This is a genomic window from Pseudomonas sp. SIMBA_068 (genome assembly GCF_046534705.1).
Lineage (GTDB): Bacteria > Pseudomonadota > Gammaproteobacteria > Pseudomonadales > Pseudomonadaceae > Aquipseudomonas > Aquipseudomonas putida.
Window position 1 is genome coordinate 1 of sequence record NZ_JAWRYI010000009.1, and the last position, 113246, is coordinate 113246.

Annotated in this window: 114 protein-coding genes and 3 pseudogenes (1 of these 117 running past the window's edge); 64 read left to right on the forward strand and 53 right to left on the reverse strand. The window is 58.0% G+C overall.

Translation table 11 applies throughout. The annotated features are described in order from the left end of the window. Nucleotides 1–1218, forward strand: a 1218-nt coding sequence (locus tag SB756_RS19805) for an acetolactate synthase large subunit (protein WP_410911528.1), incomplete at its 5' end; no start/stop codon positions are given. A 65-nt stretch (nt 1219–1283) separates the two neighbouring features. On the opposite strand, the gene SB756_RS19810 is transcribed toward SB756_RS19805, so the two are convergent. Together SB756_RS19810 and SB756_RS19815 are read right to left on the reverse strand one after the other, a co-directional pair. Then, a complete protein-coding gene (locus SB756_RS19810; RefSeq protein WP_410911530.1) occupies nt 1284–3830 on the reverse strand; it encodes an HWE histidine kinase domain-containing protein in 2547 nt (848 codons plus the stop codon). 100 nt (nt 3831–3930) lie between these two features. Continuing rightward, on the reverse strand, nt 3931–4722 hold the full coding sequence (locus SB756_RS19815; RefSeq protein WP_410911531.1) for a response regulator transcription factor: 792 nt from the start codon (nt 4720–4722) through the stop codon (nt 3931–3933). A gap of 194 nt (nt 4723–4916) precedes the next feature. Between SB756_RS19815 and SB756_RS19820 the strand changes: the two genes are divergently transcribed. The 3 genes from SB756_RS19820 (at nt 4917) to SB756_RS19830 (ending at nt 8109) form a co-directional block, all read left to right on the forward strand. Beyond that, nucleotides 4917–6281 carry an APC family permease gene (locus SB756_RS19820; RefSeq protein WP_410911533.1) on the forward strand — a complete coding sequence of 455 codons (1365 nt, stop codon included), beginning with the start codon at nt 4917–4919 and terminating at the stop codon, nt 6279–6281. 12 nt (nt 6282–6293) lie between these two features. Continuing rightward, on the forward strand, nt 6294–7397 hold the full coding sequence (locus SB756_RS19825; RefSeq protein ID WP_341795617.1) for a P1 family peptidase: 1104 nt from the start codon (nt 6294–6296) through the stop codon (nt 7395–7397). Between the two features lie 76 nt (nt 7398–7473). Further along, complete coding sequence (locus SB756_RS19830; protein ID WP_341795616.1) at nt 7474–8109, forward strand: dTMP kinase; 636 nt, start codon at nt 7474–7476, stop codon at nt 8107–8109. Between the two features lie 8 nt (nt 8110–8117). Here SB756_RS19830 and SB756_RS19835 read toward each other — a convergent pair whose 3' ends face one another. After that, the gene (locus SB756_RS19835; protein WP_410911535.1) at nt 8118–9020 is read right to left on the reverse strand and encodes a LysR substrate-binding domain-containing protein; all 903 of its coding nucleotides are present in this window, start codon (nt 9018–9020) and stop codon (nt 8118–8120) included. A gap of 96 nt (nt 9021–9116) precedes the next feature. Here SB756_RS19835 and SB756_RS19840 point away from each other — a divergent pair, with 96 nt between their 5' ends. From SB756_RS19840 to SB756_RS19850, 3 genes and pseudogenes are all read left to right on the forward strand, one after another. Next, nucleotides 9117–10508, forward strand: coding sequence for an MFS transporter (locus tag SB756_RS19840; RefSeq protein WP_410911537.1), 1392 nt, complete (start codon nt 9117–9119; stop codon nt 10506–10508). Further along, a complete protein-coding gene (locus SB756_RS19845; RefSeq protein WP_341795613.1) occupies nt 10480–10857 on the forward strand; it encodes a DUF4440 domain-containing protein in 378 nt (125 codons plus the stop codon). The genes SB756_RS19840 and SB756_RS19845 overlap by 29 nt, the downstream gene beginning before the upstream one ends. A gap of 4 nt (nt 10858–10861) precedes the next feature. Continuing rightward, a pseudogene (locus tag SB756_RS19850) lies at nt 10862–11044 on the forward strand (TraR/DksA C4-type zinc finger protein); the annotation flags it as partial. 50 nt (nt 11045–11094) lie between these two features. On the opposite strand, the gene SB756_RS19855 reads toward SB756_RS19850, so the two are convergent. Then, entirely contained in the window at nt 11095–11535 is a 441-nt protein-coding gene (locus tag SB756_RS19855; RefSeq protein ID WP_016714074.1) for an Lrp/AsnC family transcriptional regulator, read from the reverse strand. Between the two features lie 143 nt (nt 11536–11678). Between SB756_RS19855 and SB756_RS19860 the strand changes: the two genes are divergently transcribed. Then, nucleotides 11679–14726, forward strand: coding sequence for an aminotransferase class III-fold pyridoxal phosphate-dependent enzyme (locus tag SB756_RS19860; protein ID WP_410911539.1), 3048 nt, complete (start codon nt 11679–11681; stop codon nt 14724–14726). 251 nt (nt 14727–14977) lie between these two features. On the opposite strand, the gene SB756_RS19865 is transcribed toward SB756_RS19860, so the two are convergent. Next, complete coding sequence (locus tag SB756_RS19865) at nt 14978–15139, reverse strand: hypothetical protein (protein WP_410911777.1); 162 nt, start codon at nt 15137–15139, stop codon at nt 14978–14980. A gap of 15 nt (nt 15140–15154) precedes the next feature. Beyond that, nucleotides 15155–15595, reverse strand: a complete 441-nt coding sequence (locus tag SB756_RS19870) for an Lrp/AsnC family transcriptional regulator (RefSeq protein WP_024717903.1) — start codon at nt 15593–15595, stop codon at nt 15155–15157. 286 nt (nt 15596–15881) lie between these two features. Here SB756_RS19870 and SB756_RS19875 point away from each other — a divergent pair, with 286 nt between their 5' ends. The 6 genes from SB756_RS19875 (at nt 15882) to SB756_RS19900 (ending at nt 21925) form a co-directional block, all read left to right on the forward strand. Beyond that, nucleotides 15882–16670 (forward strand): ABC transporter substrate-binding protein, encoded by a 789-nt coding sequence (locus tag SB756_RS19875; protein ID WP_341795611.1) that lies wholly within the window; start codon nt 15882–15884, stop codon nt 16668–16670. 65 nt (nt 16671–16735) lie between these two features. Then, entirely contained in the window at nt 16736–17383 is a 648-nt protein-coding gene (locus SB756_RS19880; protein WP_410911540.1) for an amino acid ABC transporter permease, read from the forward strand. Between the two features lie 9 nt (nt 17384–17392). Beyond that, the gene (locus tag SB756_RS19885; RefSeq protein WP_341795609.1) at nt 17393–18052 is read left to right on the forward strand and encodes an amino acid ABC transporter permease; all 660 of its coding nucleotides are present in this window, start codon (nt 17393–17395) and stop codon (nt 18050–18052) included. An 11-nt stretch (nt 18053–18063) separates the two neighbouring features. Continuing rightward, nucleotides 18064–18813: an amino acid ABC transporter ATP-binding protein gene (locus SB756_RS19890; protein ID WP_410911763.1), complete on the forward strand. Its 750-nt coding sequence runs from the start codon at nt 18064–18066 to the stop codon at nt 18811–18813. A gap of 118 nt (nt 18814–18931) precedes the next feature. Continuing rightward, the gene (locus tag SB756_RS19895; protein ID WP_410911542.1) at nt 18932–19753 is read left to right on the forward strand and encodes an NADPH-dependent oxidoreductase; all 822 of its coding nucleotides are present in this window, start codon (nt 18932–18934) and stop codon (nt 19751–19753) included. A gap of 102 nt (nt 19754–19855) precedes the next feature. After that, nucleotides 19856–21925 carry a PAS domain-containing protein gene (locus SB756_RS19900; protein WP_410911544.1) on the forward strand — a complete coding sequence of 690 codons (2070 nt, stop codon included), beginning with the start codon at nt 19856–19858 and terminating at the stop codon, nt 21923–21925. 39 nt (nt 21926–21964) lie between these two features. Here the strand turns inward: SB756_RS19900 and SB756_RS19905 are convergent, their stop codons facing one another. Both SB756_RS19905 and SB756_RS19910 read right to left on the reverse strand, forming a co-directional pair. Continuing rightward, nucleotides 21965–23536, reverse strand: a complete 1572-nt coding sequence (locus SB756_RS19905) for a sensor domain-containing diguanylate cyclase (RefSeq protein WP_410911546.1) — start codon at nt 23534–23536, stop codon at nt 21965–21967. Nucleotides 23537–23626: 90 nt separating this feature from the next. Next, complete coding sequence (locus tag SB756_RS19910) at nt 23627–23797, reverse strand: hypothetical protein (RefSeq protein ID WP_341795604.1); 171 nt, start codon at nt 23795–23797, stop codon at nt 23627–23629. Between the two features lie 181 nt (nt 23798–23978). Here SB756_RS19910 and SB756_RS19915 point away from each other — a divergent pair, with 181 nt between their 5' ends. The 3 genes from SB756_RS19915 (at nt 23979) to SB756_RS19925 (ending at nt 27046) form a co-directional block, all read left to right on the forward strand. Next, nucleotides 23979–24398, forward strand: a complete 420-nt coding sequence (locus SB756_RS19915) for a hypothetical protein (protein WP_341798889.1) — start codon at nt 23979–23981, stop codon at nt 24396–24398. Nucleotides 24399–24634: 236 nt separating this feature from the next. Further along, nucleotides 24635–25990 carry an MFS family transporter gene (locus SB756_RS19920; RefSeq protein ID WP_410911765.1) on the forward strand — a complete coding sequence of 452 codons (1356 nt, stop codon included), beginning with the start codon at nt 24635–24637 and terminating at the stop codon, nt 25988–25990. Nucleotides 25991–26002: 12 nt separating this feature from the next. Next, on the forward strand, nt 26003–27046 hold the full coding sequence (locus SB756_RS19925; protein ID WP_410911548.1) for a hydroxyacid dehydrogenase: 1044 nt from the start codon (nt 26003–26005) through the stop codon (nt 27044–27046). Nucleotides 27047–27049: 3 nt separating this feature from the next. On the opposite strand, the gene SB756_RS19930 is transcribed toward SB756_RS19925, so the two are convergent. The 10 genes from SB756_RS19930 to SB756_RS19975 all read right to left on the reverse strand — a co-directional run bounded on the left by SB756_RS19930 (nt 27050) and on the right by SB756_RS19975 (nt 36010). Beyond that, nucleotides 27050–28165, reverse strand: coding sequence for an FUSC family protein (locus SB756_RS19930; RefSeq protein WP_410911550.1), 1116 nt, complete (start codon nt 28163–28165; stop codon nt 27050–27052). A 50-nt stretch (nt 28166–28215) separates the two neighbouring features. Next, the gene (locus tag SB756_RS19935) at nt 28216–28821 is read right to left on the reverse strand and encodes a TetR/AcrR family transcriptional regulator (RefSeq protein ID WP_341795602.1); all 606 of its coding nucleotides are present in this window, start codon (nt 28819–28821) and stop codon (nt 28216–28218) included. A 187-nt stretch (nt 28822–29008) separates the two neighbouring features. After that, a complete protein-coding gene (locus SB756_RS19940) occupies nt 29009–29824 on the reverse strand; it encodes an HpcH/HpaI aldolase/citrate lyase family protein (RefSeq protein WP_059394843.1) in 816 nt (271 codons plus the stop codon). Continuing rightward, nucleotides 29821–30663: a MaoC family dehydratase N-terminal domain-containing protein gene (locus SB756_RS19945; RefSeq protein ID WP_229609274.1), complete on the reverse strand. Its 843-nt coding sequence runs from the start codon at nt 30661–30663 to the stop codon at nt 29821–29823. The genes SB756_RS19940 and SB756_RS19945 overlap by 4 nt, the downstream gene beginning before the upstream one ends. A gap of 13 nt (nt 30664–30676) precedes the next feature. Continuing rightward, nucleotides 30677–31606 (reverse strand): electron transfer flavoprotein subunit alpha/FixB family protein, encoded by a 930-nt coding sequence (locus tag SB756_RS19950; RefSeq protein WP_410911552.1) that lies wholly within the window; start codon nt 31604–31606, stop codon nt 30677–30679. After that, nucleotides 31606–32355 carry an electron transfer flavoprotein subunit beta/FixA family protein gene (locus tag SB756_RS19955; protein WP_341795600.1) on the reverse strand — a complete coding sequence of 250 codons (750 nt, stop codon included), beginning with the start codon at nt 32353–32355 and terminating at the stop codon, nt 31606–31608. Before SB756_RS19955 ends, SB756_RS19950 begins: the two co-directional genes overlap by 1 nt. A 52-nt stretch (nt 32356–32407) precedes the next feature. Further along, the gene (locus tag SB756_RS19960; RefSeq protein WP_341795599.1) at nt 32408–33604 is read right to left on the reverse strand and encodes a CaiB/BaiF CoA transferase family protein; all 1197 of its coding nucleotides are present in this window, start codon (nt 33602–33604) and stop codon (nt 32408–32410) included. A gap of 55 nt (nt 33605–33659) precedes the next feature. Next, nucleotides 33660–34820 carry an acyl-CoA dehydrogenase family protein gene (locus SB756_RS19965; RefSeq protein WP_162471785.1) on the reverse strand — a complete coding sequence of 387 codons (1161 nt, stop codon included), beginning with the start codon at nt 34818–34820 and terminating at the stop codon, nt 33660–33662. Nucleotides 34821–34895: 75 nt separating this feature from the next. Next, on the reverse strand, nt 34896–35492 hold the full coding sequence (locus SB756_RS19970; protein WP_016499729.1) for a thiamine pyrophosphate-dependent enzyme: 597 nt from the start codon (nt 35490–35492) through the stop codon (nt 34896–34898). Beyond that, nucleotides 35480–36010: a thiamine pyrophosphate-binding protein gene (locus tag SB756_RS19975; protein WP_019470870.1), complete on the reverse strand. Its 531-nt coding sequence runs from the start codon at nt 36008–36010 to the stop codon at nt 35480–35482. The genes SB756_RS19970 and SB756_RS19975 overlap by 13 nt, the downstream gene beginning before the upstream one ends. 491 nt (nt 36011–36501) lie before the next feature. On the opposite strand from SB756_RS19975, the gene SB756_RS19980 reads away from it, so the two are divergent. From SB756_RS19980 to SB756_RS19990, 3 genes are all read left to right on the forward strand, one after another. After that, on the forward strand, nt 36502–37797 hold the full coding sequence (locus tag SB756_RS19980; protein ID WP_410911555.1) for a dicarboxylate/amino acid:cation symporter: 1296 nt from the start codon (nt 36502–36504) through the stop codon (nt 37795–37797). Between the two features lie 142 nt (nt 37798–37939). Then, entirely contained in the window at nt 37940–38863 is a 924-nt protein-coding gene (locus SB756_RS19985; RefSeq protein WP_341795597.1) for a LysR family transcriptional regulator, read from the forward strand. A 276-nt stretch (nt 38864–39139) separates the two neighbouring features. Beyond that, entirely contained in the window at nt 39140–40510 is a 1371-nt protein-coding gene (locus SB756_RS19990) for an MFS family transporter (RefSeq protein WP_410911556.1), read from the forward strand. 45 nt (nt 40511–40555) lie between these two features. Here the strand turns inward: SB756_RS19990 and SB756_RS19995 are convergent, their stop codons facing one another. From SB756_RS19995 to SB756_RS20005, 3 genes are all read right to left on the reverse strand, one after another. Beyond that, nucleotides 40556–42010 (reverse strand): alanine/glycine:cation symporter family protein, encoded by a 1455-nt coding sequence (locus SB756_RS19995; protein WP_410911558.1) that lies wholly within the window; start codon nt 42008–42010, stop codon nt 40556–40558. An 87-nt stretch (nt 42011–42097) separates the two neighbouring features. Continuing rightward, nucleotides 42098–42907 carry an alpha/beta fold hydrolase gene (locus SB756_RS20000; RefSeq protein ID WP_410911560.1) on the reverse strand — a complete coding sequence of 270 codons (810 nt, stop codon included), beginning with the start codon at nt 42905–42907 and terminating at the stop codon, nt 42098–42100. Nucleotides 42908–42996: 89 nt separating this feature from the next. Continuing rightward, nucleotides 42997–43896 (reverse strand): LysR family transcriptional regulator, encoded by a 900-nt coding sequence (locus tag SB756_RS20005; RefSeq protein ID WP_063424285.1) that lies wholly within the window; start codon nt 43894–43896, stop codon nt 42997–42999. Nucleotides 43897–44003: 107 nt separating this feature from the next. On the opposite strand from SB756_RS20005, the gene SB756_RS20010 reads away from it, so the two are divergent. From SB756_RS20010 to SB756_RS20035, 6 genes are all read left to right on the forward strand, one after another. Continuing rightward, the gene (locus SB756_RS20010) at nt 44004–44666 is read left to right on the forward strand and encodes an RraA family protein (protein ID WP_410911562.1); all 663 of its coding nucleotides are present in this window, start codon (nt 44004–44006) and stop codon (nt 44664–44666) included. A 1-nt stretch (nt 44667) separates the two neighbouring features. Then, nucleotides 44668–45333: an RraA family protein gene (locus SB756_RS20015; protein WP_410911563.1), complete on the forward strand. Its 666-nt coding sequence runs from the start codon at nt 44668–44670 to the stop codon at nt 45331–45333. Further along, complete coding sequence (locus SB756_RS20020; protein ID WP_341795590.1) at nt 45330–45959, forward strand: RraA family protein; 630 nt, start codon at nt 45330–45332, stop codon at nt 45957–45959. The genes SB756_RS20015 and SB756_RS20020 overlap by 4 nt, the downstream gene beginning before the upstream one ends. Further along, nucleotides 45956–47164: a pyridoxal phosphate-dependent aminotransferase gene (locus tag SB756_RS20025; RefSeq protein WP_410911566.1), complete on the forward strand. Its 1209-nt coding sequence runs from the start codon at nt 45956–45958 to the stop codon at nt 47162–47164. Before SB756_RS20020 ends, SB756_RS20025 begins: the two co-directional genes overlap by 4 nt. A gap of 286 nt (nt 47165–47450) precedes the next feature. Further along, on the forward strand, nt 47451–47744 hold the full coding sequence (locus SB756_RS20030; protein WP_341795588.1) for a DUF6555 family protein: 294 nt from the start codon (nt 47451–47453) through the stop codon (nt 47742–47744). A 28-nt stretch (nt 47745–47772) separates the two neighbouring features. Beyond that, the gene (locus SB756_RS20035; RefSeq protein WP_174369621.1) at nt 47773–47931 is read left to right on the forward strand and encodes a hypothetical protein; all 159 of its coding nucleotides are present in this window, start codon (nt 47773–47775) and stop codon (nt 47929–47931) included. Between the two features lie 167 nt (nt 47932–48098). Here SB756_RS20035 and SB756_RS20040 read toward each other — a convergent pair whose 3' ends face one another. The 4 genes from SB756_RS20040 to SB756_RS20055 form a co-directional block, all read right to left on the reverse strand. Continuing rightward, complete coding sequence (locus SB756_RS20040; protein WP_341798885.1) at nt 48099–48347, reverse strand: hypothetical protein; 249 nt, start codon at nt 48345–48347, stop codon at nt 48099–48101. A gap of 397 nt (nt 48348–48744) precedes the next feature. Then, on the reverse strand, nt 48745–49188 hold the full coding sequence (locus tag SB756_RS20045) for a DUF421 domain-containing protein (RefSeq protein ID WP_341795586.1): 444 nt from the start codon (nt 49186–49188) through the stop codon (nt 48745–48747). Nucleotides 49189–49197: 9 nt separating this feature from the next. Then, nucleotides 49198–49704: a hypothetical protein gene (locus SB756_RS20050; RefSeq protein WP_341795585.1), complete on the reverse strand. Its 507-nt coding sequence runs from the start codon at nt 49702–49704 to the stop codon at nt 49198–49200. 11 nt (nt 49705–49715) lie between these two features. Then, complete coding sequence (locus SB756_RS20055) at nt 49716–50219, reverse strand: CinA family protein (RefSeq protein ID WP_341795584.1); 504 nt, start codon at nt 50217–50219, stop codon at nt 49716–49718. A 184-nt stretch (nt 50220–50403) separates the two neighbouring features. On the opposite strand from SB756_RS20055, the gene SB756_RS20060 reads away from it, so the two are divergent. The 3 genes from SB756_RS20060 to SB756_RS20070 all read left to right on the forward strand — a co-directional run bounded on the left by SB756_RS20060 (nt 50404) and on the right by SB756_RS20070 (nt 53841). Beyond that, nucleotides 50404–50568, forward strand: a complete 165-nt coding sequence (locus SB756_RS20060) for a hypothetical protein (RefSeq protein WP_410911568.1) — start codon at nt 50404–50406, stop codon at nt 50566–50568. A gap of 102 nt (nt 50569–50670) precedes the next feature. Continuing rightward, nucleotides 50671–53313, forward strand: coding sequence for an ATP-binding protein (locus SB756_RS20065; RefSeq protein ID WP_410911570.1), 2643 nt, complete (start codon nt 50671–50673; stop codon nt 53311–53313). A 99-nt stretch (nt 53314–53412) separates the two neighbouring features. After that, a complete protein-coding gene (locus SB756_RS20070; protein WP_410911572.1) occupies nt 53413–53841 on the forward strand; it encodes an NUDIX domain-containing protein in 429 nt (142 codons plus the stop codon). Nucleotides 53842–54064: 223 nt separating this feature from the next. On the opposite strand, the gene SB756_RS20075 is transcribed toward SB756_RS20070, so the two are convergent. From SB756_RS20075 to SB756_RS20085, 3 genes are all read right to left on the reverse strand, one after another. Next, nucleotides 54065–54415: a DUF5329 domain-containing protein gene (locus SB756_RS20075; protein WP_410911767.1), complete on the reverse strand. Its 351-nt coding sequence runs from the start codon at nt 54413–54415 to the stop codon at nt 54065–54067. Nucleotides 54416–54480: 65 nt separating this feature from the next. Then, nucleotides 54481–56067: a phospholipase D family protein gene (locus SB756_RS20080; RefSeq protein WP_410911574.1), complete on the reverse strand. Its 1587-nt coding sequence runs from the start codon at nt 56065–56067 to the stop codon at nt 54481–54483. A 670-nt stretch (nt 56068–56737) separates the two neighbouring features. Further along, nucleotides 56738–57655: a GNAT family N-acetyltransferase gene (locus SB756_RS20085; RefSeq protein ID WP_410911575.1), complete on the reverse strand. Its 918-nt coding sequence runs from the start codon at nt 57653–57655 to the stop codon at nt 56738–56740. 321 nt (nt 57656–57976) lie between these two features. Here SB756_RS20085 and SB756_RS20090 point away from each other — a divergent pair, with 321 nt between their 5' ends. The 5 genes from SB756_RS20090 to SB756_RS20110 all read left to right on the forward strand — a co-directional run bounded on the left by SB756_RS20090 (nt 57977) and on the right by SB756_RS20110 (nt 63984). Continuing rightward, nucleotides 57977–58555 carry a TetR/AcrR family transcriptional regulator gene (locus SB756_RS20090; protein WP_410911769.1) on the forward strand — a complete coding sequence of 193 codons (579 nt, stop codon included), beginning with the start codon at nt 57977–57979 and terminating at the stop codon, nt 58553–58555. A gap of 53 nt (nt 58556–58608) precedes the next feature. Continuing rightward, on the forward strand, nt 58609–59085 hold the full coding sequence (locus SB756_RS20095; RefSeq protein WP_410911576.1) for a DUF1348 family protein: 477 nt from the start codon (nt 58609–58611) through the stop codon (nt 59083–59085). Between the two features lie 1218 nt (nt 59086–60303). Beyond that, complete coding sequence (locus tag SB756_RS20100; RefSeq protein WP_410911578.1) at nt 60304–62112, forward strand: Mu transposase C-terminal domain-containing protein; 1809 nt, start codon at nt 60304–60306, stop codon at nt 62110–62112. Nucleotide 62113: 1 nt separating this feature from the next. Continuing rightward, a complete protein-coding gene (locus tag SB756_RS20105) occupies nt 62114–62977 on the forward strand; it encodes a TniB family NTP-binding protein (protein WP_410911580.1) in 864 nt (287 codons plus the stop codon). Continuing rightward, nucleotides 62977–63984, forward strand: a complete 1008-nt coding sequence (locus SB756_RS20110) for a hypothetical protein (RefSeq protein WP_410911582.1) — start codon at nt 62977–62979, stop codon at nt 63982–63984. The genes SB756_RS20105 and SB756_RS20110 overlap by 1 nt, the downstream gene beginning before the upstream one ends. Nucleotides 63985–64998: 1014 nt before the next feature. Here the strand turns inward: SB756_RS20110 and SB756_RS20115 are convergent. The 3 genes from SB756_RS20115 to SB756_RS20125 form a co-directional block, all read right to left on the reverse strand. Next, complete coding sequence (locus tag SB756_RS20115) at nt 64999–65265, reverse strand: antitoxin Xre/MbcA/ParS toxin-binding domain-containing protein (protein WP_410911584.1); 267 nt, start codon at nt 65263–65265, stop codon at nt 64999–65001. Between the two features lie 320 nt (nt 65266–65585). Beyond that, nucleotides 65586–66689: a site-specific integrase gene (locus SB756_RS20120; RefSeq protein WP_410911771.1), complete on the reverse strand. Its 1104-nt coding sequence runs from the start codon at nt 66687–66689 to the stop codon at nt 65586–65588. A 249-nt stretch (nt 66690–66938) separates the two neighbouring features. After that, nucleotides 66939–67118, reverse strand: coding sequence for a DUF3592 domain-containing protein (locus SB756_RS20125; protein ID WP_050587352.1), 180 nt, complete (start codon nt 67116–67118; stop codon nt 66939–66941). 171 nt (nt 67119–67289) lie between these two features. Between SB756_RS20125 and SB756_RS20130 the strand changes: the two genes are divergently transcribed. Next, entirely contained in the window at nt 67290–67514 is a 225-nt protein-coding gene (locus SB756_RS20130) for a DUF2188 domain-containing protein (RefSeq protein WP_027609189.1), read from the forward strand. Beyond that, entirely contained in the window at nt 67511–67966 is a 456-nt protein-coding gene (locus SB756_RS20135; protein WP_134333745.1) for a DNA methylase, read from the forward strand. The genes SB756_RS20130 and SB756_RS20135 overlap by 4 nt, the downstream gene beginning before the upstream one ends. Here SB756_RS20135 and SB756_RS20140 read toward each other — a convergent pair. Continuing rightward, nucleotides 67944–69065 carry a sensor histidine kinase gene (locus SB756_RS20140; RefSeq protein WP_027609191.1) on the reverse strand — a complete coding sequence of 374 codons (1122 nt, stop codon included), beginning with the start codon at nt 69063–69065 and terminating at the stop codon, nt 67944–67946. The genes SB756_RS20135 and SB756_RS20140 overlap by 23 nt on opposite strands. A 252-nt stretch (nt 69066–69317) precedes the next feature. Between SB756_RS20140 and SB756_RS20145 the strand changes: the two genes are divergently transcribed. After that, nucleotides 69318–69557: a DUF6555 family protein gene (locus SB756_RS20145; RefSeq protein WP_027609192.1), complete on the forward strand. Its 240-nt coding sequence runs from the start codon at nt 69318–69320 to the stop codon at nt 69555–69557. 130 nt (nt 69558–69687) lie between these two features. Beyond that, complete coding sequence (locus tag SB756_RS20150; protein ID WP_410911586.1) at nt 69688–70050, forward strand: response regulator; 363 nt, start codon at nt 69688–69690, stop codon at nt 70048–70050. On the opposite strand, the pseudogene SB756_RS20155 reads toward SB756_RS20150, so the two are convergent. The 3 genes and pseudogenes from SB756_RS20155 to SB756_RS20165 form a co-directional block, all read right to left on the reverse strand. Next, a pseudogene (locus tag SB756_RS20155) lies at nt 70024–70227 on the reverse strand (low affinity iron permease family protein); the annotation flags it as partial. The gene SB756_RS20150 and the pseudogene SB756_RS20155 overlap by 27 nt on opposite strands. 223 nt (nt 70228–70450) lie before the next feature. After that, nucleotides 70451–70819, reverse strand: a complete 369-nt coding sequence (locus tag SB756_RS20160) for a response regulator (RefSeq protein WP_410911588.1) — start codon at nt 70817–70819, stop codon at nt 70451–70453. An 821-nt stretch (nt 70820–71640) separates the two neighbouring features. Beyond that, on the reverse strand, nt 71641–71859 hold the full coding sequence (locus SB756_RS20165; protein WP_027609196.1) for a general stress protein: 219 nt from the start codon (nt 71857–71859) through the stop codon (nt 71641–71643). Between the two features lie 251 nt (nt 71860–72110). Here SB756_RS20165 and ligD point away from each other — a divergent pair, with 251 nt between their 5' ends. Continuing rightward, nucleotides 72111–74891 carry a DNA ligase D gene (gene ligD, locus SB756_RS20170; RefSeq protein WP_410911589.1) on the forward strand — a complete coding sequence of 927 codons (2781 nt, stop codon included), beginning with the start codon at nt 72111–72113 and terminating at the stop codon, nt 74889–74891. Between the two features lie 107 nt (nt 74892–74998). Here the strand turns inward: ligD and SB756_RS20175 are convergent, their stop codons facing one another. The 3 genes from SB756_RS20175 to SB756_RS20185 all read right to left on the reverse strand — a co-directional run bounded on the left by SB756_RS20175 (nt 74999) and on the right by SB756_RS20185 (nt 76473). Further along, entirely contained in the window at nt 74999–75442 is a 444-nt protein-coding gene (locus SB756_RS20175; RefSeq protein WP_027609198.1) for a DUF421 domain-containing protein, read from the reverse strand. 9 nt (nt 75443–75451) lie between these two features. Continuing rightward, nucleotides 75452–75904 carry a hypothetical protein gene (locus tag SB756_RS20180; protein WP_081717266.1) on the reverse strand — a complete coding sequence of 151 codons (453 nt, stop codon included), beginning with the start codon at nt 75902–75904 and terminating at the stop codon, nt 75452–75454. 65 nt (nt 75905–75969) lie between these two features. After that, entirely contained in the window at nt 75970–76473 is a 504-nt protein-coding gene (locus SB756_RS20185; protein WP_027609200.1) for a CinA family protein, read from the reverse strand. Between the two features lie 197 nt (nt 76474–76670). Here SB756_RS20185 and SB756_RS20190 point away from each other — a divergent pair, with 197 nt between their 5' ends. Next, the gene (locus SB756_RS20190; RefSeq protein WP_027609201.1) at nt 76671–76904 is read left to right on the forward strand and encodes a PLD nuclease N-terminal domain-containing protein; all 234 of its coding nucleotides are present in this window, start codon (nt 76671–76673) and stop codon (nt 76902–76904) included. Nucleotides 76905–77697: 793 nt separating this feature from the next. Here SB756_RS20190 and SB756_RS20195 read toward each other — a convergent pair. Further along, complete coding sequence (locus tag SB756_RS20195) at nt 77698–77922, reverse strand: DUF2061 domain-containing protein (protein WP_081717257.1); 225 nt, start codon at nt 77920–77922, stop codon at nt 77698–77700. A 62-nt stretch (nt 77923–77984) separates the two neighbouring features. Beyond that, nucleotides 77985–78494 carry a ferritin-like domain-containing protein gene (locus SB756_RS20200; RefSeq protein ID WP_410911592.1) on the reverse strand — a complete coding sequence of 170 codons (510 nt, stop codon included), beginning with the start codon at nt 78492–78494 and terminating at the stop codon, nt 77985–77987. Between the two features lie 245 nt (nt 78495–78739). Between SB756_RS20200 and SB756_RS20205 the strand changes: the two genes are divergently transcribed. The 4 genes from SB756_RS20205 (at nt 78740) to SB756_RS20220 (ending at nt 80968) form a co-directional block, all read left to right on the forward strand. Further along, nucleotides 78740–79621 carry a manganese catalase family protein gene (locus tag SB756_RS20205; protein WP_027609203.1) on the forward strand — a complete coding sequence of 294 codons (882 nt, stop codon included), beginning with the start codon at nt 78740–78742 and terminating at the stop codon, nt 79619–79621. 16 nt (nt 79622–79637) lie between these two features. Continuing rightward, nucleotides 79638–79868, forward strand: coding sequence for a hypothetical protein (locus SB756_RS20210; protein ID WP_410911594.1), 231 nt, complete (start codon nt 79638–79640; stop codon nt 79866–79868). Nucleotides 79869–79898: 30 nt separating this feature from the next. After that, nucleotides 79899–80399: a ferritin-like domain-containing protein gene (locus tag SB756_RS20215; RefSeq protein ID WP_027609205.1), complete on the forward strand. Its 501-nt coding sequence runs from the start codon at nt 79899–79901 to the stop codon at nt 80397–80399. Between the two features lie 227 nt (nt 80400–80626). Then, the gene (locus SB756_RS20220) at nt 80627–80968 is read left to right on the forward strand and encodes a hypothetical protein (protein WP_410911595.1); all 342 of its coding nucleotides are present in this window, start codon (nt 80627–80629) and stop codon (nt 80966–80968) included. A gap of 152 nt (nt 80969–81120) precedes the next feature. Here SB756_RS20220 and SB756_RS20225 read toward each other — a convergent pair whose 3' ends face one another. Next, a complete protein-coding gene (locus tag SB756_RS20225) occupies nt 81121–81270 on the reverse strand; it encodes a hypothetical protein (protein ID WP_155738207.1) in 150 nt (49 codons plus the stop codon). A gap of 9 nt (nt 81271–81279) precedes the next feature. Here SB756_RS20225 and SB756_RS20230 point away from each other — a divergent pair. Beyond that, nucleotides 81280–81628: pseudogene (locus tag SB756_RS20230) on the forward strand (IS5/IS1182 family transposase); the annotation flags it as partial. A 366-nt stretch (nt 81629–81994) separates the two neighbouring features. Here SB756_RS20230 and SB756_RS20235 read toward each other — a convergent pair. Both SB756_RS20235 and SB756_RS20240 read right to left on the reverse strand, forming a co-directional pair. Beyond that, nucleotides 81995–82468 (reverse strand): DMT family transporter, encoded by a 474-nt coding sequence (locus tag SB756_RS20235; RefSeq protein WP_027609207.1) that lies wholly within the window; start codon nt 82466–82468, stop codon nt 81995–81997. Between the two features lie 11 nt (nt 82469–82479). Then, nucleotides 82480–83880 (reverse strand): amidohydrolase family protein, encoded by a 1401-nt coding sequence (locus tag SB756_RS20240; RefSeq protein ID WP_027609208.1) that lies wholly within the window; start codon nt 83878–83880, stop codon nt 82480–82482. Nucleotides 83881–84020: 140 nt separating this feature from the next. Here SB756_RS20240 and SB756_RS20245 point away from each other — a divergent pair, with 140 nt between their 5' ends. Then, nucleotides 84021–84929 carry a LysR family transcriptional regulator gene (locus SB756_RS20245; RefSeq protein ID WP_027609209.1) on the forward strand — a complete coding sequence of 303 codons (909 nt, stop codon included), beginning with the start codon at nt 84021–84023 and terminating at the stop codon, nt 84927–84929. Nucleotides 84930–85398: 469 nt separating this feature from the next. Here the strand turns inward: SB756_RS20245 and SB756_RS20250 are convergent, their stop codons facing one another. Then, the gene (locus tag SB756_RS20250) at nt 85399–86304 is read right to left on the reverse strand and encodes a LysR family transcriptional regulator (protein WP_027609210.1); all 906 of its coding nucleotides are present in this window, start codon (nt 86302–86304) and stop codon (nt 85399–85401) included. 114 nt (nt 86305–86418) lie between these two features. On the opposite strand from SB756_RS20250, the gene SB756_RS20255 reads away from it, so the two are divergent. The 16 genes from SB756_RS20255 to SB756_RS20330 all read left to right on the forward strand — a co-directional run bounded on the left by SB756_RS20255 (nt 86419) and on the right by SB756_RS20330 (nt 102891). Then, on the forward strand, nt 86419–88032 hold the full coding sequence (locus SB756_RS20255; protein WP_033693252.1) for an ATP-dependent acyl-CoA ligase: 1614 nt from the start codon (nt 86419–86421) through the stop codon (nt 88030–88032). A 90-nt stretch (nt 88033–88122) separates the two neighbouring features. Beyond that, on the forward strand, nt 88123–89487 hold the full coding sequence (locus SB756_RS20260) for an MFS transporter (RefSeq protein ID WP_025754668.1): 1365 nt from the start codon (nt 88123–88125) through the stop codon (nt 89485–89487). Next, a complete protein-coding gene (locus tag SB756_RS20265; RefSeq protein ID WP_027917336.1) occupies nt 89484–90665 on the forward strand; it encodes a thiolase family protein in 1182 nt (393 codons plus the stop codon). The genes SB756_RS20260 and SB756_RS20265 overlap by 4 nt, the downstream gene beginning before the upstream one ends. After that, nucleotides 90653–90967 carry a Zn-ribbon domain-containing OB-fold protein gene (locus SB756_RS20270; protein WP_410911596.1) on the forward strand — a complete coding sequence of 105 codons (315 nt, stop codon included), beginning with the start codon at nt 90653–90655 and terminating at the stop codon, nt 90965–90967. Before SB756_RS20265 ends, SB756_RS20270 begins: the two co-directional genes overlap by 13 nt. A 132-nt stretch (nt 90968–91099) precedes the next feature. Continuing rightward, a complete protein-coding gene (locus tag SB756_RS20275) occupies nt 91100–92443 on the forward strand; it encodes an OprD family outer membrane porin (RefSeq protein WP_027609213.1) in 1344 nt (447 codons plus the stop codon). A gap of 91 nt (nt 92444–92534) precedes the next feature. Continuing rightward, entirely contained in the window at nt 92535–93770 is a 1236-nt protein-coding gene (locus tag SB756_RS20280; RefSeq protein WP_025754664.1) for a dienelactone hydrolase family protein, read from the forward strand. 14 nt (nt 93771–93784) lie between these two features. Then, nucleotides 93785–94486, forward strand: a complete 702-nt coding sequence (locus SB756_RS20285; RefSeq protein WP_218186970.1) for an SDR family NAD(P)-dependent oxidoreductase — start codon at nt 93785–93787, stop codon at nt 94484–94486. A 347-nt stretch (nt 94487–94833) separates the two neighbouring features. Further along, complete coding sequence (locus tag SB756_RS20290; protein ID WP_027609215.1) at nt 94834–96294, forward strand: 2-hydroxymuconic semialdehyde dehydrogenase; 1461 nt, start codon at nt 94834–94836, stop codon at nt 96292–96294. Nucleotides 96295–96309: 15 nt separating this feature from the next. After that, entirely contained in the window at nt 96310–97119 is an 810-nt protein-coding gene (locus tag SB756_RS20295) for a 2-keto-4-pentenoate hydratase (protein WP_027609216.1), read from the forward strand. Between the two features lie 11 nt (nt 97120–97130). Beyond that, the gene (locus SB756_RS20300) at nt 97131–98063 is read left to right on the forward strand and encodes an acetaldehyde dehydrogenase (acetylating) (RefSeq protein WP_027609217.1); all 933 of its coding nucleotides are present in this window, start codon (nt 97131–97133) and stop codon (nt 98061–98063) included. Further along, a complete protein-coding gene (gene mhpE / locus SB756_RS20305) occupies nt 98060–99088 on the forward strand; it encodes a 4-hydroxy-2-oxovalerate aldolase (protein WP_027609218.1) in 1029 nt (342 codons plus the stop codon). The genes SB756_RS20300 and mhpE overlap by 4 nt, the downstream gene beginning before the upstream one ends. Further along, complete coding sequence (locus tag SB756_RS20310; RefSeq protein WP_410911598.1) at nt 99085–99879, forward strand: 2-keto-4-pentenoate hydratase; 795 nt, start codon at nt 99085–99087, stop codon at nt 99877–99879. The genes mhpE and SB756_RS20310 overlap by 4 nt, the downstream gene beginning before the upstream one ends. Further along, a complete protein-coding gene (locus tag SB756_RS20315; RefSeq protein WP_410911600.1) occupies nt 99872–100297 on the forward strand; it encodes a RidA family protein in 426 nt (141 codons plus the stop codon). The genes SB756_RS20310 and SB756_RS20315 overlap by 8 nt, the downstream gene beginning before the upstream one ends. A 20-nt stretch (nt 100298–100317) precedes the next feature. Next, nucleotides 100318–100890 (forward strand): 3-hydroxyanthranilate 3,4-dioxygenase, encoded by a 573-nt coding sequence (locus SB756_RS20320; RefSeq protein ID WP_025754656.1) that lies wholly within the window; start codon nt 100318–100320, stop codon nt 100888–100890. Beyond that, a complete protein-coding gene (locus tag SB756_RS20325) occupies nt 100887–101873 on the forward strand; it encodes an amidohydrolase family protein (RefSeq protein ID WP_025754655.1) in 987 nt (328 codons plus the stop codon). Before SB756_RS20320 ends, SB756_RS20325 begins: the two co-directional genes overlap by 4 nt. 61 nt (nt 101874–101934) lie before the next feature. Then, entirely contained in the window at nt 101935–102891 is a 957-nt protein-coding gene (locus tag SB756_RS20330) for a LysR family transcriptional regulator (RefSeq protein WP_025754654.1), read from the forward strand. A 108-nt stretch (nt 102892–102999) separates the two neighbouring features. Here the strand turns inward: SB756_RS20330 and SB756_RS20335 are convergent, their stop codons facing one another. Then, nucleotides 103000–103599, reverse strand: coding sequence for a cytochrome b (locus SB756_RS20335; RefSeq protein WP_025754653.1), 600 nt, complete (start codon nt 103597–103599; stop codon nt 103000–103002). Continuing rightward, nucleotides 103599–104675 carry a catalase family peroxidase gene (locus SB756_RS20340; protein ID WP_027609220.1) on the reverse strand — a complete coding sequence of 359 codons (1077 nt, stop codon included), beginning with the start codon at nt 104673–104675 and terminating at the stop codon, nt 103599–103601. The genes SB756_RS20335 and SB756_RS20340 overlap by 1 nt, the downstream gene beginning before the upstream one ends. Nucleotides 104676–104770: 95 nt before the next feature. On the opposite strand from SB756_RS20340, the gene SB756_RS20345 reads away from it, so the two are divergent. After that, the gene (locus SB756_RS20345; RefSeq protein WP_243744014.1) at nt 104771–105166 is read left to right on the forward strand and encodes a winged helix-turn-helix transcriptional regulator; all 396 of its coding nucleotides are present in this window, start codon (nt 104771–104773) and stop codon (nt 105164–105166) included. Nucleotides 105167–105271: 105 nt separating this feature from the next. Here SB756_RS20345 and SB756_RS20350 read toward each other — a convergent pair whose 3' ends face one another. Continuing rightward, on the reverse strand, nt 105272–106066 hold the full coding sequence (locus tag SB756_RS20350) for an AraC family transcriptional regulator (RefSeq protein WP_027609222.1): 795 nt from the start codon (nt 106064–106066) through the stop codon (nt 105272–105274). An 88-nt stretch (nt 106067–106154) separates the two neighbouring features. Between SB756_RS20350 and SB756_RS20355 the strand changes: the two genes are divergently transcribed. After that, nucleotides 106155–107363, forward strand: a complete 1209-nt coding sequence (locus SB756_RS20355; protein ID WP_027609223.1) for an MFS transporter — start codon at nt 106155–106157, stop codon at nt 107361–107363. 220 nt (nt 107364–107583) lie between these two features. Here SB756_RS20355 and SB756_RS20360 read toward each other — a convergent pair whose 3' ends face one another. The 6 genes from SB756_RS20360 to acnA form a co-directional block, all read right to left on the reverse strand. Further along, complete coding sequence (locus SB756_RS20360; protein WP_410911603.1) at nt 107584–108606, reverse strand: alpha/beta hydrolase fold domain-containing protein; 1023 nt, start codon at nt 108604–108606, stop codon at nt 107584–107586. A gap of 88 nt (nt 108607–108694) precedes the next feature. Beyond that, on the reverse strand, nt 108695–109420 hold the full coding sequence (locus SB756_RS20365) for a transporter substrate-binding domain-containing protein (RefSeq protein WP_027609225.1): 726 nt from the start codon (nt 109418–109420) through the stop codon (nt 108695–108697). A gap of 13 nt (nt 109421–109433) precedes the next feature. Next, nucleotides 109434–110687: an OprD family porin gene (locus tag SB756_RS20370; RefSeq protein WP_410911605.1), complete on the reverse strand. Its 1254-nt coding sequence runs from the start codon at nt 110685–110687 to the stop codon at nt 109434–109436. A 73-nt stretch (nt 110688–110760) separates the two neighbouring features. Next, the gene (locus SB756_RS20375; RefSeq protein WP_410911606.1) at nt 110761–111981 is read right to left on the reverse strand and encodes a lactonase family protein; all 1221 of its coding nucleotides are present in this window, start codon (nt 111979–111981) and stop codon (nt 110761–110763) included. Nucleotides 111982–112052: 71 nt separating this feature from the next. Beyond that, nucleotides 112053–113201 carry a 2-methylaconitate cis-trans isomerase PrpF gene (gene prpF / locus SB756_RS20380; protein WP_027609228.1) on the reverse strand — a complete coding sequence of 383 codons (1149 nt, stop codon included), beginning with the start codon at nt 113199–113201 and terminating at the stop codon, nt 112053–112055. Then, nucleotides 113201–113246, reverse strand: the final stretch of a protein-coding gene (gene acnA / locus SB756_RS20385; RefSeq protein WP_410911607.1) for an aconitate hydratase AcnA. It continues 2582 nt past the right edge of the window; 46 of the gene's 2628 nt are visible here — the last part of the coding sequence; its start codon lies beyond the right edge, outside the window; it ends in the stop codon at nt 113201–113203. Before acnA ends, prpF begins: the two co-directional genes overlap by 1 nt.

Genomic DNA, 113246 nt, shown 5'->3' on the forward strand with positions numbered 1-113246 from the left:
TTCCGCCTGGCTGAAGAAGAAAAGCCGGGTGCGGTACACCTGGAACTGCCGGAAGACATCGCCGCCGAGCAGACCGATGCACTGCCGATCCCGCGCAGCCTGCACCGCCGCCCGCTGGCCGAACACGTGGCCATCGAAGCTGCAGTCGAGAAGCTGAAGACCGCCCGTAACCCGATTCTGGTGATCGGCGCTGGCGCCAACCGCAAGATGACCGCCAAGGTCCTCAAGCAACTGATCGACAAGACCGGCATCCCGTTCATCACCACCCAGATGGGTAAAGGTGTGGTCGATGAGCGCCACCCGCGTTTCCTCGGCAACGCTGCGCTGTCGTCGGGTGACTTCGTGCACCGCGCCGTCGAAGCGGCCGACCTGATCATCAACATCGGCCACGACGTGATCGAGAAGCCGCCATTCTTCATGGTCCGTGGCGGCACCGAAGTCATCCACATCAACTTCCGCTCTGCCGAAGTCGATGCGGTGTACTTCCCGCAAGTGGAAGTGATCGGCGACATCGCCAACGCCGTGTGGCAGATCAGCGAAGCGCTGAACGACACGTCGCACTGGGACTTCACCCGCCTGATGGCGATTCGTGAAGCCAACGAAGCCCAGATCGCCGAAGGCGCTGACGACAACCGCTTCCCGGTCTACCCGCAGCGCATGGTTGCCGACATCCGTCGCGTTCTGCCGTCCGAAGGCATCGTTGCCTTGGACAACGGCATCTACAAGATCTGGTTCGCCCGTAACTACAAGGCGCACAAGCCGAACACCGTGCTGCTGGACAACGCCCTGGCCACCATGGGCGCCGGCCTGCCATCGGCCATGGCGGCGCACCTGGTGCACCCGGACCGCCCGGTGATCTCGGTGTGCGGCGACGGCGGCTTCATGATGAACAGCCAGGAGCTGGAAACCGCAGTACGCCTGGGCATGCACATCACCGTGGTGATCCTGCGTGACGATGGCTACGGCATGATCCGCTGGAAGCAGGCCAACATGGGCTTCACCGATTTCGGCCTGGACTACGGCAACCCGGACTTCGTCAAATACGCCGAAGCCTACGGTGCCAATGGTCATCGCGTGGAAAGCGCCGAAGGCCTGCTGCCGCTGCTGGAACACTGCATCAAGACCCCAGGCGTGCACGTTATCGACTGCCCGGTCGATTACAGCGAGAACGACCGCATCCTCAACAGCGAGCTGCGTGAGCGCGCGCTGGCGGTGTAAGCCCTGAGGTACGGCGCCAGCGCAAGGCTGGCGCCTTTCCCTGAGGAGCGGCCTGGTATCGCCTTTCAGCGATCCAACAGGCCCCGCAGGCTGGCCAGGATGCTGTTGGCGTCGTAAGGCTTGCGCGCTACGGGGACGCCCTTCAAGTGCTCGGGAATGCTGATGCCATCGCCGTAGCCTGTGGCAAACAGGAATGGAACCTGACGGCGTACCAGTTCATCGGCCACGGAAATGGATGTGCCGGTGCCTAGGTTGACATCCAGTATCGCAACGTCCGGTGTGCGGCGGGCGAGCAATTGCATTGCCTCGGCTTCGGAATTGGCGGTGATCACGTGCTTGATGTGAGCATCGTTGAGAATCTGCTCCAAGCCGACTGCAATCACCAACTGATCTTCGAGGATCAGCACGCACAAGCCCGCCCGTGTTGCAAAGGTATCATCTACACGAGCCATGGTCATGGCCGCGGCCGGGATGGCGGGTTCGAACGTTTCGGCGACGGTCAGGTGCTTGGCCGGGATTCTGAATAGTCCTTGCAGGCCTTCGGGGTAATATTCCACCGTGCTGGTGCCGCCCAGGTCGAACGGGATGCTGCGGTCGATCAGTACCGAGCCAAAGCCAGTGCGGCTGGGCGGCCGTACCGTGGGCCCGCCACTTTCACGCCAGCAGATGGCACAGGCGTTGGCGGCGTCGATTGCCCAGCTCACCGACAGCTTGCCGCCGGCCTGCGACAGCGCACCATACTTGGCCGCATTGGTGGCCAGCTCGTGCAGCACCAGGGCCATCACCGAGTAGGCGCGCGCGTCGAGGATGACGTTCGGGCCTTGCAGCTCGATCACCCCGGCAGCCGTGCGATAGGGTGAAAGCTCGGCCTCCAGCAGCATTGCCAGGCGGCCGCCACCATCACCGCGCACCACTTGGTCGTGGGCCAGTGACAATGCCTGGATACGCCCTTTGAGGGTGGCCACATAGTCCTGGAGGGTCTGGCTCTCGGAGGTCGGGTGGGCAACCAGCGCACCAATCAGTGACAGGATGTTCTTGACCCTGTGATTGAGCTCCTCGTTAAGGATGCGCTGGCGCACTTCAGCCTTCGAGCGCTCGCTGGCCAGCAGCTCGCTGTTGTGCAGCACCACTTCGACGATGGCGGTGCGGATGGCATCGCCAAATTGGCGGTCCTGTTCGGTCCAGGGCAGCGACTGCTGGTGAACGGTTTCTTTCCAGATGGCAAAGCTTTTGCGCGGCGTCAGGCGATCGCCCAGCGCGCCGCTGTCGTAAGTTTTGTTCGGGTCCCCGGCCCAGTCGAGCGTCTCGATGACCTCCTTGCGAAAGAAGATCAGGTAATCCCTCGGCTGTTGCGACATCGGTATGATCAGCACGCCGGATACTTCGCTGAAGTACGCCTGGGCAGAGGGAAGCACCATCGACAGGCGGTTGGACGCCCAGATGCGGCCATCGGTGACCATATCCGCCAGGCGCAACAGGTCGGGCACGGCAGCTTTGGGCACTGCCAGCCCGGCCGATGCCCAGCGGCCTTGCAACGACATGCCGATGCCATCGCAGGGGATCAGCGACATCAGCCGCGGCAGGCGTGAGTGGAAGAACCCATCGATGTCCGCTGACTGGTTGGCATTGCGCACGATGGTGTCCAGTGCTTTGTGAACCCGTACGGCGGCTTCGAGTTTTTGCCGGCTGCGCAGGGTCTCGATATGCAACGCGAAGAACTCGCCGAACATTTCGGCGGCCACCCGCTGCCCCATGGCCAGAGTACGCGGTGCGTAGTGGTGGCAGGCGATCAACCCCCATAGCTCGCCGTTGACGATGACCGATATCGACATGGAGGCGCCCACGCCCATGTTGCACAGGTACTCGCAATGGACCGGCGACACGCTGCGCAGGTGCGCGTAGGACAGGTCGAGCGGTTCGCCTGACGGGTCAAGGACCGGCTCGATGGCGACCGTTTTGAACTGGGCGTCGGAAATCACCCGGATCGGGTTGCGCAGGTAAAGCGCTCGGGCCTGCTGCGGGATGTCGGAGGCGGGGAAGTACTGGCCCATGAAGCTTTCAAGGTCGCCACGTTTGGCTTCGGCGACCACCTTGCCGGCACCGTCTGCGCCGAGCTGGTAGATCATCACCCGGTCGTAGCCCAGTACGGCCCGGACAAAGCGGGCAGCGTCGCGGAACAATTTGCCGGTCTGGTCGATTTCGCGCAGCTGCGCAATCAGGGTACGGGCCAGCTCGATGGGCTCGGCGATGCTGGCGCCGGCCGGTTCGAACTCCAGGATGGCCGTACCTTTGAACAGGTGGGCGGCGATATCGAAGGCCTGGCCGTTGGGCAGCATCACGCTGAAGCTGAGTGCAGGACGCGAGGCTTCGCGGGTACGGGCCAGCGCGTTGCGCAGGGCATGGGCTACCTCGTCCCCTAGCACCGCGTGCAGCTTCTGGCCGTTGATATCGCCCGCCAGGCCCAGCATATGCGGAGCGTTGACCGAATGGCGCAGGACCACTGTCGCGGATGCATCACAGGCCAGCAGGCAGCCGTGGGGCTGGATGCTGCCAGGGATCTGGATGGGTTCGCGGTCGCAGTTGGTCAGGTTTACTTGTGGGTCGAAGGTCATTTGGCCCGTGCCTAAGGGTAAAGAGTAGGCTGCCAGGACGGCCGCCATCGTCAGCCTAGCAGGCATTGTCCGCCTTGGGCATTGCCGGGTGGTTGCCTTTTCAGGCTGATGGGATCTCTCCCCGTTCATCTGCGAACCCCAGCTCCCGTATGAACATCGAAAACAATTCGGGGTGAGACGAGATGTTCAGCTTCGCGTACAGGTGGCGCCGGTGCACCTTTATGGTTTCTGGCGAGATCCCCAGCCGTTGCGCCATCGCTTTCGACGAGTAGCCGCGCAGGATAAGGCGGGCGATTTCCAGCTCCCGCTCGGACAACAGGCCTTGGGCAAACCTGGCCAACGCATCGCCAACCGGTGCCTGCACGGGCACCGGCACGCCACTACGCGCCCAGTGCTGCCCAAGCAGCGCCAGCACCCAGGCACTGATCAGGTTGAGCTTGCCCAGCTCTGTTGCGTCGAAAGCGCGGCGCATGCCCAGTGACAGCGACAATACCCCATCGGGCAGCTGCAACAGGAACTGGACTTCGTCGACCAGCACATGGTCCTGAAAGTAGTTCTGGTGATAATCCGTTTGCCAGAAATGGTCTGGCGCCACTTCTTCCAGGTGGTAGCAACCACTGGCCAAGCCTTCGCGGGCGGCCTGGTAGAAGGGGTCGAGCAGATACAACCCGTCGAGGTACAGCTCACCCGCTGCGGGCGCTGGCGCTGCATCGTATTCCTCCAGCACTTGTGGGGCGCCTTGGGGAGGGAAGTGCATCGCCAGCGCGTTGTCGAACGGCACCCAATGCCTCAGCACCAGGATCAGCTGACGCCAGAAGCGCGGGCTGCCAATCTGCTCGATCGTTCTGGCCAGCGCGGTGTGGCCGGCAACCTCATGAAAGAGAATTTCCACGACAGCGTCCTTGAAAGAAGTAGCGCATTGGCACCCGCTTTGCCTCAGCTGTCAACCGGGGGTACCCCTTAGTGGGAATTGTCCTGCCGGGCGCCGCCGCATAGATTTCCTAACTATCAAGCGGGCCGTCGAGCTCGCCACGTTTCGCTTACTGGTTCTGCCTCTGACACTAACAACAACGTGAGGATGAACAAATGACGTCCTGTAGTGCACCCACCCCAGAACTCAAACCGACGCTGAGCGTCGCAGATGTAGTCGCCATCACCGTGTCTTCGGTCACACCCGCAAGCTCCGTCTTCGTCATTGCGCCCTTTGCTATCGCCCAGGCAGGTACAGGTGTGATTTGGGCCTTCGTGCTCGGTGGTGTGCTGGCGCTGATGTTTGCGCTTTGCTATGCCGAACTGGGCCGCGCGCACAGTGCGGCAGGGGGTGAATACGTGTTTGCCAAGCGGGTATTTGGCGGGATGGCAGGTTACGCCACTTTCCTTACCGTGCTGGCGATGCTGGTGTTCATTCCACCGGTCTTGGCCACGGGGGCAGCCACTTACCTGAATGCAGCGCTCGGCACCCAGCTTGACGGGCAGACGGTGGCCTTGGTGATCGTGGCACTGGGCTATTTGCTTGGCATCCTCAACATCAAGCTCAACGCGTGGGTCACCGGCATTTGCCTGTTTCTTGAGGTGGCGGCACTGATGGTGATCGTGGTGTTGGGCTTTGGCCACGCCCAGCAACCGGTCAGCAGCCTTGTCAGCCCGCTGGTACTCGATAACGGGATACTGCACGCGGCGCCCTGGGCGCTGGTGATTGGTGCGGTGGGCACTGCGCTGTTCTCTTTCAACGGTTATGGCGGCGCCGTGTTGCTGGCCGAAGACATGAAATGTGGCGGGCGTGGTATTGCCAAGGCAGTTTTGTGGTCACTGGTGCTGGTGCTGGCCATCGAAGTGATCCCGCTGGTTGCGCTGCTGGTGGGTGCACCCTCGCTTGAGGCAATGCTGGCCAGCCCGGACCCTATCGGCTACCTGCTGACGGCCCATGGTAACGAAACACTCTCGCGCCTGGTCAGCGCCGGGATTTTCCTTTCGGTGTTCAATGCCATCATTGCCCTGGTCATCCAGAGTGGGCGGGTGATCTACAGCAGCGGGCGGGATGCGTTGTGGATGCCGACCCTGAACCGCGCCTTCACCCGCATTCACCCCAAGTGGGAGTCGCCATGGCTGGCCACGCTGTTCCTCGCCGTGCCTTCCGCTGCCTTGACGTTCAGTTCCAACCTGTCGGAGCTCACGTCCTTCACCGTGCTGCTGATCCTGTGCGTGTACCTGGTAGTCGGGATGTGCGCGCTGTTCAGCCGCGTGCTGCGCCGCGACCGTGAGCACCCTTACCGGATGCCACTGTGGCCACTGCCGGCCTTGGTTGCGGTGACCGGGGCCGGGTACCTGTTGACGACCCTGTTGAGTACGGCTTCAGCCCGGGACATTTTCATCATTCTTGGCATTCTGCTTACCTCTGTGTTGCTGTACGGCACGTATGGCAAGTTGAGCCCGGCCTTCCAGAAACTTTGAGCGAGAGACAAGATGCGAGCACGCGATTTCGGTATCACGCTGGGCCTTGGTCGGCCTGGCCCCCACAACGCTATTACCGATGTGCCGGGTGTACGGGTTGGCCACGCCACCCTGGACAAGCACCATAACGGCAAGCCTGTACGCACCGGTGTCAGTGTCATCGAGCCCCGCGAAGGCCCGGCGCGCCATCAACCGTGCTTTGCCGGCTGCCACGTGCTCAATGGCAATGGCGACGCCACAGGCCTGGAGTGGATTCGTGAGGCGGGCCTGTTGACGACAGCCATTGCCACCACCAACACGCACAGCGTCGGCGTTGTGCGCGATGCACTCATCGCCCATGAGCATGCGACCCTGGCGGACGCGTCGACCTACTGGTGCATGCCGGTGGTGATGGAGACCTACGACGGCGTGCTGAACGACATCTGGGGGCAGCATGTGAATGCGGACCTGGTTCAGCAAGCGCTGGGGGCGGCCCGTGGCGGGCCTGTTACCGAAGGTGCGGTAGGCGGTGGTACCGGCATGATCTGCCATGAATTCAAAGGCGGGATTGGTACTGCGTCGCGGGTATTGCCGGCAGAGCAGGGTAGCTGGACGGTGGGTGCTTTTGTCCAGGCCAACCATGGCCAGCGTCGCGAGCTGCGGGTGGATGGCTATCCCGTAGGGCGGGTGTTGCTCGATTTGCCCTCGCCATTTGATCAGCAGGACACTCCTGGAATGGGCTCGATCGTGGTGGTACTGGCCACTGATGCACCGTTGCTGCCGCATCAGTGCCAACGGCTGGCCCAACGTGCTGCGCTGGGTATTGCCCGCACGGGTGGCGGCACCGATGACTCCAGCGGCGATATCTTCCTGGCATTCTCGACGGGGAATACCGGGCTGGCGCCTGCCGACTACAATCGCCGCGATCTGCCGAGGACAGCGCAAGTGGCGATGGTCAACAATGACCATATATCGCCGCTGTTCGCGGCAGCGGCCGAGGCGGTGGAAGAGGCTATTGTCAACGCGATCCTGGCAGGCAGGACCATGCAGGCAGAGGATGGGCGAGAGGTGCCGGGCCTGGACGGTAAGCGGTTGCTGGCGGCCCTTGAACAAGTGGGTTGGAAGGCTCAGGGTTGACGTAGAAAGAGAATCGCTTGAAGACGAGCCACGATCAATGGTCTCATCCCGCGCCTGAGCCAACTGGTATTGAACGATGAACCGCCCGCTGTTTGTTTCCATTGATGGGCCCAAGGGTACCGGCAAGACCACGCTGCTGGAGGCCGTCACTCAAGCCTTGCGGCTGGACGGGAACAAGGTGATCCGCCTTTGTGAAAGAAAGAACGACCCTTGCCGGGGCGAGACCATGGCCCTGGTCAACCAGCTTGCCAGAAGCCCATGCCGGGAACTGGAGTTCAAGGTGTGCGAGCGCTTTGCCGAGAGCCGCGCCTGGATTTCCCGGCATGTGCTGCCCAGGCAGCCAGCTGACAGCATCATCCTGATTGATCGCTGGTACCCCTCCGATGCTGCGTTTCGCCGCACGGTGCCGTTTGACCAGATCTTGCGCCTGAACCTCGAACGAAAGGTGCAAGTGCCCGATTTGCATGTCGGGGTTGTCACAGCTCCTGAAACCTCATGGGCACGGGCCGCGGCGCGTACGCGTGGGCTGGGCAGTACGGTGATCCACAACCTGGATGAACAGGTGGCCTGTACCGAGGCGTTCGAGCGTGCCGTTGCAGCGCACGGCTGGGTGCTGTGCCGCAATGAAGGGACGATCGACGAGGCAACCCGGCAGGTGGTTGGGGAGATTCAGGGCGTGCTTGCACGCATGCGAGCTGTGCCAGCAACGTGATATGGCTGTTACAGCCCGGTGTCCTCGAGGGCCCATCGGGCTGCCAGCTTGTCAATGAAAACGCGTGTTGCAGCAGGTACATACATGCTGTTGCGGTACAACGCATGAATGGGTTGCCGTGCAAAGTGTTGTGGGTCAAGGACGGCGCTGAGCTTAGCCTTCGCGATGGCGTCGTCTACCAACCAGCTTGGCAGAAGCGCAACCCCGAGCCCGCGCAAGGCCATGTCCAGCAACGCCTCTGCGCTATCTGCCTGAAAGCGGGACGGGCGCACGAACTGGCAGCTTTCGGTCATGGACTGTGAGTTGAAGAAGCGCCAGGGCGCATCGCTCAGGTGCGTATGAGCCAGCCAGTGCACGTTGACCAGCGCCTCTGTCGAGCCAACCGGGTGCCGTAGCAGATACGCCGGGCTGGCGACCAGCTGCAAGGCATAGTCGCCAATCCTGGCGGCCTTGTAATCGGAGTCCGCCAACTCGCCTAGCCGTATTGCGACGTCGAAGCGTTCAGCAACCAGGTCACAGAGGTGCGATGACGCTACGTGCTCGATCGACAGATCGGGATGAGCCTCTGCCATGTCTGCCAGCACCGGCAGCACTGCACGCTGTGCAAAGGCGGAGGTACTGGTGATGCGTAACCGCCCGCCAAGCCCCGCGGATGACTGTTGCACGCTGGCTGTCGCGCGCTCCACCTGGTCAAGCAGCTGACGCGCTTCAACCAGAAACCGTTCACCGCAATCGGTCAGCACGGTGCGGCGGGTGTTACGGGCCAGCAGGCTGGCGCTCAGTTCAGCTTCCAGACGCCGTACATTGAAGCTGATCCGCGCCTTGGACTGGCCCAGCAATTGGGCAGCCTTGGTAAAGCTGCCGCTATCTGCAACGGCGACAAAGCTGGCAACGCGATTGAGGTCGAGCATGATTGTCAAAAATCAGTTAACAGTCTGGGCGATATTACAGCACTTATGCCGCAGTCAGTGCAGGGTTACAGTCACGCTCGCTGACTGGAGCTCACCGTGGCCTTACTCAACCTGCGTCGTCGTATCACGCTGTTCTACTTGCTGGGTTTCTTCGTAGACCTGATCAACACCTTCATCACCGCCGTGGTTTCACCGAAGATAGGTGAAGCCCTGCACGCTCATGTCGCCACGCTCGCTTGGGTGAGTACGGCCTATCTACTCGGGCTGATGCTGGGGATGTTGCCCAGCCGATGGCTGGGGCAGCGCATGGGCGAGCGCTCAGTACTGCTCGGCTCACTGGTGTTTTTCTCAGGCGCCACACTGCTGATCGCCTGGTCGGGCCAGATGGCAACGCTGTTACCTTTACGCGGCCTGCAGGGTTTTGCAGCCGGGCTGTTCATTCCTCTGGGCCAGGCACTCGTCTACCGCCTGTATTCAGCGCATGAGCGGCCGAGGGTGACCATGGCGATTATGGCCATAGGCTTGCTAGCGCCAGCCGTATCACCCTTGGCAGGCGGTTGGTTGTCGCAACGGATGCCTTGGCAGTGGGTGCTGCTCGCCAGTCTTCCCATGGCACTGCTGGCTTTGATCCTGGGTGCTTGCTGGTTACCACGCCCGCCGTCAGCCACGCGCAATGAACCCTTTGATGGCAAAGGCTTGCTACTGGCTGGGGGAGGGGTGGCCAGCGGCTTGCTGGGTATGACTGATGCGGGTGGTGGCCAGGGTGGCATGGCTATGGCCTGGGCCGCACTGGCTGCAATCTTGCTCGGCAGCTACCTGCGTCACTCACGGCGTATCGCTGCACCCCTGTTGGACTTTTCGGTAATGCGCGAGCCCGTTTTCGCCGGATCGATGATGTTGTACCTGGCTGTGCCGGGCCTGTTCATCGGGGTAAACCTGTTGGCCATGCTTTACCTTCAGGCCGACCTTGGATGGACCGCAAGCGCAGCCGGCAGCCTGATGTTGCCATGGACCGTGGGGGCAGCGCTGGCGATCGCTTGCACCACCTGGTGTTACAGATCATTCGGGCCCACCCCGTTACTGCTGCTGGGGCTGGCGCTGCAGATACCGGGTTATGCACTGCTGGCGCTGGCTTCCAGCACGTCTTCACTGATGATTGCCTACGCGCTGCTCGGTGTCGGGGGGAGCTTATGCACCAGCGTCGCGCAAAGCGCTGCCTTCTCAGCATTGGCATCATCGGAACTTGGCCAGGCCAGTACCCTGTGGGCCCTGAACCGGCAGTTGAGCTTCTGCCTTGGCGTGACAGCCGTCAGCCTGGTTTTCAGCTTGCTGACCATGCTCTTCGAGGCCCGGCAAGCCTATCAAGCCACATTCATGCTGGCAGGAGGGGTGCAGGCAACCTGCCTGGCAGTCCTGTTCTGTCTGCGGATACGCTCACTTGTCAACCGAAAGGAACGCCATGAATCGGTATCTGAAAGAAGTCATTGATCTGCACGTATTGATCGAGGCGCGCTTCGCCAGGGGGGAGGGTTCTGTTGCAGCCATGGTCGAGCGGTTTCACGCGGATTTTTCTATGGTGACGCCTGCCGGTGCTCAGGTAGACCTGGGCGATGTTTCATCCCTGTTTGCTCAGCGTGCAGGGTCTCAGCCGGGATTGAGCATTGAGGTCGCCGAACTGGAAACCCTCGCACAATGGCCGGAGGGTGCAGTAGTGTGCTATCGCGAGACGCACCATTTGCCCGGCCAGAAAGCGAAGACACGGGTCTCGACCGCACTGTTCAGTGCTGTAGGGGGACGCGTGTTATGGCGCCATCTGCAGGAAACCTGGGCGGCTTGAGCTGCGCGAGCTGCTGGACAAGGTCGACGAAGCCCTGGAGCGCATTGCTCGGGGTGAGTACGGATGGTGCAAGGACACTGGCGAGCCCATCGGCCTGAAGCGCTTGCTGCTGCGGCCGACGGCGACACTGAGTATCGAGGCCAAGGAGCGGCAGGAACGCCAGGAGCGGCATATACGCGAAGCTTGATTCCCCTGGTGTGGATGGCACCGGCTTCGCCCGTGCCATCCTGCAGGTCGTCAGGCACCCTGGCGGTCGATGTCACGGCGCAGGACTACCGACGTGGTAATGTCATCCACGGATTCGTGGCGCGCGACGTTGTCGCGAACCTGGTTGAGGTCGTCGATGGTCCGGGTCTCCACTTCAACCACCAGGTCGAGCTGACCGCTCACCGAGGAAACCCGCCGCACGCGTGCGTCAGTAGCCAGCTGGTCAAGCAGCCCCATGGCAGGCGTGCGCTGTAACGTTACCAGCAAGATAGCGCGTATGACATTGGCGTCTATCTCGCCGATATCCGCCCGATATCCGCGAATGATCCCGCTGCGTTCAAGGTTGGCAACGCGCTCGGTCGTGGCGCTTCTGGAAAGGCCTATGCGGCCGGCTAATGCCTTCAGCGCAATGCGCGCGTCCTTCGAAAGTACTTCAAGAATCTCACGATCTTTTGCATCCAGCTCACGCATTGCAGCACCCGATTAGCTCGCCGTCTTTATGCCGGTCAGAACCGGCATAATGCCTGTTGATCCCGACCGTATGCAGGGTGTCGGTTTCGGTGGTGCATGACAAGCTATTGAAAAAACAATTTGCTCGCTCGGAACGTGATGATATGACAGACCTTTCCCACCCGGCACCTCGGTTTTCGGCAAGCGATGCAGAGGGCCTCGCAAAAGATTTCTTCAATGTCTCTGGCACTGCCACGCCCCTGGACGGGGAGCGTGATCGCAATTACCGGCTGGAGACTGGCCTGGATGCAGGCTGGATACTGAAAATCGTCAATGCCAGCGAGCCCAGGGTAGAAAGCGAGTTTCAAACCGCGCTGCTCGATCACCTGGCCGTGCACGGCGGGCATCTGGGCGTGCCTCACTTGCGGGCCAGCGTGGCTGGCGACTACCTGCCGTCGGTGACCGGTGCCACAGGTGAAAAGCACGCAGTGCGCCTGGTCAGCTGGTTGGCCGGCACGCCACTTGCCGAGGCCAGGCGCTCATTCGCACTGATGAGCAACTTCGGCCAGGCACTCGGCGAACTCGATCGCGCGCTGCAGGGCTTCATGCACCCGGGCGCCGTCCGCGACCTTGACTGGGATCTGCGCCATGCTGCGCGCTCCCGTTCGCGCCTGCACTTCATAAAGAGCCCTGAACGCCGGGCCATTGTCGAGCGCTTCATCACCCAGTTCGAACAGTCTGTACAGCCAAGGCTGGCTTCCCTGCGGGCCCAGGTGATCCACAACGATGCCAACGACTGGAACATCCTGGTCGATGCCGAAACTACCAGTACCGTGACTGGCTTCATCGACTTTGGCGATGCCGTGCATACCGTGCTGATAGCCGAGGTTGCGATCGCCAGTGCCTACGCCATTCTCGACATGGACGACCCGATCGGCGCCGCTGCTGCGCTGGTGGCCGGTTTCCATGAAAAGTACCCGCTGCAAGCGCAAGAGCTTGATGTGTTGTTCAACCTGATCGCCATGCGCCTGGTCATCAGCGTCACCTTTTCCGCTTCCCGGCATGACCAGACAGACGACAACCCCTACCTGGCGATCAGTGAAGCGCCTGCCTGGCGCCTGCTGGAACAGCTTGATGCGATGAACCCACGGCTGGCCACCGGCATCCTGCGCAAGGCCTGTGGTTTCGATGCCATCGAAGGCGCGGGTGATGTCCGCCGCTGGATTGCGGACAACCACAAATCCTTCGCCGACCTGGTACGCCCGTCTGCCGCCATCCTGAACAAGGTGATTGCCCCGTTTGGCGACGCCACCCACGAGATGACCATCGCCTCGGCTGAGCAGCGCCCTGCAGATGCAACCCGTTGGTGGGACGAGTTCTCTGCTGCTCACCAGGTGCCGCTGGCCATCGGGCCGTGGGGTGAGTTGCGCAGCATCTACACCGACAGCGCGTTCGAGTCCCGCTTCATCAAGGGGCAACGCCGTACACTGCATGTGGGTGTCGACCTGGTGATGCCAGCGGGTACGCCGTTGTACGCACCGGTCGCTGGCACTGTCAGAAGTGTGGAGGTTGAACCAGACCCGCTGGGGTATGGTGGCCTGGTGATGATCGAGCACACGCCACCCGGTTGCCCGCCATTCCTGACCCTGTGGGGGCACATGGCGCATGAAGCGCTCAGCCGCTTGAAAGCCGGTGACAAGCTCGAAGCTGGCGACCTGGTCGGCTACATGGGCACCGATCATGAAAACGGCGGCTGGATTCCCCACCTGCACCTGCAGATGACCACCGATACCCAGCTGAGCGCGAGCGAGGTCATTGGCGTGGGTGAGCCAGAGTACCGCGAAGTGTGGGCCGACCTGTTCCCCGATGCCTCGACCTTGGCGGGTATCCCGCCAGAGACCTACACCCAGCAAGGGCTTACCAAGGCCCAGATCATCGCCAGGCGCAAGGAACTGCTGCTACCGAACCTGTCGATTTCGTACAGCGACCCGATCAAGTTCGTGCGCGGTGATGGCGTATGGCTGATCGACAACTTCGGGCGCGCCTACCTGGACTGCTTCAACAACGTGTGCCACCTGGGCCATAGCCACCCCGACGTGGTCGAGGCCTTGACCCGCCAGGCTGCTCTACTCAACACCAACACCCGCTACCTGCACGACAACATCGTCGAATACGCCGAACGCCTGACCGGTACCCTGCCAGAGGGCCTTTGCGTAGCGTCCTTTGGTTGTTCGGGGAGTGAAGCCAACAGCCTCATGCTGCGCATGGCGCGCAACTACACCGGCAGTGACCAGGCGATCGTGCTGGACTGGGCCTACCACGGCACCACGCAAGAACTCATCGACCTTAGCCCTTACAAGTACAAACGCAAGGCCGGCAAGGGCAGGGCGCCGCATGTTCACGAGGCGGTGGTCCCGGACAGTTACTACGCGCCCGAGCACTGGCCAGTGGAACAGCACGGCAAGCGTTTTGCGGAGTCGGTCGCAGAGCAGCTGGATGCCATGCGCAAGGCAGGCAAGGGCCCCGGGTTCTTCCTTGCCGAGTCGATTCCCAGCGTGGCAGGCCAGGTGTTCCTGCCTGATAACTACCTCAAGGAGGTCTACGCCATGGTTCGCGCCGAGGGTGGGCTGTGCCTGGCCGATGAAGTACAGGTCGGGTTCGGCCGCGTCGGTAGCCACTGGTGGGCATTCGAGACCCAGGGCGTGGTGCCGGATGCCGTCACCATGGGCAAACCGATTGGTAACGGCCACCCGATGTCGGCGGTTGTGACCACCCGTGAGGTTGCCGATGCCTTCAACAACGGCATGGAATATTTCAATACCTTTGCCGGCAACCCCGTGTCGTGCGCGGTAGGCCTGGCGGTGCTCAATGCAATCGAGCGCGACCAGTTAAAAGAAAACGCCTTGAACGTCGGCAACTACCTGCTCGATGGTTTTCGCAAGCTTCAGCAGCAATTCGATGTGATTGGTGATGTGCGCGGGCTTGGGCTTTTCCTCGGCATCGTCCTGGTCACAGATCGCAAGTCGAAGGCGCCGGCCACGGCCCTGGCCCGGAAAGTGGCTGATGGAGCCAGGGAACGCGGCGTATTGATCGGCACTGAAGGCCCGCATGACAACGTGCTGAAAATGCGCCCTTCAATGATTTTCAGTCGGGGCAATGCCAACTTCCTTCTCGAGGTGCTGAAAGACAGCTTTGTGGCAGCCTTGAAGTAGCCCTCACAGATTGCACGGTCCCTGTAGATACTCTGTTGGCGGTCAAGCTTTTCTAAGGTATTCAGAGCTGAAAAGCTTGGCCGTATCAAATGTTCACCGGTGCGGATATCCACCATGGCAATTGTGCCGGCAATGGCTCAATCGCTCAGGCTTGCCATTTCCTTGTAGGAGCAGCCTTGTGCTGCGAAGAGGCCGGCAAGGCAAAAGATCATCTTCGCCAGCTATGGCCTCTTCGCAGCACAAGGCTGCTCCTACACGTACTTTGCATGGCTTGAAACCAGTGCCTCCTTGGCGCGGTTCAGCGGCTGGATCAGGTAATCGAGGATGGTCTGCTCACCGATGCGGACATCCATCGTGGCAATTTGTGCATCAGCACTGAAACCTGGGGCTGCTTCGCAGCCCTGTCGCGACACAAAGCCGCTCCTGCATCACGCCTTCTGCCGGTCTATGTCACGCCGCAACACCACTGCCGTGGTGATGTCGTCTACAGAGTCGTGGCACGCCACGGCGTCCCGTACACGGTTCAAATCATCGATCGTCCGTGCTTCGACCTCGACTATCAGGTCGAGCTGCCCGCTGACCGATGAAACCCGTTTTACCTGGGCGTTCTGTGCCAGCAGGTCCAACAACCCAAGCGCCGGTGTACGTTTCAGCGCTACCAGGATGATTGCCCGTATGACATTGGCATCGATTTCACCGATGTCGGCGCGATATCCGCGAATGACCCCGCTACGCTCCAGTTGCAAAACCCGCTCGCTGGTGGCACTTCTTGACAGGCCAACTCTTGCAGCCAGCGCTTTGAGCGCCACACGCGCTTCCTTGGAGAGTATTTCGAGGATTTCCCGATCTTTGACGTCTAACTCGCGCAATGCTGACACTCCCGCCTGATCACCGGTAAATGACTGGCCGCCCCGGAAAAGTGCAGTAGGCAAACCCGCCGAATACTTGCTTGTTTTTAGTGCATTGGCAGACACTACTCCAGTTTTCCAATGCCCAAAGTAGTGCCGGCATTGTGTCGGTCGATTCCGGCAATGTGCCAGCCGAACGCGCACATTGCAGGGTGATTTCAAGGTATCAGTGTGCAAAGCTCTCAGTGAAGGTTGGGGCCTCAAAACCCAAGACAATAAGAAATAGAAACTTCCAAGGAGTGCCTTGATGCTGGCAAGAAAAACCAGGATGCTACTGGCTTCCACCGCTGTTGCGGCGGCTGGGTTGTTCTCTCACGGTCTGGCGCACGCCGATGACTTGCAGGCCGTTCAAGCGTCAAAAGTACTGCGCGTGGCAATGAGCGGCCAGTACGCTCCCTTCAGCTTTGCCAATGAAAAGAATGAAATTGTCGGTTTCGACGCCTCTATTGGTGAAGCACTCGCTCAGCGTTTGGGCGTGAATATAAAAATTATTACCACACCGTTTGACGGCATTATCGCCGGGCTGCTGGCCAAGAAGTATGACGCTGTCATTGCCTCGATGACCATTACCCCCGAGCGGCTGAAAGCCGTTGACTTCGTGGGCCCTTATTACCATGCAGGCCGTACCATCGGCGTCAAGCAAGAGTCTCCGATCAAGGGGCTTGACGACCTCAAGGATGTCACCGTCGGCGTTACGCTGGGCGATTCGCATGACAAATGGGCGCGCACCCGCGGCAATCTTAAAGTGCGCACCTATAAAGGCTTGCCGGAAATGCTGGTGGACCTGGAAGCCGGTCGTATCGACGCGGTAGTAATGGACAGTATTCCGGTAATGGTTGCGGTAAAGGAGACCGGGCAGAAGGTGCGGATCATCAGCCTGCCGGACGAGCAGGGTGGTCGTGAAGGCCTGGGCATTGCCATTCGCAGAAACAACCCTGAACTCAAGGCCCAGTTGCAGAAGGCCCTGGAGGAGATCCTGGCCGATGGCACCTATGAAGAAATCTCCATGAAATGGGTGGGTAGCGACATTCGCTGATGCACACCTGGAGTGGCCTGACTGACTGTTTGGGTCGGGTTGGCTGAATTTTGTGAGTGATTTTTATGGACCTGTCATTGATCCATCGCACCTACCCGTTCTTCCTGGAAGCCGCCTGGGTAACTGTGCAGATCTCGTTGCTATCACTCTTGCTGGGTTTACTCCTTGCAACCGTTCTGGTGGCGTGCCGGTTATCACCATTTATTATCTTGCGGTGGGCAGCCAACATCTACGTCAGCGTATTTCGCGGTACACCCTGCCTGGTGCAGTTGTTCATTATCTATTTTGGTGGGCCACAAATAGGTATTGAGCTTGAGCCGTTTGCTGCTGCGGTGATCGGTTTAGGCATGAATATAGCGGCGTATATGTCGGAGTCCATTCGAGGGGCTATCGATAATGTTGACCCAGGCCAGGAGGAGGGCGCGCGGTCGATTGGCTTCAGCCGCAGGCAGACGCTGTTGTTCATCATCATTCCCCAGGCAATGAAACTGATGATCAGGCCGCTTGGCGTAAATGCCATCGGGCTGATCAAGGGTTCTGCCCTGGTGTCGGCCATTTCGGTAGTTGAACTGACCTACACCGCGCAGCGTTTTATCAGTTCAACTTACAAACCGTTCGAGATATTCATGGTGTCGGCGTTGCTTTATATCGTCATGGTCTACTCGGTCAAGTACCTGGTGGACATACTGGACCGGCGATACGCAACCCAGTGAGGAGTGCCAGTGGAAGGACTAAACCTGAGTGTCATCACGCCTTACTATGAAATGCTGGCAACCGGCCTGTGGTGGACGGTTGTCATGTTTCTCGGTTCCAGCGTCATCAGCCTGACGGTGGGTGTGCTATTTGCCCTGATCGACCTGTATGCGCCGAAGGCCATGGCACTGCCTGTACGGTTTGTGACCTGGCTGTTGATGGGCACGCCATTGTTGCTGCAACTGTATCTGATCTATTACGGGCTGGTTCAGGTCGGTATCGATATCCCGGCGCTGGCTGCGGGGATAATCGGGCTAAGCCTGCATTTTGCGGTGTACAACGCCGAGGTGATCAAGTCCGGGATCGAGGCGGTGGACCCAGGCCAGATAGAGGGCGCGCGCTCGATTGGCCTGAGCAAGGCCATGACCCAGCGCTACATCATCGTTCCGCAGGCCCTCAGAAAAACCATTGCGCCGCTGGGGAACAACCTCATTGTGTTGCTGAAGGACACTTCACTGGTGTCGATCATCGGTATCGCCGAACTCGTCTACAGCGCCCAGTTGGCTGTCAGCGAAACGTACAGCCCGTTTGAATTCTATATCGCCGTCGCAGTGATCTACTACGTGGCCAACCTGGTGCTCGAGGCTGGGTTGCATCTTATTGAAGCCAAGGTCGAGATGTCACGATGAACAACAACGCTATGGTAGAAGTGAAGGGCGCTCGCAAAGCCTACGGCACACTTGAGGTGCTGAAGGGCATCGACCTGTCGGTTTCGCGTGGGCAGATCTACGCCATCATCGGCCCGAGTGGCTCTGGCAAAAGCACCTTGCTGCGGTCGATCAACCATCTCGAAGTGCTCAATGACGGTGAAATCTGGCTGGATGGTGACCAGGTCAACCGCCCCTTGAAAGGACGCGCCTTCGAGCAGCACATCAATCGGGTGCGCCAGCAAATGGGCATGGTGTTTCAACACTTCAATCTGTTCCCGCACCTTACCGTCTGTGAAAACGTCGCGATCGGGCCTGTGAAGCTCAAAGGCTACTCAAAAACTGCGGGCAGAGCGCTGGCCCTGGAGTATCTGCACAAGGTCGGGCTGGCTAACAAGATCGACGAATATCCTTCTCGCTTGTCTGGTGGGCAGAAGCAGCGCGTGGCCATTGCCCGGGCGTTGGCCATGCAACCCAAGGTCATGTTGTTCGATGAAGCGACCTCAGCCCTGGACCCGGAGCTTGTGGAAGAGGTGAACCTGGTGATGAAGCAACTGGCGGCCGAGCACATGACCATGTTGATCGTCACGCATGAGATGCGCTTTGCCGGCGAGGTTGCTGACCAGATCGTATTCATGGATGGTGGGGTTGTTGTGGAACAAGGGGCTCCTGGGGAAATCCTGAGGAATCCGGTGCAGGATCGTACCCGGGCTTTTTTGAAGAAGCATTTGCATGGCGGCTAGCGGGCCTACCGCTCAGGTGCTGGATAGCGGAGTGACGCTGAGGCGCGAAAAAATAATCAGTGTGGCTGTGTGGTAAACGCCTAAATTTGATAGCCTCCTATCATTTTGGAGGCTTCTCATGACAACCAACGCTCAGGCAAAACTCGCTGCACGCTATGGCGCACCGAACATTTCTGCGCTGCAACAATGGAATGACACCATCGACCAACTGCTCCAACACCGCAGCGTCAGGGCGTTCACTGATCAGCCTCTGCCCGAGGGTACGCTCGAGACCTTGGTTGCTGCCGCGCAGTCCGCGTCCACATCATCCAACCTCCAGGTCTGGAGTGTGGTTGCGGTGCAAGAGGGGGATCGCAAAGGCCGCCTCTCGGCGCTAGCCGGCAACCAGCCCTATATCCATCAAGCGCCACTGTTCCTGGTCTGGCTTGCCGATTTGTCCCGCGTCTCGCGCATTGCAGACCAGCATGGGGTAGAGCTGGAGGCTTTGCCATACCTGGAAAGCCTGTTGCTCGGCACCATCGACGCAGCGCTTGCGGCCCAGAATGCGGTCGTTGCGTTGGAGTCGCTTGGGCTTGGAAGCGTGCACATCGGCGGTATTCGTAACGACATCGAAGCCGTTGCCAAGGAACTGCAACTGCCGCCTCAGGTCTATCCGGTCTTCGGCCTCTGCGTTGGCTATCCATCGCCGGATCGGCCAGCCAAGGTGAAGCCGAGGCTGCCACAGGCAGCAGTGCTTCATCACGAAACGTACTCGGCTGCCGACGAGCAGGGCGTTCTAGCGGAATACGACAAGCGCCTGGGTGCTTTCTATCAAAGCGAAGGCATGAAGGCTTCAGGCTGGTCGGAGCAAGTGGTCAGCAGGCTGCGGAACGTTTCGAGCCTGCATGGGCGCGAGGAGTTGCTGGGGGAATTGAGCCGGATGGGCTTTGGCCTGCGCTGACCAGATCAGGAAAAGGGCTTTGCTCGCCATAGCTCGGCATCACGCTCTAGAATCTCATCCATTGGCTTGTCGTTCATGTGCGTAAGCAAAAGAGGCAATAATATGGATCGCGAAGGCGCCGGCTTTTCAGGAGAGCTGGATGCTCCCGCATTACCCAGTCAGGAGTCCGCGTTTCCGACAACCGCTTTGGAGCGTCTGCAGTTGGCGCTCGATGCGGGCGCGATCATTGGAACGTGGGTGTGGGATATTCGGCACAACCAGGTGACCGCGGATGAGCGGTTCTCGCGATCATTCGGGCTTCCTGCAGATAAATGCCTGGCGGGTATTCCGATCGAAGAAGCTTTTGCCTCGATTCACCCTGACGACCGTGATCGTGTCTCTGCCGATATCCAGGAGGCGATGAGCCGTGGCGGCGCCTACCGGTGTGAATACCGCGTCAGGCAGCGTGACGGCAGCTATCGCTGGATTGAGGCCAATGGCAGAGCTGAGCTAGACGAGCAAGGCGAGGCTGTTCGGTTCCCTGGCATTCTCATGGACATTGAGTCACGCCGGTCAGCGGAGGCTGAACGCGACAGGATGTCAGCGTTGCTGCGTACCTTCACGGCTGCTGTCCCGGGTGTTGTCTACGCAAAGGATCTCGAGGGGCGGCTGATTGTTGCAAATGACGGTGTCACCCGACTGGTTGGTAAACCACCAGAGCTGTATCTGGGCAAAACCGACCTGGAGTTTCTGGAAGACAAGGCTCAGGCACGCCAGGTGATGGAAACCGATCGTCATATCATGCATGGCGGGAAGGGCGCGCTGCAGATCGAAGAGCGTGTCGACATGCCGGATGGCACGGCTACCTACTGGCTTTCCGTCAAGGCACCTCTGTGCGACGAAGCAGGCGAGGTCATCGGGCTGATCGGCTCGTCCATCGATGTCACCGCGCGAAGAAATGCCGAGGCGCAGTTGCTTGAGCTTAACCGCACCCTGGAAGCGAAGATCGAGCAAGCAGTGGCCGAGCGGGAAGCGGCGCAGGCGGCGCTACGGCAATCGCAGAAGATGGAAGCGGTCGGTCAGCTGACCGGGGGTATCGCTCACGACTTCAACAATTTGCTCGCGGGCATCACGGGAAGCCTTGAGCTGATCAAGCTCCGCTTGAAGCAGGGGCGCATTGCTGACGTGGAACGTTACCTGACGGTGGCACAGGGTGCCGCACAAAGGGCAGCATCCCTGACCCACCGGCTCCTGGCGTTCTCTCGCCGCCAGACGCTGATGCCTGTTCATACCGATGTGAACACCCTGATCAGCGAAATGGAGGAGCTGATACGTCGGACAGTAGGGCCGGCAATCCAACTCAAGGTAGAGCTCCATGCAACCTCAAGTACCTGCCTGGTGGATCCGGCCCAAGTAGAGAACTCGCTGCTAAACCTGTGTATCAACGCGCGTGACGCACTGGAAGGCGGAGGGTCGATCGCCATCAGGACGTACAACGAGGAGCTTGTACAGGGGGCAGATCTTGACCCTGAACTGCCACCCGGCACGTACTTCACGATCTGTGTCGCCGATGACGGTGTCGGCATGAGCACCCAGACGTTAACGCGTGCATTCGAGCCTTTCTTTACCACCAAGCCTGTGGGGGCGGGTACCGGGCTCGGCCTGTCCATGATCTATGGTTTCGCCAAGCAGTCTGGCGGGCAGGTTCGGATCGAGTCAGAGGCGGGCCAGGGCACCCGCGTATTTCTGCAGCTACCCAGCCATGAGGTTGAGGTCGATGCTGCAGGTCGTGCCGAGCCATCGCCTGAGTCAGAACTGACCTCGTCAGGCGAAACGGTTTTGGTCGTCGATGATGAGCCTTCCGTCCGCATGTTTGTGAGTGAGTCGCTGGGCAGCTGCGGATACATCGTCATTGAGGCGACCGATAGCCTTGCGGGCCTGCAGTTACTCCGCTCGGATACCCGCATCGATCTGCTTGTCACAGACATTGGCCTGCCAGGAGGAATCGACGGCAGGCAAATGGCCAATACCGGCCGCAGCTTCAGGCCGGGCCTTCCCGTCTTGTTCATGACCGGGTATGCGCAACCGAATATATTGGACAACGCCCAGCTAGAGCCCAACACGGCTGTGCTGACGAAACCTTTCACACTCGAAGCGTTGACGTTGAACGTAAATGCGTTACTCATGAATTGATGATGCATAAGACACGCAAGCACCGTATCTCTTGGGGCATCAGAGCGTTACCCGATCTTCGGCCACTACCCGGTTACGTCCATTCTGTTTGGCCAGGTACAAGCGCTCGTCAGCGCGCTTGAGGATGGCCGGGGCACTGGGGGTGTCTGCGTCCCGACAGGCCACACCGATGGAGATAGTCAAGGTGCCGATCTGCGCCACCGCTGTAGCGTTGAGCGTGGTGCGGATCCGCTCGGCGACTTCGCAGGCCGTGCTCAGCGCGGTGTTCGGCAGCAGCAGGCAGAATTCTTCGCCACCCGCCCGGCACGGCAGGTCCCCGGCCCGCGTGCAGTCGCGGATCACTTGCGCGACCCTTTGCAACGCCAGGTCACCCACATCGTGACCAAAGTTGTCGTTCACCCGCTTGAAGTGATCGACGTCCAACGCCAGTGCCGAATACGTCTGTTGGCTTGCATCAAGCGCCTGGAGTGCCGCGTTCATCGCACGCCGGTTGGCCAGGCCGGTCAACGGGTCGGTGTCGGCGGCGGCGTTCAAGCTGCCGATCTTCTGTTGCAGTTGCTGCGACTGCACTACCAGCGCCTGGCGGATCGCCGCCGCTTCGGCGTACCAGGCGTTGATCGCAGACAGTTCAGCGGTGGCATTCGGCGTCGAAAGGTCGATGGCATGGCCGGCCAGGGCGCGCAGTGGGCGCGTGATCAGCATGACGCCGAGCAGTATCAGGACCAGACCGATCACCCCAGCCGGGATGATCCTGACCAGCATGTCGCGCATCAGCTTGCCCAGTGGGGCCAGTGCCTGTTCCCGGGGTTGCTGGACGACCACGGCCCAGTTGGAGCCCTGCACGTGCGCGAACCCGGCGAGCATCGGTATCCCATGGTAGTTGACCGTCTCCAGCGGGCCGTTGTCACCGAGCAAGGCCTTGTCCACCGTCTCGCTCCAGCCGAGCACTTCACCGATTCGCTGCTGATCGGGGTGGTAAAGCAACCGGCGGTTGCCATCGGCGACGAAGGCGAAGGCACCCTCGAGGTGGTGTTCACCAATCAACGAATGCATCACGCTACGCTGTTGCAAGAACACGGAGCCGCCGACTAGCCCTAGATACTCGCCTGTGGGGCTGAAGACAGGCTGGGAGACGAAGACGATCAGCTTGCCGCTGGTTGAGGTAAAAGCCTGGCTGACCATGGGGCGACGCACGTTCAGCGCCTGGTGCAGTTCATCGGAGGTGACGGTCGAGCCGATCGGTACCGCAGGCGGGTAAGCCTGCAATACCTTGCCCGCAGGGTCGGTGATCAGCACGGTGTTCAACTCCGAGTCCTGGGCCTGCAGTCGGCGTGCTTCTTCCTCGAGCAACGCTCGATTGGCAAAGTCGCTGCCCAGGCGTTGGCTGCTGTACTTCAGGCGTTCATTGACCGAGTACAGAAACTGATCGATGCTCGAGGCGACCTTGAAGGCATAGGCACGGTTGGCCTCCAGTGCCGAGTGCACCAGCGCATCGCGTTGCACACTGTAGGCCGTGATCAGGCTGTTGCAGAGGGTACTCAGCACGGCGAGCAGGACAAAGCCAAGAACCAGGCCACGCAGACCGATACGCGATGACAGCACCTTGCTCATGAGTACGCCTCGTCCCTCGCTAGCTGGAAAGTTCGGCACAAGCTTAGACGGGTATGGCAGCAAAGGTGCATCTGCGCGGGGGGTGAGCCGTCAGGCCAGAAACTCCGAATCAGCAGGGCAAGCCGGCTGCTTGTCCTGCTGGATGTTGCTGTACACGGCAACCCCGCACACGCAAGCCAGGCCGACACTGGCAAGCAGGATGTCGCCCAGCAACATGCCTGTGACCAACACCAGCACGCTGATGCGAAAGAGGGTTGTCATGACTGCCTCCGATGCAGTTCGATATCAGAACCCTGACCATACCGGCGCTGCCGAAATTGTGCAGCCCACTTGCGCGCCTGCGGCCGTGTTTACCTGTGAAATGGCAGAACGGACCTATTTGGCAGGGTATGGAATGCTGGTTGGCGGTATCCTGAAAGCCCCAGCCTCAGGTGCACCGATCATGCGCACAATGATGCTTTTATTGGCAATCACGGCAGTTACAGGTTGCCAGTCGCCGCTGCCAACCGCCAATCCTCAGATGGCCTGGGTCGATTTCTCGGTGCCATTTCCCAATGACAGGTTACTGATGGCTGAACGGCTGGATAAGCAACGGTTGAGCGACGGGCGCTTCTTTCAAGTGAGCCCGGGCAGCCATGAGCTGATCGTCAGGTTCGATTATGAAGTGGGCGGTGGCGGGGGGCTGAGCCTGATGGGCGGCACCACTGTGCGCGAATGCTACCTGACGGTCCCTTACGCCAACTTCCAGGCAGGCCAGCGCTATGTGCTGGAGGGGAGGTCGATGGCGCTAACTCCTGAAGCGCGTTTGTACGACGCCAAGGGGGAGGTGGTTGCAGAGGTCAGCGAATTCTATTGCCTGTAAGGGGCAGGGTTTCATGCAACACGTGGTAGAGCCAGCCGGCGTTCGGCTGTGTGGTGAGTGGCCAGCACAAGCTTGCCCTGATCTCACCCCGGTTTAGTTTGGTTGAAGTAAACGGCCATGCCCGCCAGGCATAGCTGTTAGATCTTTGGCAGGTCTTCCGTCACACCATCGCTGTGCAAAGCTGTACCCGAGTTGGCAAAACAATAACAACAAGGGTAGCGATCATGAATGCAGATATGGGCACGGCACGTCCGTTGACTCGCAAAGAGCGTACAACTGCAATTGTAGGTGTCTGTTCCGGCAACCTGGTGGAGTGGTACGACTTCTTCATCTATGCCTACACATCAATCTATTTCGCCTCACTGTTCTTTCCGGCGGGCGATCAGACCAGCCAGCTATTAGCCACCGCCGGTATTTTTGCGGTCGGTTTCTTCATGCGCCCGCTGGGTGGCTGGATATTCGGTTATATCGCCGATACGCGTGGTCGCAAGATATCGATGATCATCTCCGTGTTCATGATGTGCGGTGGGTCGTTGATGATCGCTGTCATGCCTACCTACGCCACTGTCGGTGTCGCGGCGCCGGTCCTGTTGGTGGTCGCCCGCTTGATGCAAGGGCTATCGGTCGGTGCAGAGTATGGCACCGGCGCGACCTATATCAGTGAGGTATCACGCGCTGGGCGCCGCTCGTTCTATGGCTCGTTCCAGTACATGACCATTATCGCAGGGCAACTGCTGGCGCTGTTGACGGTGGCAGTGCTGCAGCTGGTGCTGTCTGAACAGGACCTGAAAGCCTGGGGTTGGCGAGTGCCGTTCCTGATCGGCGCGCTGGCCTCGATCGTGGTGGTGTACCTGCGCCGGACCATGCGCGAAACAGCCACTGCGCAAGGTATGAAGAGCAAGGAGGCGGGTTCGCTCAGAGGCCTCATGCAACACAAGCGCGCTGTACTGCTGACCTTCACAATCACCATCGGTTGTTCTCTGTACTTCTATACCTTCACTGCCTACATGCAGAAATTCCTGGTGGTGAGTGTCGGTATTCCGGCACCGACAGTGAGCATCATCATGGCTTCGGCGCTGGTGATCTTCATGTTTGCCCAGCCGGTTTTCGGCATGCTTGCGGACAAGATCGGCGTACGCCGCAACATGATAATTTTCGGTCTGCTGTCCACGTTCCTGGTCATACCCCTGTTGTCAGCGATCAAATCTGTTCAGGACCCGCTGAGTGCATTCGCGCTGGTGGTCGCCGGGTTGCTCATTGCAGCTTTCTATACGCCGGTTACTGGCGTGCTGAAAGCAGACTTCTACCCGCCAACCGTTCGGGCCCTTGGTGTAGGGCTGCCTTATGCGGTAGGTGCTGCAGTGTTCGGGGGTTCCGCTGAATACGTGGCGCTGAGCTTCCGCTCGCTGGGCATGGAGCAGTACTTCTATCTGTATGTCGCAGCCATCGGTGCCATCACCCTTGTTTCCTCTCTGTTGATGCCAGACCTCTCCAGACATGGATACCTGGATGGCGATGGCAAGGTCGAGGAGAACATTGGGGTTCGCAAATTCATGGGACGCAAATCCACGCCATCCCACATCAGCCATTGAGGTGAGGCGAGCATGAATAGCGAAGTGAAGAAGATCGTACGCTTCGACGTCTGGTACCACCCGGTGATGGCCCAGACGCTCGAAGCCTCAGCCGATGTGGTGTTGCAAACCGTACCTCGTGACCAGGCGCCCGGGCTGATCATGCAAGCGCTGCGCAGTTGCCAGGTCTACCAGGTGCCATCCGCGCGCGATGAGCTGCCACCTGCATGGCATGTGACGGAACGTTTACTCAACCAACTGCCAAACCTGCTCTGTGTCTCAACCAATGGGGCCGGTTATGACACCGTCGACGTCGATGCCTGCACCCGTGCCGGAGTTCTGGTGGTGAACCAGTCCGGTGCCAATGCCCAATCGGTAGCGGAGGCAACCATCGGACTGATGCTCGACAGTGCGCGGCGCATCAGTGAATCGGATCGGCGGTTGCGCAGGGACCGAGGTTTCTCGCGCGAAGATTTGATGGGCTTCGAGCTCTCAGGGAAAACGCTGGGTCTGGTCGGTATCGGTGAGATAGGTAAACGGGTAGCGCGTATCGCTCAGGCCCTGGGCATGCGTGTCATCGCCCATGATCCGTTACTGACAAGCGAGCAGATCGATCAGCGAGGCGCAACAGGCTGCGAACTGGGGACGCTTTTGCAGCAGAGTGATGTCGTGTCGTTACATTGCCCCCGCCTGGCTTCGACGCTGAACATGATGAACGCAACAACGTTTGCGTCCATGCGCAAGGGCGCCATTTTTATCAATACGGCGCGTGGCGGCCTGCATGACGAGGCCGCACTTCATGCGGCGCTGGCCTGTGACCACCTTGGGGGCGCGGGTATCGACGTCTGGGACGAAGAGCCGCCAGCCCTCGATCATCCATTGCTTGGGCTTGATAACGTGGTGGGCCTTTATCACACCGCAGGGGTAACCCGTGAGGCCCGTCTGCGCATGGGGCTATGGGCAGCGGAGCAAATTCTGCAGGTGCTGCGCGGGGAGGAGGGGCCACGTATGGTCAACCCGCTAGTGTTTGCAGACTATCGACAACGGCTGCAGGCCAGTAATCATTCGTCAGCCTAGGGTTCATCGGGACGCGCCCTGGCGGATCAACTGATTCGCCAGGCGTATTACGCCGATCAGGACGAAACCTGCCAACACCCCCTCCAAGCGGATGAACCCGGGCGAAGGGCTGACGTTGACGTACGTATCAGGCACCATCACTACCAGATACACGAGGGAAAATTGGGTGCCGGCGTAAGCGTATGAGCGGTTGCTGTTCTCGATGTGCCGCCCGACCATCACGCCGATGCACATTGCCAGGGTCATGGCGATCCAGTTCGAGCCTACCAGCCATAAAGCCAGCCCTGCACAGGCAGCGCCCGCGCAACAGCCTGCCAGGCGATGAACATTGCGCAGCGTCACTGCGCGGCTACCTGGCAAGAGCGCCCCAGGTGGCACCATCATCACGGCCATGACGGTGATAGCTGCCTGGCTCAATCCCGCCACCTCCAGCCAGATACCCAAGGAAGGGATCAACGCTAACGCCAGGCCTGCCTGCAGCACATGACCTGAAAGGCAACGGTCAAGGTCCGGTTCGCTCACGCGCGCGCCAGATCGGGAAGATAACCCACCATCGGGAAACATCTTGCGTACAGTACGGCCGGAGAGCATGGCTACGAACCAGCAGGCAAGGGTGCCGCATGCCACTTCCTCCAGGCGGGTTCTGGCTATCTCGATCACAGATGGGCCACCCGTCGCGTCAAATCCGGAGATAGCCACCATGGCGAATGTCAGCCCGGCAAACAGCCAGGCGTAACCATGCTCATGGCGGATGGCGCACCACAGTGTGCATGCGCCGACCAGCCCTATGACGGGACCAAGACAATGCACGCTTATTTGCAGTTGAGTCAGTAGCGCTGCTGCGGCCAAGCCGCCTGCGGCAGTGCCGATGATCCGGAGCCCGCCACGGTAAACGCAGTCATGCAGACTTGAACGCATCACCATGTAGCCACTGAACGCAGCCCAGCCAACATTATCGACAGCCAAGTAATGCGCCATGCCGATAGCCAACAACACGGACAGCAGCGTCTCGGCTTCGTCCAGCAAGCGTTGGGGGAGGCGGTCCGGGTTGGAGAACTCTTTACCTATCCCCTGGGTGAATTGCGCGAGGCTCGACCACAGCGTGAATCTGAATGGCATGATCTAGATCCTGATCCGTTCCGTCCGGGCGTGCTTGCAGACAGGATAGGTCAAGGATGATTGCGGTGGCCTGAGCACCAGAGCGCGCGTTGATGAGGTCGCAGCAATGCATTGCACGCCTGCAGGATGTGCTCCTGGATCCAGGTTTCATCGAAATGCGCCTTGCTGAGCCGCAGGCTGTTGGCGCTTTCGATAATCGCAACGATCGCCACCGAGGCTTTGGAGGGCTCATCCACGCGGTACTGGCCTGTCGCACAACCTTTCTGAATGATGCATTCCACAGGTTGGGCCAGGCGCGCACTCGCCCGGTCCAGCCAGCGCCGGTGGCTGGTTTCAAGGTGCCTGACCTCGTGTCGCAGGATCAAATCTTCCTGTGGGACGGTGACTTGCCGCTCGAGTGAGAAACACACATATCCCTTCAGGTCGCGTGGACATACGCTCGCATGCCACGCCTGAAGACGTTTTTCGACGATATCCAGGACCACATTGAGCAGCAGATCCTGTTTGCAGTCGACGTGATGGTAAAGGCTGCCTGGGAGTATTCCGACACGTTGCGCCAGTTTTCGCATGGTCATGGCGGTATAGCCTATTTCAACCATCAGCTCTGACGCGGCCTGCATGACAGGTGCAGGGCATGTACGGGCGGCCTCAGCCATACGCCGGCAACCTGGACGGGGCACGCAGCAGCCGGCAGATCAAGCGCTTGCAGCCCTTGCGCGGTGGCAGGGCTGCGCCATTCATGGAGCACATACGACACCTCTTCGACAGGTGCCCCCGATACAGATTACCCCTGCGCGTCAGAACAGTGGTCGCGTGCTGTAACGGGAGCATGAACTGGACCCTTCAACCCGCCTGCAGCAAGATTGCCCGGGCACGCAGGATCACCGGAGCGTCGACCATCTGGCCATCAAGGGTGAAAACGCCGGCGCCAGCTTCGGCCTGCTCGACCACCCGTCGAGCCCAATCCAGCTCGTGATGCGAGGGTTTCAGGGCATCGTGGATTACCTGGACCTGGCTTGGGTGAATGCACAAGGCACCGCCAAAACCCATGTCCCGTGCGAACCGGACTTGACGCTGCAAGCCGTCGATATCCTGGATGGCGGGGAACACACCGTCCAAGGGCGCGGCCAGTCCCGCGACCCGGCTATGTAGCAGCACTGCATAACGGGCATGCCCCAGCACGTGCTCGGCTGCTGCGCTACCCGTGCTGAGGCCAAGGTCCAGGCCCAGGTCCAGGCTGCCAAATGACAACCTGTCTACGCCAGCCGCTGCCGCCAGGGATGGTAGGGCAGCCAGGCCCTTGGCACTTTCGATGATTGGCCACACCGCCTTGCCAGTGGCATGGGCGCGATCTATCTGGTCGACGCTTTCAGCCTTTGGCAGCAGAATGCCGATGACCCCGGCATGACGCCGGCAAAGCGAGAGGTCAGCCTCGTGGGCCCAATGACCAGGCGCATTCACCCGAACCAGCACCTTGGCCTGCGGATGATCGTTGAGGAACTGGTCGAGGTTGTTGCGCGCCTGCTCTTTCAGCGTCTCTTCCACAGCGTCTTCAAGGTCGACAATGACCCGGTCGGCGCCACTGGCCAAAGCTTTCGGAATGCGTTCTGGTCGAGTAGCGGGAACGAAAAGCGCGCTACGGACTGGTTGTTGTGTCATCGGCGTGCCTCCTGGACGAATTCGATCTCGCCGACCTGGGCCTGGCCTGCCTGATTGCCAGCCCAGACTTGGGCTTTACCCTCACCGATCAATCGGCCACCGACATCGAACGCGTCAGGGCAGATCAAGGGACGAACACCACGGAAGCTGAATCGACGCACTGTCAATTGAGGGTTCGCCCGTACAAATGCTTGCACGTTCAGCGTTGCGATCAGGGGGCCGTGCACCACCAGGCCAGGGTAACCTTCGGTTTCGGTCACATAAGGCCAATCATAGTGAATGCGGTGGCCGTTGAACGTCACTGCCGAATAGCGGAACAGCAGCGTCGGGGTTGGCTGAACGTGGAGATGCCAGTCTCCCTGCGGCATCGGCTCGGTTCCGCCCAGTTTGGGTGGCGAGGGCTCACGATAAACGATGTCCTGTTCCTCGATGAGCGCCTGCTGGCCGTCTTGCACGTACTCATGTTGTACGGTGACAAACAGCAACGCCCCCGTACGCCCATGCTTTTCCTGAACGTTGAGGATGGTCGAACGGCGGGATACCTGGGCATCGACGCGCAGCGGGTGCAGGAACTCCAGGCGGCCACCTGCCCACATGCGGTTGCGGTTATCTGCCGGGGGCAAGAAGCCGCCTCGCGCTGGATGACCGTCCCCACCAAGCCCGGAGTGCTCGACGGCGTCCTGGAAGAATGCCCAGTGCCAGAGTTCGGGCAGGGGGGCACCCGGAGCTGGCGCTGGCTCACCCAAGGTTGCGGCAATGCGTTTTACCAGGTTATGGCTGATGCAATCGTGCACGGTCTCACTGCGACCGATCCACGTTTCAGGTGCTGATGTGGTCATTGTTTTTGTCCTGTTACAGCGTGGAGGTGAGTTCTGGCAGGATATCGAACAAGTCGCCGACCAGTCCGTAATCGGCCACCTGGAAGATCGGCGCTTCTTCATCCTTGTTGATCGCGACAATGACCTTGGATTCCTTCATGCCCGCCAAATGCTGGATCGCGCCGGAGATACCGACCGCGATGTACAACTGCGGGGCCACGATCTTGCCGGTCTGGCCGACCTGCATGTCGTTGGGAACAAAGCCTGCGTCTATTGCGGCGCGTGATGCCCCAACTGCCGCGCCCAGCTTGTCGGCCAGGCGGTACAGGTGGCTGAAATTGTCGCCGTTGCCCATGCCGCGGCCACCGGAAACAACGATGTCTGCCGCGGTCAGCTCGGGGCGATCGGACGTGGCCAGTTCTTCGCCGACAAACGCCGATATGCCTGTATCACGCGCGCCAGCCAATGCCACGATCGGCGCACTACCGCCTTCTGCCGGCAGGGCCTCAAAGCCGGTGGATCGTACGGTGATGACCTTGACTGCGGCGTCCGACTGCACGGTGGCGATGGCGTTACCCGCATAGATCGGGCGCTTGAAGGTATCGGCAGACTCGACCGAAATGATTTCGGAGATCTGATCGACATCCAGCAACGCTGCGACCCGTGGCAGGATGTTTTTGCCGTTGCTGGTGGCAGGGGCGAGTACATGGCTGAAGTCGCGACCCAGGTTGGCCACCAATGGCGCAACATTTTCCGGGAGCTGGCGCGCGTAGGCAGCGTCGTCTGCCATTAGCACCTTACTCACTCCCGCGATCTGCGCAGCCGCGAAAGCGACACCGGAAACGTCCAGTCCCGCGACCAGGACCACGACTTCCCCTCCGATCTGGTGGGCTGCAGCCAGAGTATTCAAGGTCGGCGCGGCGAGTGTGTGATTGTCGTGTTCAGCTACTACCAGGATAGACATCAGATTACCTTCGCTTCGTTCTTCAGCTTCTCGACCAGTTCGGCCACCGACTTGACCTTGATACCCGCGCTGCGCGCAGCTGGCGCTTCGACTTTCAGGGTCGTGTTGGTGGAGGCGAGGGAAACGCCGAGGTCGTCAGGCTTGACGGTCTCCAGCGGCTTCTTCTTGGCCTTCATGATGTTCGGCAGCGACGCATAGCGTGGCTCGTTCAGACGCAGGTCGGTGGTGACGATGGCTGGCAGGTTCAGCGACACGGTTTGCAAGCCACCATCGATTTCACGAGTGACGTTCAGCTTGTCGCCAGCAACGATGACCTTGGAGACGAAGGTGCCCTGGGCGTAGCCGGTCAGCGCGGCCAGCATCTGGCCGGTCTGGTTGTTGTCGCTGTCGATGGCCTGCTTGCCAAGGATGACCAGCTGCGGCTGCTCTTTGTCGACAACGGCTTTCAGCGCTTTGGCTACGGCCAGGGAGCTCAGCTCATCGACGGCTTCGACCAGGATGGCACGGTCGGCGCCTAGCGCCAGGGCGGTACGCAGTTGCTCCTGGGCGGCGGGCGGGCCCACGGAGACGACCACGATCTCGCTCGCCACGCCTTTTTCCTTCAGGCGTACGGCTTCTTCCACGGCGATTTCGCAGAAGGGGTTCATGGACATCTTGACGTTAGCAAGGTCGACGCCGGCGTTGTCCGCCTTGACGCGGACTTTGACGTTGTAATCGACCACACGTTTGATAGCGACCAGCACTTTCATAAGCAGTAATACTCTGTTCTTGAGCTCTCACAACAGGCGGTAAAAAGAGGGGTCAGATGACCCCTGAAGCGCGCAGCTGTTGAATTCGTTCATGCGTCAGGCCAAGTTCGGCAAGGATGTTTTCGCTATGCTCGCCAAGCGCGGGCACCGGGCCCATGCGTGGTGCAAAGGCATTGCTGGTGGCGGGCGGGAGCAGGCTGGGAACGCTGCCTGCGGCCGTGTCGATGCGCCGCCAGCGGTCTCGGGCTTTCAGTTGTGGGTGCTCCCAGACGCCCTGCATGTCGTTTACCTTGGCGTTGGCAATGCTGGCCTGATCCAGCCGCTGAATAACGGTATCGAAGCTCAAGGGGGCGAAAGCCTCGATGATCAACGCGCGCAGGGCGTCGCGGTTGGCCACGCGTTTGAAGTTAGCAGAAAACCGATCGTCATCAGCCAGCTCCGGTCGGATCAGCACATGCTGGCAGAACAGCTGCCACTCCCGTTCGTTCTGCAGGCCGAGCATCACGGTGCTGCCATCGCCAACAGGGAATGGACCGTATGGATAGATCGTGGCGTGCGCTGCACCAGCGCGAGGCGGTGGCGGGGCTCCTTCGTAGGCGTAGTAGAGCGGGTAATTCATCCACTCCACCAGGCTCTCAAGCATCGAAACTTCAACGTGGCTGCCGATGCCGGTTTTTTCCCGCAACAATACGGCCGAGAGGACGCCCGTGTAGGCATACATGCCGGCAGCGATATCCGCTATCGAGTTGCCCGCCTTGGCCATCCCGTCTTCGCCGGGGCCACCGGTGACCGAAAGAAAACCGCCTTCGCTCTGAATCAGCAGGTCATAGGCTTTTTTCTGCTCGTAGGGGCCCCCAGCGCCATAGCCGGAGATGTCGCAGACGATGAGCCGCGGGAAGCGCTCGTGCAATTGCTCGAAACTCAACCCAAGGCGCGCGGCCGCGCCTGGCGCAAGGTTCTGCACCAGCACATCGGCTTGCTCCAGTAGCTGGCCAAGGATGTCCTCGGCGATATCCTGCTTGAGGTCAAGGGCCAGGCTTTCTTTCGAGCGGTTGGTCCAGACGAAATGCGAGGCCAGGCCGTTGACCCGCTGATCGTAACCACGGGCGAAGTCGCCACTGCCCGGGCGTTCGACCTTGATCACCCGGGCGCCCAGGTCAGCCAGCTGACGGGTACAGAAGGGCGCTGCGATCGCATGTTCGAGGCTGATGACAGTTATGCCGTCAAGTGGGCGAATGGGCTGACTCATGATTGTTGTCTCTCTTGTTATGGCAGGCCCTCGCGGTTGGCGAGGGGGCCCCGGGTCAGAACGAACGTGGCAGTTCCAGCAGATGTTCGGCCACGTAGGACAAGATCAGGTTGGTTGAAATGGGCGCGACCTGATAAAGGCGGGTTTCGCGGAACTTGCGCTCGACGTCATATTCATTGGCAAAGCCGAAGCCGCCGTGGGTCTGCAAGCATGCGTTGGCGGCCTCCCAGCTGGCTTTGGCCGCCAGGTACTTGGCCATGTTGGCGGCGGCGCCAGCGTTGCGGCCGCTGTCGTACTCGGCGCAAGCACGCCAGCGCATCAGGTCGGCGGCTTCGATTTCGATGTGGGCTTCAGCGATGGGGAACTGCACGCCCTGGTTCTGGCCGATCGGGCGGCCGAATACCACGCGATCACGGGCGTACTGGCTGGATTTTTCGATGAACCAGCGGCCATCGCCGATGCATTCGGCGGCGATCAAGGTACGCTCGGCATTGAGCCCATCGAGGATGTAGCGAAAACCCTTGCCCTCTTCGCCAATCAGGCTGCTGGCAGGGATTTCCAGGTTGTCGAAGAACAGCTCGTTGGTTTCGTGGTTCACCAGGTTGGCAATCGGCTGTACGGTCAGGCCGTTACCAATGGCTTCACGCAGGTCGACCAGGAAAATCGACATGCCATCGACCTTCTTGGTGACCTCGGCGAGCGGGGTGGTGCGCGCCAGGAGGATCATCAAGTCAGAATGCTGGACGCGAGAGATCCACACTTTCTGGCCATTGACCACATACTTGTCGCCTTTGCGAACCGCCGTGGTCTTGATCTTGGTGGTATCGGTACCGGTGGTCGGCTCTGTCACGCCCATCGACTGCAGGCGCAGCTCGCCACTGGCCAATTTGGGCAGGTAGTAGCGCTTTTGCTCTTCGCTGCCGTTACGCAGCAAGGTGAACATGTTGTACATCTGGCCATGGATGGTGCCGGAGTTGCCGCCGCAGGCGTTGACTTCTTCAAGAATCACCGACGCCTCGGCCAGACCCAGGCCGGAGCCGCCAAACTCCTCGGGTATCATCGCCGACAGCCAGCCGGCCTCAGTCATGGCTTTGACGAAGGCTTCAGGGAAGCCTTTTTCTTCGTCGACCTTGCGCCAGTATTCGGCCGGGAAATCGCCACACAGGGCACGTACACCCTCACGAATGGCGTTGAGTTCTTCTTGATTGTTGTCGATCATCATCATTCTCCAGGGTGGGACAGGCCGGCAGCGTCATCGTGGTTCGGCCGCCGGCCCGACCCTGTAACACGGTCAAATAGGCTGGAAGCCAAGGGCGGCGCGGAAACGGTTCTTGATGTATTGGCCATCACGCGGCGGAAGTACACGTGGCGGGTTTTCGGCTTTGATCTTCACAGTGGCCAGCTTGACCCCGTCCCGATTGGCGAAACGCTCACGCAGGGCATGGACCCCGTCCATTTCACGAATTTCCTGGGTCCAGGCAAAGCCACAGGTTTCAGCGACCCGGTCCAGCTGGATGCCGAAGCCGGCGTGGCTGACTTGCATGCCGGTTTCACCAAAGTGGCCGTTGTCCAGCACCACGATGGTCAGGTTTTTCGGCTGCTGCAGTGCAACAGTGGCCAGTGCGCCGAACCCCATCAGCAGCTCACCGTCACCAGTGACAACCACCACGCTTTTGTCCGGCTGCGCATTGGCGAGGCCCAAGCCCACGGTAATGGCACTGCCCATGGCCGCCCAAAGGTAGTAGTTGTTGTCGTGGTCACCCGCGGCCATCACATCATAGGAGGCAGAGCCCAGGCCGGTGACGACGAGCACATCATTGCGATCGGCAAGCAAAGTACGCACGACCTCTCGGCGGCAAAGCACGTGGTTGGCGCTTACTTGACCCATTTCTTTTCTCCGATCAGGCGCTGACCAAGCAGCAGGGCGGTGGCGGCATCGCCGTTGAAGGCCATGGTGGCGGCGCCATGCAGCAGTGGGGCCACATCCTCAGGTTTGTCAGCGCGCCAGGTCATCACTTTCATCAGGTTCAGGGAGGCTTCAGTGGCCTGACCCATCGGGTTTTGCCAGGCGTTGAATTCAGCCCAGTCACCCCGCATGGTCACTACCATCAGCAGGGGGAAACCAGCGCAGTTCTGCAAGGCGAGGGTGTTGATGCAGTTGCCGACACCGCTCGATTGCATCAGCAGCGCGCCGCGCTCCCCACCTAGCCAGGCGCCGGCCAGGTAGCCAATGCCTTCTTCTTCCGTGGTGAGCACAACGGCCTTGATGTCGGGGTCTGCATAGGACATGCGAATGGACGCCGAGTGGCCAGCGTCCGGTACGAATACGACGTGCTTGACGTCGTGGGCCTTGAGAACACGGAACACGTCCTCTTGCCAGTTCTGTTCAGCTTCTTGCGATGACATGGGTATCTCCCGGCAGTGCTGCTTTTGTTTTTCCTCATCATGCGGCGAGATGCAGCGCAGGACGACTACCGTTTTTTTCTTTGAGATATGCCGTAGCGGCATAGGTGAGGGCATGCCACAGGTCATCGAGGTTGAGTGCGACTGACTGCCGCGTCATGTGAAGCATCGCCCGGGCAGGCCCGCCAGTGGCTATATAAAGCGGGCATAGCTGTTAGACGCGCTCAGCGCTTCTGGGCAGCAGGTGAAAACGTTAGGTTGCCTGCTCGGTCGCGGCTGCGCCGCTATCGAATCAAAACAACAATAAGAACGAGGATTTTCCATGTTGCTTCGTTACCTGCGCACGCTCGCCGGGTGGCTCACCGCTGCAGAGTCGCCATTGGCCGATACACCATCCTCACCATGCTGTTTCCGGCATCTTGCACTGTCCTACTTCGTTCCGTAGTGCACCGCTCTGGCGGTGACGGTCCCTATTGGTTGAAAAAAGGTGCTCAATGAAATTCAAACTACCGCTGGCGGGCTGGATACTGCTCGCCATGTTTTTTGGCGTGGTGATCGGCTATGTCATTTTCCTCACCAGCCCTGACAAGGCAGCTGCTACCGAGACTGCCGGGTACATTTCGGTGATATCGGACGTATTCCTGAGGCTGATCAAGATGCTGATCGGGCCGCTGGTCTTTTCCACCTTGGTGGTGGGGATTGCTCACATGGGCGACGCCGGTGCGGTGGGTAGAGTCTTTGGCAAGGCGATGATATGGTTCCTGACTGCTTCGCTGCTCTCATTGGCGGTGGGCCTGATGATGGCCAACATCCTGCAGCCAGGGCATCATCTGGCACTGCCTTTGCCGGACGTGAGCGCAACCACTTCCCTCCAGACATCTGCCTTCACCCTCAAGGCGTTTGTCACGCATCTGGTGCCCAGGTCGTTCGTCGAGGCCCTGGCCAACAACGAGATCCTGCAGATTGTGGTGTTCTCACTGTTCTTTGGTGTAGCCCTGGCGGCCCTGGGCGAAAAAGCCAAGGGTCTCGTGCGCCTTGCCGACGAGTTGGCCCAGGCCATGCTTCTCATTACGGGCTACGTCATGAAGCTGGCACCGCTGGCTGTCATGGCAGCGATGGCCGCCACAGTCGCGGTTAACGGGCTGTCGATCCTCGCAACGTTCGCGGTGTTCATGCGCGACTTCTACCTGGGGCTGATGGTGCTTTGGCTGTTGCTGATAATGGCTGGGGCGCTGTTCCTGGGCCGGCGGGTTTTCGCGCTTCTGGCGCTGATCAAGGAGGCCTTCCTGCTGGCGTTCGCCACGGCGAGTTCCGAGTCGGCTTATCCCAAACTGCTCTCGGCGCTGGACCGATTCGGAGTAAGCCGCAAGATTTCCAGTTTTGTCATGCCCATGGGCTATTCCTTCAACCTCGATGGCTCGATGATGTACTGCACCTTCGCTGTGCTGTTCATCGCCCAGGCGTACGGCATCGAGATGACCCTTGGTACGCAGATCCTGATGCTGCTGACGTTGATGCTTACATCCAAGGGGCTTGCCGGGGTGCCGCGTGCATCACTGGTGGTTATTGCGGCGACGCTGGTGCAGTTCGATATTCCCGAAGCAGGGCTGCTGCTGATCCTGGGCATCGACACATTCCTCGATATGGGTCGCTCGGCCACCAACGCCGTAGGCAACTCGATCGCCACGGCGGTGGTCGCCAAGTGGGAAGGGGAGCTGCAGGACCCGGATACACAGCCGGCAACTGATCGTGGCACAACACAGGGGCCGGCAGGGTCTTCAACAGTCTGAGGTATCGATAGCCCAGTCGCGCCGTGGCGTATGCCTTTGGTGCTAGCTGCTATGCTCAAATTCTATAGCTGGTCCCCGAACCTGTCTTTAGACTGTGAAAACGCCGTTCTGAGGCGCCCCTTTCTTTGCCAGTGGTTGACCGATGGACGTAGTGCAACTGAAAACCCTGATCCATGTGGCCGAACTTGGCAGCCTGAGCAAGGCTTCGGACCGGCTCCATGTGGCGCAACCTGCATTGAGCCGGCAGATTCGGCAGTTGGAAAAGGAATTGGGCGTCTACCTGTTCGAGCGGCATGGCCGCGGCATGGAAATCACCGCTGCCGGCCTTGAGGTTCTTGAACGGGCTACCCGGATCATGGACGAGCTCGAGTCCATCCGTACCTCGGTAGCCGGCGGCCGTGCCGCATTTCGAGGCATGGTCGCCATCGGTACCACGCCGACCACCGCCGAGATTGTCACTGTGCCGTTGGTTCAACGCATCCGCGACACTCACCCGGACCTCTCGATCCGCTTTTCATCGGCGTTCAGCGGCTATTTGCTGGACTGGTTGCAGCGGGGCGAGCTGGAGCTGGCCATCTCCTACGATCCGCAGCCACTGCACACGTTGCGAATCGAACCGGTAATGATGGAGAACCTGGTCCTGGTTGGCCCTCCCGAGGCCAGGTTGAACCTGGACACGGCCGTGCCGTTCGCAGAATTGGCCAATGAACAGATGGTGCTGCCCAGCCCCCGGCATGGGCTGCGCAAGATCATGGACCAGTGCGCCCTTGAGCGAGGCTTCAAGATCACCACCAGTGTCGAGGCGGACTCCTTTGGCGCGATGATCGACCTGGTCCGTCATGGTTTTGGCTATACGGCATTGCCACTGGCCTCCATCTACTCTCGCCTTGATGACGGCAGCTTGTGCGCCGCGCCGCTGGTTGACCCGACGCCAATGCGCAAGCTGGTACTCGTGCTGCCCGCCGATCGGCAGGTAAGCCCCGCAACACGCTACGTCGGCCAGACCTTTGTGGACATTGCCAGCGAGCTGGTGGCCAAAGGCATCTGGGCGGGGCACATGCTCTGAAACGGCTGCGCCAAGCTATTCAATCGCGGCATAACTGCTAGAGGGCAGCGGGTCTGGCCGCTACCCAGGTGAGGGCGTAGCTTTGCCCGGGATAAAAGTCAGTGCGCTTTCGCTGACTTGTAAAATAATAGATCCCAGAAGGTGCCCCCATGATGTGCGTTCCATCGCCCCGCGTACTGCCGCCTGCTTTTCCTGTGATGACTCCGAGCCAGTAGATCGACGCAGACCAACGCTGTTGTTCTTGCCTCGCGTTTGCCTCAGATCTGGAGTTCCCCAATGCACGCCAACAATCACAATCCTGCTGCGCCTGATATTCGTAACCTTACCAATCGCCAACGGATCCGCGCCATTCTCGGCGCCTGTTCCGGAAACCTGGTGGAGTGGTACGACTTCTTCATCTACGCCTACACCTCAATCTACTTCGCCGCGCTTTTTTTCCCTCAGGGCGATCAGACCACACAGCTATTGGCAACGGCCGGCATTTTTGCTGTGGGCTTCTTCATGCGCCCCCTGGGCGGGTGGATTTTCGGTTACCTCGCTGACACGCGTGGCCGCAAGTTTTCCATGATCATCTCCGTCTTTCTGATGTGTGGGGGCTCGCTGATGATCGCGGTCGTGCCCACCTACGAAACCATTGGCATGGCCGCGCCGGTTCTGTTGCTGATTGCCCGCTTGATGCAAGGCCTTTCGGTAGGGGCTGAATACGGTACTGGTGCGACCTACATCAGCGAAATTTCCAGTACGGGCAAGCGCTGCTTCTTTGGCTCGTTCCAGTACTTCACGATCATTGCCGGGCAACTGCTGGCATTGCTGACTGTGGTTGTGCTGCAGAACCTGCTGCCCATCGAAGAACTCAAGGCCTGGGGCTGGAGGATTCCATTCTTCATTGGTGCAGTAAGTGCGCTGGTGGTGGTCTACCTTCGCCGCTCGATGCTTGAAACGGCAAGTCACCAAGGCGCCAAACACAAGGAAGCGGGCTCGATAAAAGCGCTGATGAAGCACAAGAAAGCCGTGCTGCTGACGATTGCCATCACTGCCGGTTGCTCGTTGCACTTCTATACATTCTCCACCTACATGCAGAAATACCTGGTGGTTTCGGCGGGCTTCGATCCGTCGACCGTGAGCTTCATCATGACAGCCGCGCTGGTGGTGTTCATGTGCCTTCAGCCGGTGTTTGGAATGATGGCTGACAGGATTGGTTCGCGAAACAGCATGATTGCCTTCGGCTTGCTGTCGAGCCTGTTGATCGTACCGTTGCTCACGGGTCTCAAGACCGTCAACAATGCGTACGAAGCCTTCGCGCTGGTCATGCTGGGCCTCCTGATTGCTGCGTTCTATACGCCGGTCACCGGCGTGCTGAAGGCGGACCTGTACCCCGCCACGGTCCGCGCGCTGGGCGTAGGGCTGCCCTATGCCTTGGGCAACGCGCTGTGTGGCGGTACTGCCGAGTACGTGGCGCTGTCCCTGCGCGGCGCTGGCGTGGAGTCGTATTTCTACTACTACGTGGCGGCGATGAGCGTCATTACCCTGATTGCCGCAGTGCTCATGCCCGATCTACGCAAGCACGGTTACCTCGACGGAACGGGGGCTGTGGAAGAAAACACGGGCTTGCGGCCCGGTACCCATTATTCGAATGCACGAAGCTGACACCAAGCCCAGGCAACCACTACGGTTGCCTGGGCTTCCTGCCAATCAGGATGTTTTTGGTGGTTCAGGCTCGAGCACACCCAAGCCCTGATCTTTTGCGACCTGCTCTGGAGCATTGCCCCAGATGGTCCTGTCTATGTTGAGGTCCTGGAAGGCACTGGCGGTGAGAACCGGCTCGGCCACGCCGGCTTTGCGCTGTGTGTCGTAATCGGCGAGCAGTCGCAGGCCGACTCGGCATAGCAGGACCAGGGCGATGAGGTTCACCAGCGCAGAAAGGGTCATGGTGATGTCGGCGAAGGCAAACACCGTGGACAGGTCCTGAACCGAGCCCCAGAGAATCAAGGCCAACACCAGGGCGCGATAGCTCAGCAGCGCCTTGCGGTTCTTGCCCAGAATAAACCTCAGGTTGTTTTCGCCCAGGTAGTAGTTGTAGAGAATCGAGGTGAACACGAACAACGCAAGTGCAACGCTGATGAAGCTGCGGCCCCAGTCACCGACCACTGCGGCAAGCGAGTTCTGCGTCAGCACGATGCCGTCACCCGCGAAACCGGCGGTATAGAAGCCCGACAGCAAGATCAGCAAAGCGGTGCAGGTGCAGATGATGAATGTATCGAAAAACACGCTGAACGCCTGCACGACACCTTGTGAGACAGGGTGCCGGACTTCGGCCACCGCGGCGACGTTTGGCGCACTGCCCAGGCCAGCTTCGTTGGCGAATACGCCACGCTTCACACCCATCACGATTGCGCTGCCGATGAGGCCACCAAAGGCTTGATCGAGCCCGAACGCGCTTTTCACGATGGTCAACAGCATCAGGGGCACGTGATCAAATTGCAGCACAATGACGTACAGGGTAACCGCTATGTAGGCCAGCGTTTTCACCGGTACCAACAGGTCTGCCACCCTGGCGATGCGTTTGATGCCGCCCACGAACACCAGCGCTAGCACGGCGGCCAGGGCGATGCCGGAATAGGCTGGGTCAACGCCAAAAGCATTCTGCAACGAGTGGGTCACTGCGTGTGACTGCAGGCCATTAAAGGAAAAACCGAAAGTGACGATCAGCAGTACCGCCATCACAACGCCCAGCCAACGCTTGTTCAGCCCGTATTCGATGTAGAACGACGGGCCGCCATGAAACTGGCCAATACCGTTGTGGCGCTTGTACAGCTGCGCCAGGCTGCATTCGAACAATGTGGTGGCCATCCCGACCAGTGCGGTAACCCACATCCAGAACACCGCACCAGGACCGCCCAGGGTTACAGCCACGCCGACGCCGGCGATGTTGCCCGCCCCGACACGGCCGGCCAGGCTGAGCATGAGGGCCTGGAAGGAACTGATCTGAGTGGAGCTACTGGTGAGGCTGTCCTTGAACACTTTGAACATGTGCAGGAAGTAGCGAAGCTGCACAAATCGTGTCTTGACGGTGAAATAAGCGCCCAGTCCGACGACCAGGACGATAAGCAGCTTTCCCGAAAGAAAGCCATTGATGGCTTCGAGCATGACGCAACCTCATTGTTATTATGACTGGGTGTGCGGGTACACACGGCCGCAAGCAGCCGTGTAGGAGTTGGAGCCGGTTGAACGGGGTCAGGCGCGGTCTTGCAGTGCCTTGATGTGCTGCCACATCAGCGCCGGGTTGGAGTACATCGGGAAGTGGCCACAATCAGGGATGCAAGCCAGTTGCACCCCTTGGGCAGCGATGTCGTCCAGATAGGAAAGGTGGGCGTTGGTTGCGCCGTACATGTACTGGCGCGGGAAGGGTAGCGCCAGGAACTTCTCCATCAGACCGCCGTTATCTGACAGCTCAACCATGGACTCGAAGATGCCGCGCACCGCCCCGGTACGTACCTTGTGCGCCAGGCTGGCCGCATAGAGTGCGCTGGCAGGATCGCCGGCAAGCCGGGTGCGCTCGATGAAGTCGCGGAAAAAGCGCAAATCGTCTTCGCGCGGGTGATCGTGGATCTGCCGGCTGAGGAAGCAATCTTCGGGCGCAATATTGCCCTCGATGTCGACGAAACTCAGCACTCGATCTGGAGCGGCATCAGCGAGCATCAGCCCGGTCAGGCCACCCATGGAGTGGCCGACCAGGTGAAATTTGTCGACGCCAAAGTGTGCCAGTACAGCCTGGGCAGTCTTCACCAGCAAGGAGATGTTGATGCGGGCGAGGTCGGCGCATTCGGTTTCTCCGCAACCAGGCGCATCGTAGGCAATGAAGGGATGGCCTTCGAATGCGGGCTGCAGCGTGATGTCGGCATAGTCTTCTTTGGTAGAACCGAACCCATGCAGGAAGAGGATAGGTGCCTTGGGGCCGGAACGATGGATCACCGCCAGGTCCAGCAGCACGCCGTCGATGTTCAACGGCAGTTTCTCGTGAGTGAAGCGAGCAGGGTTTGCCACGGTGGGAACTCCTTTTACAGAGGCCCCAATGTCGGGCCCACCCTGAATTTTGTAAAATACGAAGCCGCGAACCCTGTCATATGCCCAGCCTATGACGCAAAAACCTGTTTGGCCTGGTCAATCATCGCATCCACCAAAGGATTGCCGTTAACGCCGTGCCATGCCATGGCGGTGGTGACAACCTTCACTTCGGGCTGCAACGGCCGCACCAAAACATTTTCAGGAGCAAGCTTGTCCATGGAGGTGGGCACCAAAGCGATGCCCTGGCCACAACTGACGAACGCCACCTGCGCCGTGACAGAGCGGACCTGATGCACGATACGCGGCGCGAAGCCGCTGGCCTTGCATAGCCCCACCAGATAGTCGAAATACACCGGGCTGACGTCTCGTGAGGCCATCACCAGGGTTTCATCGGCAAGAGCCTTGAGCTCAATGGCTGCACTGGCCGCCAGTGGGTGGTCCTTGGGCATCGCGACTGCCAGGCGATCCTCTGACAGCGGCATGGACTGCAGATGCCGGCCGAGGTTGCCTTCAAGGCGTGCAAAGGCGATGTCGATATCGCCGGCCTCAAGCGCGGGTATCGCCTCCGCGCTATCGATCTCTCGAACCGAAACCGTGACCAACGGGTGGTCTTGCTTGAACCGCTCGATCAGCTGGGGCAGCACATCGATCATGGCCGAGGTGATCGCCCCGATGGTCACCACGCCGGCGTGGCCGGCCACGGCCTCGTGAACCGCCAACTCCAGTCGCTCCAGCTGATCAGCAAACTTTCGCACAGCGGGGAGAATTGCAGCCCCGGCGGCAGTGAGCTGAGCGCCACGGCGAGAGCGGGTGAACAGTTGAATGCGAAGGGACTGTTCAAGCGCCTGGATCTGCTCGGTCAACGGCGGCTGTGACATGCCTAGCCGCTTGGCCGCGCGGCTGAAGTTCTGGTCCTCGGCAACGGCCAGGAACAGCCACAGGTGACGTATCAAGCGAAAGTTGATCACGGCATTCTTCCATAGGTTTGGGGTATGACAAGCTTAGCTTCTTCGTAATATACGTATCAAATGCCCGCGCAGATACTCAAGCCTCACTTACAAGAGGCCTGCAACCGATGAGCTTGAAAGCCCCGCTTGAGCGCCTGGCTGTGCTCGATACCAATACGGTGTCGGACGCGCTGGACTTCCTCCAACTGCCTGGAGCCACCAACGACCTGATGCCGCTCTGGAACTGCCCGAAGATTGTTGGCCGAGCCAGCACCGTGCAGTTGGGGCCAAAGCAGGACGTGGCACCCACCGTTCACCTGATTACCCCAGTCATCGAGCAGATCACCACCGATGACCGCGTGCTGGTGATTGCGGGTGGCGTTGACGGTATTTCCAGCTGGGGTGACATCCTGGCCAATGCCGCCCGGCGCAAAGGCATCCGTGGCTCGATCATTGATGGCTTCAGCCGCGACATCTGCGGCAGCGCCGACATCGGTTACCCGGTCTACGGCCGTGGCGTGACCATGATCAGCGCGCGCAACAGGCTCATCCAGATCGACGCGGCCGTCACAGTTCGCATGGCCGGCGTTGACGTGGATGAAGGCGACTACGTGATTGCCGACGCATGCGGCACCGTTTTCGTCCCGGCCAGTGCCATCGACAAGGTGCTTGACCTGGCCGAGCGTATTGACCGTCGCCAGGCCGGCATGGTGGACGCCGTCCGCGCAGGCCGTTCGGTCGAGGAAGTGATGCACGACACCCAATTCGAAGCCATCAAGGTGGAGCACTGATATGGGCCTTTCTGATAAAGACCTCGTCGCCTTGTTCGAAGGCCTGGATACCCCAGGGGTGTCCGACGCGATGGACAAGCTGGGCCTTCCCGGCCAGGCCTTTGGTATCGCGCCGCTGGCCAACTACAGCCAGGTCGTGGTCGGCCCAGCCTTCACTGTCCAGTACGTCAGTGCGAGCACACCGCCAGGCACCGTGGGTGACTTCATTGATGAAGTCGCACCAGGCGACGTAGTGGTCATCGCCAACGAAGGCCGTACCGATTGCACGGTGTGGGGCGACATCATGACCCAGTACGCCCTGGCCCGCGGTATTGCCGGCACGGTCATTGACGGTGTCTGCCGCGATGTGAACAAGGCGCTGGGCGAAGGCTACCCGCTGTTCAGCAAAGGCCGCTTCATGCGTACCGGCAAGGACCGCGTGGAGGTCGTGGCCGTCAACCAGCCGGTGTCGGTTGGCCATGCCCGGGTTTGTGCCCGCGACATCGTCGTCGCTGACGCCAATGGTGTCGTCATCGTCCCGCGTGACCGTGCCCGGGAAGTTGCTGAAACGGCACGTCGCATCGAACACGTCGAAGCGCAAATCCGCGAACAGATTGCGGCTGGCAAGAGCCTCAAAGAAGCCCGTGCCGCCCTCGGTTACCACTCCCTGCAGAGCAAGCAATCATGAGCCTTCCACACGATTATCAGAACCTTGCAAAGGTCCTGGGCACCTCCACCCTGTACGAGGCGTCCGGGCTGCCGTGCGCGGTCGATCGCGAGATTCGCGCAGTCTGGAAAGGCGCATTCATCGCCGCGCCGGCTTACCCGCTGCAGTGTTCACCAGGTGACAACCTGGGCCTGCACCTGGCCGTGGCCAAAGCGCCGCGCGGCAGCGTGCTGGTGTGTGATACCGCCGACTTCGTCGCCGGCTATTGGGGTGAGGTGCTCACGGTGGCGGCGGAAGCGGCAGGCATCGTTGGCCTGGTGATCAACGGTGGTGTGCGCGACGTCGCCGCGCTCGAAGCTCATGGTTTCCCTGTATTTGCGCGAGGCATCTCGGTCAAAGGCACCGTCAAGGCAACCACGCCTTCGGTCGGCAAGCCGTTCGACTTCAGCGGTGCGCAGGTCAGCGCCGGCGATCTGGTCGTCGCGGACGAGGATGGTGTGATCATCATTCCGGCCAATGCCGTTGAACATACCTTGCGGGAAGGACAGAAGCGCGCGGACAAAGAAGCCGTATTCATGGGCAAGCTGCGCGAAGGCAAAACCACCATGGACCTGATGGGTCTTTCCCACCCGGAGGAGCACGCGTGAGCCTGGCAACGCTGAACCGTCGCCTGGAGGCTGCCAAGCCTTCGGCGACCTACAAGATCATCGACCGCGTGGCTGCGCGCCGCGCAGACGGGGCGAAGATCATTTCGCTCTGTGCGGGTGAACCTGACTTCGACACACCGGAGCACATCCGGGCCGCGGCCATCAGTGCGATCGACAACGGCCATACCCGCTATACCCAGGTAGCCGGCCTTCGCACGCTGCGTGAGGCCATCGCGCGTAAATACCAGCGTGAGAATGGTCTTGATGTCAGCTGGCAGGACACGCTGGTGTGCAGTGGCGGCAAGCAGGTCATCTTCAATGCCCTGGCCGCGACCCTGAACGAAGGCGACCAGGTTGTGATCCCCGCGCCATACTGGGTCAGTTATCCAGAAATGGTTGAACTGTGCGGTGGCGAGTCGCGCATCGTCGCTTGTGGCGCCGAGTCGGGCTTCAAGCTCACCCCGCAAGCGCTGGCCGAAGCCATCGGGCCGAAAACCCGCTGGCTGATCCTGAACTCACCGTCCAACCCGACGGGCGCCGTGTACGACCGCGACGAATTGCAGGCTCTTGCTGAGGTGTTGCTGGCCCATCCGCAGGTACTGATTCTGGCGGACGATATCTATGAGCACCTGCTTTTTGACGGCCGTGACTTCCTCACGCTTGCCCAGGTCGAACCACGGCTGGCTACACGGACACTGACCATGAACGGCGTGTCGAAGGCTTACGCCATGACGGGTTGGCGGATCGGGTTCGCTACCGGCCCTCGCTGGCTGCTTGAGGCGATGGAAAAGCTTCAGGGTCAGCAGACCTCGGGCGCTTGCTCCATCTCGCAGCACGCCGCAATCGCTGCCCTGGACGGTCCGAAAGACTTCATCGCCCACAGTCGCGAAGTATTCCAGCGGCGCCGTGATTTCATGGTCGAGTTGCTCAACCAGGCGCCGGGCATCAGTTGCGAGGTGCCAGGCGGGGCGTTCTACGCTTTCGCCGACTGTTTTGGGCTGATCGGCAAGCGCTCACCTGCTGGGCGCGAATTGGTCAATGACGAAGCTGTGGCCCTGGCGTTGCTGGAGGAGGCCAATGTTGCAGTCGTTCAGGGCAGTGCTTTTGGTCTACCGGGCTATTTGCGCATTGCTTATGCGCTGGATGACGAGTCGCTGCGTGCGGCTTGCCGGGCCATTCACCGCTTCTGCGAGGACGCACGGTAGGTATAGTCCCTGTATTAGTGGCTCATCATAGCTCTGCGCTTTCTTGGCAATGTCAGGCAGCGTTATGTGAGCGTTGATGAAAGCGCTCTGTAAGGTACTGTACCCAGACGGCGCTGGCGCAATGGCCGCTTCGCGGAAAATGCGACGTTCTGAATTGATTGAGCGTGATGAGCCTGCCATCGATGAGGTTTGAGAGAGACGGCGGCACCGAGCTGCTCCGCTTCTCAACTGAATTTTTCTCACATTCGATACCTCCATAAGACATGAACTATAGGGAGGGATTCTTGTGTCAGCACTTCAACTGTACGTGATCGAGTATGAACTGCACGGCGATCATCGGACATTCATCATCCGCCTCGAGAAGATGGATAACGCTACTGCTTGGCACTGGGCGAGCTGCGATGCCGGTGTCGGCATCATTCCGAGGTTTGGTCAGCACAATATCAAGCTGGTGAGCCGGCCTATGGCGGAGCGCTATGGCATTTCCGAGGTGAGATGGAGGTTAGCGGGGCAGGGGCCGGAGTTCATACCTACCCCTGTTGATTTTAAGAAGTTTTCGGAAAGGGCAGGTGGCGCGTAGCGCCAGGCAGATCACACTGGAGGTAGCTATGCAACCTAAGACTGAGGGCCCGGAAGAAAAAGGGCCAAGCGATGTCCCATTCATCAACGACCCGGAAAAACCCACGTCGCCGCCTTTGAATGATGCCGATGCTACGGACGCAGCAGAGGCGGAGGAAGACATTCAAGATGACGCAGAGTCGATCTAGAGCCGAGGAGCTACGCATGGATACCTACGGTTTGTACAAGTGGCTGCTCGCAAGCTTTCTCATCGGTAAAAGGATTCGCTCAACTCCGTAATCCCCTCAAGGTGAACAGACCCTACGGTAGAGCACAATGACTAGCGGTGACTGGGATCACCCCACAGCCGGACTGGTCATGACCGCAGCTCGGCTGCTGTGTTTTTCTTCCAACCCCTAAAGTTCATAAGACACAGCACTACCTGAAGCACAATCAATGCCCAAGCTTGGGCATGCCATCCCCAGACCGTCCATAAAATGTTGCTTGCGATAAAGCAACAGAAGCCCACTTTGCGCCGCCTAGGGCGGTGCGATCCAATACACCAGGCTGCCAGCACTGTGACCGCCATCGCTGGCCATTCCAGCAACTCAATCCAATTTTCCATCAAACCATTCCAGACCGTTTCCATAAACCTAGAGCCATTTTCCGTCGGTCAATCCGCTTGTGAGTAACCGGATCCCTTTGGATTTGGAGTTCATCCTGGAGGACTGGGTTCCGCATACGATAAGGCAGGTGACGCGGCCCATTTAACGCTCTGGGCCGTAACCGCTGATTGCCAGGGCGGCGCGCATCGCAGCAAGGAGTGCCGAGGTTATCGCATGTCCCAATCACTCATTTTGGCGATGATGGAACAGGGGCAGATCTTCGACACCAGCAAAATGTGAGAATGGCTGACCACCCAGCGGAGTCTGATGCCTACACCAATAATTGAGCCTCACCACGCCATTCTCCTTAGTTAAATAGGCGGGGCGCCGTGGCCTGTCCGAGGCTCCTAGAGAATGTCACTCGTTGGGAATGATCGAGATCTTGCCGTTGCGCTCGACAATGGCAAATTTGATCTGCTCCACTTTTTCGATCCCCTGGCTATCGCGCGCAGCTTCAAGAATATCGTCTTCAGTGAGCCGCGCTCGGTGCATACGGTGGTGCAGAAAACGGCCATGCTCAACGACCAGCGTAGCGTAACCATCCAGCAGTCGCGCCAAAGGCTTGGAATTGAGTTTCGCGAGCGACAGTCCGACATCCAGGACGATCAGCGTCGCGATGACCAACATGGCATTGGTGAAGGAAAAATCATCGCCCAGCAAAGCCTGTTGGGTCGCTTCGCCGATGATTAACAGCAGCACAAAATCAAAGGTCGTCAGGTCAGCTAAGGAACGTCTGCCTGCAACGCGAAACAACAGCATGAGGGCGATGTACATGCCGGCTGCGCGAAGGATTGAATCCATTACTCGCTCCTAAGGGAATAGGAAGGTAGAGAAGTGGACTGCACTGGATGGGCCTGCGCGCACCGCGCATTCCAGTGTTCCGACATACTCGCTGCGTAAGGTCAGATAGAGCGTGGCAATGCCATCCCCGCTGGTTCCCAGTTGCAGCAAGATGGCCTTGCCCTGTGAGAGCGAGGCTTGTGGTTGAGGTTGTAAGGTTTCAATGCTGGCTTCGCGCAGTAGTGAACCATCGAGCTGCACCATGATGGGCTCTCGGGCGCTGCCGCGTACAGTGATGCGCAAGCTGTCAGTTGTGCCACTGCGGCTGAGGCGTTGATACTCAACATGCAGACGGCCATCAGCGCTCGTGACCTGAGCATTGCTGAGTGGGCCATTACCGAATACGCCGGCCAATCCAAGTAAGACAATGACGACCAACAGGTACCAACCCACGCGTTCGAAGCGCCAGACGCGCTGCTGCATGGTCATGTCTTCCTGGACAGGCTGCTGTCTCGACACCAGTTCATCATCCGCCATAGCCATAATCCTCAGGCGCGCTCCCCACGAAGCCAGCGCTCGTGATAATGGATCAGGCGGGTCAGTCCGTAGACGGCCCCGTCATGCATGACTTGCGCTCGCTCTCCAAAAAAACGCTGGGTACGGGTAAATACGGCTATTGGTTCCCCGGCAAATGCCCAGGCAAAGCACACTGTGCCGGGTAGAACCCCAGATGCTGGGCTAGACCCGGCTACACCGGTAGTTGCAATAACGACGTTGGCATCGCTGTCCTTCAAAGCCCCTAGAGCCATCTCCCAGGCGACTGGTTCGCTAGTGAGCCCGTATCGTTCGATGGTCTCCGCGCTTACACCTAGCAAACGCTTCTTGGCGGAGGGGGAATACACTACGTAGCCGCTTTCGAGCACCTCGCCTGTACCTGGGAATGCCGCTAGCAGAGCGACCATGCAGCCCGCTGTGCAGGACTCGGCAGTGGTGAGTACCAGATGGTGGTCTTTGAGGTAGCCAAGCACGGCCAGTACGGGATCACTTGCCATTTTGATGTCGACTCGTTGTTCTTTTGTGGTGGACGTGTCAGCTATGTAAATGGTTCACCGGTTCAGCGCAGTTTCGCTTGGGTTCTTGACTTGAACTTCATTCCCCGCGTCAGCATCAATTTAGGTAGCACGGAGCCGGGCTCCGAAGTGTTATTTGAATAACAGAGACAAGGGTAGGGTAGCCATGAAAAAGCACACCGACACCGGGCATAGGCCCCAGGCCCCATCAAAATCCCAAGGTGAAGAAGAACGCGACAACGATGCACATAGACCGGATGGCTCATCAGGCTCCGATCATGATTCGACCGCACAGAAAACAGCGCGCAATGAAGGGAAGAAGAAGCACTGAGGCCAGCAACGTTGGCGCCTGCCAGCTTCTTTGTCAGACCAGCACGCCAATGCATGGATCTTGAGTTAAATTTATAGGGCTCCCCCCGTGGTGATTTGTCCTATGGATTACGGTGATCAGCGCTCAGCAATCGAATCGTTCGTGACGAACGACGGCCAGATTGGCACCCAGATGCGTCGAGTAGATTGGGCCAGTACGACCCTAGGTAATCCAGGGTGCTGGCCAGTGCAACTGCGGCACGCCGTGAGTTTCTTGCTCAGCTCGGATCTGCCCACTGCACTTCTTTGGGGTGCCGACAGAACACTGCTCTACAACGACAACTGGATCCCGGCCATGGGGCACCGTCATCCCCTAGGGCTGGGCAGGCCCGCGCACGAGGTCTGGACGGCGGTGTGGGGGCGGGTCGGTCTGCAGCTCGAAGCGGTAATGGAGAAGGCAAGCCTGTTATTACTTTCCGATTCGGAGTTTCCGGTTCGCCTGGATCGAGAAAAGCCGTGGGCGTTCAGCTTGAGTCCTTTGAGAGCCCCTGAGGGGCACATCGTTGGTGTCCTGGTGCAAGGGCAAGAAGTACAGTCGTCAGCCCTTGAACCCGTACCGTCGCACATTATGCTGGGTCGAGATCGCCGTATGTTTGACCAGGCACCGGGGTTCATCACCATCTTCCGAGGCCCTGACCACATCTTTGAATTCGTCAACGAGGCCTTCAGGCGGAGCTTTGGTGATCGAGGCTATCTCAACCGCTCTGTACGTGATGTATTCCCCGATCTGGAAGGGCAGGGTTATTTTTCCTGGCTGGATGAGGTGTTCAAGTCGGGCGAGCGGTTTGTCGCTACCGGCACGCCTATTTCGCTGCTCTGGCAATCAGATGGGGCCGAGATCCGCTACCTCGATTTCGTGTATGAGCCTGTATTAGACGATGCCGGTGTAGTGACCGGTATTTTCTGCGAAGGCTTCGATGTCACGAAACGCGTGGAAACCGAGCGGGCGCTTAAAGAGGAAAGCCGCACGCTTGAGATCCTTCGAGACATCAACGCGGCGTTCGCCAGTGACCTGAACCTTGAACGGATCGTGCAAAACCTCACGGATGCAGCAACGTCGCTCACAGGAGCAGCTTTTGGCTCTTACTTTGCCAATGAGGTCGACGATGCCGGCGCGCATCTGAAGCTTTATACCTTGTCAGGTGCTGATCGCTCGGCCTTTGAAAAGTTGGGTCATCCTCGCGCCACTCCGGTGTTTGCACCTACTTTCCGGAATGAAGGTGTCGTTCGATCCTTGGACATCCTGGCCGACCCCCGCTATGGCCAGTTCGAGCCCCATCATGGAATGCCTAAGGGGCATCTGCCCGTACGCAGTTACTTGGCGATCTCGGTGGTATCGAGAACAGGCGATGTCCTGGGAGGGTTGTTTTTCGGTCATCCTGAACCGGGAAAATTCACTGAGCGGCACGAACGGCTGGTAGTCGCCCTGGCCGCCCAGGCAGCAGTGGCCATCGATAACGCCCAGCTTTATCGGCAGGTACAGCAGGCGAAAGCCACACTTGAAGAGCGGGTCGCTCAACGCACAGACGAGCTTTCACAGGCCAACGAAGCCCTTCGCCAAGCTCAAAAAATGGAAGCGCTTGGGCAGTTAACGGGCGGAATTGCCCACGACTTCAACAACATCCTGGCGGCGATTCTGGGAAGCGCCGATTTACTATCACGGCGATTGAAACAGGGGAAAGGCGAAGCTACGGCGCGGCTGTTGGAAGGGATTCAAGTCAGCGCCAAGCGAGCAGCATCGCTGACTCAGCGTCTGCTCGCATTCTCACGGCGGCAGACGCTCGATCCCCGGCCTACGGACGTCAACATACTTATCGATGGTCTGGTCGACCTGATCAATCGCTCGGTGGGGCCTGCAATTACTGTCATCACGCATCTGGAGCCGGGTCTAGGGTTGTCCCGGATTGACCCTGCCCAGTTGGAGAGTTCGCTGCTCAACCTGGCGATCAACTCGCGTGATGCCATGCCCGAGGGGCGCGGTGCGATCTCTATCACTACGCAGACAATCGAACTTGACGACCTGATGGCAGCTCGTGCCGACCTGCCTGCAGGCGAGTACATTGCGATTTCTGTCACTGACTCGGGAAGGGGCATCTCTGCGGAGAACATCAAGCGGATATTTGATCCGTTCTTCACCACCAAGCCACTTGGCCAGGGCACCGGACTGGGGCTATCTATGGTGCACGGTTTTGTACTGCAGTCCGGTGGCCAGATTGATGTGCATTCCCAAGAAGGTGTGGGCACGACGATTCGCCTCTTGCTGCCCAAATTCGAAGGGCAACTGGAATTACTCGAGGGCGAGGCCAGGCGGAGTGCGCTTAGCGGCCAAGGGGTCGGGAGAATTCTAGTAGTCGATGACGAACCTATCGTGCGCATGTCCATCGTGGAAGCCTTGATGGAGGCCGGATATGAAGTTGATGAGGCTGAAGATGGATCTAGCGCCATGCATACGCTTCGCTCGTGCCTACCTTATGATCTGCTCGTCACCGATGTCGGGCTTCCAGGTGCGCTGAATGGACGCCAGGTGGCAGATGCCGCTCGTGAGGCTTTTCCAGACCTTCGGGTTCTATTCGTGACCGGTTTTGCAGAGGCATCGGTTTTGAAAGGTGGATTCCTGACACCTAGCACGGCAGTGATCACAAAACCGTTCGACATTCAGGTACTCCTGAACAAGGTGACCGTAATGCTGCACCAGCCCCAGACTTGAGCAGGGTGCCGGAACTCAGCTTCCTCCCCGGCAGTCATCAGCATAAGGAAGTTCGTCCCAGCGTTCAGGATGTCGCGCGTTCTTTAGGTGCTATCCCTCATGAGCGTCATCAAGCATCGTCCAGCAGGGGCAAAAGTAACGATCATCTGTACTCGAAATGACCAGGTTCTTCTTGTTCGCAGGAAGGGTGCCAAATGGAAGTTTCCAAACGGTCTGCTTGAGAGAGGAGAGGCTCCAACCGTGGCTGCCGCTAGAGAGCTTTGGAAGGCCCTATCGTTGCACTGCTCAGGCCTACATCTCGTGGGCATCATTGAGATAGGCAACGTACTCCACCATATCTTCACCACTGACTTCGCTGATGGCTGTAGCGTGGCGCTGGGGAGAGGCATTGTCGCATGTAAGTGGATTGGCTGGGAGGACTTGAGCTCAACCATGCTCAAGCCCACAGCTGCTGCTTTGCTGTCACGAGATCTATCAGCGCTTGTCCATCGTTATGAGCCCGCAGAATTGACATCCAACACAAACTGAACGGCAAGGTCATCGAGCCGGTCGGATCGTTAAATGCCATGAAAACTTATCAGGGCGGGTGTTGCTCCTTGAGCGGCCCGCGTGAACGCGCGGGCTTTTTTTGATAGATGTGCTTGATCATGTTCGTGCCTAATGCCGGTGTCTTTTCAAGCATTGCCGTTTTTTGCTATCTACGGACGCTTGGCTCCTGACGTCCCAGCCTTCTCTTGGCTCAATAAGAGATTCAGTGAAATTGCCGTTGCCTTTGAAGCTCTCTGTGCAACCAGATGGCTGCCGGTTCCCTACCATCTGAGCATCGCACCTCGTAGGCACGGCCACTCAAGCTGCTTTTAGTCGCAGCAAGGTCGATGAAGTCTTCCGCGCTTTTCACCCTGTTCTTGCTTTTGAGGTAATCTAGCTTCCGCTCTAGGTGCGTTCGAGCTCGGGCGCCTGAGTATTTCACTCCGTTACGAATAAATGTGCAGTCACTCTGCTCTACAAACTCTAGCAATCCCCTTATTTCATTAGCGGTTTGAGGCAGGGCTACTACCCGTGTGTCAACGATGATTGCGATAACGCAAACACTCACCGCCATTATCAGTTGACTGATAACCCGCCTGGGGCCTCTCGTCCACATCCGCATGATTTGTCCTTCCCACGCTATAGCATCTTTTCAAGTCCTATCGTGCTGCTGAGCCACGAATTGAAGCGCCGCCACCAGCCCCCCGGTTCTGTGGTCAACGTGCGTTGTTGGCCATTGTCTTCGGTGACCCAGACCAGATGATTATCTTCCAGCCGGGCCTGGTAACTCAGAGCAGATGCCATGCCTTCCAGAGCCAGTTCGCGCACCCGTCCGGCGAGCTCCGGATCATCAACCAAGACGCCGACTTCGGTGTTCCATAGCAAAGAGCGCGAATCGAAATTGAACGAACCGACAAACGCTTTTTGCTTGTCGAAAACCATCGCCTTGGTATGCAGGCTGGAGTCGGAGCTGCTGGAGGGGCCGCTGGAAGAGCCTTTGCGAGAGAAACGCGGCCTAGTATCGCTGTCGCTACGATCACCTGCTTGGCGACGTAACTCGAACAACTGCACGCCATGCTCGAGTAAGGTCTTGCGATAGGGCGCGTAAGCACCGTGCGAAGCCGGTACGTCGGTGGCCTCCAGAGAGTTTGTAAGCAAGCTGATCGACACGCCGGCGTCGGCTCGACGGGTCAGGTACACCACCGCGGGATAGCCAGGCACCATGTAGGCCGACACCAAAATTAGCTCCTTACTTACCCCGTTGAGTTCGGGTGCCAACTGAGTAGCCAACAGCAAGTGCGCAGCGGGTTCACCACTCGCCAATACTTTGCTAGGTGCATCCCACATCGCTTTGTTCCAGGCCCAAATCAATTCCCGGCGCCAGTTATTCAGGCGAGGCTGAGTGGTATAGCTCATCAAGTGTTGATAGAGCGCATGATTCTGAGTGAGCGTTTCCTCCAAGGAGGCATCCAGCCGAGTCCGAAGATCTTTCAGGTCTCTGCTCGTCGGCTTGAACGATATAAACTGCTCGATGGGCTTGCTGAGGGCACTGTTCCAGTACTCGTCAAAACTATGTCCCAACTGTTCAGCGACCGGGCCGACACTGAGCATGTCAATGTCAGTAAAATTTCTGTTGGGCTCGGCATCGAAATACTCGTCGCCCAGATTGCGACCTCCGACGATGGCCACACAGTTGTCTACCACCCACAGCTTGTTGTGCATACGCCGGTGTTGAAGCGACAGGTTGAAGAGTCGACCCATCGTGCGTGTCACCACGGTACTGCGGCCCAAATGGAGAGGATTGAACACTCGGATCTGTATATACGGATGCGTCGCCAGAGTCGCGATGGTTTCCTCCAGGTCATCGCTGGTGGTGTCATCGAGCAAAATCCTCACACGCACTTTACGGTCGGCAGCGAGGAGTAGCTCGCTCAGCAGTATCCGAGTACTGATACCGTCATGGACGATGTAGTACTGCAGGTCAATGCTGCTTTGAGCGCTGCGAATCAGCTCGGCGCGGGCGGCAAAAGCCTCGGCGCTCTCCGGGAACAGCCGAAAGCCCGATCGTCCATGATGGGGCGCTACCTGCGCCTGAATCGAACGACCGAACGCCGAATTGTTGGCGGGCAAGGCCTGACTGGGTTCATGGGGTGCATTGTGTGTCGTACAGCCACCGATGAACAGCGTGAGAAACAGAGCGACAAACAAGGGCTGTTTGGATCTCACGGAGCGTACCCCAGCGGATGGCGATGAGGGTGTCGGATCCGAAGAATGGGCCATCCCTTACCACCAGCGCATAGCTGCAACGATCGTGCGCAATGTTTCTTCGATCAGCCGGTTTCTTCAAAGCGTAGATCAACTCTGAGGGTGCCGTATCGCTCAGGAAGTATTAAGCAATGCCTTAGAAATCAAGAAATTATTTACAATGCTTATCAACACTACTCTCTTACTGATTCATATACGCGATACGCAGGGCAGTCCTATGCGCGTGATCTGCGACAGAGATTTGCGACGGTTCACTTCCTTGAATCTTGAGTTCAAAAAACGGCAAGCGGAGCGCGCCGGCCAAATGGGCCAGAGGCGTGAGCATGGAAGCCCGGTAGGGCGGACCCCAGGCCGACCCTAGGGGTCGGTTCACGACAGCCTTCCTAAGACCCATTCTCCTCGTGGGAACCTCTTGAAGCGTCTCACCTCTCCATACCACGGCAGGCAGTGCGGCCGGTGACCATGCCTAAGCTTTTGCGCTTAGCCTTGCGGCGTATTCAGGAAGGATGACTGCAACCAGGTTGGCGCATCAGCTCTAGGTCGAACGGCCTCCATCACTGACAGCTTTCGACCCATTGCAGCCGTTCAGCACTGGCAGAATTCGATCCCTCGCGGCCAGTGCTCCCGACACTTACAGTTCCCGAGCCCAAGTCTGGCTGACGAGGTCTTTTCCGAAGCTGTGTACCTGTTCTTCTTCGACCAATTGGAAACCTGCTTTCTGATAGAGCTTTCGGGCATCGACAAGCACACTGGTTGTCCAGAGGATCATGTGCTTGTAGCCCGCGAGCCGCGCAAACCGAATACTCTCTTCCAGCAACCGTTTGCCGATTCCCATGCCCCTGACGCTCGCGTCAACGTAGAGCATCCGCAGCTTGGCGGTCGTCTGGTCATGTTTGACGACAAAGACCGAACCGATGACTGTGCCCTCTTTTTCCGCGATCCAGCATCGTTCGCAGGACGGGTCGAATTCACGAAGGTAGTTGGCGACGATTTCCGCCACCAGCGCTTCGAACTCCATATTCCAACCGTATTCGCGGGCATAGAGTTGCGCTTGTTGCTGAACAACAATACCCATGTCGCCCGCTTGTGGATCGCGCAGGATGTAGGAACGATCACCGTCGCCCAATTGAGTCTGGATCTTTCTCATGGCTTGGATCAATTGCTGTTGCTGGGGCTCAGATAAGCCTTGCAACATCAACATGACTTCTTCACGAGCGGCTTGCTCCAGCGAGGCCAGCACCTGACGACCTGGCTCGGTGAGCTGGATTTGAGAGGCTCGGGCGTCGATTGCCGACCGAGATCTGCTGATCAGCCCTTTTTTCTCGAAGCCACCGATGACTCGGCTGAGGTAGCCGGCGTCCAGGCCGAGCAAATGGCAGAGATCTGAACTCTTCAGGCCAGCGCTAGCGCCTAATTCAAAGAGGATGCGTGCCTCGGTCAAGGAGAATTCGGCTTGAAGCAGGTGCTCTTGCAGCGCGCCAATCTGCCGTGTGTAGAAGCGGTTGAAACGGCGGACGATGTCAGCGCGCTCCAGGAGGGTTGTAGTCATGAAAATGCTCATATAGTTGCTTTTGGCATCTATATTATTGCCTTGGGCAACTATGTCAATCCTCTCATGTGCGGATGCATGGGCAGCGATGGGGCGATAGCCGCCTCTCGCAACCGGCAGGTTTGGACCCGTAGCCGCCGCTGCGCCTGACAGCTACCTTGTGGGAGCGGGTTCATCCGCGAACACCGGCATAGCCGGTGCCATCCGGGCTGCTGGGCGCAAATTCGAGCGAGAGATCGATTGAAAACCCATCTCACGCGTACAATCAAAAAATCCCAAGAGATGCTTGACCAGGGAGAACGATCGTTCTACTCTGGCTACATGGATCAGCCAATGACCGACACACGCGAAAAAATTCTTGCTACAGCCGAGAAGCTTATTTACGAAAATGGGATTCACGCCACTGGCATGGATCTCCTGGTAAAGACCTCGGGCGTAGCACGTAAAAGTATTTATCGATATTTTGCGAATAAAGACGATGTAGCAGCAGCGGCATTGAATGCACGCGATGTACGCTGGATGCAGTGGTTTAAAGGTGAATGCGAAAAAGCGGAAACTCCACAAGAACGCATTCTCAGCATTTTTGATGTTTTAAAGACCTGGTTTGAGTCGGACGGTTTTCGCGGCTGTGCCTTTATTAACACCGCCGGAGAAGTGGGCGATGCGGACGACCCTATTCGGCAGATCGCAAGGCTGCATAAACAAAAGCTACTTGAGTACACGCTAGAGCTTACTAGCGATTTAGGCGTCAAAGATCCGATTATTTTGGCTAGGCAGTTGTTCGTGCTTATAGAGGGCACTATAACCGTGGCCCGGGTAATGGGTGATTTCACCGCCCTGGATAGTGCTAAAGAAATCGCTAACATTTTGCTCAAAGAAGTACCGCGCACAAGCGCTTAACGTTCCAGAAACGCTAATTCCACTGAACGATCTAAATGATTGGAGGCACCCTCATGCCCAACGAACAAGCTCGTCCGCCACTTCCTCCTTTCACTCGCGAATCGGCGATTGAAAAAGTCCGACTCGCTGAGGATGGTTGGAATACTCGCGAACCCGAAAAAATCTCGCTCGCCTACACGCTGGACACCCAATGGCGTAACCGCGCCGAGTTTGCGACCAATCGCGAAGAAGCCAAGGGTTTCCTAACTCGCAAGTGGAAGAAGGAGCTGGACTACCGTCTGATCAAAGAGCTCTGGGCGTTTACTGAAAACCGCATCGCCGTACGGTACGCTTACGAGTGGCACGACGATTCGGGCAACTGGTTCCGCTCCTATGGCAATGAAAACTGGGAGTTCGAAGCAGATGGCCTGATGCACCGCCGTTTTGCCTGCATCAACGATATGCCTATCAAGGAAAGCGAGCGTAAGTTCCACTGGCCACTGGGTCGCCGGCCAGATGATCACCCAGGTTTAACTGAATTGGGTCTCTAAGCCATGCAGAGCCTGATCCTTCACAGCTGAAGGATCAGGTTTTTTGCTTTCCCCAAAGTGCCGCCGTGGTAATCATGCCGAAACCCATCGCAAGTGCCGTCTCCCTTGCGCAAGCCAAAGCCTACAAGGAGAAAACTCAGCAAAAAGTAGGTGAGGGCGCTTGCACTGAAATCAGGGCTCAGGCTTTTCAAGCGAAGACTTTGACAGCATGACCGCAGTCAGACGCCGGATGTCATCAGCCGCTTGGGCAATCACTCAAGCACCTCATCGGAGATGGTGCGTAGAGCTTCTGGGCGGTTAAATACTAGCGATTTCGGCGTTTTCAGTGCGACTTTTTCCCGAGAGGCATCAACGTCCTTAAGGTAGAAATCCATGAACTGTTTGACGCAGATTGAGCATCTTTTCCAAACCTTGGACGCAGGTGTTGTATTGCCGGTGGGGATTCCACGGGCTCCAGTTGTGGGCAATCCAGTTGATGAACCGGTCGACTTACCAGGTACTAATGAACGGCTGGCACTCAGTGTTGACTTCGCTCAGGCGTGCCGAGACTTGGAGGTTGCCAGGGAAACTGGTTGCGCTTTTTGGGCGCCAGTGACTGTAGGGAGGAAAGATCGGGAATGGGATGAACGGCCGCGTCATTGGACCCGCGCGCTAAAATCTCTGAGTTGTGCATCTACGTTTAGCAAACGTACCTGGTGCTGGCCAGTTTTCAGAGCGTCAGGTGGTGAAACGGAGATTCCTGACAGGGCAATCTAAGAGAGGATGTGAAGATGGTGATGCAACGGACTGATTTTGCATCGAGCGGAGGTTTGTGCAAAACCGACCGGGGGTTAGTGGAAGTTGTGACTGTTATCCATAAATGATAAAAAAATATATCTTAGAAAATCAAGCCTTTAGCTGAAGTGAAATCCATAGAAGATAAAAAATTAGCAAAATCTTAGGGATTTATCCTTTTTGAGGTGCAGAAGCTGCGTGTTGTGGCGTTATATGTCGTAGAGTTATAAAAAGCATCTGATGAACACGATTTTTGTCGTTTTTCGTGTATCCGTTACACGGCTTTAGAAAATAATAAAAATTAGCATGCAATCATATTTCTCAAGTAAATCATGAGCTTATGAGAGATTTTTTCTTCAATTTTTGGCTGTTTTGCCAAGGGTAGTTTTGCGGTACTTTTTTCTTTGCTATATGGAGATTTTTTCGCACGGAAAATCTGAGGTCATGCAGATCGAGATTGAAGAAGGGATGCATGTTGTAGCTCGCGGAAAAGCTGCATTAATTGTGGGGCCGGTTGATGCAGATTCAGTTGAGGTACTTCTGCTTTCTACTCGACAAAAGATCACTGTTGGACTGAATGAGATAGAGTTCATCACGGTGCCCAAGAGATCTACTGGCGGCTCCGAACTTCTTTACTTGACTAGATTGGAATCTGAATCAAATGACCAGGAAATTCAGCTGGCATTGAGGCGCCACGAGGTATTGTCGAGATTGCACCGTAAGGAAATTTCTGTGACCCAAGCAGCAGAGGAAATAGGTGTTACTCGATCGCATGTTTATAAGTTGCGTGCCAAGCATGATGAAAGCATGGGGTATTGCACTCAGTTGGTTCGGCGGAGAGGTAATCAGAAGAACTCACGACATTTAGATCCTGCTCTCGAAAAAGAAATAGAGGCAGTGCTCGAGACATTTCGTAAACGTGCAGGAGTTACATTTGCAGAGGTGTGGCGTGCTGTGCAAAAAGCTTGCATGTCACTTAACCTAAAATGCCCTGCACGCAAAACGATTCGAAATCGTATGAAAAGTAGTTTTACTCGCGAAGAAGTCACCCGTTTGAAATATGGGCGGGAGGTGGCTGCACAGATGCATGACTCTCGACCAGGAAAGTACAAGGCTACCAAACCCTTAGAGTGGGTGCAGACTGACCACACGCTCGTTGATTACGAGGTTCTCACGGACGACCGTAGTGACACTATTGGTCGCCCTTGGCTGACCCTGTTTATTGATGTCTATACGAGGGTGATACTAGGATACTATCTCAGCCTTCATCCACCTAGCACTTTGTCGGTTGCTTGTGCCTTGGCTCATGCAGTGATGCCGAAGGAAGACTTTTTGCGTAGATTGAATTTATCAGGCTTCAAGTATCCGATGTATGGCCCCCCGTTGATGGTCTATATGGATAATGCGAAAGAGTACAGGAGTCATAAGTATCTCTCTTCTTTAGATCGTGCGCATATCGGCTACGATCACCGTCCGCTGGGGAAGAAGCACTTTGGTGGTCATGTCGAAAGGCTGATAGGTACGATGATGAATAAGGTTCATTTGTTGAGCGGCAGCACAATGTCAAATACAGTTGTTAGGAAAAGGCTGGCTAGAGATAGGAAGCCCACCCAAACGTTCACGGAGTTTGCTAGGTGGTTTGCGTTAGAGGTAATGGAATATCATTCGACCGTGCACAGCGAAATTAAAAAGACTCCTTTGCAAGCATGGCAGGATTACTATGGTCCGCATGGTGTAGTACCTTTTCCTCCGCAAATAACAGACGCGCACCAGTTTCGTTTGAACTTCATGCCTCAAGAGTATAGAAACATTCGGCCCGGCGGCATTGAATTTAAGACTCGTTTTTATTGGGATCCTGTGCTCGACCCCTTTATTGGAGAGAAAAAGGTTCTGATAAAATACGACCCATTTTCACTTAAGCAAATCTGGGTCCAGTTAGATGGGCAATTCATTCCGATTCCTTTTGCCGACATGACGTTGCCTGATATTACTCTGGAAGAGCATAGAGCGAAAGTTCTCTCTAGCCAGTCACTGGAACCAGGATCTTTTGGTGATGCTCAAGCAGCAGAAGCACATAGTGAAGCAGGCAGGATAGAAAGTGCAAGCATAAAGAAGACGCGCGCTGCCAAAAAACAATTAGCTGCGAAAGTTGAGTATCAGAAAGAGTTCTCGTCTGCGGTGGTTGTCAAAAAAGAAAAGAAAGTGGCTCCCGATTATTCTTTGCCACCAAAGCCTTTCAAGGGGGGTGTGTAAGATGGGTTATGATCACTTGCGCCCTGACCGACAGGCGTTGCTCGACCAGGATATTGAAAAAAGAATTAAATTGATGCTCGGTGATATTTGGGTAGATATAGCGCCAAGTGAAACCGTATTCAAGGTTATGAACAATATGGCGAATGTTCCTAAGCGAATAACAGCGCCCGCGCTTTTGGTGACAGGCCTAGGGGGAGCTGGAAAGAGCGCAATAGTCAAAGAGATTCCAAATAGAGTAACTCGGAGCGAAGGACTTCTAACGATAAGCATGGCTTCTGATCCAGACTTAATGAAAAGAAAAGAGTTCAGGACTGAGATTTACCATAAATTGGAGCTTCCCTGTCCGCCAATCCACCGTAAGTCTTCTGTAGTCGACTTAGTTACTAGAGAGCTGTCAGAGATCTTAAAGCTTAGGAATATATGGGGCTTAGTGATTGATGAAATTCACGACATGCTATTATGCGGCAAGGTGGAGCAGAGAATTAATAGCTCAATGCTGAAGGCTTTTCTTGGGGAGTCATATGGAATTAGTCTATTCGCGTTTGGTACGCCTAAAGCAAACAGCTTTATATCCGCCATAACCGAAACGCAGCGTCGTTTTTCGGTAATCAAATTAGAGGACTGGAAAGAAGATGAAAGCTTCAGAACGTTTTTGCTGGGAGTCGAGGAGTTGCTTCCTCTTAAAAGGCCATCACGACTGTACGACCAAGACAAAGTTTTTGCCATTTTGGCTGCCACTTCAGGGCGAATGGATAACGTGATGAACTTGATCAGGTCTGCAGGATGCTACGCGCTTAGAGATGGAACCGAAGCGATTAGCCTAGAGCATCTTGCAAAAGCATCTGCCAGCCCTTGGGGTTATTGATGAGTACTATTGCAGGTATGCCCCATATACTGCATGACGAAACGATATCTTCTTGGCTGTATAGATCTACGCTTAGGTCACGATACAATAATCAGTATTTGGCTGGTCAGTCATTTATGATTCCGCCACCAGTTTCCTGGGGCGGCCCGCTGGTCGAGAGCAGTGACTGGGACTTTGATCCAAATACAGATTTTTTGAAGGCGGCTATGGAAAATTTAGCAATTGATGTTAATTATGCCGCTGCATTATTTTTCAACACCCACGGGCGTGTTGTGGATTGGGCTCGACGCTGGTGGTTCTGTGCCCATTGCTTGCGTGCAGACATTGCTAGGGGCCAAGCCCCAGGCTGGCGTAAGCATTGGTGCTATAGAGATTCGATCGTTTGTTCGACCCACGGAGCGGATCTGCACAGGCTACAGGTCCAACCTCAACTGAGTCGTGGATGGGACGCCTTTATTCAATGCCTGCAGGACAGATTGATTGATCCAGCCTGGCAGTGCCAAAACTTTCAGCGCTTCCGCGTCAGTGTTGTGAATAGAGTGACAAGATGGAAGTTGAAGCAAGGAAAAGGCACCTTTGATATATTCGACAACTTATATAGTGTTATGCTGCTTGCGCCTGTGTATAACGGCAATCAGGGCATGGCGTATGAATTATTTGGCGAGCCTGGGCCTTTGATCCGCCTTGCGATGCCTAATTATCTTGCAGGCATCAAGTACGGTGCAGAATTTGCGAGTGTGAAGGCGAGGTTTGCGAGTCTTTTGCTTACTGGGTACTTAATGGGAATTGTAGGTGACCGAGATCTAGCATTTGTCGCAGCCAAGAATGAGAGGTTTGAGGCTTGGAGGAGCTATAATTTGGATTTAGTGAGTTCTATGCGATTTGGGTGTACAAGTAAATTGGACTTCAAGTTGCTTGAGTCGCTTCTGTTTGGGCGCGGGGAGCTCCCGTGCGATACTCTTAATCGTGCGCTTCGCACTTATTTTTTTAAGCTTAGAATGCAGTAGAGCTTTTCATATTGATGCTCAGCTATAGCCGTGCCGTAAAGTATGTGTGTCGTGCGCTGACGGTTTTCACTTGGCTCGACAAATGTGGCTCAGTGAAGATATTTGTTCACTTATGACGCCTTCTCATGAGTTGTTTATAATAAATTAATTTTTGGCGCGCAGGGCGAGGCGCTCACCATTGGTGAAAGAGGCTTCAAACTTTATGCTTTGGGGCTGTGCTCACAAGCTTCTGCTTAGGTCCATTCTCCGGGTTTTTCTTCAAAACGACGCGAGTAGTGTTCCAAGGTTTTCTTAATCAGCGCCATGTACTTAGATGGATGGGCCTTCCGCTGCCCGAAGCCAGGTCAGGGTGAAGCAGAGGAGGATTTCAATAGCGATCTTGATTTCAGATATGGGATGGATCATGGCCTGTGTCCCCAGAGTGCTAGGTAGCCTACTGCGCTGTCAGGCCGCCCTTGCAGCCTGCCAGATTGGTAAGGCCAAGGCCCTGTTTTTTTGCTAGGATTGCCCAAACTTGGAGGATTTTCTTCAGTAGGCAAAGAAAAATCTTCAGTTCTGAAGTTTTTCTACAATTTTTCTTCACTCACGTTTACCTCGCGTGACGCATTCAAGGTGTTTTCGTGATCTTGACAATGTTCGCCAGCTTCAAGGCTTTTACAGTAGGTGGCCGATGAGCGATCAAATAGTCCCCCTGAGTTCCGATTCGAAGAGGTTCGTTTTCCGCTCCTGCTATGCCACAGTGCTCAGCAGGGTGGACGCCCGATACGACGTTCGGGGCTACCTTTTGGCTCAGATGGTAAAGCTTTGCCTTCAGAATCGAGGCAGGCTGCCTCGTGTTAGCCGCGACTTTTACACGCAGTATGCTCAAGCCGAGGCGATTGCATTTTTGGAAATGTGTGTCACCAACTTGCTGTTAGGTCCGGGAGGTCGCTTTTCGCTGCAGGAATATCACTACCAGGCAGATGCGCACTCGGAGCTGGGCTAACCCTTAGCCCGTTCTGCAGCATTAGATGCTCACGTATAAACGTCGTACTCAAGACGGTAGAGAAAGTCCCATACCTGCGCATAGCTTTCATGATGCCAAAGCAGCGTGCATGGAGTGTGGTTGCCAAGACCTAGTGCAGGGTTGATCATCCAGCGCTGCGCCAGTTCTACTTTTCCGAGCACTTCGATAGCTTTTCGAAAAATTTGTCCGTGCCTTGTTAAAAACGCTCCATGTGCAGAGGTCCAGCAGCTCGTTGAGGGCTGTTCGCTAAGTCCGTGGATCGTGAAACTGTTCATTGGCAGGGGTCCGAAAGTGGCAGTCGAGAGACTCTATTAACACTATGACAGCAGGAGGGGGGGCACGCCACCGATCCTGTAGCCACGGGCAGCGGACCGCTATGTGAAGAATCCCTGATCTTATCGAGTTGCAATGGTTGTCGGCTAAGCCAGTCGGTCATCAGGGTATCGGCTCAGTGCCTCATAGCTGTTGTTTAGGTTGTGTGGTGCCTGGTGTCTTTGCCTCATGATGCTGGATATCACGAACAGTGCAGGTGTGGCCCCCAGCGCGAGCGCGATCGACTGGGGGCGGGCGCCGCCGCAGGTCCGGCCTGTTCTGGTTAGGGTTGATCCCCTGCGGGCAGTGTGGCGTCCGGTGCGGGATCGACTGGCAGCTCAATCGACAACAATTGGCTCGCGCGACTGCCCAGGAGCGAGCCGGCCTGAAAGTAGCCCATCACCGTGCTGACACTGCGGTGCTCGGTCATCGCCATGACCTCGCCAAGCGGCACGCCCTGGCGTCCGGCCTCTGTGACGAAGCCCGAGCGAAGGCTGTGCGCCGCCCAGTCGCCGTCGAGGCCGGCCAGTGCCGCGCGACGTTTGACGATACGCGCGACCTGGTCACCGGACAGCCCAGCAGCCGCGACCCGGCCCCCTTTGTACAAGCGGCGAAACAGCGGGCCCTCGCAGGCCGGTGCTACAGCGAGCCAGGCGTTCAACGCCTGGGCCGCCGGTCCCTGGAGCGGCTTTTCCCGCCGCACACCGCTACTGTCGGTTTTGGTCGCCCCGAGTGCATACAGCCACGTGTCGGCGTCCAGACGCCGCAGGTCTCCGATCTGCAAACCCACGATTTCCGAGCGGCGCCGGCCACCGCCTCTCCAGGCCAGCAACAGCAGGGCGCGATCGCGCGTGCCACGCACGCCGTCAGTGCAGGTGGCGAGCATCGCCTGCAGCGGCTCCAAGACCACCGCGGTTTTCTTCCGCACGGACACGCCTTGGCGCGCCTGGGCCTTGCGTGCCTCGCGAAGAAGCGTCTTCACCGCAGGAGCATCACTTGGGTTATCCCAGCGTCGCAGGCGATGCCATTTAGACAAAACTGCCAAGCGATGGCTAACTGTGCTAAACGACAGTGGCCCCGGCTTGGCCTTGACCTTGGCTTGCACCAACGCGGCATCGGCGGCCGGCGGCAGCAGGTGTGTCCACTTACCAGAAGTATCGGGCCTGGCCAAATGGTCGACGATGAATTGCACGGCGACCTCGGGTGGCAACGCGCCGTCGCTGAGCGAGCGGCGATAACGTAACCGCAACCACGCGGACCAGTAGGTGAGGGCGCTCTGGTAGCTACGCACGGTATTGGCCGCAGTGCCTGCCGCGATGAATGCCTCAGCAGCGGCGCGGGTGCTGTCGGCCAATTCTGCTAGCACCAGCGGCTGTGAGGAGGGCATCTGTACCGGTTCTGTCAATTTCATCTCGCTCAACGCTGCAATAGGTGCGGATAACCTGTGCTTATCAGACCTAATATAGCGAAGAGGTAGGCATGACGATATCCATGATCGTGAAGAGCAGCAATCGCCCCTTTGCGACCGCTGGGCGCTAACGGCTTTACCAAGTGCGACGGGCACTCTGTGGGGAGCGGGTTTTCCCGCTAAGCAGACGACGCGGTGGATGTCACCGGCTTTGCCGGTGTTGGCGGGTTAACTCGCTCCCACAAAGTCCGCTATCAGAGGCAAGGGCCGGCAAAGGCTCGCGCCCCACAGCGCGCCTCGGTCATTGATGATCGCGGTCGTAGCGGGTGCTTCAGGGCGATACAACGCGTTAACCCGGTCGCCTATGGCGTAGCCGAAGATCAACCCATTTTCGGAGTTCCTGATCATTCTGCCCGTGACGTCCCTAAATTCGATTTGTGGATGATCGCCGCGCGTTCACAGCGCCGACATTGCCTTGGGAGCGTTGGGCGTGAGAGGCGCCGATGCAACGGACGCAGCGGACGCCGACGAAGACATTCAGGACGACGGTCAAGTCATTTACGCATGAGGAGAAAGGCAATGGACAACTACCACCTGAGCCTAACCGCTGATGGCTGGGAGCTGAAGAAAACCGGTGCGGAACGAGCCGCCAAGCGCGCCGCTACGAAGCAGGGGTTGGTTGGTTCGCTGTCTGACTTCTTTGATGGCAAAACAGCTTCGGTGAAAATTCATAAAGCTGACGGCACTATCGAAGAAGAGCGTACCTACCCACGTTCGGCTGACCCGAGGCGTTCGAAGGGGTGATACCAGTTACCGCTGCAGGCCTGGGTATCAATGTCAGCGATTCGACCGGGCATGGGCTGTACAAGTGGCTGCTCGCGAGCTTCCTGATCGGGAAGAGGATTCGTTCCTCCTTCGCCGTGGAGGAGTACCGGAACTTGGTTGATCGGCATGGCCTGGATACGCCGGAGAAGTTGGCCCGCTGTTCCCATCGGGATCTCGTAAGACTCCTAGGCCAGGCAGGTTACGCGCGATACGACGAGTCCACGGCGAAGCGGCTTCATGCTTTGAGTGTTCGGGCCGCTAGCGAACTCGATGTTCAGTTGATCTCGCTGAAAAAGAACGAGTTGGACACCTCTGCCTTCCAGGCCTGGCTTTTGAGCTTCGAAGGGGTTGGCCCTAAAACTCTCGAGATTTTTATGCGTGAAGCAGCAGCCCTCCTTGAGCACCGCTCTACAGCGGGATCGTCACGCTGAAGCAGGTGCCGCTCTCTTCAGAGGATGACACGTCGATTTTCCCTCCATGACTGGCGACGATTTCAGCTGCGATGAAAAGGCCTAACCCCAGGCCTTGGGAAGCTTTGCTACCCGTCTCGGTATAACCAGAGTATCGACGACCAGGATCAAACAAGGATGGCATAGCGGCTGGAGAGATGGGCTCTCCGGCGTTTCTGACTTCGAAGGTCATTGTGTTGTGGCTGCCTTTGAGGGCGACCTGGATTGGCTGCTGCAGGTCACCATGCCTGACTGCATTACCAATCAGGTTGGTAAATACCTGAGCCATTCGCTCTGGATCAAAACCACCCACGACCGGATCGGTATCATTGAATATAATCGTCGCGTTTGGCTCCCCAGAACTCAGTTCCTTGATTGTCGTGCGGCAGATCAAATTCAGCTCGGTGGGACTTTTGACAACCGGAATACCGGTGCCAAGGTTGCATCGTGCGAGGTCGACCAAATCGTTGACCATACGATTGGCTCGGCGGGCGCTGACCCCAACCTGAGCAGCAATGTCTTTTTCTCGATCCGAGAGCGTTTGGCTTTTTCTCAGTAAGTCAGCGCCCATCAGTATCGCTGTCAGGGGGGCTCGCAAATCATGTCCCAGCACGCCTAAAACCATTTTTCGGGTCGTTTCGACAGCTTGACCGTAGGCGCTGATTGACTCCACCAGCGCCTGGTCAATGGCCTCGTTAAAACGCACCATGTCCTCGATTTGCGAAGGTGAGCTGAACGCTTCCTCTGCCAGCCACAGTCGTAACACGCTGGATCTCAAGGCGCGAAATTCCGACACCATTTGATCCATGGAGAACCCGTCTATAAGCCTGAGAATGGCGTGCGTTTGTGCTGCAGTTTCTTGGTCAATCTGCGGCGCCAGGCCTTGGGATTTTCTTATTTGCTGTCGTTGTGTTTGCGGAGTTCGCATGTCCAGGGCGGCAGCCTTGAGTAGCTGTTCTGCATGGTTTCTTAGCGCACTGGCCGCCAGATCCTGTCTAGGGACATCAATGTCTCTGGCAAAGCGCTCCCACGCTTGGAGGATCAGTTCAAGATTCGCTTCGATGAAGTCGGGGAGTCGCATCGTCTACCTCTTCTTTGGCTACTGCCACCCCAGGTCAGCCGTGAACTATAGCCGGTAAGCCAGCACTCCGCCCCGTGCGACAACGGCCAGAACGGAACCTCAAGCCTACTCTTTTGACCGTAGGAGTGGGCCACGTCTGTCGCCAAAAATGTTGTACATATTCTTGTTTTTGTACAAGCTTTAGTCGTGAAACTTTTTGAATTTAATGCAGTTACGTCGGCTCCATATCTTATCGACAGGAGCCTGAATCATATGTCTTCACTGAAACTTTACGTCATTGACTATCAGCTTCGCGGAGCGTCCAAGCAATTTGTCATCCGCTTGGAAAATATGTCCAATGCGGAGGCCTGGCATTGGGCGAGCTGTGACGCCGGGATTGGAGTGATCCCAAGGTTCGCACAGCAAAACATTCGCAAGGTGGGCCGTCTCATGGCGGAGCGTTACGGTCTTTCTGACGTTCGTTGGAGACTTTCAAGCAGCGTCTCGGCATGATTGTCGAAACGGCCAACGGCCTTGAGCGAACCGCTCCGCTGATCGCGGCACGCTCAGTCTTCTCATGGCGGTGGTTCAAATGAGGTTAGAAGCTGACGGACTATCGTTAAGCGGGCACCATGTGCTGATCGTGGAAGACGACGAAACCCTCAATATGGTGCTGGCCCAGATTCTCACTGAGCTGGGCGCTTGTGTAGCGAGTTTTAGCAACGCCGAGGATGCGCTGATTGGTCTTCTTGAAAATCACGGCGCTTGTTCATTGGTGATTGCCGATCACGGCGTTCCTGGAGCCCTCAAGGGCTTGGAATTTTTGCAGATGGTCGCTGAAAAATGGCCTCATATTCCCGCCATTCTCACTTCTGGGTATCAGTTGCAGCCCACCGGTGCACCTCCTGTGACATTCCTGTTCAAGCCGTGGTCGGTTGAGGAGTTACTATCCGCGATTGGCCAAGCAATGGCAGGGGACTCGATCATGGGTGTTCTGGATCAGTAAAACCATCAGAAAGGTGATGATCGTTGTGGAGGTGTTGATGATGAGCTGCCAGGTATCGTTGGAGTGAAACCATGGCCCCGAGGCTGCCCACATTCCAATCAGTACGATGGCGATGAGGAAAGTAGTTGGCCTGCCAGCATGGTTGGAAAGCCATTGGCAGAACTGCGCGAATTTCATGATGCTTTTCCTTTTGAACACGTTGCACATGTTCCATTGACCCTCAAACTGTTCAGAAATCTTTTTTTACATTTGCTCGGCCTGACTAACAGCCGCATGTTTGGGCTTCGAGCTTTGGAGTCAGTCATGTTGGGGGTGGAAGCCGGTGTGTTGTGTCCTGCGGGTACGACTCGACTGCCTCGTGCCTGGCCCACGGACCATAGTCAGTCCTCGAGCGCCACGGTTAATGCGGGTCTGCAGCGGCAAGCAGTTCGCTGATGGTGTCTCCGAGCGCATCAAGGGTGCACGGCTTGGTGATGTACCTGGCATTAACAGGGAGGCAGCCTGGAAGTAAAACCGTGCGCCCAGAAATGATGATGACGGGAAGGTCGCGGTTGGTTGACCAGAGCGTTTTGGCGAGCCCGAGCCCATCAGTGGTGCCTGGCATGTTCACGTCCGTAATGACGAGAGCAAACGGCTCGGCGTTTAACCTACGAAGGGCGTCGTCGGCGTTGCTGCACTCGACGACCTGGTAGCCGAAGTGTGTCACGGCGTCGGCCATCAGCCAGCGCAGGATGTCATCGTCTTCAACCAACAAAACCTTCTGTGCCATAGAGCTCGATCCTTGTTGTTGTACTCGTTAGTGGATCCTCCGAGCACAGCGTTGCTTGCTCCTGACCAATGGTGACCAACCCGCTAACAGATCTCGATTGAGTCGAAGTTCCGACGCCGCTGTCTTCGCTTTAGGTCATTCGTAGCCACAAGGCTGCCAAGGAGCGAGTGTGAGGATCGGTTGCTTGGGATGGGGATCACTGATTTGGATACCTGGGGAGCTTCGTCTGGCGGGAGACTGGCGAGCGGACGGCCCAGCACTCCCTATCGAATTTTCAAGGGTCGCTGATGGGGGGGAACTGGCGACAGCAATATGCCTTGGCGCCGCTACGGTCGATGTACTGTGGGCTCCCCTCATAACGAACTCACGCCAGGGATTACCTGAACAAGGTGCCCGCACAGATCCGTACCGCATACCGGCAGTTTTTTGCCGAGCGCCTCGGATGGTGATTCAGCCCGGCTGTGCTTTCGTTGAAGCACGGCCTAGCACTTCCTGTGAATGGTTTCTTCATCCTCGAGCAGGGGAATACAATGCGTAGATCTGGTTGGTTTCTTATGGTGCTTGGCAGTGCAGGGCTCGTCGGTACGCTGGTACTGCTGACTATCACGTTGATGGATTTTAGTAATGCCCCTCGCGCCTCGATGGTGGGGAGCCTGTTCATGATGGCAGCGTCAGCGCTTCTTCTCGTCATCGGCAGACGGCTTCGGGCAAGAGGAAGGCCGCTGCTGCCTATTTTGCTTTGATGCTGCGGTCGTCAGTAGGCCTACAGTCTGTTTCAAAGATGCCAGGGTGACGCTCACCCTGGCAAAGCTCATCAAGGCTTAGCGGCTTTCGCTGTTGCGGCCACCGCCATGGCTGTTCTGTCCACCTTTGGGGCCAGCCTCAGAGGCTCGCTCACGGTCATTGGCGAAGTTGCCGCTCGAGGATTGTCCGCCCTCGCGCCCGGCTTCGGACGCTTTCTCGCGGTCGTTGGCAAAATTGCCTGGGTTGTTCTGTGCGGTGCCGCCTTGATTGCCGCGATCACCTTGATTGTTAGCCATGATCTTTCACCTCATGTGTCACACAGGAAAGTCTGTGTTCAATTCGGAGGGGTAAAAGCCACTGTTTCGCACACCTGAATTTCGCTTTGCCCGACGGGTTGCGTTAAGAAAGCTGCTTCACGGACTGTGGCGAGCCAACTCTTAGCATCCCAGTAGAACAGCTCGAGACCTTGCCCATTCGGCTCTCACGCTGAACTGAAGTTCTTTTTGCCTCCTCGAATTTGGACATGGTCTCAGAGAGGATTCGGTGAATGGACGACACGGCCCTGGCATTCATGATCTTCGCGACGGAACACCCGGACGCGCTTGCCCAAGTCCAAGGCTTGAGTGAAGCGGAAGCGCTGGAGGCTGGCGAGCCGCTGTCGGCCCTGCGTGACACCATGGTTGTCCAGACCCTCACGGCTGAAGCCAGCAAGCAAGGCGTTTCCCTCGATGAGCTGGTTCAGACGCTTATCGGAAGGGACGACGTGGAGGAGGGCGATGCGACCATCCCAGGCTTGGAAAAATACAACCGGATGCGTGATTTCAACGCCTCACCGGAACCATCGGGAGCAGGGAAATCCGCTCGGCGTTCGAAGCGCGCAGCTGCTCATGCCTTGCAGTTTTGCGTTCAAAAGCACGATGCCACACGACTGCACTACGACTTCCGCCTGGAGCTCGACGGCACGCTCAAAAGCTGGGCGATACCCAAAGGCCCATGCCTGGATCCCAAGGTAAAGCGCCTCTCGGTGCATGTCGAAGATCACCCTCTCGATTACGCTTCATTTGAAGGCACGATACCGGAGGGTCACTACGGTGCCGGGGATGTGATCGTTTGGGATCGTGGAATATGGCTTCACCAGGGCGATCCGGCTGAGGCCTACAAGAAAGGTCGTATGAAGTTTGAGCTGCAGGGTGAAAAGCTCTCGGGCCTGTGGAACCTTGTCCGGACGAACATCGAGGGTAAGCAGGAGCAATGGTTTCTGATCAAGCATCAGGACGAGGCCGCTAAGCCGCTCGCTGATTTCGACGTTGTGGTCGAGATGCCTAACAGCGTGCTCAGCGACCGCACCATCATCCCCAAGAAACCCGGTCGGGCCAAGGCGGGGTCATCCAAGCCGAACCCTCCCGCCAGCGCCACCGGGCCGAGCACAGAGGGCGCCGTGGCTGCAGCGCTGCCAGAGAAGCTCTCTCCACAGCTAGCGACGCTGGTCGAATCCAGCCCTCGAAGCGAGGAGTGGCGCTACGAAATCAAGTTCGATGGCTATCGCATGCTGTGTCGCGTCGATGGGGATGACGTCCGGCTGTTTACCCGCAATGGTCATGATTGGACTGCGAAGTTGCCCAAGCAGGCGGCTGCAATCGCCTCGCTCGGGCTCGAAACGGCTTGGCTGGATGGCGAGATTGTCATCCCGGATGAAAACGGCGTGCCCGACTTCCAGCTGCTACAGAATGCATTCGACGCCGGCAAGAGCCACGGCATCGTCTACTACCTGTTCGACCTGCCGTATCTCAACGGCGCCGATCTTCGACAGGTGCCGGTTGAGAGCCGCCGTGGACTGCTAAAGCAGATTCTCTCTGACTCGACCGACCCGCTGCTGAGGTTCTCCGAAGACTTCACCGAAGACGTCGACGCATTGATGAACAGTGCCTGCCAGATGCGCATGGAAGGACTGATTGGCAAGCGATTGGGCAGTCCTTACGTATCCCGGCGCAGTGACACGTGGATCAAGCTCAAGTGCAAGCATCGCCTGGAGTTCGTCATCGTCGGCTACACCGACCCGAAAGGAGCGAGAACCGGTTTTGGCGCACTTGTCCTTGCGCTAACCGACCAGGATAGCGGCGATCTGAAGTACGCCGGCAAGGTCGGGACGGGCTTCACGGAATCGACACTCGCCACGATCCTGCAGACACTGCTGCCGTTGGAGCAGAAAAAGGTGCCGGTAGTGAATCCACCGAAAGGTGTTGATGGTAGAGGCATCCACTGGCTGCAGCCGACACTGCTGGCTGAGGTCAGCTTCGCGGAGATCACCTCGGACGGTGTAGTCAGGCACGCGGTGTTCCAAGGTATCCGGACGGACAAGCCTGTCCAGGACATAACGGAGGAGAAGCCGGCGCCTGCGCCGAAAGAGCGAAGGTCAGCCAAAGCGAAATCGGACGACAAGGCCGCCACGACCAAGGTACGGATTACCCACCCTGAACGTGTGATTGATCCCAGCAGTGGTCTTACCAAACGAGACCTGGCCGAATATTACGCGCAGGTCTCACCCTGGCTTCTGCCTCACCTGAAAGATCGACCCATCGCGCTGGTCAGGGCGCCCGAGGGGATTTCCGGTGAGCTGTTTTTCCAGAAGAACGCTGACCGCCTCGCCATCCCGAACATCACGATGGTGCCGAAAGCAGAAGCAGGCAAAGCGGGCATGGTCATCAACAGCGTCGAGGCTCTGGTCGGTGCCGTGCAGATGAGCACCATCGAGCTGCATTCCTGGAATGGCACGACCGAGCACATCGAGCAGCCAGACCGCTTCGTGTTGGATCTCGATCCTGATCCCGCGCTGCCCTGGAAGGCCATGGTCGAAGCCACTCAGCTGACCTTGGTGGTGCTCGATGAATTGGGGCTGCAGTCGTTTCTCAAAACCAGTGGGGGCAAGGGCATCCACATCATGGTACCGCTCACGCCTAAAGCTTCGTGGGAAGAAGTGAAGCACTTCAGTCAGTCCATCGTGAAGTACATCGCCAAGCTGATCCCGGATCGATTCTCTGCCGTGTTAGGCCCAAAGAATCGTATCGGTAAGATCTTCATCGACTACCTGCGCAACGGCAAAGGGGCCACCACTGCCAACGTCTTCTCGGCGCGGGCGAGGGAGGGACTGCCGGTATCGGTGCCGATTTTCAAGGAGGAGCTCGTCGAGCTACAATCGGCGGCCAAATGGAACATCAAGAATGTTCAGGAGCGTCTGGATGAACTGGGTGGCGATGACCCGTGGGATGCTATGCCGACCATTGAGCAATTGATCACCCTGGAAATGAAAACGCGGATCGGAATGAAGTAGCCGCTGATGCGATGCAGAGAAGGGGAAGGCGCTTGGCACATTTCGTCATGCCTGGATTCGCGGCGTCGAGCTTCACCAAGCCCTAATGCTGCAATCGCTGGCTTCACTCATTCCTTTGGAATTATCGAGATTTTTCCGTTCCGCTCCACAATCGCAAATTTGATTTGCTCCACCGATTCTATTCCCTGGCTATCTCGTGCTGATTCGAGAATGTCATCCTCGGTTAGACGAGATCGGCGCATTCGCTGATGCAAGAACTGTCCGTGCTCAACCACCAGGGTTGAGTGGCCATCGAGAAAGCGGGCCAGCGGTCGGGAGTTCAGCTTGGCAAGAGACAAGCCCACATCGACCACGATCAAGGTGGCGATCACCAGCACGGCGTTGGTAAACGAGAAATCCTCGCCCAGAAGAGCCTGCTGCGTGGCTTCCCCGATGATCAGCAGCAAGACGAAATCGAAGGTGGTCAGATCGGCCAGGGAACGCCGCCCGGCTACGCGGAACAGCAGCATAAGGGCGACATACATCCCAGCAGCTCGCAGGATCGAATCCATGACGCCCTCCTAGGGGTAGAGAAATGTGGAAAAGTGGACTTCGGTGTTCGAGCCCGACCTCACAACCCCTTCCAAGCTACCCACGTGCCCACTTCGCAGTGTCAGGTACAAGGTGGCCATACCACCCTTGCTGGTACCCAATTGCAGCCGCAGGGCTGGGCCATGGGAGATCGACACCAGGGGTTCGGGCTGCATAGTCTCGATACTGGCCTCGCGCAGTAGCGGCCCCTCAAGTTCAACCATCACTGGCTGACCAGGGCTCCCCTGAATTGTGATGAAAAGATTGTCGGTGGTGCCACTGCGACTGAGGCGTTGATATTCAACTTTTAATCGACCATCCTGGCTCACCACCTCGGCATCGCTTAGTGGGCCGTCGCCGAACAGCCCTGCCAAGGCTAGCAATACGATGATCACCAGCACATACCACCCCACACGTTCGAAGCGCCAAACGCGCTTCTGCATGGGCATGTTCTCCTGGATCGGGTGACTTCTGGATATCATCTCATCGTTCGGCATTTCATGTGCCCTCAGGCGCGTTCGCCGCGAAGCCAGCGTTGATGGTAATGAGCAAGGCGCGTCAGACCGAACAGCGCGCCTTGTTGCATCACCTCCGCTCTCTCGCCGAAGAAACGCTGAGTACATGTAAAAACCGCAGCAGGCTCGCCAGCAAAGGCCCAAGCAAAGCACATCGTCCCTGGAGGTACCCCAGATTCGTCGGTAGGCCCCGCTACTCCTGTTGTTGCGATTACCACATTGGCATCGCTGTCTCGCAATGCACCCAACGCCATTTCCCACGCCACAGGCTCGCTAGTGAGCCCGTAGCGCTCGATGGTCTCGGAACTGACCCCCAGCAAACGCTTTTTCGCACTCGGTGAATAGACGACATAACCACTCTCCAGTACCTCCCCAGTGCCAGGTACCGTCGCCAACAGCGCCACCATGCAGCCTGCAGTACAAGATTCGGCGGTGGAAAGAATCAACTGATTGTCCTTGAGGTAGCCGAGCGCGGCCAGTACAGGTTCGGTTGCCATGAGGGTATCGACTCGCTTGTTCTTTAGCGGTGGACGCAACCCTCGGGCAATTGGTTCAGCGCTTATTTAGCCGCCTGTCCCATGCCGAAAAAATCGTCTGAACTTTGTCCAGATTTCCACCTTCCCTTATGTATAGGGGCAGCAGACCTACCGTGTTATCGCTGCGGCTATCCAATTGGACATCGGGAGAAACGGAAATGGGTGATCTCGCAACGTACTTCTGGATTGCCGTGGCGGCCATCATTCTGCTGGTTGATCTCTGGGTAATGGTCAGCGTTTTTCGAAGCGACAAGTCAGATGCAGTCAAGGTGCTGTGGGCTTTGATACTGCTCGTGTTGCCGGTGGTTGGCTTGGCTATATGGGGCGTCGCAGGGCCACGGGGGATCAAGCGCGGCACTGGGCCGACATCTCCTGAACACAGCAAAGGGTAGGAGCGGCAGCATGACCAGAGAAGGGCATTATAAGGAACTAGACCTACGGAAATCGCACGGCGAGGAAGAGCGAGATAACGATGCTCATCGCCCGGATGGTGCTGTGGGCTCATCGCACGATTCTACCGCTCAGAAAGCGGCACCTAATCAGGGGCGTCACCAGCGGTGAAACTATCCTCGAAGGCTTGGGGATGAGGCTCGCCGTGAGGCGAGCTTTTTTTTGACTGGACTATGCTCGCACATTTGGCTGAATAATGAAGACCCGACAATGTATTCAACGGTTCTGTATGCGGCAGGCGCTTAATCAGGGCGAATTGAGATGAGTGGTCGGGGACGAGCGCGTTTAGGATAGCGAGGGGCGCCTTATTTTCTAATCAAGGGCTGCTAGAGTTCGGCTCGTTTCGGCGTAAAAAGTTAGGCCATTCCGATTCTGGGCGGCTTTCACCGCAGGCGACGCATACGTAGTCTTCGCCAGGCAAACCAAGATAATAAGCCTTTCTTATATACTTGTGAGGGCACGGGTTCGCAATGTGTGGCTTGCCGCTTTTGATTTTCATTATTCTGCTCCAAGCGCTGCCACAGCAATGCTTTATCTATCTGCTAGCACTGGGCCAGTCCTGGCTTGTTTCACTCCATTTTTCTATTCCTTTTCGAAGTAACGTATCGATGCGTTATGTCCCTAGGCAGTGGTTGAGTGACGTCAAGAACTCAGGAAGTGTCGTTTAACTATCATGAATTCAATTATTCTCAAGTAAGTTCTCTTAGAAGAGCGAAAAATCCTGTAGCAATGCTGTCAGTTTTTTTCGATTCGCCGCCATATTCGTTCGTGAAAATAAAAAGCGATGGTGTTACAAGTGGGCTCAATAACCGCGATTAGCCCGCCTGTGAGAGCCGAGCCTGTAAGTAGATAGGCGACCGCAAAGGCAATACTGAAGTGGAGTATGCTAAAACTTAGGGTTTTGGGTAGGGGGCCTTTAGTTTTTGAGTGGCAGCAGTGTACGTCAGATGCGCTTTTCATTGTTGTCCCTTAGCTCGGATTGTTGTGAGCCGCACGTTGTGACATACGGCTCACAGAACTGATCACCGTTTTGCTTCTTCACCGGGAGCAGCCGACCGGCTCAAGAAAGCTCGAGTTATCTCGGGAAGGTGATCTTTCAGCCAATCGGCCATGGCGACCTCCTCTTTCAATATCGACCGGCAGGCCTCGGCAGTGAGTTCATCCCCTGCGAACGTCGCTGCTTCAATAAGTACCGTGTAGGAAGCAATTTCAAAATTTTCAAATACGTATCCAGACATCGCACCTTTAACCACTTCATCGCTCATCGCCATGCCACCCACTGCTTGGCCGAAGGCCATGAGCTTGCCTGCTAAGTCTTTCAAGGTCGAGGTGCTCCCTCCTAGGCGCTCTATGCATTCAACCAATTTCCGTTGTTGTCCTTCCGTTTCGGTGATGTGCTGCGTAATTCGCTCACGAAGATCGGGATAATGCTCCAACCGTTCCGCTTGCGCTTTAAGCATTTTTTCGGCTTGCTGCTCCATCGCGTGAGCATCGCGCAGCCAATCCAATAAATTTTCTGCAGGCTTAGTCATGAGTGCTCTCCATGTAGTGAAGTTATTCAGAGCTGAATTCAATTCACTGCGTTCGGCTAGGTTGATGAACGGTTGAGTGCGCAAACTATTTGTCTGCAGTTATTTGGAAAATGATTTTGAACTTTCACATTGTGTCCATTCGTCTTGAGAGCTCTTTGGCGATTTGCACCATTGATCCCTCCGTTAACTCCCACAAAGGACACAGGACGTATTTGCGTGCTGGTTCAACCGTTGGGAGATTTAATATGTTTATCCATAACAAGCGTCTTCAATATACCGTGCGCGTCGCGCAGCCCAATCCCGGCCTTGCCAACTTGCTTTTGGAGCAGTTCGGCGGCGCTCAGGGTGAGCTGGCCGCTGCCAGTCGATACTTCACCCAGGCCCTGGCCGAGGATGACCCAGGCCGCAAAGACCTGCTGATGGACATCGCCACTGAAGAGCTGAGCCACCTGGAGATTGTAGGCTCGATCATCGTGATGCTTAACAAGGGCGCCAAGGGCCGACTTGCTGAGGGGGTCGAAGAGGAGGGAGAGCTGTACCGAGCAATCAATGGCGCCGGTAACGATTCCCACATTACCAGCATCCTCTACGGCGCCGGCGCTCCGCTTACCAACTCGGCAGGGGTGCCCTGGAGTGCGGCCTATGTGGACACCATCGGTGAACCGACAGCTGATTTTCGCTCCAACATCGCTGCCGAAGCGCGGGCGAAGATCGTGTACGAGCGCCTGATGAACGTGACGGACGACCCAGGCGTGAAAGAGGCGCTGGGTTTCTTGATGACGCGAGAAATCGCACACCAGCTTTCTTTCGAAAAAGCACTGCACGCCATCCAGCCTAACTTCCCTCAGGGCAAGCTCCCAGGCATGCCGGAGTTCACCAACAAATATTTCAACATGTCGGGTGAGCCGAATGTGCGCGGCCCTTGGAATGAAGGCGAGGAGTGGGAGTACGTCGAGAATCCATCGGCTGCCGTTGATGGCGGAGATGGCACCGCTTCGGTAGAACTGGCCGCTCCTGATCTGGCGGTATTGGAAGCCATGAAGCTGCGGACGATGTCCGATCCAGCCAGCAACCCGGTCACCGGCGCGGATCTTGGTTCAGGCTTGGTCAACGGTAAAGATGACTGAATTTCGGGAGGCCGCAATGAGCACTTTGAAAAGGAGGGATAAGGCTCAGGTCGGCATCGGCTTTGAGCATTTGATGAGCGCGGCGGTAGCAGAGTTTGAGGCCGACTCGCGCCTGGCTTGCCGAGCGATGCGAGTAAAGATGGCCATAAGCATGTTCGGCGTTGGCTCCCTGCTGCCCAACGATCTGCCCCCAAAGCTTCCCATTGAATCCTTACACGAGAGCTTGGTCAGCCACACCCTGCAGTGAAATCGATTTTCAAACCCAAGGAGAATGACGATGGTTGCTCGCAAAACAGTTGAAGACCTGTTCATCCATGAGCTTTCGGATGTGTACAGCGCTGAGAAGCAGATCACCAAAGCATTGCCGCGTCTGGCTAGGGCATCTACCAATCCGCTGCTGGCGGATGCGTTCACTTCACACCTAGCGGAAACCCAGGGGCAGATAGAGCGCATTGACCAGTTGGTAGAGTCCGCTGGATTGAAACTCAAGCGGATGAAGTGCGTAGCCATGGAGGGTTTGGTTGAGGAGAGTAAAGAGCTGATAGATGAAATCGAGAAGGGGGCGGTGCTCGATGCGGCGCTCATCGGGGCATGCCAGAAGGTTGAGCATTACGAGATCGCCAGCTACGGCACCCTAATTGCGATGGCCAAGCACCTCGGTATGGAAGAGGCGGCCTCGCTGTTGGCCGACACGCTTGCAGAAGAAAAAGCTGCAGACGAGAAGCTGTCAGCGATTGCCGAAGAAGGCGGCAACCAGGCCGCCACCCTCGAGAAGTAACGGGTCGGGCCCAGCCAAGTACGTGCTGGGCCTTCTAGGAATTTGTCATTTCCGCGATTTCTTTCTCGCAACGCGCGTCTTCTTATACAAAAAAAAATTCTTGTGGAGCATTTTGACCCGCCGGTCCGGTATCTCACCGGCGCGGTGGAAATCGGTCGCTATTCGGAGGTGATGCGCCCATGGTGGATAAATCCTTCAGCATAGACCTAGCGTCGTAGGAGAACGACATGCGCATTCGCGGTAAGGCTTTTTGGGCATGGGCTGACCCCACGCTCCACCACCAGATCCATGATGAATCCCTCGCCGATGGTACAGCCATTGACGTGCAAAGCAGGCTCTCTCGAGCTGGAGGAACTCAACTGTTCATCGGCGTGTACGCGCCAAGCGGCCTGGTTCTTGATGAACAATTTTTCGATTCACGACCGGGCCAGTCGATGACAACGGCTCTTTCCTGGGGCGTAGATATGGCCCTCCAGAGGGCGCGCGAGGCTTCATCTTCACTTTCTCAAACGGCTGACGTGTCGGATCGGTCTAAGGAGAAAGTGGAAGACTATGTCCGTATCCAGTGAGTCAGAAATTCAAGTTCAGCAAGCGCTGCTGCCAGTGTTTTCCGCAGCCGAGCAACTGAGGCTAGACCCTGAGGTCCTACGGCTCGTGGCGATTGGTGGATTGACGCAGGACTCCCCTCCGGAATGGGTGACTCCGATTCTTCAACCAGAGGTCATTGAGTGGTTCCGCCGGCAAGCGAGATTTGCTGATCGGGACTGGCTCGAAGCTGCGCCTCGATGCCCTTGAGTTTTTGCATTTGCTGTTTCAGCTTTTCGACTTTAGTGCTGAGTAGCCACGACGCGGCATTACGACAGGCACTCATCGCGTCTGTTCCTCGATGGAGGACCGCCTGTTACTGCAGTGCTACTGGTTTTCAGGATGCCGGAGTTGCTCCATGCAGAAGCAGTGTAAGACCGATAAAGAGCGGCGACTCAAGCGCTGCGAGCATGAAGCAGTAGGCGAGAGGGGCAAATCCGATTGGAGCAAGATCCGGAGATGATGAAGGTTCGCCTGGTGGAGCACACCTTTGGAACGAACAGATTCTGGAAGGGAAGCAACCAGTTCGTGACCAAAACCCTGCCGAGGTTAAGCACCGAAATGAGCCTTCACGTGCTCGCCTCCACAAACGCATGGTGAGCATTTTCGGCATCGCAGGACTACTTGAGGCGATCAGGGCGTAACCCCGCCGTTTGCTGGCCCGTAAACAGCTACATGGGCCGCTGACGCGGCCCGTGTAGCACTACAAATGTCTATTTTTCTGGGTGAGGGTATTTACGCTCTCGCCTGATGATTCCGCAGGTAATCTGCTCGGTTCTCAGTTATCGATGCGATTACTGCGTTTTTCCACAGCCTGGATCGATAGCGGTCAGTCGTTAAGGGCTGCCAGCAGCCAGAAATGATCACACTGAGTCCTCTACCGAGCTTCCCGTACTCAGTTAACCCTCGTAATCGCTCTTCTGTCAGTTCTCCTGCGGCAACCGCTTCGGCTTCAAGCTGCACTCCATCGGTATCAGTGGCTATGAAGCGAGAGGGGTTAACCACGGGAATCAGCTGGATACAAGCCCTGACCACCGGTCACCAAACAGGGCGATTGCCAAGCCTCCGAGCATCACGATTACCCCGGCCAACTTGAAACCAGATACCGGCCTCTCGACTGCCCCGAGCAGTCCGAAGTGATCGATAACTAGGGACGAAATGATCTGCCCGGCGATGGCGAGGCCAAGCAGCGCTGAAAGGCCTATTTTTGGCGCGAGTACCACGTAGCTGAGCAACGCGCCGGCACCTAGCAGGCCACCTAGAAGGCTCCACAAAGGCTGGGCAGGGATAGCCGCGATTGAAGCCACTATCCCGCCACGCATCAACGAAAAGATGCCCAGGCATAGCGCACCGGCAGTAAAAGAAAACAGTGCCGCCGCTACGGAATCTCCACCCACACCTTTAGCGAGTTGGCCATTCAGCGTGGTCTGCAGGGTGATACCAAGCCCCGCGCAGATAGCCAGTAGGTAGTAGGCTGCATTCATTTAACGCCTCCTTACTTGGCTGACTCAAGCGGCAAGAATGCCTCGGCAAACATATCCGGCTGATAGCCAGCAGCAGCAAACAGATGCTCACGCGACTCGTCGATCGCCGCGCGCAGCTTTTCGCTATTCACACCCAGAACCTTGCCGCCCTGCTTGACGATACGCCCGCCGATCATGACAGTGTCGACATTGCTGCGCTCTGCCGCATGTACCACGGTGCCGAAGGCATTACCTGACGGATAAAGGTTGATGTCCTGCGCGTTGATAAGGATCAGGTCAGCCTGTTTGCCGGGAACCAGGCTGCCGATTTTGTCATGCAAGCCAGCGCAGGTGGCGCCGTCGACAGTCGCGGCTTTGAGCAGAACATGGGCGGGCAGGGTCACCACCGGATGATGGTCTTCGCTGCAGCAGCGCTGCTGATGCATGCCCAGGACGCGCTGCAGATAAAACGCTACCCGCATCTCCATGAACATGTCGCCGCTGTAGGACGTTTCGTTATCGACGCTCAGCCCAGGGCTGATGCCATGACGCTGAGCCGCCTGCATGGCGAACATTCCATCTTCAATGCCGTAGTGGGCATCTGAACGCGGGCATACGTTGACCCGCACGCCAGCCTCGCGAAGGATCTTCCACCCGGCGTCCGGCAGCGCGGTGCAGTGGTTGAAGATGTTGTCAGAGCGCAGCAGCCCCTCGCGATGCAAGCCTTCCAATTCAGCTGCCATGTCCCCACCAAAAAACTCGGTGATGATCGGTAATCCCAGGCGCCTGGCCTCAGCCCACAGCTCAGGTTCCAGCTGCGCCATCACTGCCAGTGAGAGCAGCGGGTTGTCACCGTTCTTGATGTATTTGTCCTGCAGACGCTCGAGGTTGCCCGGCCAGTGGGCTTTGTCCCACTCACCCGCCACCGGCGCTCCCGAAGCATGTACGGCGCGTATGCCTGCATCGAGCAGCGCCTCTACTGCGGCATCGGAGTGCGCACCGGTGCGGCTGTTATGCGAGTTGTCGACAAGGGTCGTGATACCAGCATCGATACAGCCCAATGCACTCAGCAGGTTGCCGATATACATGTCCGCCGGACGATAATATTTGGCGAACGAAAAGTGGGTGGCGTTGCAGTAATCCTCCAGGGTTGCGGCGTTCGGATTAATTCGCCGTAGTTGCCCCTCCCAGGAGTGACGGTGGGTATCGACCATGCCCGGCATGGCGATCATGCCGGATGCCTCAATCACAAGAGCGTCGCCGGCTTCGAGATTTTCATCGATGGCCGAGATGGTGCTGCCTTCTATGAGGATATCGCCACGCGCCAGATTGCCGATGTCGCCGTCCATGCTCAGCACAGTTGCGCCGCGGATAAGTGTGCGTCCGGCCGGAGCGGCTGGAGCCTGCACTATGCTGCGGGTGTATTCACCCATTTCAGTACCCCTCTTCAAATTTCGTTGGAAGCAATGTACGCAATTCGATACTGCGGGAAAAAGATGGTAGAACTGTTTTTATTATTCAATTTATGCGAATAATAATGCCTCCTTTCACCGCTCCAAGGCTGTTACCCGTCATGGACCGTATTCAAGCAATGCAGGTTTTCGTCCGTGTGGCTGAGGCAGGAAGCTTTAGCCAGGCGGCGCAGACGCTCTCTCTACCGGCCTCAACGGTGACCAGCAGCGTTAAAAATCTTGAGAAGTACCTGCAGGTGCGCCTGCTGAACAGAACAACGCGGCGGGTTAGCCTGACGCCTGAAGGCGCCCAATATCTGGCGCAATGCAGGGAAATATTGGGACTGATCGAACGCACGGAGACCAGCCTGACGGATTCCGTGAAACGGCCGCAGGGGCGTTTGCGCGTCGATATGCCGGGCGGCATTGCCCACTTCATCGTCATTCCAAACCTGCAAGACTTTTACCGGCGCTACCCGGATATTTACCTGATGATAGGCGTCAACGATCGGCAGGTTGACCTGCTTCAGGAGGGAGTCGACTGCGTCATTCGTACAGGCGAGCTGGATGACTCAACGCTCGTTGCGCGACCACTAGGCCGTTTTCGCTGGGTGACCTGTGCATCTGCTGCCTATCTCGAAGAGAACGGTACTCCGCAGACTCCGCGAGATTTGTCTCGTCACCGGGCCATCCATTACTTCTCGGGCCGTGCAAGGCAAGCAGGTGAGATGCGCTTCGCCCGTGGCGACGAGAAAATCTCAGTACCGGTCAAGGGCACAGCAGCCGTCAACGAGACTGGGCTCTACATCAAAATGTGCCTTGAAGGCTTTGGGCTCGTGCAACTCGCCGAGAATGTTGTTTCCGAACATCTACGAGAAGGGCGGCTGGTCGAAGTGCTTGCTGACTGGCAGCCTGACCGGGTTCCTGTGCACTTGTTATATCCACATCAGCGCTTTCTATCACCAGCTGTGCAGGCGTTCGCTGACTGGATCGCTGGGCTAGTTCACGACGGCGGTTCGCCTGCTGGCTGATCAGGAGATGAAAGCTTCTCCGGACTAAAATGCCAATCACTATTGGCGTTTATGGGATGGTTGAATGGTGCGCCTGGCTTGGCCCAGCAGTAGTGGACCGTGGCTGCAATTAAAAAATCGACGCATTCCGCTGCTCCTGAAAGTGAGCGGTGTCGTCAGCTTCATTTGCACGCAAACCGATGAACGTCAGGCCGAGCATTATGCTGGCGCCCGAGCCGAAGCGCAGGAAGGAGGCCCTCAACATGGCGTAGCCTGGCGCGTAAATGATCCTAATGAGGAGCTAGGTAATTTTGCCCGTCCATTTTGGCTCGGAAGCGGCTCATTCTATGACCGTGCCATGCGGGCGCGTATACCCTTGCCGTGCTGCGCAGACTGCGCGTAGCGCAGCCCGGCCAGCAATACCCGCCGACGTATGCTGCTAGCCCCTTTATGACTTGGCCTCCGTGACTACCCCTGATCTGCAATAGCCTTATCTGCGCAAGGTTTCAAATAGAAATGCCCTGAACCATTGATTGCCGGCATCAGCGTCGTAGGCACCATGCCAATGAACGGTAGACTCGACCCCCGGCATCTCCACTGGCAGCGGGTAAATCACGAAATCATTCGAATGATTCAGCGCATGTGCGACGCCTTCAGGTAGGGTGACCATCCACCCTGTATGCCTGAGTATCTGCGGCACAACTGTAAAGTGGGGTACCCTCAAAGCGATGTGTCGATTCAGGCCACGTGAGGCCAGAGTGTCCTCGATGGCTAAGTGGCTGCTGTCAGTGGAGGTGACACTGACATGGGAGAGGGCAAGAAAATCCTCCACGCTGATTTTCCCGGCCGGAAGTCCGTCACGCTTGCGAGTCATGCAGGCGTATTGTTCTCGGAACAGGGATTGGTACCGGGTGGTTGTTTTCAGTGTGGGCAGGTTACCAATTGCGAAGTCCAGTTGCCCCATACGCATCCGCTCGACCACCATGGCGACGGGTACCAGCTCTGATGAGAGCTTAATGGCCGGCGCAAGCGTTTGAAGCCGTTCACAAAGCGACGGCAGGAACACCTGTTCGCCGATGTCTGACATACACAAACGGAACTCCCGGTCGCTAGTACCAGGATCGAAGGGTTCGGTTTCATTCAGAGCATCGCGTATTGCCGTGAGTGCCCGTCCGATCGGTAGGGCAATCCGCTCGGCGGTCTGGGTCGGCATCATGCCTTCCGGCGTGCGTACGAATAGCGCATCATCAAAAAGCTTGCGAAGTCGACCCAAGGCGTAACTTACAGCAGGTTGTGTAATCGCCAGGCGTCCAGCCGCGAGTGTCAAGCTGCGTTCCTCCATTATGGCCTGAAAAACCCTAAGCAAATTTAGATCGACATCATTCAAGTTGCGCATTCGTATAAATACCGTTTATCAATTGTATAATTGCCATGAATTTGACTTATAGAGTACAGGTTCATAGACTTCGGAACAACAGCGAGGCGATACAACAATCTGAGGCTTTGAGTGATGGACACAGGTTTTTGCAAACAACAAGCAGTTGGCGGGGCATTAACACTTCCGGTGCTGCTGTCGAAACGTATTGAACGCAGCCCTGAAACGGCGCTTTTTTCCGACCGAAGCTGCACTTGGACTGCTGCGCAACTTGTCGACGTGATAGGACGGCGTGCCACAACACTAGCGGAATATGGGATAAAGCGTGGAGATCGGGTTGGATTGATGTGCGCCAACCGCGCCGAGTTCCTTGAAGTGTTGTTGGCATGTGGTTGGCTGGGCGCGGTTGCGGTGCCTATTAATACCGCCTGTCGGGGCATGCAGTTGAATCATGTGCTGGCTAATAGTGGGGCGCGCTTGTTGGTCAGTGACGAGGTCAATCTGGATGTGCTCGCGGCACTTGATTACTCTGCGCTTGCTGTCGAAGCCCTGTGGGTCCTTTCGCCGCAAGGCGATGTCAACGCGGTTTGGCAGGAGCGGTTAAGGGTGCGGTCGATGCCCCCTCGCAGTGCGTCCATGGCCCCACCTGCAGTGCTCGAGGATGGCGACCCGCTGGTTATCCTTTACACCTCCGGGACTTCCGGGTTGTCCAAGGGCGTGATCTGCCCGCACGCCCAATTCTTTTGGTGGGGGCTGAATACCGGTGGCGACCTACAGGTGCGCCCCGGGGATGTGCTGTATACATGCCTGCCGTTGTTCCATACCAATGCATTGAACGCCTTTTTCCAGGCCTTGCTGCACGACGCACAGCTGGTGGTAGACAAACGTTTTTCCGCTAGCGGCTTCTACCAGGCGCTGGCGGAAACCGGGGCCACAGTGACGTATCTGCTGGGAGCCATGGTGCCTATCCTTCTCAGCCGTCCGCACAATGAGCTCGAGCGCGCGCATAACGTGCGTGTCGCGCTAGCCCCAGGCGTCCCTGAACAGTTCCACGCCCCGTTTATTCAACGCACAGGCATCGGCCTCATCGATGGTTATGGGGCTACCGAAACCAATGCCGTGATTGGAGGGACTCTGGAGAATCAGCGGCCTGGTTTTATGGGCCGATTGGCCAAAGGCTTCAGTGCCCGGGTGGTAGACAGCCAGGATCAGCCGGTAGCGGATGGCGAACCAGGAGAGCTTGTATTGCGCGCTGAGCAGCCCTTCGCTTTCGCCTGCGGCTACTTTGGTATGCCGGAAAAGACTGTCGAAGCCTGGCGCAACCTGTGGTATCACACCGGCGACCGGGTTGTGCGCGATAGCGACGGCTATTTCCGCTTTGTTGACCGCTTGAAGGACACAATCCGTCGCCGTGGAGAGAACATCTCGTCTTTTGAGGTGGAGCAGGTTCTGTCGAGCCACCCCGCGGTGGAGCTCGTGGCGGTATATGCGGTGAAATCTGAACTGGCGGAAGATGAAGTCATGGCATCTATCGTCATCAAGGAGGGGACTAAGCTCGATCCATTGGAGCTGACGCAATATTGTGAGTCACGGTTGGCGTATTTCGCCGTGCCGCGTTACTTAGATTTTGTTATCGAGTTGCCGAAAACCGAAAACGGCAAAGTTCAGAAATATAAATTGAGAGAACTCGGCGTTACCGCCAGTACATGGGACCTAGAGTGCTCCGGCTACAGGCTTAAACGCGCCTAATCATTTAGCTTTGACTGCCGTGCAATAAAAAACGATGCAATAACAATAAAAATAGCGTTCATAAATATTCAGTCATTGACGGAGACGGCCATGACGGGCACGCATTCGCTTGAACTATCAGATAACCAGTCGGAGCACAGTCATGTTTCCGCTGCAGTTGATAACCGAGTACCGATCGACAGCAAGACCTTTCGCAAGATCGTCTTGGCTTCTGTCACTGGCACGGCGTTGGAATGGTACGACTTCTTTCTCTACAGCACAGCGGCGGCGCTCATATTCGGGGAATTGTTTTTCCCCAAGGGCACCGATCCACTGGTGGGTACGATCGCGGCACTGGCCGGGTTTGCGTTGGGTTTTCTCGCGCGGCCTTTCGGTGGGGTGATATTCGGCCATATCGGGGACAAGTACGGTCGCAAAAAAGCCTTGGTATGGACGCTCTCTATCATGGGCGGGGCAACTTTCTTGATCGGATTGTTGCCCACCTACGCTCAAGCGGGCATGTGGGCGCCCGCGTTGCTACTGCTGTTACGTATCTTGCAGGGCATCGCAGCAGGAGGCGAGTGGGGCGGTGGCGTGCTGATGATCAGCGAGTCGGCGCCACCTGAGCGCCGCGGCTTCTACGCTTCGATTAGTCAGATCGGAGTGGGCGGTGGGTTCGTCTTGTCCGCAGCGGTGTTCTATCTAGTCCAGTTGTTGCCGGAGCGGGATTTCCACAGCTGGGGTTGGCGCATTCCGTTCCTTATCTCGATCGTCATATTCGTCCTGGGCGTCTACATTCGCCGGACATTGCCAGAGAGTCAGGATTTCCAGCGAGCTGAGGCAACGGGCAAGACGGCGCATATGCCCGTGCTGGATGTGTTGCGCAGATATCCGCGGGAAGTGCTGATGGCCATGGGGTTGCGAGTGGCTGAAAACGGCGGCTCCTACATCATGCTGGCGTTCGCTCTTGTCTACGGCAAGTTTCTTGGCGTGCCCAATAGTGTGATGCTTGCGGGAGTCACGTTCTCCACGTGCGTGGAGTTGGTGGCCATGCTGTTCTGGGGGCGTTTGTCGGACCGCATAGGTCGCAAGCCGGTATATATGGTGGGTGCCTTAGGGATGGTGCTAATGGCATTCCCATTCTTCTGGTTACTCGAGACCCGAGAGCCTGCCTGGATCTGGCTCGCCTTCCTCATTGGCAATGCCATCTGCCACGGGGCCATGATCGGTACGCAGCCTAGTCTTATGGGCGAACTGTTCAGCACTGAGGTCCGCTATTCCGGAATGGCTCTCGGGCACGAAGTCGCCTCGGTATTCTCCGGTGGCCTGACGCCGATGATCGCTACCGCCTTGCTGGCGCATTACCAGGCTAGTTGGCCAGTTTCTCTGATGATGATGGCGCTGGGGCTGATCACAGTCATCTCTCTTTGTTTCACCAAGGAGACCCGCGTGCGGGCCAAAGGAGGGCGGTCATGAACCGGTCAGCAAGCAATGACGCCGTGGCGCTGATCGCCGGGGCCCTGGAAGTACCTTACAACCGGCGCGGCACGGGTGAGTCGACGTCGCAACTGCTCGGCAGGGCGGTGCAGCAATTGCTGCGCCAGGCAGGCGTGGCAGCGCATGAGGTCGACGGCCTGGGCGTGGCATCCTTCACCCACCGGCCGGACAACGCCATCGATCTGGCGTGGCGCCTCGGGCTGACCCTGACCTGGTGCATGGATGACCGCAATGGCGGGGCTAGCGCGATCAATATGCTGCAGCATGCCGTGCGTGCCATCCAGCACGGTGATGCCAACGTGATCGTACTGGTGGCCGGTGATACGTTCACCCCGGAGGATTTCAAGACTCTGGTCGACCATTACAACCGGACCACCGAGGAGTACCTCAAGCCGCTTCAGCACGGCGGGCCCAATGGGGTGTTCGCGATGCTCACCCAGCGTCATGCGCAACGCACCGGCCTTGGCCGCGAAGACTATGCAGAGCTGTGCATTGCCCAGCGAGCCTGGGCGCAGCGCAACCCGCTGGCGGTCTACCGCGAGCCGCTGACCATCGAGCAGTACCTTGAGGCGCCCATGGTGGCCGACCCGCTGTGCCGGTTTGACTGCGTACCGGTAGTCAATGGCGCCAACGCCATCCTGCTGACCCGCGCCGACCTCGCCCGCAACACGGTCAACGTGGCGGTGCGTGCAGTAAAGGCGCTGCACAACGATGACCACCAGGCTGGCGATGGCCTGCAGACGCCGCTGGCAAAGATTGCCGACACGCTGTGGGACCGCGCCAATACCGGGCCTGATGCCATGGACCTGGCGTGCGTGTATGACGACTATCCGGTCATGGCCCTGATCCAGCTCGCCGACCTGGGCTTCGTCCCCGACGACGATTACCGGCGAGCGCTGCGGCGGATAGGCCGTTTCGAACTGCCGGTGAATACCTCGGGCGGGCAGCTCTCGGCCGGCCAGGCGGGCGCGGCGGGGGGTATGCATGGGTTGGTCGAAGCCATTACCCAGCTGCTTGGCGACGCCGGTCAACGCCAGGTCAGCGATGCGCGCCTGGCGGTGGTGACCGGCTATGGCATGGTCCAGTATCGCTACGGCATGTGCGCCAACGCGGTGGTGCTCGAACGGTGGCAAGGGGGTGTGGCATGGCGTTCATAATCCAGCAATGTGTCGGTTGCGGCCAGGCCAGTTTCCCGCCGCGTTACAGCTGCCCGCGCTGCGGTGAGGCGCAGTGGCAGGAAGTCTCTGCCGGGGTCGCCCGGATTGCTCAGGCTACCGTGGTGCGCGCGCGGATCGGGATCGCTGCCGCAGAGCTCCTGCACCTGGCTAGTGTCGAGCTGAGCGATGGGCCAGTGGTAATTGCCCAGACAGCAGAGCCTTTGCCTCCTGGCACCTTGGTAGAGCTCGCCATAGATGAATATCGGCGAATCGTAGCCCACCCGGCCGACCGCGACTTGTAATCAACAACTGTTCGAGCCGACCTCGATCGCCGAAGCGTGCGTCGTCGGCCGACCCCCCAGCTAGTCATTCCCTGACCATGCATGGCCTCAAGGCCTTGCGCGTGGTGCACGTGAGTACCCAGGAGTGTGGTTATGCCTGCAGTGATCGATTACCGACTAGTGTCTGGCTTAGGGCTGGCGCTGGCTTGCCAACAGGCCTTGGCAGATGAACTATGGGCCGATGCTTCAACATATTTTCAGCAGGGAAGCTTGTCCGGTTTAACCCGGAACTTTTATCTCAACCGCGACTTCCGCAACGGTGGTGCCAACCGCCGATCAGGCACCGTTAACGGTTATCGCGCGGAGTTGGCCCAAGGCTTAACTCTGGACTACATCTCCCCGTTCACGACTGGTGTTGTCGGCTTGGGATTCGACGCGCATCTGTATGCGGGATTGAAGCTTGACAGTGGTCGTGGCAAGACCGGCACCAACCTGCTTCACGTCAACAACGACGGTGATGTGGCGAATGAGTACAGCGTGGGCGGCGGTGCGCTCAAGCTCAAGTACCGTGAAACGGTGCTCAAATACGGCTCCATGGAATTGCGCACCTCTCCGGTGTTCCTCACCGATGGTGGCTCCGGGCGCCTGTTGCCGCAAACGGTGACAGCATGGCAGCTCATCAGTCGCGATCTGCAGCCGCTAACCTTCGATGCCGCCCACATCACCGCCGGCAAGGCGCCTTCGGAGAACCGCAACGACAGCACGCTACGTTCCCTGTATGGCGCTACGGAGACGGATACGGTCGATTATCTCAGCCTGAATTATGAGCAGGGCGCAGTCAAAGGCTACCTCAGCACTCAACGTGCCGAAGATCTTTGGCGCCAGGATTACCTGGGGTTTCGCTACTTGCCTGCCCTCGTCGAGGGGCTGACCCCAACCTTGAATTTCAGCATGTACCGAACGGTCGACATCGGTGCCGCCCATGGCGGGCCCATCGACAACTTAACCTGGTCCTTTGCTCCGGGCGTCAAGTTCGGTGCCCACTCCCTCATGCTTGCATACCAGAAGGTGCAGGGCGACACGCCCTTCGATTATATGGCGTTCCGAGACGGGCAAACCACCGTGGCACAGCTGGCTAACAATGTACAGCTCAGTGACTTCAACGCGCCCAACGATCGGTCCTGGCAGGTTCGTTACGACTATGACTTCAGTGCGCGTGGCGTGCCTGGCCTGAGGTTCATGATTCGCTACATGCAGGGACAGGGTGGCAAAGGCTCCGATATCGAACCGGACAGTTCCTACTATCCCCTCGGCTTTCGAGATGGGGGGCGCCACTGGGAACGCAATATCGAGATGCAATATGTCGTGCAAGACGGGCCGGCAAAAAACCTCAGCTTGAGAGCGCGGTACGGCGTGCACCGCGGTAATTCGGCTGAGCCACGCGGTGACATGGATGAGATTCGCCTGATCACCGAATTCCCTTTCAAGCTGCTGTAGATGGCGCCGTTGGCAATGCTTCATCAAAGCTGCTTCGCCAAGAATTCATGTAGAGCAATGTCTGTCCGCTTACCGTAGAAGGAGTAATGAGATGAGCAAATACATCGATATTCAGGCACGAGACCAGGCTGGAAGTTTCAAGGGATATCTGGCGCTGCCGCCTGAAGGCAAGGGGCCAGGCATCGTGTTGGGCCAAGAAATATTTGGCGTGAACGCCAACATGCGCGAGGTGGCGCAGATGTATGCCGAGGAAGGTTATGTGGTTCTGGTGCCCGACTTGTTCTGGCGTCTACAGCCGGGTATCGACCTGGGCTACACCCCCGCAGATTTCGATAAGGCTTTGAGCCTCTACACCGCACTGGACCTGGACAAGGCCGTAGACGACATCGCCGCCGCCTTCGACACGCTGCGGGATCTGGCCGAGGTCACCGAGCCCGCCCTGGGCTTCGTGGGCTATTGCCTGGGAGGCAAACTGGCCTACCTCACCGCCACCCGTACTGATGTCGCGGTTGCGGTGGGCTACTACGGCATGGGTATTGAGCAATACCTGGATGAAGCCGATGGCCTGAGCGGTGGGCTGGTGCTGCATCACGGCGAACTGGACGGGCTGTGTGACGCCACGACCCGTGCGCGTATCGCCGAGGTGCTGCGTGGCCGCCCAGGCGTAGAGCTGTATACCTACGAGGGTGCTGACCATGCCTTTGCCCGCCTGGGCAGCGATCACTTTCACAAACCCTCGGCCCTCATGGCTCATGGGCGCACCATTGGCGCATTGAAGAAGTACATCGGGCCGGCCTACAACCTTTCAGACCTGTGGGACGAGCACATCCACCATGAGTTCGTTACCCGAGACGTGCCGGCCACCCTGAAGACCATGGTCGCCGAGCCTTACGTGAACCACATTCCGACGCTGACCGGCGGGGTGGGCAGCAAGCAACTCGGACGCTTCTATCAGCATCACTTTGTCCACGCCAACCCCGAGGACACCAAGATGATTCCGGTTTCTCGCACGGTCGGCGCCTACCAGGTCGTCGATGAATTCATCATGTCTTTCACCCACACCTGCGAAATGGACTACATGCTGCCTGGGATAGCACCTACCGGCAAATACGTGGAAGTACCCATGGTGGCGGTGGTCAACTTCCGCGGCAACAAGCTATACCACGAGCATATCTACTGGGACCAGGCCTCTGTGCTGGTACAGATCGGCCTGCTCGATCCAGAAGGGCTACCGGTGGCGGGCATCGAAACGGCCAAGAAATTGCTCGATGAATCGCTGCCTTCGAACACGCTGATGGCCCGCTGGGCCAAAAGTGAGCACCTGTGAGCGCCATCACGACTGTGGGCAAGGAGGTCCTGATCACCGGCGCCAACGGAGGGTTGGGCCTTGCCTTGATCGAAGCGTTTTTGGCTGCGGGGGCAAGTCGTGTCTACGCCGCTTGCCGTAACCCTGAGCGTCTGCTGTTCGATCATCCGCAGGTGGAGGCGGTGGATCTGGACGTCACCGACCAGCAGCAAGTCGCGCAGGTGGCGAGCAGGGTACGGGTCGATATCCTGGTGAACAATGCTGGCCTCAATAGGCAGCAGCGGTTGCTGGGCACCGAGGACCCCGAAGCCGCTGCCCAGGAAATGGCCGTCAACTACTTCGCCACGCTCGCGATGATGCGTGCCTTTGCGCCGACGCTTGTCGAGCGAACTGGCGCCATCGTCAACGTGCTGTCGATTCTGGCGCGGGTGGCGTTGCCAGCCATGGGGTCGTTGTGTGCGTCCAAGGCGGCCGCGTTGCGCCTGACCGAGGCCGCCCGGGCGGAGCTGGCCGGCCAGGTGCAGGTGATGGCAGTGCTCCCCGGTGCGATCGATACCGCGATGAGCCGTGGCGTTGCGGGTGCCAAGGCCAGTCCTCGGGACGTGGCCGACGCGATCGTAGCGGGGTTGGCCAGCGGTGCCACCGAGGTCTATCCCGACCCCATGGCACTGGACGTTGCGCACAAGCTCGCGGCCAACCGGGCAAGTACGCAGGCCTACTTCGCCCGGTACCTTTAAAAGGGCCGCAGCGGGAGTGCTGCTCAAGCGTGCAGCACCACCGCAAGCGATGCTGCACGCTCGGGCTGACTGCAACGCGCTGGCCTGCTGGCTGAGATGAAAAGTCGCGGCGGCTTGAGCATCACCTGCAGGCTTACAAGCAAAATCCGAAGATGTTTGGTGCCGCAATTAAGTTGCGGGCATCGTTAACATGAAAGTTGCAGTGAATTACTAAAGCGCATTCACATCCATAGCTTTGCCTGAAATTCATGTATTCCGAGTTCTAATACATGAAGACGATATTTCGATTATTAATTTATATATGACCTCACTAGACTCATTGAAAACATCCTGCTCAGGAGGGCGCTGTGTCCAAACATTTGCTACGTCACTATATCGCTGGGACTTTCGTCGAGAGCAGCCGCAGGTTCGACAACATCTCTCCTGTCAATGGGAGCCTATTGGGCCAGGTATGTGAGGCTGGTGAAGATGAAGTGAATGCTGCCGTCGAAGCGGCGGCAGGCGCTCAGTCGGGGCCGTGGGCTGGATTCAGCACTGCCCAGAGGGCTGATCTGCTAGAGCGGATCGCCGATGGCATCGAGCGTCGATTTGAAGACTTCGTGGCTGCCGAAGTCGCTGATACTGGTCGGCCCGTGCATCAGGCGCGCAGCCTGGATGTTGCACGGGGCGTGCAGAACTTTCGTACCTTCGCTGATTTAGTGCGACAAGGCGGTAGCGAGCTTTTTGAAATGCGCACCGGCGATGGCACGGATGTGTTCAGTTATACCGTGCGTAAGCCGCACGGCGTCGTGGCCATCATCTCGCCGTGGAACCTACCGCTGTTGCTGCTTACCTGGAAAGTCGCGCCAGCGTTGGCCTGTGGTAATTCTGTGGTTGTCAAACCGTCGGAAGATACGCCTTCCAGTGCCACGCTGTTGGCCGAGGTCATGCACGAGGCCGGTGTGCCCGCCGGTGTATTCAATCTTGTGCATGGCTTTGGCCCTGATTCTGCCGGTGAGTTTCTTACTCGCCACCCTGGCGTCAATGCCATCACCTTTACCGGTGAGTCGCGCACCGGCTCGACCATCATGCGCGCTGCTGCCGAGGGCGTACGTGAGGTGTCTTTCGAACTGGGTGGCAAGAATGCCGCAGTCGTTTTTGCAGATTGCGATTTTGATGCGGCAGTTGCCGGTGTGCTGCGTTCCAGTTTCACCAATTCTGGCCAGGTCTGCCTATGCACGGAGCGGGTCTACGTCGAGCGGTCGATCTACGAGCGCTTTGTCGCGGCGCTCAAAGCAGGCGCCGAGAAGCTGAAGATCGGCTATCCCGACGAAGACGGCGTGAACATGGGGTCGCTGATTTCCCATAAACACCGCGACAAGGTGTTGGGCTACTTCCAATTGGCTGTGACAGAGGGCGCGACAGTGGTCAGTGGCGGCGGTGTGCCGACATTTGGCGACGAGCGCGACCAGGGCGCTTTTATCCAGCCGACTATCTGGACCGACCTTGCCGATGACGCTCGCTGCATTCGCGAAGAAGTGTTCGGTCCGGTCTGTCATATCGCGCCCTTCGATGGCGACGAGGAAGTGCTGCAACGCGTTAATGATTCGGCCTACGGCCTGGCTGCTTCTCTGTGGACTCGCGATCTGAAGCGGGCCCACCGTCTCTCTCGACGTATCCATGTCGGCATGGTGTGGGTCAATACCTGGTTCCTGCGCGATCTGCGTACGCCTTTTGGTGGCGCACGCTTGTCTGGGCTTGGCCGCGAAGGAGGGCGCCACTCGCTGGATTTCTATTCCGAGCTCACCACCATTTGTGTCAATCCGTAAGGACAGGAGAACTCCATGCATCCAGCAATCGCTGAAGCAGCAGCGTGTCTGCGCCAGGCTCGTGAACAGGGCAGGCCCTGTGCGCCAGTACGCGATCTCATCGAGCGTGCGGCTGCCGAGCAAGATGAACCCGCGCTAAAGCAGGCCTACGCCGTGCAACAGCACAACAACGCCGCCGACATTGCCGCAGGCTGGAACCCGGTAGGTCACAAGATCGGTTTGACCTCCAGTGTTGTCCAGCGCCAGTTGGGGGTTGACCAACCGGACTTTGGTCGGCTGTTTGCCCAGATGGCCCGAGGTGACGGCCAGCTTATCAGCTGGAGTGAATGCCAGCAGCCCAAGGTAGAAGCAGAGATCGCCCTGGTTCTGGAGCGCGATCTGTGCAATGAGCGCCACACCCTGGCCGACATTATCCGTGCCACTGCTTTCGCCCTGCCGGCCATCGAAATCGTCGGCAGTCGAATCGCCAACTGGGACATCAGTTTGCTCGACACGGTCGCCGACAATGCTTCGTCCGGGCTGTTTGTCCTGGGCAGTCAGCCGGTATCCCTGGGGCAATTGGACCTGGTCAATTGTGGCATGCGCCTGACTTCACGCGGCGAACCGGTATCGGTCGGAGCCGGCGCAGCCTGCCTGGAAAACCCACTGAATGCGGCGGTGTGGCTGGCCAATACCATGGTCCGTCTCGGCGAGCCATTGCGTGCCGGTGACGTGGTGTTGACCGGTGCCTTGGGACCTATGGTGCCGGTGAGCCCGGGCGATGTGTTTACCGCTGAGATCCAGGGCTTGGGCCGCGTCACTGCGTCCTTTGCTCAAGCCGAGTAAGGGGGCCCTAAATGAGCCAGAAACGCAAAGTAGCCATCATCGGTTCCGGCAACATCGGCACCGACCTGATGATCAAGATCCTGCGCAACGCCAAGCACCTAGAGATGGCAGCGATGGTCGGCATCGACCCGGCCTCCGACGGCCTGGCCCGCGCCGCCCGCCTGGGCGTGACCACCACCCACGAAGGCGTGCAGGGCCTGACCCGCCTGCCGGTGTTCAGGGACATCGATTTCGTCTTCGACGCCACCAGCGCTGGTGCCCATGTGAAGAACGACGCCTTCCTGCGCCAGCACAAGGCCGACCTGCGCATCATCGACCTGACCCCGGCGGCCATCGGCCCGTACTGCGTGCCGGTGGTAAACCTCGAGCAGCACCTGCAGGCGACCAACGTCAACATGGTCACCTGCGGTGGCCAGGCGACCATCCCAATGGTCGCGGCGGTATCGCGGGTGGCCAAGGTGCACTACGCCGAGATCGTTGCTTCGATTGCCAGCAAGTCCGCCGGCCCCGGCACTCGCGCCAATATCGACGAATTCACCGAGACCACCAGCAAGGCCATCGAAGTGATAGGCGGCGCGACCAAGGGCAAGGCGATCATCATCATGAACCCCGCGGAACCGCCGCTGATGATGCGCGACACGGTGTACGTGCTGAGCGAGACCGCCGACCAACAGCACATCGCGGCGAGCATCGAGGAAATGGCTCGCGCAGTGCAGGCCTACGTGCCGGGCTACCGCCTCAAACAGCAGGTGCAGTTCGAACCCGTGTGCGGCCTGAGGTTGCCTGGGCAGGGCACCTTCACCGGTCTCAAGACGTCGGTGTTCCTTGAAGTGGAAGGCGCCGCCCATTACCTGCCGGCTTACGCCGGCAATCTCGACATTATGACCTCCGCCGCGCTGGCCACCGCCGAGCGCATGGCACAAGCAATGGGGGCGTCGGCATGAACGGCAAGAAGCTCTATATCAGTGACGTAACCCTGCGCGACGGCATGCACGCCATCCGTCACCAGTATTCGCTGGATGACGTGCGTGCCATCGCCACGGCGCTGGATCGCGCCAAGGTCGACTCCATCGAAGTCGCCCATGGCGATGGCCTACAGGGTTCCAGCTTCAACTACGGTTTCGGTGCCCACACCGACCTCGAATGGATCGAAGCAGCGGCCGACGCGGTCAACCACGCCAAGATCGCCACGCTGCTGCTGCCAGGGATTGGCACCCTCCATGACCTGAAGAGCGCCTATGACGCCGGTGCTCGCATTGTTCGCGTGGCCACCCACTGCACCGAGGCAGATGTTTCGCGCCAGCACATCGAATATGCCCGTGAACTGGGCATGGACACCGTTGGCTTCCTGATGATGAGCCATATGCACACACCTGAAGGGCTCGCGCAGCAGGCCAAATTAATGGAGGGCTACGGCGCCACTTGCATCTATGTGGTGGATTCGGGCGGGGCGATGAACATGGACGACATCCGTGCGCGCTTCCGTGCGGTCAAGGCTGTGCTCGACCCAGCGACGTCGACCGGTATCCATGCCCACCACAACCTCAGTCTGGGCGTGGCCAACTCCATCGCCGCCGTGGAGGAGGGCTGCGACCGCATCGACGCCAGCCTCGCCGGCATGGGCGCCGGCGCCGGCAACGCACCGCTGGAAGTGTTCATCGCCGCTGCCGACAAGCTTGGCTGGCAGCACGGTACCGACCTGTACGCGCTGATGGATGCCGCCGACGACCTGGTGCGCCCGCTACAGGACCGCCCGGTACGGGTGGACCGTGAAACGCTGGCCCTGGGTTACGCCGGGGTCTATTCGAGCTTCCTGCGCCATGCCGAAGTGGCCGCTGCCCGCTATGGCATCAAGGCCGTGGACATCCTCGTCGAGCTGGGCAAGCGGCGGATGGTCGGTGGCCAGGAAGACATGATCGTTGACGTCGCACTCGACCTATTGAAGCCATCGCTGGAGAAGCGTGCATGAATACCGATATTGCTCGTATCGCCGAAGCCCTTGACCGGGCGGCGCGAAGCGCCGAACCACTGGCACAGTTCAGTGGCAGCACCGCCTTTTCCCTGGATGACGCCTACCGGATCCAGCGCGCCTCCATGCAGCGTCGTTATGCCGATGGTGAGCACAGCATCGGCATCAAGCTGGGCTTCACCAGCCGCGCGAAGATGATGCAAATGGGGGTGGATAGCCTGATCTGGGGGTGGCTCAGCAACACCATGGTGGAAGAGGACGGCGGCCTGATCGACTTGGCGCGCTACATTCATCCGCGTGTCGAGCCGGAGGTCTGCTTTCTAACGCGCCGTGCGATCGATCGCCCGCTGACCCTGCTGGAAGTGAGCAACCATGTCGAGGCCGTGGCGCCGGCGCTGGAGATCATCGATTCACGCTACCAGGCGTTCAAGTTCAGCCTGGAGGATGTGGTGGCGGACAACTGCTCCTCGGCCGGCCTCACCATTGGCCCTTGGTCGAGCAACTTCTCTGGGCTGGACAACGCCGGCGTAGTGATGCGCCTGGATGGGCGTGTGGCTCAGGCCGGCTCCACGGCTGCAATCCTCGGCAATCCGCTGCGCAGCCTGGTGCACGCCTCACGCCTGCTGCACGCCGCCGAACTCGAATTGCCCGCGGGTAGCCTGGTGATGGCAGGCGCCGCCTGCGCTGCGGTGGCGTTGTACCCAGGCGTGCATGTCAGTGTCGATGTCCATAGCGTTGGGCAGAGCAGCTTCAGCGTCCGCGGTGACCACGGAGGCGTCAGCCATGAGTGACCTCAACGCCACTGTCGTTGCTGGCAAGGCCATACCGCGTGGGCGCTTTCCGCATATCAAGCGTGCGGGTGACTTCCTGTTCGTATCCGGTACCAGCTCACGGCGCCCGGACAACAGTTTTGTCGGCGTAGAGGTGGATGCCATGGGCACCACCCAGCTAGACATTCGGGCGCAGACCCGCGCAGTGATCGAGAACATGCGCGACATCCTCGCCTCTGCAGGTGCAAGCCTTGCAGACGTGGTGGAGATCAGCAGCTTCCTCGTCGATATGAACGACTTCGGCGGATACAACGACGTCTACGCCGAATACTTTGACGAAAGCGGCCCGACCCGCACCACCGTAGCCGTACACCAATTGCCACACCCCCATCTACGTATCGAGATCAAGGCCATAGCGTACGCGCCGCGTCGTCGCTGAACCGTAGGGAGAAAACAACCATGGACAAGCATCACTTCAGCGCCCCTTTCAACTTCAACCGCTGGATCGACGAGCACGCGCACCTTCTCAAGCCGCCGGTGAACAATCAGCAGATATGGCAGGACAGCGATTACATGGTCACCGTGGTGGGTGGGCCTAATCAGCGCACCGACTTCCATGACGATCCGGTGGAGGAGTTTTTCTACCAGTTCAAGGGCAATGCCTACTTGAACGTCTGGGACCGAGGTCGCTACGAGCGCGTCGACCTTAAGGAAGGCGACATCTACCTGATGGCCCCCCACGTTATCCATTCGCCGCAGCGTCCTGAGCCCGGCAGTCTGTGTCTGGTGGTGGAGCATCGCCGCCCGGAAGGGCAGTCCGACGCCTTGCAGTGGTCCTGTGCGCACTGCGGCACCGTGGTCCGGCGCTATGAGTTGAGGCTCAAGAGCATCGTTGCCGATCTTCCACCGGTATACGACCAGTTCTATACCACCACCGATGATGAGCGTCGTTGCCCTGGTTGCGGCGAAATCCACCCAGGCCGCGATTGGCAGACCTGGCACAAGACGCTGCGTGAGGTCCACGGCTTATGAAAATCGATATCCATTCGCACTTTTTTCCCCGCATTACTCAAGCCGAGGCCGCCCGCCTGAGTCCTCAGCGTGGCCCTTGGCTGCATACCGAGGGGCGTCAGGGGCAGATCATGCTGGGAGATAAACCGTTCCGTCCGGTACATGATGTGCTGTGGGATCCGCAGCGCCGCATCGAACACCTGGATGAGCAGGGCTTGGACGTGCAAGTGATGTGCGCAACGCCGGTGATGTTCGGCTACGACCAACCTATCGCGCAGGCGCTGCCGTGGGCACAGATGATGAACGATCGGGCCCTGGAGATGACGGCCCTGATACCCGATCGTCTCAAGGTGCTGGCCCAGGTACCCCTGCAAGATATCGAGGCGGCCTGCCTTGAGGCCAGCCGGGCAAAGGCCTGTGGCCATGTCGGCGTGCAAATCGGCAATCACGTGGGCCACCACGATCTGGACGAAGCGGGCCTGATCACCTTCCTGCACCACTGTGCGGTGGAAAATATCCCGTTGCTGGTGCACCCGTGGGACATGATGGGCGGCGAGCGCATGAAGAAATGGATGTTGCCTTGGCTGGTCGCGATGCCGGCGGAAACACAGCTGGGTATCCTGTCGCTGATCCTGTCTGGCGCTTTCGAACGCTTGCCGGCGTCCCTGCGCATCTGTTTCGCCCATGGCGGCGGCGGCTTCGCCTTCCTCCTGGGACGGGTAGATAACGCCTGGCGCCATAGAGATATTGTCCGAGAGGATTGCCCGGAACTGCCGTCTAGCTATGTCAAACGTTTCTTCGTCGACTCGGCGGTCTTCGACCCTCGTGCGCTGCGTTTGCTGGTGGACGTGATGGGGGCAGACCGCGTCATGCTCGGCTCCGACTCTCCCTTCCCGCTAGGCGAACAGGCAATTGGCGCTGGTGTACTGGAGCATCCGCAGTTGAGCAAGCAGGACAAGTCGCGTATCTGCGCCGAGAACGCCCGGGGATTCTTCGGCATCTGATTGGCCATCGCGAACGAGCGGCAACCTGATCGGAAAAAAGTCGTGGTTGCCGAGGAGCGTCATGAAATCAAGCGTACTCACGGTTTCGCGCAAGCTGAAGTTCTACCAACTGGTGGTATTTGACCAGGTCGTGCAGAGCGGCTCACTACTGCGTGCCGCTCAGATATTGAACATGACTCAACCTGCCGTCACCAAAGTTATCCATGAGATAGAGTCGTACTTCACCGCGCCGTTGCTGGTACGTAGCAATCGCGGCGTGCGCCTGACGGAGCTGGGCGAGGTAGTGCTGCGCAGAGCCCGTGCAATGCTGGCAGAGCTTAGGGCGCTAACTGATGAAGTGCAGGCTCATCACGAGGGGGGGGCAGGCCATGTGGTTGTAGGCACGCTAATTTCAGCTTCGGCATCGTTGTTGCCGCTCGCGCTACGGCTGCTCAAGGAGCGCGCCCCGCAGGTGCTGGTGTCGGTGCGGATCGGGCAATTCGATCAACTCTTCCCCGCCTTGATAGTGGGTGAGGTGGACCTGGTGATCGGGAGGATCCCTGACGACTGGCGGGGGCGGGAGGAGAGCCGGACGTTGGGCGTTGACTCGCTTTACGTGGAGTCTTTGTCGATCGTTGCCGGAAGCCGACACCCGCTACACGATCAGGCCGTGTCGAGCTTGGCCGATTTGCAGGCCTATCCGTGGATTTTGCCGCCACCCGGCTCGTCACTACGTCGTACCGTCAATGGGCTTTTTGCCGAGGCTGATTTACCGCTGCCAGCCAATGTAATCGAGTCGCTGTCGGTGCTTACCAACGTAGCGTTGATGCAGGACCAGAAGACTGTGGGTTTGCTGCCGATGGAGACGGCTCGGCAATTGTCTGGTCAGGGCGGGATTCGAAGCTTCACCTTCGGCACGCCCTTACGTTTCGGCGGGATCGGCTGTTTTTATCCCCATAACCGTGACCCCGGGCCTGCCGCCAAGCTTTTTAGGGAATGCACCCGACTTGCCTGCGAGCGGCATGTCATCAGCGACTGACAGTCGCCCCCCGGTAAAACCAGTGATGGTTATTCCGCCAAAAGGCGAGAGCGGCCAGTCAGGGCTGACCGCTATCGGTTCAACGCCAGCGCGGGATATTCAAACGCATCAAGACGTGGGCCGCGAGCCGGATCCAGCTTTAGCTCGTTCGTCGCTGGCGCCTCGGGCCATGCTGGAGAAAACACCGTCTCTTAGTACCCAGGCATGCATCAATGCGGCGCCCAGATGTCCCAGGATGATCGCGAACAGCAGCCACGCCAGAGCGCCATGTGCCAGCCGAAGCCATGCGTAGAGCACCGGGTTTTCCGGAACCAGCGCAGGCAAGCTCCAGTCGCCCAGAAGGATGACGGGCCAGTTGCCTGCCGAACGCACCGCCCAGCCGAGCACTGGCAACCCCACCATCAATAGGTAGAGCAAGCCGTGCAACAGGTGGGCGGCTACGGCTTGCCAGCGGGGAATACTTGCGGGCAGTGCCGGCACAGGCCGGCAGAAGCGATTGGCCAGGCGCACCAGTGCGAGGCAAAGGATGGCGATGCCCAACGGCTGATGCACGTCGATCAACACGGGACGGAGGGCTAATGAGCTCATCATGGCTACCCCGATGAACAGCATGGCCATGATGGCGATCGCCATTGCCCAGTGCAGTAGCCTGGCGGTCAGGTTGAAGTGCCGGGGACTGCGCGTACGGGTAGTTGGTACGTCTTGCATCACTTGTGCTCCTGCTGGCCAATGGCGTCGGTTGCCCTGCCGAACGCGATTTCGCGCAGACGTGCATTGTAAGAGTGCGAGTAAATACCCGCGCGCGCTGCTAGCACAGGATCGTTCGACAGCGCGATACCGGATGGCACCAAGGTGGGGTCGAAGTTGATATCGCGACAGCCCCCTTCGCGCTGATCGCGAACGCTGGTCACTTCCAGCGTGCCGGCGACCACTTGCTGTCGCTCGGCGGGCCAGGGTTGTGACGGATCATCGACCGGATCTCCCGCCTGCGCCAATTGCAGTACCAGATCCCAGCGAACGGGCGCTTGTGCCACCCGCTTCTTGATATCGTCGAACAGGAAATCACGGCTGGATCGCGCCCGCTCTTCCGGGGAGAGGCCATGGAAGGGAGCGTGGGGCCGCATGAACCAGCGCACGGGCTGGCGTGTGCCATCTGCCGCAAGCAGGATAAATGCGTTGATGACGTTGTACTGGGCCTGCGCAAAGCTGCTCGGCCAAGGCGCAGTCGCCTTGTACTCCACCGCCTTGCGAGCCTCTGGGTACTTTTCGAAGAACGCCCCGACTCGCGCGGGGTCAGGCTGTCCGGTGGTCGGGTCGGGCTCGAATGCGTGCCTTTGTGCCAGGAACCCCTCGGCATCACGCGTAGGGAAGTAGGGGGCATTGTTCAGCTTCATCCGCCATTGAGATCTGTCGTCTGCACTCAACAACAAGGCCATGCTCACCGTGGCGGTAGAGGCGTCCGGCGCATGGGGGTCGGCGGACCCGATCGAGAAACGTCCGATTGCCGGGACTTCATCCTGGGCGAACACTCGAGCGGTCGAGAGCGACGCCGCTGCATTGCTGCTGCGAAAAACTCCTGCGAAACAGATGCCCTTACCATGCGCTCGACGATAGCCCGGTTCGAAGTGCTGCAGCGAGTCACCGAGAAACGTTCGAGTGGTGGTTCGGCCCCCGACCAGCCCGGCGGCCCAGGCGAATGACAGTGCCAGTGCGCCGACGATGGCTGCGATGACCAGCACGGGCATCCAGCGTTTGTTGAATGTGGGACGTTGCAAAGCGCTCACCCTGACCTTGACCGATGATTGGCACGCACTATAAGTTTGCTACCCCACCCTAAGGAAGTACGCACCTTTTGGTTAGTACCATGACTGACTCTCGCTTGGACACCGGCAACCCCCAGGACTCATCCGCGCTTGACGAGCACACGCTGACCGCCAAGCTCAGGCGCGGCGACCTATTCACGGGCAAATGCAAGGCCAGGGAAGTGCTGTCTCACGTCACGAGTCTGTGGGGAATGCTATGCCTGATTGCGCTAATTGACGGCACGCTGCGTTACAGTGAGCTGCGTCGCAAAGTGAACGGCGTCAGCGAAAAGATGTTGTCGCAGACCCTTCAGCGGCTGGAAGGCGATGGTTTCGTGCGCCGGACCTCATATCCCATTGTCCCTCCGTGGGTCGAATATGATCTGACCCCTTTTGGTCAGGAAGCCGCCGCGCATGTTGCGGCACTTGGCGACTGGTTGGAGATGAATCTCCATAAAGTCCCTAAAGCCTAGCGGGGTCATGACGACTCATAGCTTCCATTGCCGGATTTATACAACGGCCACTGTGTAAAAACTAGTTTTTGATAGCTTCGGCCCCTCGGATTCGCGAGCGGAGTGTTAGCGCAAAGAAGAGAAGTACTGGGTAGGTGACTTACCTACGGCTTTCTTGAACATCGTAATGAAGGCATTAACGGAGTCATATCCAAGAATGCCCGCCACACGTTGCACGGATACCCCCTCTGCCAAATGGCTGAGTGCGATCATCAAATGCAGCTGCTGGCGCCACCGCCCGAAGCTGAGCCCGGTCTTGCTTTCAACTAGCCTGGCCAGCGTTCGTTCACTAGTCGCAAGCCGAGTGGCCCATTCGCGCAGGGTGGTGCGGTCGCCGGGAGTAGCAAAGAGCGTATCCGCGATGTGTTTGATCTTCGGATGGTCTGATATTGGCAAGTGCAGCTCTTTCACCGACGCATCGGAAAGCTGCTCGAGTAGCACTGCAACCAACCGCGCGGCCTTGCCCTCTGAAAGACAAGAGCGGTCCTGCTCAACAAGGTGCAGGATCAACTCCCGGACAAGCGGCGTAATAGCAAGTGTACAGCACCCATCAGGCATGACAGCTGCGCTGGGCTCGACGAACAGAAAGCAGGTACTGGCATTCGCGGTTACACGACAACTGTGTGGCGTGCCGCCGGGGATCCATACCGCGTGCTGGGGTGGCACCAGCCAGATTGCGTTCTGCACCTCACAGCTCACCGCCCCCCGCAAAGACAAGATCAGTTGGCCTTTACGATGATCATGTGTGCCGGTGCCGGAATGATTAGGTTCCGGCACAACCTTGAGTGCAATCGCCGCCTGGAAAAAAAGGTCTGAATCGAAATCTTCTGGTGAGGAAACGACATTTTTTGAGAATGGCATGATTTAGGTATCATATGGCTTGATATCTATATTCTATAACTCTCAAGCTCTCTACAGTTGCCTTTTTTTTAGAGGACAGCTAGAGAATATGTCAGATACAAAAAACAAGTGGCAGGCCACCATGCTCGTCGCGGGCATCCTGCTTATTGCCGTTAATCTGCGCGCTCCCTTCACGGGCATCGCGCCCATTCAGCCGCTAATCCAGAAGGATTTTGGCTTGAGTGCATCAGCACTGGGCCTGCTCACTTCACTGCCACTCCTTGCTTTTGCGGGGTTCTCCCCGCTCAGCGCTGCGGTCGCACGAAGGTCCGGTACTGAGCGCACCCTTTTCGGTGCTCTGTTGGTGATTTCAGTGGGCATCCTACTCCGCTCCGCAGGTAGCGCGTGGGCGTTATACGCTGGTTCGATACTGATAGGCACCGGAATCGCCCTTGGCAATGTGTTGCTTCCCAGCCTGATTAAACGCGACTTCTCATCGAAAATGGCGTCTATGATCGGCGCTTACTCCATCACGATGGGCGCAGCAGGTGCTGTTGCGTCAGCCGCTATCGTTCCTCTGACCCAATCATGGGGATGGTCGATAGCCCTGAGTTTGGTGGTGGCAGCCCCGCTGTTGGCGATGTTGGTGTGGCTACCGCAGTTGAAAGTTAAAGAACACCTGAGCCTGCCCAGCCCGAACCAAGCGGCATCTGTGGCGGTATGGCGTTCGACGCTTGCCTGGCAAGTCACCCTGTTCATGGGGCTCAACGCGATGCCTTTTTATGTCACAGTGAGCTGGCTTCCTACTATTCTGATGAACCATGGGATATCCCCCGAACAAGCAGGAACAATACACGGCACGCTTCAACTGACTACAGCGATTCCCGGCTTGATCCTGGCGGCCACGCTTCGCCGTCTCACAGACCAAAGACTGGCGGCCGCTACCGTCAGTCTGCTAACAGCCTTATCACTTATCGGACTTATTTATGCGCCAGGCCACGCTATGTGGTGGGCCGCTTTCCTAGGCTTTGGTTCTGGCGCCAGCATGATGCTCGGCCTGACGTTCATCGGTTTGCGCACAAAGAACTCCGTTGACGCGGCTGCACTTTCAGGAATGGCGCAATGTGTAGGCTATTTGATGGCAGCAGCAGGCCCGATATTGCTGGGGCAACTGCACGACTCAACCGGTGGTTGGACGGCACCGCTGCTGACCACCGCCGCCATCTCTATCGCAGGTGCATTCACCGGCATTTTGGCAGGACGCAACGTCCAACTCGAACCCTCTTCTCGCTGCGCAGAATTTACTGGTTCTGAGTAAGGGGAGGCAGTGCTTGCCAGATCGGCTTGCGGCTGAGTTAACGTCCCGAAGCCCGCTGCCATCCGATCGACAGCATTGGTAGCTTAAGGCACGGTAATACATGCGCACATCCCAGGCTCTAGGATCAGGGCCTACATTAGTCACTGCTTGGGAGAATATGGCATGCGTCTGCTGGTGAGTTTCGCCACCCAGCCTGCGACTCAAGACCAACCTTGATCAATCAATCGAAGGCCCGAGCGTCGAAGAACTGAATGGTAGTGTTTAAGGCTTCTAGATTGGTTTTATGAGTGATCGTACTATCTTGCTCGCAGATGAAGCTGTGACCAACATCGGGATACACAGTAAGTTGGTGCGGAACGTTAGCTGCAGCTAACGCATGCGCTAATTGAATACTTTGTAAGTAAGGGACTTTTTCATCTTTTCTCCCTACCAAAATCAAGGTGGGCGCTGTTTCGTTGCTAACTTCTAACGCCGGACTGGCCCCTTTAGGAACATCCGAGGAGTCGGGTAAGTAACGCAGTAATTGCGACTCTGGAGCGAGCTCGTGCTGCGGAAGAGACAACCCGAGGAGTTGGGCTTGATAAGGGAGGGTTTGGAAGCAGAACACGCCGTACCATACCGCTACGGCTTGAATTGTGACAGCACGGCCTCCAGGTTCGGCCGCGGGAGAGTTACCATCGGTCCACGGGTTGCCCAAACTTGCAGCGATCTGCGCGCCAGCGGATACTCCCCAGACGTAGGTATTGGTAGTGTCAATTTGAAGATCTTCAGCGATTTCTGCCAGATAATTCAGGGCGGCTTTGGCATCCTCGAGCTGTCCAGGCCACCTCGCTTCCGCGCTCAGTCGGTAGTTGATCGACGCCACGGCATATCCGCGGGCGGCTATCTCTGCCAGCAGCCGCGGGAAATCGCTGAACACTCCTGACCGATGACTGTCGCCTCGTCGCCATCCGCCGCCATGTATATAAATCAGCAACGGGGAAGGAGAGGACTGACGCGGGCTGGGCGGTAGGTAAAGGTCCAGTGTCAGAGGACGATATCCCTCGATCCGTGCGTAGGGCATTGCTCCATTAAGGGTTACGCCATTGTCAAACTCAACAATCCAGGGCGGCATTGCGTCTTTGTACACCATCGAAGCGCTGGTCTTTGCGTCAATCCAACTGTCCATTCTATTGGGATGCTCTTTTGCTGATTCGCGAACGATCTGAAGAACCGAACTTGCCAAAAAATTGATTGATGGCACTAACGATTACCCTGTAACTGTTTGTTTTCACAGATCGGGACCAGTGAAGCCCATCAGATTATATGAGGCCTCGTCTCCAGTATCGACCTCAACGGGGTGCGCTGACGTCGGTTTGCCCGCTGGCAAGTAATGCACCCCGGATGAAGCCCTCGGCCAATCGTCGTTCGACGAAGTCTCTAACATAGGCTGCTCCAGCATCACGGCCTCGTGGCACTGCGACTGCTTGGCGGATAGCGGTGAAGGCTCCCTGCATCACCCGATAATTCTGATTCTTGGCTGCGATTTGTTCCAGCGGTTGTCTGACCCCGGCGGCAGCATCCAGGTCTTGGTCAATGAATAGGTCTACTGCACCTGCAGACGTTTCAGCTCGGTGTAGCTCTGCATGCTGCAACGTACGTGACAGGTACAGGTCGTAAGCAGCGCCGTTGCCTACCGCAAGCCGAAGTCCAGGTTGATCCAGGTCCTCGGTTTTGGAATAGGGCGACTCGGCCTTTACCAGATAGGTCCCTTCGATAAGTACGTAGGGTTCACTGAAGCTGATCTGGGCGGCGCGGACAGGCTCGATAGCCAGGAAGGCCAACGTCCACGCGTTTTCTTCAAGTGCAGCGAATACCTTCCCGGCCGCGTCGTATGTGCGCAATTCGAGAACTACGCCCAGCTCTTCGGCCAGCGATTTAGCAAGTGCAACAGAAACACCATGCGGTTCTCCGTCAGCGCCTGGCTGAGCCAGCACTGGGTTACCGAAGTTGATCGCCGCATGCAGAATGCCGTTGGGCGCCAGGTCCTTGAGGACCTGCTGGGCAATAGGGCTCATACCTTCTCCAGGGTTAGAATATTGGGAATGTGTAGGACACGATCAGGCGGTTTTCATCCGCGCCACGTGCAAAGCTCGATCGATAGCTCGCGTTACGCCACCGGACCGATACGTTCCTCAGGGCACCGGATTGCACCACGTACTGCAGTTCGGTGTTGCGCTCCCATTCATGGCCCTCACCGGTGATAGTCGCTGCGTCGGCCTGATCGCCTCGCAGGTAGCGGGTCATGAAGGTCAAGCCAGGAATGCCGAGAGCCGCGAAGTTGTAGTCGTAGCGCAGCTGCCAAGAACGTTCACCGGGCTCGGCGAAGTCGTTGAGCTGGACGAAGTTGACCAGGTAAGGATCGGTTCCATCGAGATAGGGCATGGAGGTGGAACCGTTCATCTTTTGCAGTCCCAGACCCAGCGCATGTCCGCCCAAGCTGTAGGTGAACATGCCGGAAATTGCTCTGCTATCGATACGTCCGCCCAAAGCGCGACCGTCATCGTCGCTTTCCATGTAGCGAAGATCAGCTTTGATCTTCCCGCGGCCCACTGGAATCGAATAGTTCGCCCCCACGAAGTGCTGGTGGTAGACGTGTTCCAGCTCTGCATATTGATAGATCAGCAGCAGGTCTTTTGTGAGCTGGTAATCCAAGCCGCCCAGCCAGAAGGCGTCACCTTCGGCATTGCCTGTGAAACGACGGTTTTTGTTGTTTAGTGTGATCGGTACGCGGTCTGTCGAGTCGCGATCGGTTTGGCGCTCGAAGCGGGCACCGATGAAGGACAGCGAATCGAATTCTTTGCTGGTGAGCAGGCCGCCCTCAAAGGTCTGGGGGAGGAGGCGGCCAGTGTTGGCCTGAACCGTGGGCAGCTTGGGGATCAGAGTGCCGTATTTAAGCTCTGTCTCGGACAGGCGCATCTTGCCAGTCAGGCCCAGGCGGCTGAACTCGTCGGCTGCGCGACCATCATCATGGGTCGGCAGCAGGCCGGTACCGGTTCGATCGGGACTTGAGTCCAGCTTCAGGCCGAGCATGCCCAGAGCATCGACCCCAAAACCGACTGGCCCTGGTGTGTATCCGGACTTCGCATCGAGAATGAAACCATGGGCCCATTCTTCGCGCTTTGACTGGCCGGCGCCGTCACGGAAATCGCGGTTGATGTAGAAGTTCGTCGTTTGCAAGGTGACCTTGCTGTCGTCTATAAAGCCATCCCCATAAGCCGTCGCTGCGGCCAGGCAAGGAGTTACGGCAAGAAGCTTGCAACCAGTTTTGTTTATGTTATGCATTTGCTGCTCCATCAATTGGAACGTGGGGTGTAGGCGTGCCTCCCGGCACGCCAGGATCAGGAAAAAAAGAGGTTCAGGCGGTGCGGAAAATCATGCAGAGCGGGCTGCCGGTCTGGATCTGATGCTCCAGCAAAGCCAGTTCGCCTTTCGGGCTAATGGAGAAAGTCTTGATGTTGTCGCTGTCTTCGTTAGCGACGAACAAGAAGCGACCGTTAGGGGACGCAGTCATGAACCGAGGCTTCTTGCCCTGGCTAGGTACGTTGCCGATCGGGTTGATCTTCCCGGTAGGCTGATCCACCGAATAAATGGTCACGCTGTCATGCCCGCGATTGGAGGAGAACAAATGTACTCCATCCGGTGCCATGACCAGCGCTGCTGCACGGCTGTCCCCTACAAAGTCCTGAGGGAGGGCTGGGGCCACCTGGAATGGAACCAGGGAGCCGTCATTCTGGTTGTAGCGGTAGCTGGTGATCGTGCTGTCCAGTTCGTTCACAACGTAAGCAAATGACCCGGTCGGAGAGAACACCACATGTCGAGGCCCGGCCCCCTCGCGTGTCTTGATTTCATGCGCCAGTTCAGGCTTCAGTGCGGTCCCGTTCTGCTTCAAATCAAACACAAAGACTTTATCCAGTCCTTTGTCCGGGACCACCAGGAAGCGGCCCGATGGATCGCGTGGGATCATGTGCGGGTGGGAGCTCGCCTGCTCGATCTTGTGCGGGCCAGGGTTGCCCGGAAGGTCGTATTTGCTGATGACGGGTTGCAGGTGGCCGGTCTTATCGAACGGCAGAATGACAATGCTGCCGGTGGCATAGTTGGCCACAGCGAGGAATTTGTTGCTCTTGTCCACGGTAAGGTGGACGGGGTTGTTCCCTTCGCAACTAACCGAGCTTACCTTGGTGAGCGTTCCGCTGGCTGGCTCAATTTGGAATGAGCTGACAGTGGACTGGTCGCCATGTACGCAGAACAGCAGGCTCTGGGTTTGGTCGAGGCACAGGAAGGATGGATTGGTCAGATCGCCGACGGTTTGAACCAATTCGGATCGACCTGTTTGCGTGTCATGTCGATAAACCGTGATGCCTGCACCGCGGGCGTTTCGCTCGCGAGTGGTTCTGGAGCCCACATAGACAATTTGGGTTTTGTTCGAGTTGGCAGGCTGCATAGAGTTCTTCTCAGGTCCTGATTTGGCATCTGCCGCTCCCGCTCCGAGGCCCAGAATGGTTGCCGCAGCGACGATGGAAGTAGAAGAGAGCAGCGTGCGTCGAGTAATGGCGGGTAAAAGCGGTGATGGGCACATAGCAAAATCTCATCGTTGTTTTTGTTGTGATGAGTGCCGCCGACCTTCGAAGGTCGGCGGTAGCTGAGCCATCAGTACTTCGACGGTACGAGCACCCAGCCTTCCATCAGGCGGCGGGCGCTTCGGCTCATGACGGCCTTGTCTACAATCCAGTTGCCATCGACTTGGGTGGTCTGCGCGCCTACGGCAACGGTGCCGGCGGTGTGGCCCATATTGACTTGGCGTTCACCGATATCGCCGACGATACGGTTGACCAGCGTGCCTTCCAGAGCGGCCGCCACGGCAACGGCTACAGCGCCAGTGCCGGTGATTGCGTGGTGCAATTTGCCCATGGAAAGGATGCGGGCGATCACATCGATCTCGCCGGCTTCGACTGTCTTGCCACCGGCAGCGCCGTAGGTTTGCGGCGCAGCTACCAGGCAGAGCTTCGGCGTGTGAGGGCGAAGGCGTGTTGCTTCCTCAGCGGTAGCCGCCAGACCCATGGCTACGGTGCAGTGTGCGCGGATGGTTTCCAGCGACTGCAGCAGTTCGGCGTTGCCATTCACCTGGTCTTGGGTCTCGGTTCCGGTCAGGCCAACGCGCTGAGCGTCGACGAAGATCGTCGGGTTGCCTGCGTTGAGCAGCGTTGCCGGCAAGCTTGGGAAGCCAGGGATATCCAGTTCATCCACGACATTACCGGTTGGAAGAATGCTGCCGCCCGAACCGCCAGGCTGAAGGAATTCCACGACGATTTCGGCAGCAGGGAAGGCGACGCCATCCAGCACGAAATCACCTTCTTCAACGACCTCGCCATCCTTCATCGGGACATGGGCGATGATGCGCTTCTGAATATTGGCCTGCCAAATTCGGATGGTGGCGATGCCGTCACGAGGAGCATCGACTAGCCCTTGGCGAATGGCGAATGGGCCAACGGCTGCGCTCAGGTTGCCGCAGTTACCGGACCAGTCGACCACCGGGTTTTCGATTGCCGGGGCACCGAACAGGTAATCAACATCGCAATCGGTACGACCCGATTTACCGATGATGACGACCTTGCTGGAGCTGGAGGTGGCAGCACCCATGCCGTCGATCTGCTTGCCATAAGGATCCGGGCTGCCGATGACGCGAAGCATCAGTGCATCACGCTCGGGGCCTGCAGCCGGAACATCTTGCTCCAGGAAAAAGACGCCTTTACTGGTGCCACCGCGCATGAATACGGCAGGGATTCGAACTTGAGTCATTACACTGCTCCTTCCAGTTGCTTCGCTTGTGCAGCCTTGTCCATG

Bases quoted from the DNA above. Each gene is read 5' to 3' on its own strand.
- SB756_RS20010 (WP_410911562.1), top strand. From the start codon at position 44,004: ATGAGCTTGAAAGCCCCGCTTGAGCGCCTGGCTGTGCTCGATACCAAT.
- SB756_RS20205 (WP_027609203.1), top strand. From the start codon at position 78,740: ATGTTTATCCATAACAAGCGTCTTCAATATACCGTGCGCGTCGCGCAG.
- SB756_RS20280 (WP_025754664.1), top strand. From the start codon at position 92,535: ATGAGCAAATACATCGATATTCAGGCACGAGACCAGGCTGGAAGTTTC.
- SB756_RS20140 (WP_027609191.1), bottom strand. From the start codon at position 69,065: ATGCGACTCCCCGACTTCATCGAAGCGAATCTTGAACTGATCCTCCAA.
- SB756_RS20165 (WP_027609196.1), bottom strand. From the start codon at position 71,859: ATGGCTAACAATCAAGGTGATCGCGGCAATCAAGGCGGCACCGCACAG.
- SB756_RS19960 (WP_341795599.1), bottom strand. From the start codon at position 33,604: ATGAGTCAGCCCATTCGCCCACTTGACGGCATAACTGTCATCAGCCTC.
- SB756_RS20120 (WP_410911771.1), bottom strand. From the start codon at position 66,689: ATGCCCTCCTCACAGCCGCTGGTGCTAGCAGAATTGGCCGACAGCACC.
- SB756_RS20220 (WP_410911595.1), top strand. From the start codon at position 80,627: ATGCGCATTCGCGGTAAGGCTTTTTGGGCATGGGCTGACCCCACGCTC.
- SB756_RS20350 (WP_027609222.1), bottom strand. From the start codon at position 106,066: ATGCCATTCTCAAAAAATGTCGTTTCCTCACCAGAAGATTTCGATTCA.
- SB756_RS19930 (WP_410911550.1), bottom strand. From the start codon at position 28,165: ATGCCATTCAGATTCACGCTGTGGTCGAGCCTCGCGCAATTCACCCAG.
- SB756_RS20145 (WP_027609192.1), top strand. From the start codon at position 69,318: ATGTCTTCACTGAAACTTTACGTCATTGACTATCAGCTTCGCGGAGCG.
- SB756_RS20265 (WP_027917336.1), top strand. From the start codon at position 89,484: ATGAACCGGTCAGCAAGCAATGACGCCGTGGCGCTGATCGCCGGGGCC.
- SB756_RS20110 (WP_410911582.1), top strand. From the start codon at position 62,977: ATGAGTACTATTGCAGGTATGCCCCATATACTGCATGACGAAACGATA.
- SB756_RS20235 (WP_027609207.1), bottom strand. From the start codon at position 82,468: ATGAATGCAGCCTACTACCTACTGGCTATCTGCGCGGGGCTTGGTATC.
- SB756_RS20125 (WP_050587352.1), bottom strand. From the start codon at position 67,118: ATGATCAGGAACTCCGAAAATGGGTTGATCTTCGGCTACGCCATAGGC.
- SB756_RS19985 (WP_341795597.1), top strand. From the start codon at position 37,940: ATGGACGTAGTGCAACTGAAAACCCTGATCCATGTGGCCGAACTTGGC.
- SB756_RS20260 (WP_025754668.1), top strand. From the start codon at position 88,123: ATGACGGGCACGCATTCGCTTGAACTATCAGATAACCAGTCGGAGCAC.
- SB756_RS20185 (WP_027609200.1), bottom strand. From the start codon at position 76,473: ATGGCAACCGAACCTGTACTGGCCGCGCTCGGCTACCTCAAGGACAAT.
- SB756_RS20275 (WP_027609213.1), top strand. From the start codon at position 91,100: ATGCCTGCAGTGATCGATTACCGACTAGTGTCTGGCTTAGGGCTGGCG.
- SB756_RS19980 (WP_410911555.1), top strand. From the start codon at position 36,502: ATGAAATTCAAACTACCGCTGGCGGGCTGGATACTGCTCGCCATGTTT.
- SB756_RS20100 (WP_410911578.1), top strand. From the start codon at position 60,304: ATGCAGATCGAGATTGAAGAAGGGATGCATGTTGTAGCTCGCGGAAAA.
- SB756_RS20295 (WP_027609216.1), top strand. From the start codon at position 96,310: ATGCATCCAGCAATCGCTGAAGCAGCAGCGTGTCTGCGCCAGGCTCGT.
- SB756_RS19810 (WP_410911530.1), bottom strand. From the start codon at position 3,830: ATGACCTTCGACCCACAAGTAAACCTGACCAACTGCGACCGCGAACCC.
- SB756_RS20215 (WP_027609205.1), top strand. From the start codon at position 79,899: ATGGTTGCTCGCAAAACAGTTGAAGACCTGTTCATCCATGAGCTTTCG.
- SB756_RS19995 (WP_410911558.1), bottom strand. From the start codon at position 42,010: ATGCTCGAAGCCATCAATGGCTTTCTTTCGGGAAAGCTGCTTATCGTC.
- SB756_RS20200 (WP_410911592.1), bottom strand. From the start codon at position 78,494: ATGACTAAGCCTGCAGAAAATTTATTGGATTGGCTGCGCGATGCTCAC.
- SB756_RS20240 (WP_027609208.1), bottom strand. From the start codon at position 83,880: ATGGGTGAATACACCCGCAGCATAGTGCAGGCTCCAGCCGCTCCGGCC.
- SB756_RS19855 (WP_016714074.1), bottom strand. From the start codon at position 11,535: ATGCGTGAGCTGGATGCAAAAGATCGTGAGATTCTTGAAGTACTTTCG.
- SB756_RS20355 (WP_027609223.1), top strand. From the start codon at position 106,155: ATGTCAGATACAAAAAACAAGTGGCAGGCCACCATGCTCGTCGCGGGC.
- SB756_RS19825 (WP_341795617.1), top strand. From the start codon at position 6,294: ATGCGAGCACGCGATTTCGGTATCACGCTGGGCCTTGGTCGGCCTGGC.
- SB756_RS19915 (WP_341798889.1), top strand. From the start codon at position 23,979: ATGCGCACAATGATGCTTTTATTGGCAATCACGGCAGTTACAGGTTGC.
- SB756_RS20045 (WP_341795586.1), bottom strand. From the start codon at position 49,188: ATGGATTCAATCCTTCGCGCAGCCGGCATGTACATCGCCCTCATGCTG.
- SB756_RS20115 (WP_410911584.1), bottom strand. From the start codon at position 65,265: ATGAACAGTTTCACGATCCACGGACTTAGCGAACAGCCCTCAACGAGC.
- mhpE (WP_027609218.1), top strand. From the start codon at position 98,060: ATGAACGGCAAGAAGCTCTATATCAGTGACGTAACCCTGCGCGACGGC.
- SB756_RS19890 (WP_410911763.1), top strand. From the start codon at position 18,064: ATGGTAGAAGTGAAGGGCGCTCGCAAAGCCTACGGCACACTTGAGGTG.
- SB756_RS20050 (WP_341795585.1), bottom strand. From the start codon at position 49,704: ATGGCGGATGATGAACTGGTGTCGAGACAGCAGCCTGTCCAGGAAGAC.
- SB756_RS19905 (WP_410911546.1), bottom strand. From the start codon at position 23,536: ATGAGCAAGGTGCTGTCATCGCGTATCGGTCTGCGTGGCCTGGTTCTT.
- SB756_RS20035 (WP_174369621.1), top strand. From the start codon at position 47,773: ATGCAACCTAAGACTGAGGGCCCGGAAGAAAAAGGGCCAAGCGATGTC.
- SB756_RS19895 (WP_410911542.1), top strand. From the start codon at position 18,932: ATGACAACCAACGCTCAGGCAAAACTCGCTGCACGCTATGGCGCACCG.
- SB756_RS20070 (WP_410911572.1), top strand. From the start codon at position 53,413: ATGAGCGTCATCAAGCATCGTCCAGCAGGGGCAAAAGTAACGATCATC.
- SB756_RS20245 (WP_027609209.1), top strand. From the start codon at position 84,021: ATGGACCGTATTCAAGCAATGCAGGTTTTCGTCCGTGTGGCTGAGGCA.
- SB756_RS19945 (WP_229609274.1), bottom strand. From the start codon at position 30,663: ATGACCACATCAGCACCTGAAACGTGGATCGGTCGCAGTGAGACCGTG.
- SB756_RS20315 (WP_410911600.1), top strand. From the start codon at position 99,872: ATGAGTGACCTCAACGCCACTGTCGTTGCTGGCAAGGCCATACCGCGT.
- SB756_RS19875 (WP_341795611.1), top strand. From the start codon at position 15,882: ATGCTGGCAAGAAAAACCAGGATGCTACTGGCTTCCACCGCTGTTGCG.
- SB756_RS20195 (WP_081717257.1), bottom strand. From the start codon at position 77,922: ATGAAAAGCGCATCTGACGTACACTGCTGCCACTCAAAAACTAAAGGC.
- SB756_RS20130 (WP_027609189.1), top strand. From the start codon at position 67,290: ATGGACAACTACCACCTGAGCCTAACCGCTGATGGCTGGGAGCTGAAG.
- SB756_RS20335 (WP_025754653.1), bottom strand. From the start codon at position 103,599: ATGCAAGACGTACCAACTACCCGTACGCGCAGTCCCCGGCACTTCAAC.
- SB756_RS20330 (WP_025754654.1), top strand. From the start codon at position 101,935: ATGAAATCAAGCGTACTCACGGTTTCGCGCAAGCTGAAGTTCTACCAA.
- SB756_RS19990 (WP_410911556.1), top strand. From the start codon at position 39,140: ATGCACGCCAACAATCACAATCCTGCTGCGCCTGATATTCGTAACCTT.
- SB756_RS20310 (WP_410911598.1), top strand. From the start codon at position 99,085: ATGAATACCGATATTGCTCGTATCGCCGAAGCCCTTGACCGGGCGGCG.
- SB756_RS20180 (WP_081717266.1), bottom strand. From the start codon at position 75,904: ATGCAGAAGCGCGTTTGGCGCTTCGAACGTGTGGGGTGGTATGTGCTG.
- SB756_RS20190 (WP_027609201.1), top strand. From the start codon at position 76,671: ATGGGTGATCTCGCAACGTACTTCTGGATTGCCGTGGCGGCCATCATT.
- SB756_RS19950 (WP_410911552.1), bottom strand. From the start codon at position 31,606: ATGTCTATCCTGGTAGTAGCTGAACACGACAATCACACACTCGCCGCG.
- SB756_RS20090 (WP_410911769.1), top strand. From the start codon at position 57,977: ATGGATCAGCCAATGACCGACACACGCGAAAAAATTCTTGCTACAGCC.
- SB756_RS20040 (WP_341798885.1), bottom strand. From the start codon at position 48,347: ATGGAAAATTGGATTGAGTTGCTGGAATGGCCAGCGATGGCGGTCACA.
- SB756_RS19830 (WP_341795616.1), top strand. From the start codon at position 7,474: ATGAACCGCCCGCTGTTTGTTTCCATTGATGGGCCCAAGGGTACCGGC.
- SB756_RS19970 (WP_016499729.1), bottom strand. From the start codon at position 35,492: ATGGGTCAAGTAAGCGCCAACCACGTGCTTTGCCGCCGAGAGGTCGTG.
- SB756_RS19975 (WP_019470870.1), bottom strand. From the start codon at position 36,010: ATGTCATCGCAAGAAGCTGAACAGAACTGGCAAGAGGACGTGTTCCGT.
- prpF (WP_027609228.1), bottom strand. From the start codon at position 113,201: ATGACTCAAGTTCGAATCCCTGCCGTATTCATGCGCGGTGGCACCAGT.
- SB756_RS19935 (WP_341795602.1), bottom strand. From the start codon at position 28,821: ATGGCTGAGGCCGCCCGTACATGCCCTGCACCTGTCATGCAGGCCGCG.
- SB756_RS20175 (WP_027609198.1), bottom strand. From the start codon at position 75,442: ATGGATTCGATCCTGCGAGCTGCTGGGATGTATGTCGCCCTTATGCTG.
- SB756_RS20075 (WP_410911767.1), bottom strand. From the start codon at position 54,415: ATGGCGGTGAGTGTTTGCGTTATCGCAATCATCGTTGACACACGGGTA.
- SB756_RS20365 (WP_027609225.1), bottom strand. From the start codon at position 109,420: ATGAGCCCTATTGCCCAGCAGGTCCTCAAGGACCTGGCGCCCAACGGC.
- SB756_RS19835 (WP_410911535.1), bottom strand. From the start codon at position 9,020: ATGCTCGACCTCAATCGCGTTGCCAGCTTTGTCGCCGTTGCAGATAGC.
- SB756_RS20055 (WP_341795584.1), bottom strand. From the start codon at position 50,219: ATGGCAAGTGATCCCGTACTGGCCGTGCTTGGCTACCTCAAAGACCAC.
- SB756_RS20060 (WP_410911568.1), top strand. From the start codon at position 50,404: ATGAAAAAGCACACCGACACCGGGCATAGGCCCCAGGCCCCATCAAAA.
- SB756_RS20270 (WP_410911596.1), top strand. From the start codon at position 90,653: ATGGCGTTCATAATCCAGCAATGTGTCGGTTGCGGCCAGGCCAGTTTC.
- ligD (WP_410911589.1), top strand. From the start codon at position 72,111: ATGGACGACACGGCCCTGGCATTCATGATCTTCGCGACGGAACACCCG.
- SB756_RS20250 (WP_027609210.1), bottom strand. From the start codon at position 86,304: ATGCGCAACTTGAATGATGTCGATCTAAATTTGCTTAGGGTTTTTCAG.
- SB756_RS20375 (WP_410911606.1), bottom strand. From the start codon at position 111,981: ATGTGCCCATCACCGCTTTTACCCGCCATTACTCGACGCACGCTGCTC.
- SB756_RS19925 (WP_410911548.1), top strand. From the start codon at position 26,003: ATGAATAGCGAAGTGAAGAAGATCGTACGCTTCGACGTCTGGTACCAC.
- SB756_RS19920 (WP_410911765.1), top strand. From the start codon at position 24,635: ATGGGCACGGCACGTCCGTTGACTCGCAAAGAGCGTACAACTGCAATT.
- SB756_RS20095 (WP_410911576.1), top strand. From the start codon at position 58,609: ATGCCCAACGAACAAGCTCGTCCGCCACTTCCTCCTTTCACTCGCGAA.
- SB756_RS19845 (WP_341795613.1), top strand. From the start codon at position 10,480: ATGAATCGGTATCTGAAAGAAGTCATTGATCTGCACGTATTGATCGAG.
- SB756_RS20085 (WP_410911575.1), bottom strand. From the start codon at position 57,655: ATGACTACAACCCTCCTGGAGCGCGCTGACATCGTCCGCCGTTTCAAC.
- SB756_RS19910 (WP_341795604.1), bottom strand. From the start codon at position 23,797: ATGACAACCCTCTTTCGCATCAGCGTGCTGGTGTTGGTCACAGGCATG.
- SB756_RS20255 (WP_033693252.1), top strand. From the start codon at position 86,419: ATGGACACAGGTTTTTGCAAACAACAAGCAGTTGGCGGGGCATTAACA.
- SB756_RS20325 (WP_025754655.1), top strand. From the start codon at position 100,887: ATGAAAATCGATATCCATTCGCACTTTTTTCCCCGCATTACTCAAGCC.
- SB756_RS20160 (WP_410911588.1), bottom strand. From the start codon at position 70,819: ATGGCACAGAAGGTTTTGTTGGTTGAAGACGATGACATCCTGCGCTGG.
- SB756_RS19955 (WP_341795600.1), bottom strand. From the start codon at position 32,355: ATGAAAGTGCTGGTCGCTATCAAACGTGTGGTCGATTACAACGTCAAA.
- SB756_RS20020 (WP_341795590.1), top strand. From the start codon at position 45,330: ATGAGCCTTCCACACGATTATCAGAACCTTGCAAAGGTCCTGGGCACC.
- SB756_RS19820 (WP_410911533.1), top strand. From the start codon at position 4,917: ATGACGTCCTGTAGTGCACCCACCCCAGAACTCAAACCGACGCTGAGC.
- SB756_RS19860 (WP_410911539.1), top strand. From the start codon at position 11,679: ATGACAGACCTTTCCCACCCGGCACCTCGGTTTTCGGCAAGCGATGCA.
- SB756_RS20225 (WP_155738207.1), bottom strand. From the start codon at position 81,270: ATGAGTGCCTGTCGTAATGCCGCGTCGTGGCTACTCAGCACTAAAGTC.
- SB756_RS19900 (WP_410911544.1), top strand. From the start codon at position 19,856: ATGGATCGCGAAGGCGCCGGCTTTTCAGGAGAGCTGGATGCTCCCGCA.
- SB756_RS20320 (WP_025754656.1), top strand. From the start codon at position 100,318: ATGGACAAGCATCACTTCAGCGCCCCTTTCAACTTCAACCGCTGGATC.
- SB756_RS19940 (WP_059394843.1), bottom strand. From the start codon at position 29,824: ATGACACAACAACCAGTCCGTAGCGCGCTTTTCGTTCCCGCTACTCGA.
- SB756_RS20105 (WP_410911580.1), top strand. From the start codon at position 62,114: ATGGGTTATGATCACTTGCGCCCTGACCGACAGGCGTTGCTCGACCAG.
- SB756_RS20210 (WP_410911594.1), top strand. From the start codon at position 79,638: ATGAGCACTTTGAAAAGGAGGGATAAGGCTCAGGTCGGCATCGGCTTT.
- SB756_RS19880 (WP_410911540.1), top strand. From the start codon at position 16,736: ATGGACCTGTCATTGATCCATCGCACCTACCCGTTCTTCCTGGAAGCC.
- SB756_RS20300 (WP_027609217.1), top strand. From the start codon at position 97,131: ATGAGCCAGAAACGCAAAGTAGCCATCATCGGTTCCGGCAACATCGGC.
- SB756_RS20015 (WP_410911563.1), top strand. From the start codon at position 44,668: ATGGGCCTTTCTGATAAAGACCTCGTCGCCTTGTTCGAAGGCCTGGAT.
- SB756_RS20370 (WP_410911605.1), bottom strand. From the start codon at position 110,687: ATGCATAACATAAACAAAACTGGTTGCAAGCTTCTTGCCGTAACTCCT.
- SB756_RS20065 (WP_410911570.1), top strand. From the start codon at position 50,671: ATGGATTACGGTGATCAGCGCTCAGCAATCGAATCGTTCGTGACGAAC.